The organism is Lachnospira intestinalis (genome assembly GCF_040095895.1).
GTDB classification, from domain to species: domain Bacteria; phylum Bacillota; class Clostridia; order Lachnospirales; family Lachnospiraceae; genus Lachnospira; species Lachnospira intestinalis.
The window spans coordinates 1-115343 of the sequence record NZ_JBBMFS010000003.1; the positions used below are offsets into that span (position 1 = coordinate 1).

Below are 115343 nucleotides of genomic sequence, written 5' to 3' on the forward strand. Positions count from 1 at the left end.
CTTACTTCCTGTCAGTTCGTAAATTGAAAATTTCAAAGAATTTTCAGGGTTGTTTTACTGTTCAGTTATCAATGTTCATATTGTTGCCTGCGTTTTTTATCAGCGCCGACAGCTTTAATAGAATATCATGTTTGTCATTATTTGTCAACAACTTTTTTGATATTTTTTATTTTCTTTACATCATCGTGTTTGTTTAACCAAAAACAAGAAACATCAATGATGCGAACGGAGAAGGAGGGATTTGAACCCTCGCGCCGTGTTACCGACCTGCACCCTTTCCAGGGGTGTCCCTTCAGCCTCTTGGGTACTTCTCCTAATGTATCATTAAGATACGACACCTTCGCGCCTGTCATTTTTCATATTCAGCTCTTAGGAAAACAAAAGCACTTATCTGCATAAGTGCTTTGGAAGCGGAGAGGATGGGATTCGAACCCATGCGCCCGTGAAGACAAACGGTTTTCAAGACCGCCCCGTTATGACCACTTCGGTACCTCTCCATATTCTTTTTGTCATGTCTGCGTTGTTGCTCATCGCTGACGACTTGTTTATAATATCACCTCACCTGCTACTTGTCAACAACTTTTTTCAATTTTTTCAACTTTTTTATTTATCCGCTGTTTTCTGCTCTCACACCGCCTTTTCACGCTGTTTTTACGTATATTATGCTTCCTTTTTATTTTACGTCTTTCCCCGCTTTTTGCTCTCTTTTGTTTTCAATATACCGGACAATTCATTTGTAGACTGTCAAAAATATACTTTCATTTAAAATATCCGGCAGAAACAGTTCTAATACTTTCACTGTCCCTCCGGATATTTTATTCAAATACCGTCCGCACTGCCCGGCAGGCACGAAGTTATATATCCTGTCTTTTTCCTGCTCTCCTACCGCAGGCACTCTGTATCCGTACGAATCCGTTCTGTATACCGGATTTTTGATTACACTGATACCCCTACTCTACTACAGGAAGGGTAGACAGTGACTTTTGCAGTTCTTCGTCTGTCGGAATGTAATCTGACATTTCATGGTCGTTGTAACGCTGATATGCAAACATATCAAAGTAGCCTGTACCTGTAAGTCCGAATACAATATTCTTTTCTTCACCGGTTTCTTTGCACTTGAGTGCTTCATCAATTGCCACTTTAATTGCATGACTGCTTTCCGGTGCCGGAAGAATTCCTTCAATCCGTGCAAACTGTTCTGCTGCCTTAAATACTTCTGTCTGTTCTACGCTTCTTGCTTCAATTAGTCCCTGGTCGTATAATTCGGAAACTACAGAACTCATTCCATGATAACGCAGTCCGCCTGCATGGTTTGCGGACGGAATAAATCCACTGCCGAGTGTATACATTTTTGCTAATGGGCATACTTTACCTGTATCACAGAAATCGTATGCGTATTTTCCTCTTGTAAGACTTGGGCAGGATGCCGGTTCGACTGCAATCAACTTGTAATCGGCTTCCCCGCGCAGCATCTGTCCTGCAAACGGAGAGATTAATCCACCGAGATTAGAACCGCCGCCTGCACAGCCAATAATCATATCTGCCTTTACACCGTATTTGTCCAGTGCCGCCTTGGTTTCAAGACCGATAATAGACTGATGTAATAATACCTGTGTCAGCACAGAACCTAATACATAACGATAACCTTCCTGACTTGTTGCTGCTTCAACTGCTTCTGAAATCGCACAGCCAAGGCTTCCTGTTGTTCCCGGAAATTCTTCATTGATTTTACGTCCGACATTGGTCTTCATAGACGGTGACGGGGTTACAGATGCACCATATGTACGCATAACTTCACGTCTGAACGGTTTCTGCTCATAAGAACACTTTACCATATAAACCTGACAATCTAAATCAAAATAAGAACATGCCATCGAAAGTGCTGTTCCCCACTGTCCTGCACCTGTCTCTGTTGTAACTCCCTTTAATCCCTGCTGTTTTGCATAGTATGCCTGTGCAATTGCAGAATTGAGTTTATGACTGCCGGATGTGTTATTTCCTTCAAATTTGTAATAAATGTGTGCCGGTGTGCCTAACTTCTTTTCAAGACAGTATGCCCGTACTAACGGTGACGGGCGATACATTTTATAGAAATCCCTGATTTCCTGCGGGATATCAAAATACGGTGTTGTATCATCCAGTTCCTGCTTTGCAAGCTCTGTACAAAAAATAGCCGATAATTCATCGACTGTAACCGGTTTTAAAGTCTGTGGATTTAAAATCGGCGCCGGTTTCTTTTTCATATCAGCGCGTACATTGTACCATTGCTTTGGCATTTCCTGTTCTTCCAGATAAATCTTATACGGAATTGTCTGTTCCATTGTGTAACTCCTCCATTCCGCTGTATTTTACAGCATTCCATTATTCTATAATCATGCACCTTGTGCTAATTACCCTCTTAAACAACCTGTTCTATTCTGGTTTTTATTTTTTAAAGATACTGCGCCGCAATCCCCATGTCTTCCGGCGTTGTAATTTTTATATTTGTGTATGCGCCCATTGCCATTTTGACCGGAACGTCCGTATAACGTTCTACAAGCATGGCATCATCTGTAATCGTACCTCTGTCTGTATCCGCATACATTTTTGCATACGCACTGCTTATAATGTCACTGCGGAATACCTGAGGCGTCTGAATCTGCCACAACGTATTTCTGTCCGGTGTATCAACCGCAAAGCCTTCCGGACTGACCACCTTAATGGTATCCTTAACCGGGACTGCTGCCGTACAGGCACCATATTGTAATGCGGCTTCTTCGCAGTTTTTTATAATTTCCCGGCTGATACACGGCCTTGCACCGTCATGGATATAAATCAGCACCTCTTCTGGTGCTGTATCTATTGCCAGCTCCTGCGCCGCTTTCAGTGCATTGTATACTGTATCATACCGCTGTGCGCCGCCTGCGACAATTGCCATGACTTTATTTATGCCGTATTTTTCAACAATCTGTGTGCGGCACATTTCCAAATCATTTTCACCTGCCGCCAATACAATACTATCAATATCGCTGTCCTGAAATGCCTTTAAGGCATAATAAAGTACCGGCCGGTCTTTTAACATCAGATACTGCTTTGGAATGTCACTGTTCATTCTGCTGCCGCGTCCGCCTGCCAGTACAACCGCAATTTTTTTCATATGCTCCTCTATTCCGCAGACATTCTGCACTTCATTGTCCGATTACCGCTCTCCAAGTTTTAAATTCGGAACGGCATTCAAATCGTATCCGTGCCGTGTTCCGCGCATGTATTCATAGTATGCAGCCGCACCAATCATTGCCGCATTGTCTGTGCAGAGAATCGGCGACGGTGAATAAAACTGAATACCGTGGCTGTCACATTCCCTTGTGAGTGCCGCACGCAGTGCAGAATTGGATGCCACACCACCCGCAATGGCAAGCTTTTTAATGTGCATTTCCTCTGTCAGACGGATTGCTCTTGAAACAAGTGCTTCTACAACTGCATTTTGGAATGATGCCACTAAATCTGCCTTATTAATCTCAATCTGCTTCATTTCACAGGAATTGATGTAGTTTAATACAGCGGACTTGATTCCGCTGAATGAGAAATCATACGGTGCATCGTCAACATGTGCCCGCGGGAATTCGATTGCATGGGGATTGCCCTCTTTGGCCAGCTTGTCAACCTTCGGGCCTCCAGGATATCCCAGGCCTACGGCACGCGCCACCTTATCAAATGCTTCTCCTGCCGCATCATCTCTTGTTCGCCCGATAATTTCATATGTGCCGTAATCTTTTACCATAACAAGGTGAGTATGTCCTCCCGACACCACCAATGCCGCAAACGGCGGCTCTAAATCAGGATGTTCGATATAATTTGCTGAAATATGGCCTTCAATATGGTGTACACCAACCAGCGGCTTTTTCTTTGCAAATGCAATAGCTTTCGCCTCTGCAACACCAACAAGCAATGCACCGACAAGCCCCGGTCCATACGTAACACCAATTGCCGTAATATCATCCAGCGTGACATCTGCCTGCTTTAATGCCAGTTCGATAACCGGATTAATATTTTCAATATGTTTTCTGGAAGCAATTTCCGGCACAACACCGCCGTAAAGCGTGTGAATATCAATCTGTGAATTAATCACACTGGATAATACCGTTCTTCCGTTTTTTACAACCGCAGCTGCCGTTTCATCGCAGGAGCTTTCGATTGCCAGTATTAATACGTCTTTGTTTTCCATGACCTTTTCCTACTTTTTATTCATTAATGTCTGATTCATCTGCCAGTTCCCAGTACAGGAGCTTCCAGTGTCCCTGCGCATCTTCACGCAGTGTAAACTTTGTATAAGAATACTCCAGTCCGCTGCCTTCCCGGATATAGTACAGTCCAAGAATTGTAGCATACTTCTGACCGTTTAAGGTCTTGTACTTTACATTTGAACTGCCTTCAAGTTTGAAATCAGAAATGTATCTGTTGACCTTCTTATAATCCGCTATATCCTGCTTTAAACTTTCAAGGTATTCTGCATCGGTCTGTTTGCTCTTTAACTCATCATCAAATAGCAGACGTGCCTGACTTGCAAGAATGCCTAAATCCTCATCGGATACGCTGGATGTGTAATACATTTTACTGATGCGCATAAACAGATTGACCACTTCTTTTACGGATTCCGGGTAATTCTGTTCAATATTTTTTGTCTTTAACTGGGCAAGCTGTTCATTCACCAGCGACTGCTGTGTCGCATCCTGCCGCGGCTGTCTGTTGGACAAGTAATAGTAATATCCAACGCCCAATGCTGCCATGATTAAAATTGCGATTGTGACTCTTGCATACTTTTTCATAACGCTACCTCCTTTGCAGCTGCCCTTTCCTAATCTTCAAAGCCAAGCTCTACCGTTTTACCGTCTGTACCTGCCTGAACATTCGGAAATATCTTCTGTATTCCTGCTACATAATCTGCGGGGCGCACCAGTGACGGACTAAAATGTGTCAGCCACATTTCTTTCACCTGTGCTTCCCGGGCAAGATGTGCAGCTTCTACAAAGGTCATATGTTTATATTCCCTTGCTTTACTTTCTTTACCTTTCTCGCCGTACATGCCCTCGCAGATAAACAAATCCGAGCCCTGTGCATTTTCTGAAATAGACTTCACCGGTCTGCTGTCCGTACAATAAGTCACTTTCAGACCTTTTCTTGGTGCACCCATAACCATATCCGGTGTATACACCCTGCCGTCCAGTTCTACTGTACTGCCGTGCTGCAAGCGGTTCCATGCTTTCTGAGGAATCTCAAGTGCCTTTGCTTTTTCAACGTCAAACTTGCCGATTCGCGGAATATTTACCGCATAACCGTAACAGGTCACAGCATGATTCACTTTAAATGCATCTATTTCATATCCATTGATAGAAATATGTTCTCTGGATTCACTCAATTCAATAAAACGCAATTCATACGGAAGCTCCGGTGCAATGACCCTCAGTGCGGAAACCACTCTTGAAAGCCCTTTTGGCCCGATGAGTGTTACCGGTTCTGTCCTGTCGGAATTGCCGATTGTCAGTAAAAGTCCCGGAAGTCCGCTGATATGGTCTGCATGGTAATGTGTAAAGCAGATGACATCAATCGGATGAAAGCTCCAGCCCTTTTCTTTTATTGCAATCTGTGTTCCCTCGCCGCAGTCGATTAACATACTGCTGCCGTTATAACGCAGCAACAGCGATGTCAGCCATCTTCCCGGCAACGGAAGCATTCCGCTTGTACCTAGTAAACATACATCTAACATTTTTCTTAGTCTTTCCTTTTCTAATTTTAGTATACACCTTTCCTATGCCGTACGCCAGCCTTTTGACATGATTATGGCATTTTCCGCCGGCTTCTCGTAAAAATTTTTACGGACACCGATTTGTTCATATCCCATTTTTTCATAGAGCCTGCGCGCTGCATCATTGCTTTCACGCACTTCAAGAAAAAATATCGTCACGTCTTTTTGTCTGCCGCGTTCTTCCATTTCTTTCATCAGCGCTTCCGCCACTCCGTTTCTGCGGTATTTTTCTGCCACTGCCATATTGGTGATATTGCCTTCGCCAAGCACACTCCACAATCCGCAGTAGCCTGCAACTTCTTCTCCTGCAAGGCACACCAGATAAATATTTTCAGGCGTTGTGCAGGCGGAAAGAAAAGATTTTTCCGACCACGGTACAGAAAAAATTTCCTGTTCTATTGCTTCGACCTGTGCAATATCTGTTTCACGCATTTCACGAATTTGAAACTGTTCCACGCTTCAACTCCCTTTCTGCCTGTGACGGTCTTAAATATTCCGGATGGAATGCGTCTGATAAAATGACCTCTCCCGCTTCTGCCATATCTTTTGCCGCAAGCGCCACACTGCCTGCGCGCTGGGTGCAGATATGCGCCGGAGCGATTTTATAAGCACAGGTAAGGCCTTCTTCAAATGCCTGTTTTGCCGGTACAACACCATCGCCGATAAAGAGTACCGGTTCATTTTTCTCATTTAAAAGCTTTATCAGTTCTTCATAAGATAACAGGCTCTGTGCCAATACTTCCTGTGGTTTCCCGTCTTTATCCAGCCGGTACAGCGCCGTATATAAATGCTGTCTTCTTGCATCCATTACCGGACAAATCAGGCAGTCTGTTTCACTGACATTATATGCCATTGCTTTTAAGGTCGGCACTGCGACCATTTTTTTATCCAGTGCCAGTGCAATGCCTTTTCCTGTTGCCGCACCGATACGCAGTCCGGTAAAAGAACCCGGTCCCTGTGATACAGCAATCAAATCAAAACTTTCCGGCTCTGTTTCCGTCATTTTACAGATTTCATCAATCATCGGAAGCAGTGTCTGTGAATGTGTTTTTTTATAATTTACCGTATATTCTGCCGTCAGTACGTCATCTGTTAAAATTGCAACAGAAGCAGTAACTGCGGAACTTTCTATTGCCAGAATTCTCATTGTTTTTCTCCATTTGAAATCGTTATTTTACGATAGTCGAAGCCTTTCTGCAAATCTTTTTCTATCGTAATAGTTATTGTGCTGTCAGGGAGCAGTTCTTCTATGAGCGTTCCCCATTCTATCAGGCATACACCATCTGAAAAAAAGTATTCTTCATAACCGATTTCATCCATTTCACTGACATCGGCAATGCGGTATACATCAAAATGGTACAACGGCAGTCTGCCTTCATGATACTCCTGTACAATCGTAAAGGTCGGGCTGTTAATCGGTTCTTCAATCCCAAGTCCTTTGGCAAAGCCCTGCGTAAATACGGTTTTGCCGACACCCAAATCGCCGTTTAAGCAGTAAATCTGTCCCGGATGTACGGACTGTGCCAGCCTGTATCCGGCTTCAAAGGTTTCTTTTGCGCTAGTTGTTTCTATGACCATATCTGCCTCCCACTTTTATCTGAAACGGCTTCAATTTTTTCTCTGCAATTGTAAGAAACGCATCCAGTTCATCACCGATGTCACGCAATGGAATGATATTAGCACGGACACTGGTAATATATAAAACAAGACTTTTTCCTGTACATTTAATCTTAAAAATGTCTTCCCAGAGCATTTCTTCGGTCACCGCCCCCTGCTGTAACAAAATCTTTTCTTCTGTAACTGTATATCGGACAGGTTCTTTAAAAGCTGCAACGGTTTTCATCTGCTGTTTCACTTTTAATTTCATGCCAATCGGTGTATACACGGTAAAAAAGAGCCCGAAAAAGCCCATCATCAGTGTATAGGAAATGTTGACCTGGCCTACGGATACTACGCAGATAATCAGTGCGACAATCCCAAACAACAATCCTGCCACACCGCCGACACTGTGGTAATTGTGGTATAATTTAAAATTCATCAAATCCTGTTCGGTAACCTGTGTTTCAAACTGCACCTGTAAGCCCTGTGGCTTGTTCGATTCACTCATAACTTTTCCTTTCTTAATTCAGCCCCGGCATTATCCGGACAATCTTTACTCTTTTTTAGTGCATAAATTTTGACAATCCGCTCAGATTCAGTCCTTCCTGTTTTTTCGGACGGTCCTTTTTTGTCCGGCGGTCTTTTGCCGGTCTGCTTATCTTTTTATTCTGCGCTTCTTTTTCATCCAAAATCATAGAAAGTGCAATTCTGCCTTTATTGGCATCCACTTCAATTACACGGACATCTACGATATCACCGACACTGACAACGTCTAACGGATGTTCGACACGTCTGTCACTTCTCATCTGTGAAATGTGTACCAGTCCGTCCTGATGTACACCAATGTCTACAAATGCACCAAAATCAATGACATTTCTTACCGTTCCCTTTAAAATCATGCCCGGCTGTAAGTCTTTCATTTCTAAGACATCTTTGCGTAAAATCGGCTTTGGCATTTCTTCTCTCGGGTCACGTCCCGGCTTTTCAAGTTCCTTGATAATATCCTCTAAGGTCATTTCACCGATTTCAAGCTTTTCGGAGAGTTCTTTTAAATTGTGAACTTTGCTTCTTAAACCAATTAATTCACCGGAAGTAATGGAATTGCTGTCATAACCCATTAACGCCAGCAGCTTCTTTGCTGCTTCGTAGCTTTCCGGGTGGACACTTGTTGCATCTAACGGATTGTCACCGCCTGTAATGCGCATAAAGCCCGCACACTGTTCAAATGCCTTTGGTCCTAACTTTGCCACCTTTAACAGCTGCTTTCTGTTCGTAAATCTACCGTTAGTTTCACGGTAGTCTACAATATTTTTTGCAACTGCCTTGGAAATACCTGAAATGTATTCCAATAATGAAGCGGATGCTGTATTTAAATCAACACCGACTTTATTTACACTGTCTTCTACGACACCGGTCAGGGTTTCGCTTAACTTTTTCTGATTCATATCATGCTGATACTGTCCCACACCAATCGACTTCGGTTCAATCTTTACAAGTTCGGCAAGCGGGTCCTGCACACGTCTTGCAATGGATACCGCACTACGCTGTGCTACGTCAAAATCAGGAAATTCCTCTGTTGCCAGCTTACTTGCCGAATATACGGACGCACCGGCTTCATTGGTAATGATGTAATCCACATCGTTTAAATTCATTTCTTTAATCATGTCTGCAATGATTTTTTCGGATTCTCTGGAAGCCGTTCCGTTCCCGCAGGAAATAAGCGTTACATGATATTTGTCAATGAGTTTTTTTACTTCACGCTTGGATTCTTCAACCTTATTGTGCGGCTCTGTCGGATAGATGACCTTTGTATCCAGCACCTTTCCCGTAGCATCTACAACAGCAAGCTTACAGCCTGTACGGAATGCCGGGTCCCAGCCGAGTACGACTTTTCCTGCAATCGGCGGCTGTAATAAAAGCTGTTCTAAGTTTTTGCCGAATACTTTAATTGCGCCATCTTCTGCTTTTTCTGTCAGACTGCTGCGGATTTCACGTTCGATTGCCGGTGCGATCAGTCTGTCATACGCATCTGCGATTGTTGCTTTTAATACCGGCGCTGTAAATTCATTTTCCGATGTCAGCACCTGTTTTTCCAGATATCTTAAAATGCGTTCTTCCGGCGCTTCAATCTTCACTGTTAAAAACTTTTCCGCTTCACCACGGTTAATCGCAAGGATTCTGTGTCCCGGAACGGTGCTTAAACTTTCATTGTAGTCATAGTAGGTTTCATAAACCGATTCTGCTTTTTCATCTTTGGCAATAGAAATGAGTTTCCCCTCTTTCATTGTAATATCACGGATATATGTTCTGTAGTCTGCCACATCGGAAATCTGCTCTGCAATAATATCCATTGCCCCCGCAATTGCCGCTTTGGCATCGGCTACTTCTTTTCCTTCTTCCGTACTGATGTACTTGGCGGCTTCCTCCTCTAACGGCTTGTCGGTATTTTGCTGTAAAATAAATTCTGCCAGCGGTTCTAAGCCTTTTTCTTTGGCAATTGTCGCTCTTGTTCTTCTTTTCTGCTTATACGGACGATATAAATCCTCTACGAGTACCATTGTTTCTGCCGCCAGAATCTGCTGCTTTAACTCGTCTGTTAATTTACCCTGTTCTTCAATGCTTGCGATTACCTGTTCTTTTCTATCTTCAAGATTGCGCAGGTAACGCAGTCTTTCATCTAAATTTCTTAACTGCTCATCATTTAATGCGCCTGTTGCTTCTTTACGGTATCTTGCAATAAACGGAATCGTACAACCCTCGTCAATCAGCTTGACAGCGGCTTCCGCCTGTGTTGCCTTTATCTGTAATTCTTCTGCTATCTTCTTGATAATGTCCATTCGTGTGACGTTCTCCTTTTTCTTCCCTTTTTTCTGAATTCTTATTATTATACCAGTTTGGGAGAGGTTTCGCAACTTTGAGCTGCGGCTGATTTGCAATCCATCATACCTTATGATAAGATTATAAAATGATACCAATAATTGCAAAAATGCAAAGCACGGAACAATCCGCAGGTATTATTATCAGGGGTTTCGACTCCAATATCATAAATATATGCAAATTAAGGAGGATTTCATGGATAATTACGACCCGAATAACTGGAGTGACAATAACAATACAAATCAAAATCAGAATATAAATGGAAACCAGCATCCGAATCAGAATTATTTTAATAATGACTATCCGGTGCCGCCGGCTAAACCAAAGGATAAGCTTGCGACTTTTTCACTGATTTTAGCCATTGCAGGCTGTGTGACTTCCATAGTGTATTACATCAGTCTGCCATGTACGATTTCAGCAATTGTACTGGCAATCCTTTCCCGCAGCCGCATTGGACGTTTTGAAGGAAAAGCGGTTGCCGGTTTATGTCTTGGCATTTCCGGTATTGTTTTAATGTTATTTTTCTTTGTTATGATGCTTTCCATTCTGCATGACCCAAGTTTAATAAATTATATGCAGGAATATATGTCCGTCTATGCTGTCGAGCCACGTGCATAGGCAGCATCAATAACAAACGGCAGTTTCTGCAAATCTGTATTGGATTACTCCGCTACACCAGCTTTGCAAAAACTGCCGTTTTTTCTTTATTTTTTACTTCTGTGGAATAAATACATCATAGATTGCGCGGATTGCCGCTTCAAAGTAGCGGTTTCTTACACCGACGATAATATTTAATTCGCTTGATCCCTGATCAATCATTTTAACATTAATCTTCGCATTGGACAGTGCAGAAATTACATTTGCGGCATTACCGACACTGTTTTTCATACCGCGTCCCACAACAGCGATTAATGCGAGGTTTGACTCTAATTCAATGCTGTCCGGATTCACGGCTCTGTGCAGTTCTGCAAGCACCTTCTGTTCTTTTTCCACAAATTCATCCTGATGTACAATGACTGTCATGGTGTCGATTCCTGACGGCATATGCTCAAATGAAATACCGTTATCTTCAAATACCTGAAGTACTTTTCTACCGAAACCGATTTCAGAGTTCATCATATCCTTATCAATGTTGATTGCTACAAAGCCCTTCTTTCCTGCGATACCTGTAATGATACATTCCGGGATACTGCAGGTCGTTTCTACAATCATTGTACCCTTATCTTCCGGTGCATTGGTGTTGCGGATATTAATCGGAATTCCTTCTTTTCTTACCGGGAAGATTGCGGATTCGTGTAATACGGAAGCACCCATGTAAGATAATTCTCTTAATTCCTTATAAGTAATAATCGCAATCGGCTTTGGATTTTCTACGATTCTTGGATCTGCTACAAGGAAACCGGAAACATCTGTCCAGTTTTCATATACATCTGCCTTTAAAGCTCTTGCCACGATAGAACCGGTTACATCGGAACCGCCTCTTGAAAATGTCTTTACCTGACCGTTTGGCATTGCACCGTAGAAGCCCGGAATAACGGCATTTTCTGTATTTGCAAGACGTTCGCTCATCACTTGATTGGTTTTTTCAGATTCAAATTCACCATTTTTATCAAAGCAGATTACGGTTGCTGCATCAATAAATTCATAGCCGAGGTAATTTGCCATGATGATACCGTTTAAATATTCACCGCGGGAAGCTGCATAGTCCTTGCCGGCCTTTGCAGCAAACTGCTTCTTAATTGTTTCAAACTGTTCTTCTAAGGAAAGCTTTAAGCCGAGCCCCTTGATGATTTCGTTGTAACGTTCCTTGATTGCCTTTAAGGATTTATCAAAATTTTTGCCTTCTTCTGCTTCGGCATAGCATTTGTAGAGCATATCCGTTACTTTCGTATCCTCTGAAAAACGCTTTCCCGGTGCAGACGGCACAACATATCTTCTGCTCTCTTCGGCACGAATAATGTTGCCAACCTTCTTAAACTGTTCTGCACTTGCTAATGAACTTCCGCCAAATTTAACTACTTTTACCATTTTTATGTAACTGCCTTTCTCTGTTATTTTTCAAATAAATGATTGATGATTGTATATCCTTTGTCGATATAATTGCCGCTTTCCTGCGCCTCTTTTTCATTGTAATTCCATGTGTGGCTCTGCTTATTTGTGCTGTCATAGAGCATATACGGAACCGGGTCTGATACATGGGTTCTAATGGCTACCGGTGTCGGATGGTCCGGAAGAACTAACATTCTGAAATCCGTTCCTGCCGCTTCTAACTGCTCTGTCACACGCTTAATAATGCGCTTGTCGAGATTTTCGATTGCCTGCACCTTGCGCTCAAAGCTGCCCTGATGTCCCATTTCGTCCGGGGCTTCCAGATGAATGTATGCAAAATCCAAATCATCTTTTAACAGTGCTTCTACTGCTGCATCGGCTTTTCCTTCATAATTGGTATCGAGTCCGCCATTTGCGCCTTCTACCTCAACAACCTTCATATCCGCGCCGACTGCAATCCCCTTTAATAAATCTACCGCAGAAATCATTGCACCGGTATGTCCCGTCTTTTCAACAAACGGTGCCAGTGCCGGACGGGTGCCTGCACCCCAGAACCAGATGGAATTGGCAGGATTTAAGCCCTTTTTCATGCGTTCTACATTGATTGGGTGATTTGATAAAATGTCATAGCTTTTCTTCATCATTTCACGCAGCGCTTCTGTCTTTGGCAGATACTGTCCGATAACCTGTCCAAGTACATCATGCGGCGGTGTCAGTTCTACAACTTCACCCTTATCCCAGATGGTTAAATGTCTGTAGCTTGTTCCAACATAGAATTTATAAATATCCGTTTCTAATTCTTTACGGACCGCTTCCAGTAATACAGCCGCATCTTCTGTTGAGATTTCGCTGGAGCTGTGGTCAATAATCGTTTTTTCTTCATATGGAAGGTCGTCTGTGGATACCGTAACGATATTACAGCGCAGTGCCACATCGGTCGGTTTCATATCCACACCGATGCTTAACGCTTCGAGCGGAGAACGTCCCGTATAATATTCTCTCGGATTGTAGCCCAATACAGAAAGATTTGCCGTATCACTTCCCGGTGCCATACCTTCGGGTACGGTGCGCACCATGCCGATTTCGGATAATTTTGAATACTTATCCATTGCCGGCGTGTCTGCATAGTCAAGGGGTGTACGGTTGTCAAGTTCAGGAATATTCTTATCTGCCATTCCATCGCCTAAAACGATTAAATACTTCATGATTTTCTTTTCCTCATTTCCTTCTCATTTACTGTAACCGTCAGTTTTTTATTTTAAATGGTTGTTTTATCAAAACGGATTCTGCCGGCAACATCAAACTGTGCTGCTGCCTGTGCAAATGCCTGTTCTGTCATATTGGCTGTTACAAGACCAAATTCATCATCCAGTCCGTCTACCGTAACTGTCTGTACTGCGTGGAATGCTTCTTTTGCTTTTTCAAGCGCCGCTCTGTCTTTAATTCTTACAAAGAAAGTGCGTTCTACTTCCATTGCACTGCCAAGTTCTAACTTTTCATAGCTCCAGAGTGTCATGACATTTCTGCCCTTATGCTTTACGCAGTCTACAACATCCGCAACAACCGCACTGGCTGTCGGAAGCTTTCCTGCACCTGCTCCGAAGAACATCACGTCACCAATGACATTTCCATGAATATAAATGCCGTTTAAGACGTCATTGACATTATAGAGCGGATGTGTAGCATCAATTAAGAACGGTGCTGTAATCGCATAAACCTTTTCATCTTTCTTAAAGCTTGTTGCAAGCAGTTTGACAACACAGCCAAGCTTTTCCGCATATGCAAAATCGGCTGTTGAAATCTTTGTAATGCCTTCTGTCTGGATTTCTTCAAACTTTACGGTTGAACCGAATGCAAGCGATGTCAGAATCGCAATCTTACGGCAGGTATCATAGCCTTCCACATCCGCTTCCGGATTGCGCTCCGCATAGCCTAAATCCTGTGCTTCCTTTAATACATCTTCATAAGAACTGCCTTCCTGGCTCATCTTTGTTAAAATGTAGTTGGTTGTTCCGTTTAAAATACCGGTAATCTGTGTAATCTCATCAGCTGTGAGTGACTGGTTTAACGGACGGATAATCGGAATACCTCCGCCGACAGATGCTTCAAACATGAAGTTTAAGTTTCTTTCCTTTGCCATTGCAAGCAGCTCCGGTCCGTGTTCCGCAACCAGTGCCTTATTGGAAGTACAGACACTCTTTCCGGCTTCCAGTGCTTTTTTTACAAATGTAAATGCCGGTTCAATGCCGCCCATAACTTCAACAACAACATCAATTTCTTTATCCTGAATAATGATGTCTACATCATGTACAATCTTTTCCTGAACCGGGTCGCCCGGAAAATCTCTTAAATCGAGGACATATTTTACCTCAATGCCTTCTCCTGCACGTTTTTCAATTGAATTTTTGTTGGTTTCAAGTACTTCAACAACACCTGAACCGACTGTTCCATAACCTAATACTGCAATTTTTGCCATCGTCTCTACCCTTTCCTATTCGCGACTTAATATTTTTAAATACCGCACACCCGGAAGCTGTTCAATCTCCTCAATCATCTTTGAAGAATCTCCGGTGCTTGGCAGAATATCCACACTCAATGTCAGCGATGCGACGCCGTTTACCGGTATAGTCTGATGAATTGTTAAAATATTTGCATGAAATTCTGCAACTTTTTTCAACACCAGTGACAACAATCCCGGTTCATCGTCCATTGAAAGGACAAATGTGATTGTTTTTCCTTTCACGTTATCACGGAATGGAAAAATATCTTCTTTATATTTGTAATAAGAACTTCTGCTGATACCAACCTGTTCTGTGGCATCCGCAACAGAAATCCCCTTTGTTTCAATAAGCCGGTTTGCCTGTGCAACTTTTAACAGAACCTCCGGCAGTGCTTTCTGCTTTACAACATAATATTTAATATTTTCGTCCATAATCCACCATCTTATTGTTTGTGTCTGTGTAGGAAATACAAGTGTTTTTCAGTGTTCGCGCATAAAAGACAACTGTATTCCCTGCAAAGAATAGTAACATACTCTACTGATAAATGCAAGAAAAAAATACCAACACGGTTATCATTTTTTGAACATACAAAAAAGAACAGTTTCACTGCCGGGCATATTTAATATCCCCTTATCAGTGTGAAACTGTTCTTTTTATCTTATGGCAGCTGCCAATTTGCTACTCTACGTGTCCGTTGACAACATTCCATGTACCGTACTGATTGTCAGCTGTTCTCTCTGCCAAAGACACTCGCCAGATAGCGCATATCTTTGATATGACTGTCATTTAATTCGCCTTTTTTCATACGCCACTTCCAGTTCGTGCCAAGTGTGGACGGCGTATTCATGCGTGCCCAGTTGCCAAGCTTTAAAATATCCTGCACCGCAAAGATGACAAGATTGGCAACACTGCCGTAAGCGGCACGGAACACCTGATCTACCATACGTTCTTTATCCCTTGTATCCAGATAGTCATACGCATAACCGAGTTCCCAGTCCGGATGCTCGATAAAATAGCCCATCAATGTTTCATTGTCATGCGTTCCGCCGTAAACCACACAATTCTGCGTGTAATTATGTGGAAGATGCGGATTCTTTCTGTCGCCGCCAAACGCAAATTCCAGTACTTTCATTCCCGGATAGTTATTTTCTTCTAAGAGTTCATTGACCTCCGGTACCGATACACCTAAGTCTTCCGCAATAATCTTTTTATCGCCGATTGCACGGTTGATGACATCGGTTAATTTCTTTCCCGGTCCCATGCAGTATTCACCCTGTCTTGCATCCGGCATATCCGCAGGGATTGTATAATATTTCACAATGCCGATAAAATGGTCAATGCGGATGACATCGTAGAGCTGTGCGGATTTGTGCATCCGGCGATACCACCACGAAAAATCATCTTTTTCCAGCGTATCCCAGTCGTAGAGCGGATTACCCCATTTCTGTCCCAAATCCGAAAAGGCATCAGGCGGCACACCTGCCACTTTTTCGCACAGGCGGTCTTCATTTAACTGGAAATATTGCGACTCTGCCCATACATCGGCACTGTCATAGCCCATGTAAATCGGAATATCTCCGATAATTTCAACACCAATACTATTGACATAATTTTTAAGCTTCTGCCACTGCTTATCAAATTCATACTGAACAAATATCCAGAAATCAATATCATCCGCGAGCAGACTGCGGTATTTTTTTAATCCTTCTTCGGTCCGGAAGCGGATATCCTCATCCCATTCCGACCACACAACACCGTTAAAATGCTCTTTAACCGCCATAAACAGCGCATAATTTTCAATCCAGTCTGCATTATCCCGTATGAAATTATCATACTTTTTATACTCCGGCAGTCCTGCTGCAAGCTTTACCTTGCTTTCACTGCGTACCGCTTTATAGCTTTCAAATGCTTTTCGCAGTACCGCAAAACGGTTCTGATACATTTTTTCATAGCTGACATAACACTCATTACCCAGTCCGATATCGGTATTCTGCGTAAAGTTTCCGTTTCCGGCTTCTTCCTCTGAAATATGCACCGGAACTTTTCCGTCACCCCAGTCAACTGCCAGCATATCACTTTTTAGCAATAAACCGTCTTCTGCGAGCATATCCAGGTCTATAAAATACGGATTACCCGCGAATGCCGAATAGGACTGATACGGGCTGTCGCCATACGTGGTTGATCCGATTGGAAGTACCTGCCAGTACTTATGGTTACATGCTCTGACAAAGTCCGCAAATTCATATGCCGCTTTGCCCATTGTTCCGATTCCGTAATCGGACGGCAGACTGCTGATTGACATCAGAACCCCCGCACTTCTGTCAAATGTCTGCTTCTTTGTTTCATTTTTCATCATTGCCACCTCCATGTCCCCTTGCAGCAATTTAAGCTTTACCCGTTCTGCAGTTCTTCTGTAATTTTTTTCACATCTTCTGCTTCATCATCTGAAAGCAGTTTTTCAACATCAAGTAATAAAATTAATTTACCATCTACATTGGCAACCCGGTCCAAATACTGTGTATCTGCTTTGACTAACATGGACGGCATTGGCAGAATATGACTTTCATCAATATCATTAATTTCAAGCACTTCATCCACTTCCAGTGCAAGCTTTAATCCGCCCGAACTAATGATAATCGTACTTTCTGCTGTTGCTTCTTGCTCTTTTCCAAATTTTCTTGCAAGGCTGTATACCGGAATGACTTCATTTCTCATGTTGACAATTCCTTTAATATAACTCTGTGAATTCGGCACAGGAACAACATTTAAATCTTTTTCAATTGACTGTACCAGATTAATATCCACGCCATACATTTCTTTCCCCAAAAGGAATACCACTGGTTTTACATAATTTGCCATACTTTCCTCCATTCTGACAGCCGGCTGTGTACACATTTCTATATCTTATGCACACAATCCTGCTCTTTTGTCCGCATTTTTATTCTGCCTTTTTACCGGTACTCAGCCAGATTAAATAAGCATTGATAAAAGGATCAATGTTTCCATCCAAAACACTCTGGGCATTTCCCACATCTTTATTGGTTCTGTGGTCTTTTACCATTGTATAAGGCTGTAAAACATAACTGCGTATCTGGTTACCGAAATTGATGTCCTTGACATCTCCACGGATATCCGAGGTCTTTTCGGCATTTTCCTGCTGCTTTAACAAATACAGTTTTGCCTTTAACATCTGCATTGCTTTATCTTTGTTCTGATGCTGTGAACGTTCATTCTGGCACTGTACAACAATTCCTGTCGGAAGATGCGTGATACGGATTGCAGAAGACGTCTTGTTGATATGCTGACCGCCGGCACCACTGGAACGATACGTATCAATCCGCAGATCATCCGGATTAATCTCTATGTCTATATTTTCATCAATATCCGGCATAACATCACACGATACAAACGAGGTCTGCCTTTTTCCTGCCGCATTAAACGGTGAAATACGGACTAAACGGTGTACGCCATGCTCGGACTTTAAATGTCCGTAGGCATCCGGTCCTGAAATCTCTATCGTAACAGACTTTACACCGGCTTCTTCACCTTCAAGATAGTCTATCACTTCGGTTGTGTATCCTTTGCGTTCCGCCCATCTCGTATACATACGCATCAGCATCTGGCACCAGTCACAGCTTTCCGTGCCACCCGCCCCTGCATGCAGTGTCAGAATCGCATTGCTTCTGTCGTATTCGCCTGACAGCAGGGTTTCTATGCGCAGTTCTTCCAGATGTTCTTCAAATGTCGTAATTTCACTGTCAATTTCCGGCAGAAGGGAGGCATCATTTTCCTCCTCCGCCATCTCAATCAGCGTTTTTGTATCTTCCAGTCCCCGGACTAAAGCATCATATTTTTCAAAAGAATCCTTTAAGGCTTTTAATTCTTTCATCGCCTTCTGGGACTTTTCCGTATCGTCCCAGAAGCCCGGCGCTTCCATATCCGCCTCCAGTTCTTCAATTCTTTTCTGCTTATTATCTAAGTCCAGTGAATTTTTAATCTGTTGAAGCGGCTTATCATAATCTGATATTTTGTATCGATACTGGTCTAATTCTACCACTTTCCATACCTCACAATCAATATTTATGCCTGTCTTCCACAGCAGTTTTTATACTTTTTGCCACTGCCGCACGGACACAGGTCGTTTGGATAAACCTTTTTTTCCACACGCTTTACAGGACCTTTTACGGAAGCACCTTCATCTTTATTGGTTCCCGTTACTTTGGCTACCTGCTCACGTTCTACTTTCTGCTCTACCTGAATATGCATGAGCAGTCTTACCGTATCTTCCGTAATCGCAGTTGTCATGGCATCAAACATATCGTAGCCCATCACCTTGTACTGTACAACCGGATCACGCTGTCCGTATGCCTGAAGACCGATACCCTGCTTTAACTGGTCCATATCATCGATATGATCCATCCACTTTCTGTCGATAACCTTTAATAATACGACACGCTCGATTTCACGGATCTGTTCCGGTTCAGGAAACTGTGCTTCTTTGTCTTCATACATTTTCAAAGCCTTTTCCTTTAATGTATGCAGTAATTCATTCTTATTCTTAATCGATTCATCATATACAACCGGTTCTAACGGAATGGTCGGCAGTAATAATTCATTAATTTCTGTGTAATCCCATTCCTTCGGTGAAGCATCTTCTCCGATGCAGCGGTTGACAACACTTTCTACAAAGTCCGTAATCATCTTAATCACAGAGTTACGCATACTTTCGCCGTTTAATACGCGGTTTCTCTCCGCATAAATGATTTCACGCTGTTCATTCATAACCTGATCATACTGTAACAGATGGCTTCGGATACCGTAATTATTGGTTTCAATCTTCTTCTGTGCTTTTTCAATCGCACTGCTTAACATCTTATGCTCAATCCGCTCGTTTTCATCAACGCCGAGTGCATTAAAGACGTTCATTAAACGTTCCTGTCCGAACAGACGCATCAAGTCATCTTCAAGTGAAATGTAAAATCTTGATTCACCCGGATCACCCTGACGTCCTGCACGACCGCGCAGCTGGTTATCAATTCGTCGGGATTCGTGGCGTTCCGTACCGATAATTTTTAAACCGCCTGCTGCCCTTGCTTCTTCATCCAGCTTAATATCCGTACCACGTCCTGCCATATTGGTCGCAATCGTAACTGCACCATGCTTACCTGCCTGCGAAACGATTTCCGCTTCTTTTTCATGGTACTTGGCATTTAACACGTTATGCTGGATACCTTTTTTGCGGAGCATTTCACTTAACAGCTCGGAAGTTTCAATTGTAATCGTACCAACAAGTACCGGCTGTCCCTTTTCATGGGATTCGATAACAGACTCAACAACCGCATTGAATTTGCCTTTTTTTGTCTTGTATACGGCATCTTCTAAATCCACTCTGGCAATCGGTCTGTTCGTCGGCACTTCAACAACGTCCATGTTATAAATTTCACGAAATTCTTTTTCTTCCGTCAGCGCTGTACCGGTCATACCGGCTTTCTTTTCAAATTTGTTAAAGAAATTCTGGAATGTAATTGTTGCAAGGGTCTTACTTTCTCTTTTAACCTTTACGTGTTCCTTCGCTTCAATTGCCTGATGCAGACCGTCTGAATATCTTCGTCCCGGCATGATACGTCCTGTAAATTCATCAACGATTAAAACTTCATCATCTTTTACAACGTAGTCTTTATCCTTAAACATCAGGTTGTGTGCACGCAGTGCCAGTGTCACATTATGCTGGATTTCCAGATTTTCCGGGTCTGCGTAGTTGTCAATGTGGAAGAACTGTTCAACCTTGTGGACACCCTGCTCGGTAAGGTTGACAACCTTGTCCTTTTCATTAACGATAAAGTCACCGTCTTCTTCCATTTCTTCCTGCATGATTGCCTGCATCTTAGTCATCTCGCCCTTGTATTCACCGCGCTGTAACTGGCGTGCAAGGACATCACACAATTCATAAAGCTTCGTAGACTTACCGCTCTGTCCTGAAATGATAAGCGGTGTTCTTGCCTCATCAATTAATACAGAATCGACTTCATCGATGATACAGTACTTGAGATTTCTAAGTACCAGCTGTTCTTTATAAATTGCCATGTTATCACGCAGATAATCAAAACCAAGTTCATTGTTGGTTACATATGTAATATCACAGGCATATGCTGCTTTTCGTTCTTCTTCTTTTAAATCATGAAGGACAATGCCGACCGTCAGTCCTAAAAACTGATGAATCTGTCCCATCCACTCTGCATCTCGCTTTGCAAGATAGTCATTGACAGTAACAACAAGTACGCCTTCTTCTGTCAGGGCATTTAAATATGCCGGAAGGGTACAAACGAGTGTCTTACCTTCACCGGTACGCATCTCTGCAATACGTCCCTGATGCAGAATAATACCACCGATAATCTGTACTCTGTAATGTTCCATGCCAAGGACCCTGCGTCCGGCTTCCCGGACAACCGCATAGGCTTCCGGTAAAATATCATCAAGAGTTTCCCCTTTTTTTAATCTTTCCTTAAATTCTTTGGTCTTTCCTTTTAATTCTTCGTCACTATATGCCATCATTGTGTCACGATAGCTTTCCACTTTGTCAGCAATTGGTGCAATTCTTTTCAGCTCATGCTGGCTGTGTGTTCCAAATAACTTTTGCGCTAATCCCATTTTAATCTCCATTCCGCCGCGCAACCGGCATTTCAATTTCAACGATTGGGCGTATCCCTGATACACTATGCCACATTGCTCTATTGTACCACTCATTCCATAATTAGGCAAGTAAAACGCGCCGCTCTTTCACTGGGATTCCCGCCCTTTCTTCTGTTTTACATAAATTTCACATTATGACTGACATAAAAAACCGGCAGTACGGAAAATCATCCAATCCCGTACTGCCGGCTTCTTTCGCTTATTTATTTAGTTTTATGAAGAACTAATCCAGTTCCGGTTCAATGAGTCCGTATGTGTTACCTTTTCTCTTATACACGACATTGACTTCTTCTGTTTCTGAATTGAAGAATACATAGAAGTTATGTCCTAATAATTCCATCTGTACACATGCTTCTTCCGGATCCATTGGCTTAATGCCAAATCTCTTTGTACGAATAATCTTTACTTCATCTTCATCATTGTAGTCTTTATCTACAAATTCCTGAGCAAATGCTGCTGCATTCTGATGCTTGTCTACGATCTTATTCTTGTACTTTTTGAGCTGACGTTCGATAACTTCTTCTACCAAATCGATGGAAACATACATATCGCTGCTTACCTGCTCGCTTCTGATAATATTGCCTTTGACCGGAATCGTGACTTCTATTTTTTGTCTTTCCTTCTCAACGCTTAAAGTTACGTTCACTTCTGTTTCTGGAGCAAAGAATCTGTCAAGCTTACCAAGCTTTTCTTCTACTGCTGACTTTAACCCTTCTGTAACATCGATATTTCTTCCTGTAATAATAAAACGCATGATGTCCAACTCCTTTATTGTGTATTTTCATCGTGGTATTGCTAATGAACACCATCTATCTGATGTATTTATTATAACACAATTTTGGATTTAGACAAGCAAATTCACACAATTTATTCTTTTTTATGATATTTTTTATTCAAAAATAAGATGGGCTTTTTTACTGGCTATGCAACAGATTTGTCAAGCCTTTTCGCCCTGTTTTTTTGCGTAAAATTGCGATTTATGATTTTTTAACAAAACATGTATTCTGTTTTACAAACTTATCCCCATTGTGGAAATACACACATTCCATTGTGGATAATGTGGATAACTCTGTGCATAACTTATTTTCACGCAAAAAACGGACTTTTTGCGTGGGGATAACTTCGGAATAATTTGTCAATGAATGTCGATAATTTTTTGAGATGTGTAAAGATGCCTCTTGTTTTTAGCAGAGTTGCACAAGCGCCTTTTTGTCAATTATTTTTTGAGAAATATTTATATTCAAACAACTGTGTGCATTTGTTTGAATCTTTTTTCTTTTTACTGTAAGATATATGATGATATCCGGGTCAAAGCAGAGCGTAGACAAGAGAGTGTACAACACCCTTATCCAGGGGATTTTGATCCGGGATTTGCCGGATATGCGGCATTTACAATATTGAAATTTTTCAGAATCGAGGTTTTATATCAGATATGTGCAAAACAGTTTTAATTACGGGAGCTTCCCGCGGTATCGGCCGCGGCATTGCACTCTCTTTTGCAAAGGAAGGCTGGCAGGTTGCCTTAAACTGTCGTCAGAATGTGAAACAGTTAAATGAAACAAAGGCGCTGGTATGTAAGGGCGGTGCAAAATGTGCTATTTTTCCTGCCGATGTGAGCGACTATACACAAACGGAAAAAATGTTTGGGGATATTAAACAGACCTTTGGTGGTGTAGATATTCTCATAAATAATGCAGGAATTTCTATAATCGGACTTTTTCAGGATTTGTCACGCGCAGACTGGATGCGGCTGATGGATACAAATGTCGGCTCTGTTTATAACTGCTGCCATTTTGCCATTCCGCATATGGTACATGAAAAATGTGGAAAAATCATTAACATTTCTTCAGTCTGGGGGATTGCAGGTGCAAGCTGCGAAGCCGCATACAGCGCTTCTAAAGGAGCTGTTAATGCCTTAACCCGCGCACTGGCAAAGGAACTTGCACCGAGCAATATTCAGGTCAATGCCATTGCCTGCGGTGCAATTGATACAGATATGAATGCTTTTTTAAGCGAAGATGAACGTGCTTCTTTAATAGAAGAAATTCCAGCCGGACGTCTTGGAACACCTGCGGAAGTTGGCTCACTGGTACAGTCTTTATGCAGTGACAGCGGCTATCTTACCGGGCAGGTTATCCAGCTTGACGGCGGATGGATTTGATTTATTTGATATACGACCGCTCAACGGTTACGACAGCAAAGCACTTCGGATTTTTTTTCTGAATGGCATTATGAACCATATCCTGTACCTCTTTGTCGGTATATTTATACTGATGCGGTACAACTAAATCAAAGATGAGATTGGTAAGGTATGGGCCTTTAGTGCTTCTGAAATCGTGAATGCTTAAACGGTCATCAATTTCTGCAATAACTTCCAGCACCATTTCTTTTAATTCTTCCACTTCTTTATCATCATTGACAACCGGATCCATGTGAATGGATATGCCGCAGTGCAGCTGACCGGCTACTCTGTGTTCCGCAATATCAATAATATCATGTGCGGCAAGCAGGTTCATTGTATACGGCACTTCTGCATGAAGGGTAACAAAAACCCTTCCCGGTCCATAATTATGTACAATCAAATCATGGATTCCGATAATATGCTCATCTTCCATAACCAGTTCCTTTAACTGTCTCACAAAAGATTCTTCCGGCGGCTGTCCAAGAAGCGGATAAACCGTTTCTTTAGCTGCCTCAATTCCCGCCATAAAGACAAATACCGCCACTACGGCACCTGCCAGTCCATCGATATTTACTCCGGTAAATGTCGTAATCAGAAGCGATACCAGTACCACACCGGTTGCGATACAGTCGGAAAGACTGTCTGCCGCTGTTGCGCGCATGGCTGCAGAATCAATCCGCTTTCCCAGCGAGGTATTAAAATATGCCATCCAGAATTTTAATGCAATCGAACCCGCCAGAATCACAACCGATACAGCGCTAAATTCCATCGCCTCCGGCTGAAAGATTTTTATAACCGAATCTTTAAACAGTTCAATTGCCATTACGATAATAACTGCCGATACAATCATTCCTGCGATATATTCGATTCTGCCATGTCCAAATGGATGGTCTGTATCCGCCGGCTTGCCTGCCATTTTAAAGCCTGCCAGCGTTACAATGGATGAACCGGCATCGGATAAGTTATTGAAGGCATCTGCCGAAATGGATACGGAACCGGTAATGATACCTGCAAAAAATTTACATGCAAATAAAATCAGGTTGCATATAATTCCTACAATTCCCGCAAAAATCCCGTAGTTTTCCCGCACTTTAATGTCTTTCACATTTTTATAATCCTTTATAAATATTTTTAAAAGTCCTTCACTCATATTTTCCTCTTTTCCGCCTCCATCTTTATTCCACAAATTTTTAGCACCCTCGTATTTATTCGTTATTACTATTATATATACACTATTTTGACAGAATTTCCTAGCAAATTTATATTTTTCCATGTATAATGCTTTATATAAGAAGAAATGCAGGTAAACCTACATAGCATTTTGCTTCGCAAAACAAGGAGGTAAAATCCTCTGCTCCTGCTTAGAGCAGTCGCATTTTGCTTCGCAAAACAAGGAGGATTGTATGTTGCAACTTTTTCCTACTGCCACTCCGGAGGAGGTCGGCATTGACAGCCAATGGCTGATGAATTTTTGTAAACGGCTGGAAGAACAGCAGCTTCCACTGCACAGTGCCTTGATTATGCGGCACGGAAAGGTGTGCATGGAAACTTACTATAAACCTTATACACGTGATACCCTGCACCGTATGTTTTCCGTCACTAAAAGCTTTGTATCTTTGGGTATCGGACTGCTTGAGGCCGAAGGAAAATTATCCCTTGATGATAAAATTGTGGATTTTTTCCCTGAAAAGCTGCCAAAGCCGGGTGTACATCCCTATATAGCGATGATGACAATCCGTGATATGCTCACAATGAGAACCTGTCATGACAAGACAACGTACAAAGCACCTGGCGTTACCGACTGGGTGGCTTCGTTTTTTACCGTACCCCCGACACATGTTCCCGGCACGAATTTTTCCTACGATACTTCATCTACACATACACTTGGCGCATTAATTGAAAAATTAAGCGGTATGGACCTGCTTTCTTACCTGCGTTTTAAATTTTTGGACGAAATCGGATTCTCTGCCAATGCGTATATTTTAAAAGACCCTAACGGTGTCAGCATGGGCGGTTCGGGACTCTGTGCCACACCGTATGATTTGCTAAAGGTCATTTACCTGATTGCCAATGACGGTGTATGGCAGGGCAAGCAACTTCTGCCTTCCGGTTATGTCCGTGCAGCAAAATCTATGCAGAGTGACCCTTACGGCAGACAGTCCTCACTTGAAGAATTACAGGGCTATGGCTATCAAATCTGGATGACACGCCATAACGGCTATGTTTTATTCGGCATGGGCGGACAACTTGCACTGTATGTGCCGGATAAAGATATTTTCATGGTAACAACTGCCGATGCACAAGGACGTCAGGGCGGTGTACAGCTCATTTACGAAGCCTTCTGGCATGAAATTTATGACAAAATCGCCACGGATTCCCTGCCTGCTGCCACACCGGAATACACTGCCGCTTTTTTAGAATATTGTAATACAAGAACATTGTTTGTTCTGCCGGGCAGTCTGACTTCACCCGTTTTGGCGGATATCAACGGTATAACTTATCAAATGGATGAAAACATCTGCCAGATGAAGACGATGAAGGTGGATATTGCCACCGAAACCGGACTCGGAACACTGACCTATGAAAATGCTTCCGGTGTCCATACCCTTTCCTTCGGACTGGGTTATAACACCTTCGCTCAGTTCCCGGACTATGATTTAAAATATGCTGCTTCTGCAGCTTTCCGCATGGAAAACACACTACTGGTTAAGATTCAGATTATTGATTCCGCCATCGGCAATCTCTTTTTCAGTCTGAATTTTAAGGGAGATTATGTGACAGTAATGCTCCGAAAAATTGAGGAGAGTTTGTTTGGAGAGTATAATGGGGTCTTTAGTGGACGTAAAATTTAATACAGAGATGTAAGAGAGAGAACCACAAAGGGCCGCCTCAACGTTGTCACTTGACTTCGGCTGCCCTTTGTGGTTCTCTCTATCTACTGTATTGAATTTTCCTATGAGGAATACAGAAAGTTTTTGTACAAGTAATGGTTATTCACAATACAGTCTTTAATATCACGTCAATGCGATGTTCATATGTGTGATATTGTACAATTTTCTTTAAACCGTTTTGTGCGATGGTCTTTCTTTCATCTTCATGGTCCAGATAATATTCTGCCTTGCGCATCATATCGTCTAAGCTGTCATAGTAAACGAGGTCTTTTCCATTTTCAAAGAAATCCCCCAGTTCAATCTGATAATTGGTCAGCAGAAATCCGCCTGCCCCTAAAATATCCCATATCCGCAGCGGCAGTCCCGTTCGGATATTGCGGATTGTAAAATTCATATTTATGTCGGATTCGTGAAAAACCAGCGGCATTTCCTCACGGTAATCCACGCTTTCCTTTACATGCACGCCGCGAAGTCTGTCATCGGTTCTGTCTGTATACAGATTCACCTCAAACCGGGATGCCAATGCATTTAAATTGCGGATACGCTCTTTCTGTGCCGTTTTAAAACCCAGATAAGTTGAAGAAAAGACAAGCTTGATATCGGAAAATGCCGTATCCGACTGATGAAAGTCAATAATTTCACAAAGCCGCTCTAAAATGTCTGCTGTCAACAGACGGTCAAACACATTATCCCCGTATAAATCCAGCTGGGCTTCCATGCATGCATCAAAATAACCCTGCAAATACTCCGGCAGTTTATCTTCAATGGCATCGTATGAATTTTTATAATACAGACCACCGACAAAGGAAATGTCCACGCGGTATTTTCCCTTTTCTTTTTCGGACGCCGCTTCTATGCAGTTTTTTACGCGCTCTGCGTTAACTGCCAGCGGCAGATAATATACATGTTTCACACCCATCTGCAAAAACCGGTAGTAGTCAAATTTATCAAATAAAAATATGTAATTGCACTCGTTAAAAACCGAAGTGTCAAACATCGTCAGCATCGGTGAATCCACCGTCCATGCAATGTATTTTTTCTGCTGCGCCTGACAGGCATTAGACACCCGTGAAAAATAATTGGCAGAAAAAACAAGGTCGTACTCCGCAACGACTTCTTTGAGTCTTCGGATATCTGTCCCTTTCCGCTCGTCCGGCATTTCCTCATAATATTCTACTGTATGTCCGAAGCTTTCAAATGCTTCTGCAATATCCTCCTGGTGAAAAACACTCCACCGGTATATTAAAATTTTCATGTTTTCACCTCGCCTTTTATCTTCTTCATATTATAATGCCAGGGTCTGCGGTTTATTTGGTAAACTGTACGGTATCACGTTCTGTGGGTACTGCCTGCGCAAAAAACTCCTGCACGGCAGCTTCATACTCTGCCATATTCCGGGATTTGCGGATTTTTTTGAATGCCTTGTCCGCATTGTCAAAGTACGGCTTCTGATAAAACCACAGCTCTTTCATTTTATGAATCGTATTCTTATCGCCCGACATAATTTTTAGATATTCGTGATAAATGCGGTCGTGAAACTGACGGAGGCATGTGGTGTCCTCGTGTGTTGTGGCAGTCCTGCTTTCCTCTGTGGCAATCTGCTCTATGAGTGCCGGATTTCCGATAAATCCTCTGCCTATCATCACTCTGTCCGCTGACGGGAAGCGTTCTTTAAAACGCCTGTAATCAGCAATTGTAAAGAGATCGCCGTTGTAGCATACGGGATTTGTGCTTTTTTCCAGTGCCTTTTCAAAATATTCCAGCCGCGGCTTATTTTTATAGTAGTCTTTCTGCACGCGCGGGTGGAGTATCAGTTCCTCAAACGGATAACGGTTATAGATATCTAACAGCTGGTCAAATTCTTCCGGTTCTTCCATGCCGAGCCTTGTCTTTACGGATAATTTCACCTTTTTGTCCGCAAGCAGCTCATTTTCATAAATCTGTGCAAAAAATTCGTCCAGCTCATCGGGTACGGATAAAAAGCCCGCCCCGCGCTTTTTTGCCACAACCGTTCCGGACGGACAGCCCAGATTCAGATTCAGTTCGGTATAGCCTTTTTCATATAAAAGCCGTGCCGCATTTATAAATAAATCGGCACAGTTGGTCATTATCTGTACCGCCAGCGGCATATTGACGTTATTATCCGGATTCATGTCACGCTGTTCCCGCGCCGTAAAACCGTTGGTCTGATTGGGTGAAATAAACGGCACAAAATATTTATCAATCCTGCCTTTTCCGTAAAATTCTTCATAAGCATTTCTGTAAATGTGCCCTGTAACCCCTTCAAGCGGTGCAAAATAAATCTTCATTTTAATCGAGTTCTGCCTTTCCTGTATATAATTCGTAGTAACGGCCTTGTCTTTGCAGAAGCTCTGTGTGCGTTCCGCGTTCAATAATCCTGCCGTGTTCCAGTACCATAATCATATCGGAATTTCGTATCGTTGACAAGCGGTGTGCAATGACAAATGTGGTGCGGTCTTTCATCAGTGCGTCCATGCCTTCCTGAATCTGCCGTTCCGTAATCGTATCAACCGAGCTGGTCGCTTCATCCATCACCAGTACCGGTGCTTTGGAAAGTGCGGCTCTTGCAATATTTAAAAGCTGTCTCTGTCCCTGGCTTAAATTCGCGCCGTCCCCTTCTAATACTGTATCATATCCGTTTTGCAGACGTCGGATAAAGGCATCGGCATTGGCGGTTTTTGCCGCCGCAATCACTTCTTCATCAGCTGCATCCAGTCTTCCGTAGCGGATATTTTCCATGACAGTACCGGTAAATAAATGCGTATCCTGCAAAACAAGTGCGATATTTTCGCGCAGCGACTCCAGCCCGTTTTCCCGGATATCCACACCGTCTATCGTAATCTTTCCTTCCCAGATTTCATAAAAGCGGTTTAACAGATTGGTAATGGTCGTCTTGCCTGCGCCCGTTGAACCGACAAACGCAATTTTTTGTCCTTTTTTTGCATGCAGGCTGATGTCTTTTAAAACCGGCTGATTTTCAAGGTATCCAAACGTCACATGCTCCATGCCGATTTCGCCCTGCACATTTTCAAGCTTTTTACCGGAAATATCTTCGACTTCCAAATCCATAATGTCAAAGACACGTTCTGCGCCCGCAAGTGCCGAAAATACGGTGTTCATCTGCATGGTGATTTCATTAACCGGGCGGGAGAACTGCCTTGCATAGGTCACAAAAATACTCAGACCTCCGACATCAAAACCTTTAAATACACACAGGATTCCGCCAATCATGGCTGTTAGCGCATAGTTTAACTGACCGAGATTTCCCACAACCGGCCCCATAATACCGCCGAAAAACTGTGCTTTCTGCTGTTTGTCCCGCAAATCGTAGTTGTATTCCTTAAAAGCTTCAAGGGCTTTGTCTTCATGATTAAATACTTTCACTACGCGCTGGCCCGATACCGTTTCTTCAATGCACGCATTTAATCTGCCCAGAGCTTCCTGCTGTCCCACGTAATATTTTCTGCTCTTTTTAACCAGAAATTTTCCGGCGCTTAAAATGAGCGGCACAATAACCAGCGTAATCAGCGCCAGTAAAATGTTGGTATAAATCATCATGCAGAGCGTACCAATTACAGTAATGATTCCTGATATCAACTGTACAAGAGTGCTGTTTAACATTTCACCGATAACATCGACATCATTGGTATAGCGGCTCATTAAATCTCCTTTGGTATGGGTATCAAAAAACCGTAGCGGCAGCTTTTCCATATGCACAAATAAATCACTGCGCAGGCGCACCAGTGCTTTCTGAGAAAGTACCAGCATAATGCGGTTCTGTAAATACGCTGCCATCACGCCCAACAAATACACCGCCAGCATGACGATTAACGCCCCTGCCAGTTTCTTTAAATCGGCAGATGTTTTTGCCGGAATAATATAGTCATTAATAATCGGTCTTAACATATAGGAAGCGGCAAGCGTACTTACTGTGCCTGCCACAACACACAAAAGTGCTGCCGCCAGCATCCACACATCTTTTTTCATATAAGAAAAAAGCCGCATAACGGTATGCTTCATATTTTTCGGTCTGGCTGCTTTAGCGCCGATTCCGCGGCGGTTCGTACCGCGCATTGCACCTGTTACTCCTCCCATTGGCGGCATAGTTACTCCTCCCTTCCGTTCTGTACATCATAAATTTCACGGTAAACCGGACAGTCTGCAAGCAGCTGTTCATGTGTGCCAAAGCCTGCCGTCTTTCCGTTATCCAGTACCAGTATTTCATCCGCATCCATGACGGAACGGATCCGCTGTGCAATAATAATCTTTGTCATATCCTTGTATTCCGAATGCAGTGCTTCGCGGATCGCGCGTTCTGTCGCCGTATCCACCGCACTGGTGGAATCGTCTAAAATAAGGATTTTCGGACACTTTAATAAAGCTCTTGCAATGCACAGCCGCTGTTTCTGACCACCGGATACGTTATTTCCGCTCTGCTCTAAACGGGTCCGGTAACCGTCTTTAAAACTATCGATAAACCCTGCTGCCTGTGCATTTTGCGCGGCCTTCCGGACAGCTTTTTCATCGGCATGTTCATCTCCCCATTTTAAATTTTCAGTGATGCTGCCGGAAAAAAGCGTATTGTTTTGCAGCACCATACCGATGCCTTCCCGCAAAGGCTTTAAACCGTAATCCCGAACATTGATTCCATCAACGAGCACCGTCCCCTCATCGGTGTCATACAGGCGGGGTATCATGGACACGAGCGTACTTTTTCCACTTCCGGTCGACCCGATAATGCCAAGGGTCTTTCCGGCTTCCAGTTTAAAACTGATATTCTCAATGACCCATTCGGGACTGTTTTTGTAATATCGGAAGGATACATTTTGAAATTCAACACTGCCCTCACAGACTGCTCTGTCCTTATGCTTCGCATTTTCATCCGTCAGGTCAATCTTTTCATTGAGAACTTCACCGACACGGCGGAAAGATGCTATGGCACGCGCCCAGTTTAAAAATGCAATCGAAAGCATAGTAAGACTGGACATAATCTGCACGATGTAATTGGTAAATGCCGTCAAATCGCCAACCTGCATATTTCCGGCAACAATCATATTACCACACGACCAGACAACAACCACGGTTGTAATATTCAGTGCCAGTGTCATCAGCGGTGTATACAAAAGCATAGTTTTCATTGCCGTCAGATTGGCTTCTTTTAATTGCTGATTTCTTTTTTCAAAACGCATTTCTTCATAGTCGCCCCGCACAAAGGACTTTATCAGCCGGATACCCACCAGTCCTTCCTGAATACAGGAATTAAGTGCATCCAGTTTTTCCTGCAAGGTTCTAAACTGCGGAAATGCACGCCGCATGATGACTACAATAAGGACTGCCAGCACCGGCAGGACGATAATGAATATCGCCGCCATCTTCGGGCTGATGACAAATGCCATCACCATCGCTCCGATTAAAATGCCTGGCGAGCGCAGACACATTCTGAGTGTCATCATAATCATATTCTGAATCTGTGTGATGTCGTTGGTTAATCTTGTTATTAATGAACCGGTACTGAAATTGTCGATATTCTGAAAGGAAAACTGCTGGATTTTTTCAAATAAATCCATGCGCAGATCCGCGCCGAAATTCATCGCCGCTTTAGAAGCAAACCATGCGCCTAAAACACCGCCAACTGCCATTATTACTGCGATAAGTCCCATAATGGCGCCTATTTTTATAATATACGCGACATTTCTTTCTGCAATACCCTGATTGATTATCTTTGCAAGCATGTACGGCAGTAACACATCACCGACAACTTCCATCATCATAAAGCAGGGACCTAAAATATAGTATTGTATATAGGGTCTGATATATTTCCAATATCTTTTCACTTGCTGCACCTCATTTCTTTTATATTTACTGTGATTTTGCAATGAAAAGTTTTATAATTTTACTGCACCGGCAGGTCTGCGGGCTATGCTAAGGCCGTCCGGTGCTTTCATTGACAAGTTTATTTTATATGAATTATCGTTGACATTCAATTCATAATTGGGGTATATTTATTCCACTGTGGAATAAAAAGTCAATCATCTAATTACAGGCAATTTAAAAGTCTGCCACTCACCGCAGGGGGAATAAATAAGCAAGCTGCTCAACATAGGGGAATAAATAAGCAATCAGCTCAACGTGTTACTTGACTTCGCCGATTGCTTATTTATTTCCTGCGCTAGGGAGTGGTGGACGAAAGGCTGATGAATTGTCTGAAAGAACGATGACATTTTTTATTCCTTATGGAGAGGGTGTGACTGACGGAAGGCTTTGGGATTGCCTGCATGAGCGGGGACACTTTTTATTCCTTGTGTGGGCTGGTTTTTCCTTATATATAATACAATTGGAGGTTTTGTCTAATGAATTTGAATGTTCGGTATCTGGAGGAGTTTGTGACTTTGACGGAGAAGAAGAATTTTTTGGAGGCGGCGGAATGTCTTTTTATTTCGCAGTCGTGTCTGTCAAAGCACATTAAGAAGCTTGAAACTGAAATTGGTGTGGAACTTTTTGAGCGTACAACGCGGACGGTTGTTCTTACGGAGTTTGGACAGATGCTGCTGCCATATGCGCGAAAGATGGTCAGTCTGGAATATGAATTTGAAAAAAATGTGCACCGCAAGATTCATCAGGACAGCGGCAATATTGTGCTTGGGTCGATTCCTTCAATGAAACAGCACGCGATTACGGCACTGATTGCAGGATTTTTAAATGAGAATCCCGATATGACATTGCAGACGATTGAGGGCGATTCTACATTTGTAAAAGAACTGCTCACGGACGGCAAATGCGATATTGCATTTTTAAGAAGTGAATCGTCTTCTGTGAAGGAATTTAACAGTATCCCTTATATGATTGATTACCTGACCGCCGTGCTTCCTGCTACGCACCCGCTCGCTAAGGCGGATAATCTGCCGTTTGAACAGCTGCGCGGAGAAACGTTTCTGTTATTTCCGGAACATTCTTTTATAAATGATTTGTGTATCCGTGAATGCCGCAATGCCGGATTTGAACCGCACATCGCCTATACCGGAAACCGCGGTGCAACGCTGATTGACCTTGTACGCAACGGCGCCGGGATTACGCTGATGATGCACCACTCTGCCCGGCAGGAAAACGATTCTTCACTTGCATTTATTCCGGTAACGCCCGGTATTTACAGCTATATCAGCTTAAATTATGCAAAAGAAAAACCGCTCTCCCCGCAGGCGAAAAGCTTTGTACGCTATGTCAAGGCGCATAAGCGGGATTTTTAAAGGCAAGCCTTTACTTTCTTAAAATATCCACCGTATGCGCCGCCGCCCCAATTAAGTCCTGCCGCTCACACGTTGATAAATGGTATTGGATAAATAACTCAAATTCTTCCTCAGTCAGACTGTTTAGCACCTGACGCATATAGTTGGCAGGGCCGTCCGGTGTAATAATTTTGATGCGCTCCAGTCCGGCTTCTTGATTTAATGCGTCAATCTGCTCAATCCGCACGTAGTCGTATAAGTCGCTCGGCGCAGACATACACTGAAATTCCTCTGAAATGCGTCCGTCCCTCACACACTCGGCAATATGCTTCTGCTTAAAACCGTATGTTAAAATGCTGTATTCGTTCATGACATATGCCACAAAGATTATGCCGCCTGGCTTTGTCACGCGCTTTGCTTCGCACAGCGCCCGGACTTTGTCTTCCTTAGTAAATAAATGATACATTGGTCCGAATAACAATGTCACATCAAACGTATCATTTTCAAATCGTCTGAGTTTTAACGCATTGCCCTGATAAGCTTTTACACTGCTGTTTTTGGCTTTTAACAGTCCCAAATTGTGCTTTACCAGTTCAACAGCGCTGACATCGTAACCTTCTTCTGCCAGTGCCACCGAATATTTTCCGGTTCCTGCACCGATGTCTAAGATTTTCTTTGTCGTGTCCCCGCCCAGATATTCGTGAATATATTTCATGGACGTAATAAACTCGACTTTTCCATGACGGCTGTCTAACCGCTTTTCTTCGTTAAATTTATTGTAATACTGCTCTAATTCTGTCATCATAATTGCAGCTTCCTCTTTTCTTTTTTCACTATGCACTCTGGCTTTCGGGGCGGATTTCCAGCCTTACCGTATCCACGCGCTTTTCTTTCATGCTCTCTACAGTGAGGTGCATGTTCCGGTAATCTACGGTGTCACCCGCTTCCGGTATACGCTCTAAAAGCTCCATAATCCAGCCACTGACAGTCTGCACATCAAATTCCTGCTCATATCCGAGGGATTCAAACAGGCGCTCGACATTGGTTTTACCTGAAACACGGTACACATTTTCCGATAACGGCTCAACCTCCCGCACGACTTCATCGTGTTCGTCCCAGATTTCTCCGACCAGTTCTTCCAAAATATCTTCTAATGTAAGGATACCGACCGTACAACCAAATTCATCCACTATCACCGCAATGTGCATATGTTTTACCTGTAATTCTTTTAACAGTTCACTGATGTTTTTATGCTTTGTCGTAAACAGCACCGGCTTTACGGCTTCACGGATTGTCATATCCGAATTATTGACGTAATTGTAAAAATCCTTGTGATATAAAATGCCGACAACATTATCCATGTCTTTTTCATATACCGGCAGGCGCGAATATCCTGTTTTTGCAAATACCTTTGCAATTTCCGGTTTGGATAATCCTACGGACACACCGATGACATCGACACGCGGGGTTAAAATATCTATCGCTTCCAGTTCATTAAACTCAATTGCACTGCGGATTAAGCTTCCTTCCTCTTTATCAATGCCGCCGTCCGCTTCAGCTTCCTGTACAATTGTAAGCAGTTCTTCTTCTGTAATCCCCTTATTATCCTGACTTTTAAAAATGCAGGACAACAGCTTTTTCCACTGGCGGAATAAGAAATTCGCCGGTGACAGTATGTAGATAAATATTCTTAATAGCGGCGCTGACAACATCGCAACCGTTTCTGCTGATTCCTTTGCAATACTTTTCGGCGAAACTTCACCAAATACCAGAATCACCACGGTTGTAATCACGGTTGACAGGGTTGCCCCCACATCTTCACCAAATCCCTTGACACAAAGAATTGTAACAAGTGATGTACAGGTAATATTGACAATATTATTCCCTATCAGAATCGTTGAAAGCAGGCTGTCATAATTTTCTGAAAGCTTTAACACCAGCTTTGCCCGCTTACTCCCCTTTTCCGCCATATTTTTCATACGAATCCTGTTAAGCGAAGAAAACGCTGTTTCTGTCGCTGAAAAGTATGCTGACATCATAATGCAGCAAATAATAATTACCCACGATACAATATCTGTACCCATCTTTAAATAAAACTCCTTTCGCTTATCACACCGGTATTTCCCTAAAACAGCACAAAAAGGCATAGCTGCAAGATTGTATCCGTGCAGCCATGCCTGTATTCATTCGTTCTGATTTAAATTTTTGATTGTTCTGTGGTTAGGTGCCGTATCACCGTCAGCATCGTCCGACATGATAATCCTCCTGAAAATATTATTAGTAACATTTACATTTTATCATAAACCAGCGCGCTGTGCAAGAGTTTTTTATCTTACTGCGGCAAATGCCTCTTCCAGATCATCAATGATATCATCGATATGCTCTGTACCGATTGAAAGACGGATTGTGTTTGGCTTAATGCCCTGATCAAGCAGTTCTTCTTCTGACAGCTGTGAATGTGTTGTAGAAGCCGGATGGATAACAAGGGATTTTACATCTGCTACATTAGCAAGCAGAGAGAATACCTGAAGGTTATCAATGAACTTCTTTGCTTCTTCAGCGCCGCCCTTAATTTCAAATGTGAAGATTGAACCGCCGCCGTTCGGGAAGTATTTTTCATATAAATCATGTGTCGGTGCATCCGGTAATGATGGGTGGTTGACCTTTTCTACCTGTGGGTGCTTTGATAAATAATCTACAACCTTTAACGCATTTTCCACATGACGTTCTACACGCAGTGAAAGTGTTTCAAGTCCCTGAAGAAAGATAAATGCGTGGATTGGCGAAAGGGTAGCACCTGTATCTCTGAGGAGAATTGCACGGATTTTTGTAACAAATGCTGCCGGACCTGCTGCCTTTGTGAAGCTGATGCCGTGGTAGCTTGGGTTTGGTTCAACCAGTGACGGGAATTTGCCGGATGCTTCCCAGTCAAACTTACCGCTGTCTACGATAACACCACCGATGGTTGTTCCGTGTCCGCCGATGAACTTTGTTGCTGAATGAACAACAATATCTGCGCCATATTCGATTGGACGGATAAGGTATGGTGTACCGAATGTATTATCAATTACAAGCGGAATCTTGTTTTCGTGTGCAATCTTTGCAATTTCTTCGATATCAACGACATTGGAATTTGGATTGCCGAGTGTTTCGATGAATACTGCCTTTGTGTTGTCCTGAATGGCATTTCTGATTTCATCTAAGTTGTTGGCATCTACGAATGTTGTTGTAATGCCGTATGCCGGTAATGTATGCTCTAACAGGTTGTATGTACCGCCGTAGATTGTCTTTGAAGCTACGATATGGTCGCCTGCCTGTGCGAGATTCTGGAATGTATAAGCGATTGCTGCCGCACCGGAAGCTACTGCAAGCGCTGCTACACCGCCTTCAAGTGCTGCAATTCTCTGTTCAAAAATGTCTTCTGTCGGATTGGTTAATCTTCCGTAAATGTTACCGGCATCTGTCAGTCCGAATCTTGCAGCTGCATGTTCGCTGTTGTGGAACACATAAGAAGAGGTCTGGTAAATCGGCACAGCTCTTGAATCTGTAACCGGATCTGCGCTTTCCTGTCCTACGTGAAGCTGCTTTGTTTCAAATTTTAAATTTCTTTCTTTTAATGTACTCATATTGTCCTCCATTCTGCCGCCTGCTTACACGGCTTTCAAAATCATTTTTTATTTTTATGTTGTCTGTATGCCTTTCCTGTTTTGTTATTCATACTTAACAAGTAGGTCATGTATGTTTTCTATGTCTAAGATATTAGCACGGAAATCCGGCTTTGACAAATATACAAAAATAATAGTGCGTTATAGGTATTACCTATAACGCACGTTGTATCTGTAAATACTGTTCCAACTGCGCATCCGACAGTGTGGATAACTGATTGATTAATTCAATATGGTACGTTCCCATGCCGCGGCTTTTGTCTGCGAGCTCTCCGCAGATACCGAGCGTTCCTGCCGAAAGCAGACATGCTGTAAGCGGGTCTGTTACGGAAAGGTATGTTGCCGTAATGACATTGAGCATGCAGCCTGTTCCCGTGACTTTGGATAGCTCTGCCACGCCATTTTTTACAAACCACACCTGACTGCCGTCCGAGATGATATCGACCGCCCCGCTTGCCATGGCAACGGCATGTGCCTTTTTTGCATAGCTACAAACCAGTTGTCCGGTCTTTTGTAACTTCTGTGTATCCTTTCCGTTTACACTGTCTTTTTGACCGACATCAATTCCCTGTGCCGCGTTGTCCACTCCCGCAAGCGCTTTGATTTCAGACAAATTGCCTTTAATGACACACGGTGCGCACTCACGGATAAACCTTTGTGCCAGCTCCATGCGCAAGGCAGAGCATGCCGCGCCGACCACATCTATCACGCAGGGTATCTGCGCATTTTTAGCCACTCCACCGGATATAAATATGGATTCTGCCCTTGCATCGGTAATGTTACCGAGGTTGACTGCCAATGCCTTTGCAAGTGCCGTGATTTCATGGACTTCCTTCGGGTGTTCTGCCATAATCGGCTTTGCCCCCAGCGCCAACACTACATTGGCACAGTCATTGATTGAAATAGGATTGGTAATGCAGTGTATGAGCGGTGCCTGACTGATGACCGCTTCTTTTGCTTTTTTCATCTTTTCAAGCATTTTTTTTATTTCCTTCCTTTTTGTTTTACTGTTTAAGGCTGCTTTCTGCCTGTTTTACTTTGTCATAAACCTGTGTTCCCAATGCCTGCTGGAACTTTGTCAGCAGTTTCATGCGCTGTAACTGCTTTAAGAATAAAAAGGCGATACTGCCGCCGATTAATGTTCCCGCTATAAAGGACGGCACATAAAACAGCCATGTAAGCCCGGTTCTGCCCCATAACAGCGCCATTACCGGATATGATACAATTGCACCGATAATGCCTGTACCGATGACTTCACCTAAAAATGCAAAAATAATCTTTCCCTTCGACGCCCGGTATAAAATGCCTGACAGCGCCGCGCCGAATACCGCCCCCGTCAGTGCAAGCGGCGGAATGCCCATAAATGCCATGCGGATAAGTCCAATTGCCAATGCGCATAGAAACGCATACCACGGCCCTAATAAGACGGCACAGGTGACATTGATAAAATGTGCCATCGGACACATTCCCTCAATCCGCAGTAACGGTGAAATCACCACTCCGACTGCCACCATCATTGCCCAGAATATCATTTTTGTTAATTTCGTGTTTTGTACCATTTTCTGCTCCATTTCTGTAAACCTTCTTCAATTTCTTTTGCGGCTAAAACCTTTGCTTTCTATTATAGCATACTTTTAGGCCCTGCCTTGCTTTTTTTCGGGCTTTATGCTAAAATAACCACACTAAAACAACGTGTGGATTTTTATAGTTTATCTTTTTTCGCCACACAATTATCCTTTTACGGGGTAATTGTGTGGCGTTTTTTTTGCCGCACGGCTGCTTTGTGTTACAGACGGCGCAGCGCAGTTTATTACAGGTTTGAGTAAAATAATTAAACCTTTTTAAGAATCGTCTGCAGAATGGAGTATTTTATGAATCAGTCTTTTATGAAAGAAAAACCGGTATTTCCACTGCTGACAAGCATGGCACTTCCTATGGTAATTTCCATGCTTGTAAATTCCTTATACAACATTATTGACAGCTTTTTCGTGGCGCAAATCAGTGAGCAGGCAATGACGGCACTGTCGCTGGTGTATCCGGTTCAGAATTTAATCAATGCTATTGCAATCGGTTTCGGAGTCGGCATGAATGCCCTGATTGCACTATGCCTTGGAGCAGGCGATGTCAAAAATGCCGACCGCGCCGCAACACACGGTATGCTGTTTTCGATTGTGCATGGCATTGTAATTACCGTTGTAAGCATCGGTATCATGCCGTTTTTCTTATCCCTTTTTACAAAGGATACCGAAGTTTTACAGCTTGGCACACGTTATGCTTCGATAGCATTTTCATTTTCCCTGATTATTATGCTCGGACTTGCATTTGAAAAGATTTTTCAGGCAGTCGGCAACATGAAAATCACTATGGCTGCTCTGCTGTGCGGCTGTATTACCAATATTATATTAGACCCTCTGCTGATTTTCGGCATCGGTTTTCTGCCGCGGCTTGGCATTGCCGGTGCAGCACTTGCAACCGGTATCGGGCAGATTGTGACATTAAGCATTTACCTTGTCGTATATTTTTCACGTCCGCTTCCGGTGCATATCCGCCGCTGTTATTTAAAGCCGCACGGTGCAACCGACAAAAAACTATATGCAATCGGCGTGCCTGCCATTTTAAATCTGGCTCTGCCGTCCCTGCTGGTTTCTTTCTTAAATGCACTGCTGGCGGGATTTTCACAGAGTTATGTTGTTGTTTTGGGAATTTACTATAAATTACAAACCTTTTTATATCTGCCTGCCAACGGCATTATTCAGGGTATGCGCCCGATTATCGGCTACAATTACGGTGCGCGTGAAATGAAGCGCGTAAAAAAGATTTATGATACCACGCTTGCCATGACTGCCGCCATGATGCTTGCAGGCACTTTAGGCTGTCTGTTTGCCGCAAAGCCGCTGATTGCGCTTTTTACCGCAAATCCCGAAACGATTGCGCTCGGCACACGCGCCCTGCACATTATCTGTCTGGGCTTTATCGTATCCGCGGTTTCTGTTACGGCTTCCGGCGCTTTGGAGGGGCTTGGTAAAGGATTTTCTTCTTTTATCATTTCGCTTCTGCGCTATGTAGCGGTGATTATTCCTGCCGCCTTTATTTTGTGCCACACCGCCGGACCTGCTTTTGTATGGCACGCCTTCTGGATTACGGAAGCACTGACTGCCGTTGTTGCCGCATTTGTCTATAGACAGGCTTCTAAATAAGTAAAAGCCGCATCTGTGTCCGGACTTTTAAAGTCCACTCATGGATGCGGCTTCTTTTTATTCTTGTGCCTGATAGGTATTTAATTTTTCTGAAACGGAAAGAACACCGGTTAAAAGTTGCTGCGCATTTTCCGCATTTTCAAGATTCTGATTGCTCAGATTTTCTGCCTGTGTGGATGCGGCAGTCACTTCTTCTGCCGTTGCCGAAATCTGCATAATATTTTCTACAATTTGGTCATTCGCCTGCTTTAAGCTGTTTAACATGCTGTCCATATGCTCGATATTTTCAATCATCTTGGACATATTGCCGCTCATTCCGCTAAAGCTCTCCGATGCATTCTGAATCATATCATTCTGCACCTGTGCGGCTTCTACCGACTGCGTTACGGCATCGGATGCCGCATTGGTTCCGTCAGAAAGTTCTTCAAGAATCTTTGCAATATTCTCGGTTTCTTTTCTGCTTTCTTCTGCAAGATTACGAATCTGGTCCGCTACAACTGCAAACCCTTTTCCGGCTTCGCCCGCTCTTGCACTTTCAATGGAGGCATTTAACGCCAGCAGATTAGTCTGTGATGAAATCGAAAAGATTGTATCGACAATGCCTTTTACGGCTTCTGTACGCTCTTTTAACGTATTCATCAGCGTTGCTACATCTTCATTTGTCGCAGCAATGACTTCTGCCTGTGTCTTTAAATGATTCATCGCATTAATACTGCTTTCATTGAGTGTACCGGACTCTTTGGCTACCTGCACCATTTCTTCTGCATACTGCAGTGTTGTTCCAATCGATTCCTGAATATTCCGGCTCATCTCGGTCTGTGTCTGGATATTTTCTGCGGTATTCTGGTTACTGCCCGCAATATCCTGCATGGTCTGTCCAACCACCTTTGTCGAAGCATTTAAGTCATTGACAATATTCATGGCATTCTGTGTGCCTTCCGAAACCTCATGTGCCACCTCTAAAATGTCACGGACCATCACCTTCTGCTTTTCATGCTGTTCCTTTAAACTGCCTTCTGTATCCCTTTTAAACTGCTCGGCAACACTCGTGGTTGCATAAATTAACACAATGAGCAGTCCGATTGCAAATGTCGCATAAATATGGTCAATTGCCACTTCTTTCGGATATGCGTGCTGTACACCGATTCTGATAATATTGACAAATACATTTAATGCAAAATAAATACCGCCCGTAACGGCAACATTTTTCTTGTCGTACAGCAGTACATAGCCGCAAAACGGAATTGCCGCAATAAATCTTACATAATAGCTGTCGTAAGCGTATGCCATTAAAAATGCAATGACTACAAAACATATAAACGCTATCTTTCTTGACCGGGACTGTGACTTGTCCTTTCTTGTTGAAAGGAAATTAATCGCCATCGCTATCAGTGTCAGAACGCTGAGCAGCCCTGTATAACCAAGTGTCCGTACGCCTCTGAAATACGATTCCCAGCTCACACTTAAAATTACAATATAAAATATGGTATAGCCTGTTGCTAAAAATGAATTGACCCTCTTTAGCTGTTCTTTTTCATCGGCGAACCGATACTTCTTTTTTTCTTCCATGTTCATCCTCCATTGTGCAGGTTTAAACGCTCCTGTTCTGTCCCTGCATGATTACGTGTATTATATCTACAACTTTCTGATATTCTTTGGTAACTTCCTGATATAACGGATCAATATCAACTGATGGTTCACCGTAACGCACTGCATCACACAAATTTTGTGCTGCTTTCTGCAATGCCGTCAAACCCAGATTCAGCGCCATACCTTTTAAATCATGGACACATTTAAAAATTTCCTGATCATTTTTGGCATTTACCGCTTCGGATAATTTCTCATAAGTGGTATCACTTAAGAACAGCTCAAGAAATTTTACAATTCTCTCATCTGTCTTTAAACGCTTCAACACATTCTCATAATTGCCCTGTATCTGCTGATAACACTCCTGTACCGTCATTGTGTTGCTCCCCTTTATCACATTTTTCACTTGTTTTAGTATACAAATTTTTCCAGTCGTTTGCAACTGCTATTTTGTGTTTTTCCTTTTATTTTACATGGATTTTACTGTTCATTTATTCTATTTTAATCTCTATTCTGCCGGCTGCTGCTTATATATCTCCAGCGCTTGTCTGCTTTTACGCCGCGCCAAGCAGGCGGATTGCAAGCACGGACAGCACAGGAATCGATACTGCCGATAATACGGTTGTCACCACAAAGATTTCAGAGGCGTATTTTGCGTCTTTTCCGTAACGCTCCGCAAACATAATCGCCGATGCGCCCGCCGGGCACGCCATGCCGATAAATACGGTAAATGCAATATGAAATTCCAAATGTAACAGCCACAATGCCGCAAGCCCCACGAACGGATATAAAATGAGCTTGACGGAACAGATCAGATACAGCCGCTTATTCTGCAGGCTTTTTAAAAGATTTCCCTGTGCTAGATTGGCTCCCGCGATAATCATGGCAAGCGGTGTATTCATATTGCCAATCATCTGTATGGGATTTGCAAACACATCCGGCAGGCGCAGCTGTGTGACAAAGCAGACAACGCCTGCAAATATCGCAATAATGGTCGGTGTCAGCAGATTTTTACACATTTCCTTAAAACTGCCCGCACTGCCCATAACGAGTACACCGTGTGTCCACAGCAGTAAATTAAAGACGGTCAGATATGCCGTCATGTAAAAAATGCCTTCCGAACCGATAATACCGTTAATTAACGGCAGTCCGATAAAGCCGCTGTTGGAATAGATGACGGCTATTTTTTCTACGGGTGTACGCTCTCCTTTTTTGCGGAATAACAGCTCTGATAATACGATTGTGACCGCAAATGTGACTGCGGACGCCGCCAGTGTCCAAAGCAGTCCGTAAAACAGCCGCATTTCAAATTCCATTTGGTAGGACTGGAATATGAGCAGCGGCGATATAAACATTAATAACAGGTTGGATAACTTCGGAACGGTTTTATCGTCTATCAGTCCTGCTTTGTAGACGATTACCCCGCCAAGAAGTATCAGAAACATTTCTATGATTTTTTCAGTTACAACTGCTGCCATGATGATGTGCCTTTCTTTACAAATAGTCCGGATTATTATAACACGCTTTGGCATTGATTCGCAATTTTTATGTTATTAATTGATTTATAATATCTTTCAACAACTTTTCTACTATCAACATCGTGTCCGCCTGATGCTACTCGCGATTCTATTCTGGCAATATTAATTTGTGGATCAACAGTTAATACAAATACGCATTTTATAAAATATCCTTCTTCTTTTGCTTTTTTTTAAATATTTAATTTATATTCAGATGACAAAACGGTTTCAAATGTAAAATCTTCTTTCTTTGATATTGATTCATATCTCATCTTATCAACCAAAACAGCCGCTTCCATATTATCCATTCCTGTAGCCGCAACAACATCATCCGCATTCGTATATTGACCAACTTTATCAAAAAAAGTTGTTATTGTACTTTTCCCTGAGCCATTTGGTCCTGCTAAAACAAGAATCATCGGTTTTCTATTCTGCATACTTTCTTTCTCCATTTGCATACTCAACATAAGCCCGCTTCTTTTCTTTATCATAACCTGCTATAGGTTTTTTACAAATCTTTGCTTTATTTATCGCCGCCTTAACAGCTTCAACTGCCCTTTCGTCCATTTCATAATCTGATAGTGTCAATGTGCTTTTTTCTTCTTCTCTGGATACAACTTTTATAATTCTACCGCTTTTTGTGCTTACAGTTGTCATATAAACACTCCTTCCGTTTTGATTAATATTTAAATATTTTATCACTTATACTTGATAACCTATTATCATAATATTTATTTTATCACAGTTCACATAAAAAAACACCCCAGAACCGAAATTCTGAGGTGTAATAAATCGTATTGAATTGTATTCCAAAATACAATAAAATCCTATCTCTTTGAGAACTGTGGTGCACGACGAGCTGCCTTTAAACCATACTTCTTTCTTTCCTTCATACGAGGATCTCTTGTTAAGAAGCCAGCCTTCTTTAATAATGGACGGTATTCTTCTGAATCAACTTCAAGAAGAGCTCTTGAGATACCGTGTCTGATAGCACCAGCCTGACCTGTGTATCCACCACCGTGTACATTTACAAGAACATCAAACTTTTCAGTTGTTTCTGTTAATGCTAAAGGCTGCTTTACAACAACCTTGAGTGTTTCAAGACCGAAATACTCATCAAGTGATCTCTTATTGATTGTAATGTTACCGTTACCCGGTACTAAATATACTCTAGCAATACTGCTTTTTCTTCTACCTGTTCCGTAGAACTTTCCGTTTGCCTTCTTAGCCACTGTCATTTCCTCCTTATTTGTCCTTTAATTAAAACTTTAAAACTTCCGGCTTCTGAGCTGCCTGATCATGATCAGGTCCTGCATATACATGAAGCTTTGTATACATCTGTCTGCCTAAAGGTCCCTTTGGAAGCATTCCCTTAACAGCGAGTTCGATAACTCTCTCAGGCTTCTTTTCCATCATTTCCTTTAATGTTGTTTCTTTCATACCACCAACATAGTCTGAATGATGATAGTAAATCTTCTGATCTAACTTCTTACCTGTAACCTTAACCTTATCAGCGTTGATTACGATAACGTTGTCACCACAGTCGATGAACGGTGTGTAAGTAGGCTTGTTCTTTCCTCTTAAAACACTAGCAACCTGTGATGCTAAACGACCTAATGTATAATCTGCAGCATCAACTACATACCATTTTCTTTCAACTGTTGATGCACTAGCCATATAACTTTTCATTGGTTTTCCTCCTGAAATGATTGCTTTTATTGCATTCTATTAATTCTAATATGATTGATATTAAATGCTTCTCCGGGGCTTTGGTTAAGCACTTAACTCATAGTTTAAGGACACGCACTTATGCCATGTCACATTTAACAATTATATAACACACGTCCGAGTGTGTCAATCTATTTTTCATCTGAAAATGAAATTTTCCGGACTTATCCACAAAATCTTATGAAATTGAAGGATTATCCACAGCTCTATACTCCGCATCATCGCCGTCCACATACTCAATGTTCATCAGTGTCAGTCCCTGTGGCGGGGCAGTCTGTCCCGCCGCGGTACGGTCTTTGGCTTCAAGCATCTGCGCCACATCGTCTGCGCTTAACTGTCCCTTACCGACCTGAACCAATGTTCCTGCGATAATCCGCACCATGTTGTATAAAAATCCATTTCCGGTAATCCGTATCGTAAACATTTTTGCACCATAGGCATCCTGCTCTGAAATTTCAAGTCCATAGACATGCCGCACGGTCGTTTCCGTCTGTGTCCTCACACAGCAGAAGCTTTTAAAATCGTGTTCCCCGACAAGCAGTTCCGCCGCTTCCCGCATACGGACAGTGTCCAGTTTTCCAGGTACGTGCCATGCGTAATTGCGCTGCTGCGGAATCGGAAACGGGGTATTTAAAATTTTGTATTCATACGTCTTTTTGGTATTGCAGTGGCGCGGGTGAAAGTCACCTTTTACTTCACGGGATTCCAAAATGCTGATTTCTTCCGGCAGATACCGGTTTAACGCATAACAGAAGCGGGAACCGGGAATTGTCGATTCCGTATCAAAAACAGCCACATTGCCAAGTCCGTGCACGCCGGCATCGGTTCTGCTTGCCCCTGTGACATGCAGTTTTTCACCGGTCAGTGCATAAATTGCCGTATCCAGTTCTTTTTCGATTGTGGGCGCACTGGGCTGAATCTGCCAGCCGCTGTAATGCGTTCCGTCATATGCAACGGTCAGTTTAATTCTTTTCATACCTCTCTCCATTTAGATGACTCTGCCGCCCAGTGCCGTATTAATGCCAATCATCACTATCAGATACCCAGCCAGCACAAGATATGCGATTTTATCATTTTTGCCGTAGCGCAGTGGTTTCATTTTGGTTCGTCCCTCCGAACCGTGGTAACAGCGGGCTTCCATCGCCATTGCCAGTTCATTTGCACGGCGGAATGCCGAAATAAACAATGGAACCAGAATCGGAATCATTGCCTTTGCACGCTTCATCAGATTGCCGCTTTCAAAATCGGCGCCGCGCGCCATTTGTGCTTTCATGATTTTATCAGTTTCTTCAATCAGAATCGGAATAAAGCGCAGGGCAATCGACATCATCATGGCGATTTCGTGAACCGGTACATGAAATACTTTTAAAAATCCAAGTCCTTTTTCCAGTCCGTCCGTCAAATGAGTCGGTGTCGTAGTCAGGGTCATCAGCGATGAACCCATAATCAGGAATATCAAGCGCACCATCATAAATGCTGCCAGATAGATACCTTCTTTAGTAACCGTCAGTTTCCAGATGTGAAAGACCGGCGTTCCTTCCGTTAAAAACAGATTGAAAATGACACTGAACAGAATCAGTATTACAACCGCCTTTAAGCCTTTTACAATAAATTTAACAGGCACTTTTGACAATTTAATGACTGCCGCCAGAAATACGGTAACACCCAGATACAGCCACACGCTTTTTCCCAAAAAAAGCGTGATAATAAAAATCAGCGTTCCCATGAGTTTTACACGCGGGTCTAACCGGTGAATCACCGAATCTGTCTGATAATATTGTCCAATGGTAATATCTCTTAACATAAATTTGTGTTCCTATGCCTTTCCATGAATCCCTTGTAAATTCTTCAAAATGCTCTGTCTGGCTTCCTCTACGGTAATGGCATTGACATCAACGGCAAAGCCTGCATTTTTCAAATCATTCATAATATAAGTTACCTGTGGCGCCGCAAGGCCGATCTGCTCTAATTCCCTGTATCCTGCAAAAATATGCTTCGGTGTGTCATCATACATCAAAACACCGTCATTCATTACCATAATGCGGTTCACATATTTTGCCACGTCTTCCATGCTGTGGGATACTAAAATCACCGTAATGCCGGTTTTTTCTTTTAAATCTTTAATGCTGTCTAAAATTTCATCTCTGCCCTTCGGGTCCAGACCTGCTGTCGGTTCGTCCAGTATCAGCACATCCGGGCGCATCGCAAGCACACCGGCAATCGCAACACGTCTTTTCTGTCCACCCGATAAATCAAACGGCGACTGGTAATACAGATTTTCATCCAACCCGACAAGACGCAGCGCTTCAAATGCACGCAGTTCCACTTCCATTTTCGGCAGTCCCAGATTCTTTGGTCCGAAGCAGACGTCTTTAAAAATGTCTGTTTCAAACAGCTGATGTTCCGGGTACTGGAATACCAGTCCGACTTTACTACGCAGCATTTTCATATCAAAATCTTTATCATAAATATCCATGCCATTAAAATAAATCGTACCGCTGGTTGCTTTCACCAGTCCGTTCAAATGTTGGATAAAGGTTGATTTTCCCGACCCGGTATGACCAATCAGTCCGATAAAGTCCCCGTCGTTAATGACACATTTTACATTTTTTAATGCCTGTTTTTCAAATCCTGTACCGATTTCATAGGTATAACTGATGTTATCAACAATAATGGACATTTCTTCCTCATTTCCACTGTATTTATACAGCAATGTTCTTTACACATTTTATTTCAACTTCATAAGTTCGTCAATCAATTCCTGATTGGTCAGGATTCCGCTGCGTATCGGAACGCCGCTTCTGCTTAATTCATAAGCCAGCTCTGTCACCTGCGGAACATCAAGCCGTAGCTGCTTTAATTCTTCTACCCTTGAAAAAATCTGGCGCGGTGTGCCTTCCATCACAACTTTTCCTTCATCCATCACAAAAACACGGTCGGCATCAATGACTTCTTCCATATAATGTGTAATCAGAATAACCGTTACACCCTCTTTCCGGTTTAATTCATGCAGTACCCGCATGACATCTGCCCTGCCGTGTGGGTCTAACATTGCGGTCGGCTCGTCCAATATGATACATTTCGGCTTCATTGCCACAATTCCCGCAATCGCTACACGCTGTTTCTGTCCGCCGGATAATTTATTCGGCGACGCTTTCCGGTACTGATACATACCGACTGCCTTTAAACTGGCTGCGACACGTTCCCAGATTTCTTCTGTCGGTACACCGATATTTTCCGGTCCGAAACCCACTTCTTCTTCAACCAGCGTACAGATAATCTGATTGTCCGGATTCTGAAAAACCATGCCGGCACGCTGACGGACATCCATGACGTTGTCTTCATCGGAAGTATCCAGTCCGTCTACTAAAATCGTCCCTTCTGTCGGAAAAAGAAGGGCATTGATATGTTTTGCAAATGTGGATTTTCCGGAGCCGTTGTGACCTAAAATGGCAATAAATTCTCCCGGCTGGATATCCATGTTAACGTGGTCCACGGCAGTTGTAATACCTTCCACATTGCCTTCTTCATCACGTCTGATATATTCAAATGTAAGGTCTTTTGCTTTTACGATTCCCATAATTCTCCTTATATTTCTGCAATATGTACAAAAAGGAAGCTATGCATCCGAAAACACATAGCTTCCCAATCATCTACAATAAAATTATACTAACTCAAGAAGTACTTCCATTGCAGCATCGCCTTTTCTTAAACCAATCTTAACGATTCTTGTATAACCACCCTGACGGTCAGCATACTTTGGAGCGATTTCATCAAATAATTTATTTGTAAGGTCAACTGTCTTTGTATTCTTCTTTCTTCCAGCAGCAGCTGTCGGAACTTCTGTTACCTTGTAGAGAACCTTATCCATCTGCTTTCTAGCATGAAGTCTTGAAGGTAAATCCTTCTTGATTTCCTTTTCTACAGTATCATAAACAGTAACTTTCTTACCGTCTACAACTTCCTTCACTCTCTTGCCTTCAGAATCCTTCTTCGGAACCTTTGCAGAAACTGTAACTGTTTCGTAGTTATCCTTTTCCTTTACAGCAAGTGTGATAAGCTTTTCAGCCATCTTGCGAACTTCCTTCGCTCTTGCTTCTGTTGTAACGATCTTACCGTTTTCGATTAATGCTGTAACCTGACTTCTTAATAAAGCCTTTCTCTGGCTTGAATTTCTACCAAGCTTTCTATACTTTGCCATTTTAAACCTCCATTTGTAACCCATATACATGCGCGTATGGACTTACTGCATATGCGTTTTCTCTACAAATATTCTACTATGAACGCGGATCTGCCGCATTACATACAACTACTTTACCGAACGTGTCTTTCACGCTCTGAATGGTCTGCCCTGTGGCAGTCTGCATTAGTCTTCGTTTGGACTAAGCTGTAAATTTAACTCTTTTAACTTTAAAAGTACTTCGTCTAATGACTTCTTACCAAGATTTCTAACCTTCATCATGTCATCAGGTGTCTTATTGCAAAGCTGCTCAACCGTATTGATGCCGGCTCTCTTTAAGCAGTTGAAAGAACGAACTGATAATTCAAGGTCTTCGATACTCATAGACAGTACCTTGCTTGATTCATCTTCCTGCTGTTCTACCATAACTTCTGCCTTTGCAGCATTTTCTGAAAGATTAATAAACACCTTTAAATGCTCACTGAGAACCTTTGCGGCAAGGCTTAATGCCTCATCCGGTGCAATTGTTCCATTTGTGAAAATATCAAGTGTTAATTTATCAAAATCCGTATCCTGTCCAACACGTGTATTCTGTACAGACATATTTACACGTTCAACCGGTGTATAGATAGAGTCTACTGCGATAACACCGACAGGCTGGTCTTCTTTCTTATTCTTTTCTGAACTTACATAGCCTCTGCCGTTTGTAATTGTAAGTTCCATTGATAACTTGCAATCAGCACCGTTTAAGTGTGCAATTACAAGATCAGGATTAATAATTTCAATATCAGGGTCAACCTGAATATCAGATGCCTTAACGACACCTTCGCCTACGAAATCAATATGTGCTTCCTTCGGTTCTACTGAACTGCTGTTATTCTTAATTGCTAACTGCTTGATGTTCATGATGATTTCTGTCACATCTTCCTTTACTCCTGGAATTGAACTGAACTCATGAAGGACGCCTTCAATCTTGACACTGCTTACAGCAGTACCAACTAATGAGGAAAGCATAATTCTTCTAAGGGAATTACCAAGTGTTAAACCGTAACCTCTCTCAAGTGGTTCTACTACAAATCTACCGTACTTGCCATCTTCAGACACATCTGTCATCTCAATCTTTGGCATTTTGAAATTAAAATCTGCGTCAACCATGTATAGCCCCTCCTTTTGGGTTTTAAAAGTTTTATTCTTGCAATTGTCATTTTAGGATATTATCAGTATACTCCTAAACTTGCTGTATCAGCCACCGGAAAGTGATACCGAATCCTCTTTCCGACGACTGATAGCAACAATCTAAATTACTTAGAATATAACTCGACGATAAGCATTTCGTCTACAGGAACATCAATAGCTTCTCTTGTAGGTAACTGTACAACAGTTCCCTTCAGAGCATCTCTGTCAGCTTCGAGCCATTCTGGAACGAGTCTGCCGTTTGTAGCTTCAAGAATTTCCTTATATCTTGTTAAAGACTTAGACTTTTCTCTGATTTCGATTACATCGCCAGCCTTTACTAAGTATGAAGGAATGTTAACGCTCTTACCGTTTACAAGTACATGCTTGTGATCTACGATCTGTCTTGCTTCTCTTCTTGTTCTTGCGAAACCTAATCTGAAGATAATGCTGTCAAGTCTTGATTCGAGCATAACCATAAGGTTTTCACCAGTCATACCCTTCATCTTTTCAGCCTTCTTATAGTAGTTTCTGAAAGGCTTTTCTAATACACCGTAGATGAACTTAGCTTTCTGCTTTTCGCGAAGCTGCATACCATACTCGCTGATCTTTCTTCCGGCATTCTTAGCCTTTCTTCTTGATTTCTTATCTATTCCTAAATATACAGGATCTAAGTCAAGAGAACGACATCTCTTGAGCACAGGTGTTCTATTCACTGCCATCTTAACATTTACCTCCTAATTAAACTCTTCTACGCTTTGGTGGACGACAACCATTATGTGGAACAGGAGTAACGTCCTTGATACTTGTAACTTCAAGACCGCAAGCAGAAAGTGCACGAATAGCAGCTTCTCTACCTGAACCAGGTCCCTTAACCATAACGTCTACAGACTTTAATCCGTGAACTAATGCAGCCTTTGTTGCTGTTTCAGCAGCCATCTGTGCAGCGTAAGGAGTAGATTTCTTAGAACCTCTGAATCCAAGTCCGCCGGCACTTGCCCATGATAAAGCATTACCTTCTGCATCTGTTAATGTAACAATTGTATTATTAAAAGAAGACTGAATATGAGCCTGTCCTCTTTCAACGTTCTTCTTAACACGCTTCTTTGTCACTTTTTTTGTAACCTTTTGAGCCATTTCTAACCTAACCTCCTATTAAAAGTCTTCCTTATTACTTCTTCTTGTTTGCAACTGTCTTCTTCGGACCCTTGCATGTTCTTGCATTAGTCTTAGTCTTCTGACCTCTGCATGGAAGTCCTTTTCTATGACGGATTCCTCTATAGCAACCGATTTCTTTTAATCTCTTAATATTCATGGCAACTTCACGTCTTAAGTCACCTTCTACTAAATGTTCAGGATCTGCATCAATCACCTTAGCGATTCTTGCAACTTCCTCATCTGTTAAATCCTTAACGCGAGTATCAGGATTTACCTGAGCTGCCTCAAGAATCTTTGTTGCTCTAACTCGGCCGATACCATATACATAAGTAAGACCGATTTCAATACGTTTTTCTCTTGGTAAGTCTACACCTGAAATACGAGCCATGTGTTCTTTAACCTCCGTTAATCAAAAAATGAATAGTTATTTTCTTAATTCTTTGTAATCCAGACCCCATACGCAGCTCGTCATTGCTGACGCCTGAAATGTGTGCGCAGTTTTCATGAAATTACTTATATAAAAGCTATAAACCTTACAACATAGCCGAGCGGTTCATAGCTGCAGCCGCATTATTACGAATAAATATACCGATACCTGTGTGTATACCTATTCTAAAATGCACAAACAAGCCGGGTAATTAACCCTGTCTCTGCTTATGCTTTGGGTTTTCACAGATAATTCTGATGCTACCCTTTCTTTTAATGACTTTGCACTTTTCACAAATTGGTTTTACTGATGATCTAACCTTCACTGCAAAAGCCTCCTTTCAGACAAGTTCGTTATATATTGTAACACAAGTATTTTAAAAATAGCAAGAAAATTTTAGCATAATTTTATATAAATTATGCCGATATTTCCATGCATTTTTTATATAGTTTTACCAACCGTTTCTATTTATCTCTCCAGATAATTCTGCCCTTACTTAAATCGTATGGTGAAAGCTCAATTGTTACCTTGTCACCCGGTAAGATTCGGATAAAGTTCATTCTTAACTTTCCGCTGATGTGTGCAAGCACCTGATGTCCGTTTTCTAATTCTACCTGAAACATCGCGTTTGGAAGTTTTTCAACAACGGTTCCTTCGATTTCAATTACATCTGCCTTTGACATTTGTCATTCCTCCTTATTGCTGGAAATATAAAGTTTAATTGCTTTTTTTATATCTTCATTTTGAATGCTGATATGATTGTTATGCTTTGACTCTAAATTGCTGTCCTTTTTTTTGATAACCTGAATATGCTTTATTTTCTTTTTCTTCGGGCTGTCTATAAGCTTATTCTTACCGTCCGTCAAATATGCATACTCAGAATCCATCTTTTTTATGATATATACAGTTTCTTTGTCATGTCCTGCAAGAGATTTTGCAAAACACCATTGTAATTCTTCATTCATAGAAAATCTCCTGTATTCAAGATTTTATGATATCAGGGTCAAAAGGTCTAAACCCACATGAGCTTGCTCATAGGTGGGTGAATGACCTTGTGACCCGCCCCAATATGAGCATAAAAGTGGGATGATAGTCCCACGATATGCGAATATTGGGTAGGATTGTGGGAGTGCGCAGCACGGAACAATCCGTAGATATCATAGTTGGGGGCTTTTGACCCCAACATCGATTTTATTCTTCTACCAGAGATAATATCTCCGGTCCGTTCTTTGTAACAAGCACTGTATTTTCATAATGGGCCGCTAAAGAATGATCGGCAGTCACTACTGTCCAGTCATCGTCAAGCCATTTCACTGCATATCCGCCTGCCGCAACCATCGGCTCTATGGCAAGTGTCATACCTTCGTAAAGCTTAATACCTCTGCGCTCCTGTGTGAAATTCGGTATCTGCGGGTCTTCGTGGAGTTCTGTTCCGATTCCGTGTCCCACCAGATCACGGATCACGCCGTACCCGTAGCTTTCATTGTATGCAGCAATTGCATTTGAAATTTCATGTAAATGACAGCCTTCTTTTGCAAACTGAATGCCTGTAAAAAAACTCTGTTTTGTAACTTCAATCAGCTGCTGTGCCTCTTTGCTAATCTCTCCGACGCCGACTGTTCTTGCGGCATCTGAGTGATACCCTTTATAAATAACACCTGCATCCATGCTGACGATATCTCCCTCGTGAAGAATCCGCTTCTTGGATGGAATTCCATGAACCACTTCTTCATTCACGGATACGCAGATGGATGCCGGAAACCCGCCGTAGCCTAAAAATGACGGTATGCAGCCGTAGCTGCGGATCATTTCCTCGCCAAGCTGGTCAATCCGGTGTGTTGTCATTCCGGGTTTAATTTCTTTGGAAAGTTCATTTAAAACCGTTCCGAGAATCTTTCCTGCTTCCCGCATTAATTCGATTTCCCTGTTGGACTTTACTGAAACTGACATTGCTTCACTACTTTCCTAATATCGTTACGATATCATTAAATACATCTTCCATATCCTTTGTTCCGTCTACTTCTGCTAAAACGTTCTTCTTTGCATAGTAGTCGATCAACGGCTGTGTCTGTTCATGATATACAGAAAGTCTGTTCTTTACGGTTTCCGGCTTATCATCATCTCTTAAAATCAGCTTTTCGCCGCAGGCATCGCAGATACCTTCTACCTTTGTCGGATTGTACTTGATGTGGTAAGTTGCTCCGCAGCCTACACATGCACGTCTGCCTGACATTCTGTTGATGATGTTTTCGTCCGGAACTTCAACATTAATTGCGAAATCCACTTTTTCACCATTTGCGGCAAGGGCTTTGTCGAGTGCTTCTGCCTGTGGAATTGTACGTGGGAATCCATCTAATACATAACCGTTTGCACAGTCTGCTTCTTTGAATCTGTCCATAATTAAATCAACAACCAGTTCGTCCGGTACCAGCTCACCCTTATCCATATAAGTCTTTGCCTTCTGTCCGAGTTCTGTGTTGTTCTTAATATTTGCTCTGAAAATATCTCCTGTAGAAATATGCGGAATTGTATATTTCTCAGCAATCTTCTTAGCCTGTGTACCTTTACCGGCACCAGGAGCACCTAACATAATGATTTTCATTTTTTTCATACCCTTCCTTATATAGACAAACGACTCGCCCAGCGAATACACCAGGCAAGTCATATCGTTTTAATTATTCGCTTAAAAATCCTTTGTAATAACGATTACACATCTGTGCTTCAATCTGCTTTAAAGTTTCAAGAACAACACCAACAATAATGATGATAGATGTTCCGCCAAACGATACGCTGGCATTAAAGAAACCGGAACACAAAATTGGAATTAATGCAATAATCATCAGACCGATTGCACCAATAAATACAATGTAATTTAAAATGTTATTCAAATATTCGCTGGTTGATTTACCCGGTGTAATACCAGGAATCACACCACCGGCTTTTTTCATGTTGTCAGCAACTTCCACCGGATTGAATGTAATAGATGTATAAAAATATGCAAATACAACAATTAATACAACATATAACAGTAATCCTAATGAATATTTCGGTGCTGCAACTCTGCACCAGTAAGATGAGCTTAAGTACTTCGCCCACTCATGTGTTGTGCTTGAGAAAAGCTGCGCTATAATAACAGGGAACTGCATCAGGGATGATGCAAAAATAATCGGCATAACGCCTGCTGTATTCACTTTCAGCGGAATATGGGTAGACTGTCCGCCCATTGATCTTCTGCCTGTAATCTTCTGTGAATACTGTACAGGGATTCGTCTTTCGCCGTCCTGTAAAAAGCAAACTAAAACTACTACAGCAAGTAAAATTGCCAAGATAATTGCAGCGGCAAGAACACCTCTTGCAATTGTCTTAGATGCTACAAATGTATTGTAAAGTGTTGCAAAGTCACTTGGCATACCTGAAATGATATTAATCAAAAGTACGATTGAAATACCATTACCAACACCATTTTCAGTAATGCTTTCACCAATCCACATCAGTAAAGCAGAACCAGCCGTAAGTACTGCGATAACTACAATAATAGATGTCACATAATGCAATGTACTCATGTCTTTATAGTCTTTGATGAGTCCCTGTCTGCCGAATCCGATAGCCATGGCAATACTTTCAACTAAAGCAAGACCGAGTGTGACATATCTTGTAATGGAAGCAATTTTCTTCCTGCCGTCCTCTCCCTCTTTCTGCATTTCTTCCAGCTTTGGAATCGCAATTGTAAGAAGCTGCATAATAATGGAAGAAGTAATGTATGGTGTTATGCTCAATGCGAACAGGGACATTTTTTCAAATGAACCACCTGTAAACGCATTAAGATAACTCATGTCGCCGCTAGTAATATCGCTCAAAAGCGTACTAAAATATTCCGTATCAACACCAGGAATAGGAAGCAAGCTTCCTATTCTTACTACAACAAGCATCATTAATGTATAAAGCAATTTTTTTCGAATGTCTTTATTCTTGAATGCGTTGACCAGTGTTTTTAACATTAGATCACCTCGCAGGTTCCGCCGAGCGCCTCAATCTTTTCCTTTGCTGAAGCACTGAAAGCGTTAGCCTTTACGTTGAGCTTCTTTGTGAGTTCGCCGTTACCAAGAATCTTTACGCCATCCTTAGGATTCTTAACGATTCCTGATTCGATTAATGTATCAACTGTTACGTCAGCACCATTATCAAACTTTTCTAATGCACTGATGTTGATTGCTACGATTTCCAGACGGTTTCTGTTCTTGAAACCTCTCTTAGGAATTCTTCTGTATAATGGCATCTGGCCACCTTCGAAGCCTAATCTTGGAGCTCCTGAACGAGCCTTCTGGCCCTTATGTCCCTTACCGGCTGTCTTACCGTTTCCTGAACCGTGTCCACGACCTCTTCTGAAATTATCGCTCTTTACTGAACCTTCTGCAGGTCTTAAATTAGATAAATCCATCATTGCACCTCCTTATTCAAATTTTATTAGATTTCTTCTACCTTTAACATATAACCAATCTGCTGAATCTGTCCTCTTGTTGAAGCGTTGTCTGGAAGTTCAACTGTCTTATGCATCTTGTTGAGTCCCATAGCTTCAACGGTTCTTCTATGCTTCGGAATCGCACTGATTGGTGACTTTACTAAAGTTATTCTTAACTTCTTATCAGCCATTTTCAACCTCCGTCTGCCGCGTCAAACCCGCAGCGCTATCAATCAATTAACCTAAAATTTCTTCTACAGATTTACCACGAAGTCTTGCTACTTCTTCCGGTGTCTTCATTGCCTGAAGGCCGGCGATTGTTGCAAGAACAACGTTCTGCTTATTGTTAGAGCCGAGTGACTTTGTACGGATATTCTTGATACCTACAAGTTCAAGAACTGAACGAGCAGGACCACCAGCGATAATACCAGTACCTTCTGGAGCTCTCTTTAATAATACAGTAGCGCCTCCGAATTTACCGATGAAATCATGTGGAACTGAACCGTTCTCATCGATTGGAACCTCTACTAAATGCTTAATGGCATCTTCTTTTCCCTTGCGGATAGCTTCAGGAATTTCAGCTGCCTTACCAACACCTGCGCCAACGTGTCCGTTGCCATCTCCGACAACTACGAGTGCTGCAAAACGGAAGTTACGACCACCCTTTACAACCTTTGTTACACGCTTGATTGATACTACATTATCATTTAATTCTAACTGACTAGCATCAATTATTGTACGTTTCATACTGTATCTCCCTTCTGCCTAGAATTCAAGGCCAGCTTCTCTAGCTGCCTCTGCCAATGCTTTTACTTTTCCTTCATATACAAAACCGCCTCTATCATAGACAACAGTTGTGATACCTTTTTCTAACGCTCTCTTAGCAACAACTGTACCAACTACTGCAGCTGCATCAACGTTATTTGTCTTTTCACATTCAGCCTTAACTTCCTTATCAAGTGTAGATGCTGAAACAAGTGTCTTTCCAACTGTATCGTCAATAATCTGAGCGTACATATGATTATTGCTTCTAAACACAGCTAAACGTGGTCTTGCTGCAGTACCACTGAAACGATTACGTAATCTTCTATGTTTATTTTCACGAACTACTGCTCTTGACTTCTTACTAACCATTTTTGTTCACTCCTTTAATTATTTCTTACCAGTCTTACCGACTTTACGTCTGATAACTTCATCAGCATACTTAATACCCTTGCCCTTGTAAGGTTCCGGAGCTCTCTTTGCTCTGATTTCAGCAGCATACTGGCCAACTTTTTCTTTATCAATACCCTTAACAACGATGATGTTCTGACCATCGAGAACTGTTTCAAGTCCTTCCGGATCTTCCATTTCAACCGGATGAGAGTAACCTAAAGATAATACTAACTTCTTACCCTGCTTCTGAGCTCTGTAACCTACACCGTTAACTTCGAGCTTCTTTTCGTAACCTTCTGTTACACCGATTACCATGTTGTTAATTAATGTTCTTGTTAATCCATGTAATGACTTCATTTTCTTTAAGTCATTCGGTCTTGAAACAACGATTTCAGAACCTTCCATTTTAATGTCCATCTCTGAAGGTAAAACTCTTTCAAGAGTTCCCTTAGGACCTTTTACAGTCACTTTATTATTTTCTGCAATCTCAACAGTAACACCTGCCGGGATAGCGATAGGCATTTTTCCTATACGTGACATGCCGTGCACCTCCTAAATTTTATGAATAAACTACCAAACGAAAGCGAGTACTTCGCCACCAACATTAAGCTTTCTGGCTTCCTTGTCAGTAACTACACCCTGGTTTGTTGAAATAATAGCAATACCGAGTCCACCGAGAACCTTTGGCAGTTCGTCCTTGCTTGCGTAAACACGAAGACCTGGCTTAGAAATTCTCTTCAGTCCGGAAATAATCTTTTCGTTCTTATCCTTACCATACTTTAATGTGATATGGATATCCTTGAAGTTACCGTTATCAACGAGTTCGTAAGCCTTGATATAACCTTCGTCTAAGAGAATCTTAGCGATGGAAAGCTTCATCTTTGATGATGGTACATCAACTGTATCATGCTTTGCTGTGTTAGCATTACGGATTCTTGTAAGCATATCTGCGATTGGATCTGTCATTTTTTTATATCCTCCTTAAAATTCACCGGTTTCCTGCTTTGCAGGACTACGTTAAATGGTTTGCATTAAAGGAACACGGCATACGCCGTATCTCTCTTTAATGCTGTACGATTTTCATCTTACCAAGATGCTTTCTTCACACCTGGAATCTGACCTTTGTATGCTAATTCACGGAAGCAAATTCTGCAGATTCCGTATTTTCTTAAATAAGCATGTGGACGTCCACAGATTCTACAACGAGAATACTCTCTTGTAGAGAACTTAGGTGCTCTCTGCTGCTTAATCTTCATTGAAGTCTTAGCCATTGAATTTCCCTCCTATTATTATTTCTTGAATGGCATGTTGAACATTCTCAACAATTCACGAGCTTCTTCATCAGTCTTAGCGGTTGTTGTAATGATTACATCCATACCTCTGACCTTGTCAATCTTATCATATTCGATTTCCGGGAAGATAATCTGCTCTTTGATACCTAATGCATAGTTTCCTCTGCCGTCGAATGAATCAGCGCTTACGCCTCTGAAGTCACGTACACGAGGTAATGCAAGGTTTACAAGTCTGTCTAAGAATTCATACATCTTCTCACCACGAAGTGTAACCTTACAACCGATTGCCTGACCTTCTCTTAACTTGAAGTTAGCAATTGAATTCTTTGCTCTTGTAAGAACTGCTTTCTGACCTGAAATTGTTTCCATTTCCTTAACTGCAGCATCGAGAAGCTTTGAATTTTCCTTTGCTTCACCAACGCCCATGTTGATTACAATCTTGTCGATCTTCGGAACCATCATCGGATTCTTGTAACCAAACTTTTCTGTCATCTTCTTTGTAATTTCGTTATCGTATAACTCTCTAAGTCTACTCAAAATTTATTGCCTCCTTCCTGTATTAATCAATAACTTCGCCAGTTGCCTTTGCAACACGAACTTTCTTTCCGTCCTTAAATTCGTAGCCAATCTTTGTTGTCTTGCCTTTTACGACATACATGATATTAGAAATATCGATTGGCGCTTCCTGGTGGAGAATTCCACCCTGCTGATTAGCTGCGCTTGGCTTCGCATGCTTTGTTACCATGTTTACGCCCTCAACTAATGCTGTATGGTTCTTTGCATTGACAGACATTACTTTGCCTTCTTTGCCTTTGTCTTTTCCTGCGATAACCTTAACAGTATCGCCCTTCTTAATTCTTACAGCTGACATTGTGGCACCTCCTATAATACTTCCGGAGCCAGAGATACAATCTTCATGAAGTGTGCATCTCTTAACTCTCTTGCTACTGGTCCAAAGATACGAGTTCCTCTAGGAGTCTTGTCATCTTTAATAATTACTGCAGCATTTTCATCAAATCTAATATATGAACCGTCTTTACGGCGTGCGCCCTTTACAGTACGTACGACTACGGCCTTAACAACATCGCCCTTTTTAACAACGCCGCCTGGTGTTGCTTCTTTAACAGTAGCGACAATAACATCACCGATATTTGCATATCTTCTTGTTGAGCCACCCATAACTCTGATGCAAAGAATTTCTTTAGCACCTGTGTTATCAGCAACCTTAAGTCTGGTTTCCTGTTGTACCATAATACTACCCCTTTCAGTAATATCAATTTTAATTCTAACTTATTAAAATTATTTAGCTCTGCTGATAATTTCAACTAATCTCCATCTCTTATCCTTAGATAAAGGTCTGGTTTCCATTACCTTAACAACATCACCGATTAAACATTCATTGTTTTCATCGTGAGCTTTTAACTTGTATGTTCTCTTAACGATTTTATTGTAAAGTGGATGCTTTACGTTGTCTTCTACTGCAACAACGATTGTCTTATCCATCTTGTTGCTTACAACTCTGCCTGTTCGAGTCTTTCTTAAATTTCTCTCTTCCACAGCCAATTCTCCTTTCTTAGGAATAAATTATGCATTCTTCTGAGCAATTACAGTCTGGATTCTAGCAATATTCTTTCTTACTTCTTTGATTCTGCTTGTATTTTCCAACTGATTTGTTGCGTTCTGAAATCTTAAATTGAAAAGTTCCTTTTTAGCAGCTACTAATTCTTCGTTTAATTCTGCAGCTGATTTTGCCTTTAAATCTTCTACATATTTATTAATTTTCACTGTTATCACCGCCTTCTAAGTCTGCACGTGAAACCACCTTACACTTGCAAGGGAGTTTGTGTGTTGCAAGACGTAACGCTTCTCTTGCAGTTTCTTCAGGGACACCTGAAATTTCAAACATTACACGTCCAGGTTTAACTACTGCTACCCAGCACTCCAAGTTACCTTTACCTTTACCCATTCGAACACCGATAGGCTTACCTGTTACCGGCTTATCTGGGAAAATTTTAATAAATACTTTACCGCCACGCTTGATATAACGTGTCATAGCAATACGGGCTGCTTCTATCTGATTTGACTTAATCCAGCATGGTTCTGTTGCAACGATACCATATTCACCATTTGTAATCTTGTTGCCTCTTGTAGCCTTACCAGCCATTGAACCACGGAACTGTCTACGATGTTTCACTCTCTTAGGTAGTAACATTACTTATCGCTCCCTTCCTTGTTTGTCTTTGTTGGAAGTACCTCACCTTCATAGATCCATACCTTAACACCAACTTTACCATAAGTTGTGTTAGCTTCTGCAAAACCATAATCGATATCTGCACGGAGTGTCTGAAGAGGAATTGTACCTTCGCTATAGAACTCTGTACGAGCCATATCAGCACCGCCGAGACGACCTGAACAAGATGTCTTAATACCCTTAGCACCCTGCTTCATTGTTCTGCCCATGCAGGACTTCATAGCTCTTCTGAAAGAGATACGGTTTTCCAGCTGCTGTGCAATATTTTCTGCAACAAGCTGTGCGTCTTTATCCGGTCTTTTTACTTCCTTGATGTCGATGCTTAATCTCTTAGCAGATGTAAGCTTTTCAACCTGCTTCTTAAGTGCTTCGATTTCAGCACCACCCTTACCGATAACAACACCCGGTTTAGCTGTGTGGATGATAATCTTAACTCTGTCTGAAGCTCTCTCTATTTCAATTTTTGAAATTCCTGCTGCATATAACTTGTTCTTGAGGAATTTTCTGATGTTATAATCTTCTACAAGGTTATCTGCGAAGTTGTCTTCTGCATACCATTTTGAGTCCCAGTCTTTGATAACGCCGACTCTCAAACCATGAGGATTAACTTTCTGTCCCATGTAAATCTCCTTTCTGTTTTACCCGAGGGTGTATGTTATGCGGCAAAGCACATAACACACATTGATACCTCGAATTATCTCTCATTCAGAATTACTGTGATATGGCTCATTCTCTTTTCGATTCTGTAAGCTCTACCCTGTGCTCTTGGGTGGATTCTCTTCATTGTAGGTCCTTTGTTTGCATAGCACTCTTCAATGTATAACTTACTTGGGTCCATACCATTATTGTTTTCAGCATTTGCTGCTGCTGATTTGATTAACTTCTCTAATAATGATGAAGCATATCTTGGATTGTACATTACGATAGCGAGTGCTTCTTCAACGCTCTTTCCTCTGATCGCATCTAATACAAAACACGCTTTCTGAACTGATACTCTAGCGTAAGATAACTTTGCGCTTGGTCTTGTATCCTTAACAGCATTTCTCTCTCTCTTTATCTGGGATCTATGTCCTTTTGCCATGGATTAAAACCTCCTTTCAAATATTGAATTATCTACTCTTCTTCTCGTCTTTGCCATGTCCTCTGTATGTTCTTGTTGCAACGAACTCACCGAGCTTATGGCCTACCATGTCCTCTGTAACATATACAGGCACATGCTTTCTTCCGTCATGAACTGCGATTGTATGTCCAACAAATGATGGGAAAATTGTTGAACGGCGTGACCATGTCTTAATAACCTGCTTATCGTTAGAAGCGTTCATCGCATCTACCTTTTTAAGTAAGCTTTCATCAGCGAATGGTCCTTTTTTAAGTGAACGAGCCATAGGTTCAAACCTCCTTAATAATCTTGTTAAAATTCAATTACTTAATTGCCTTACCGTCTCTTCTTCTTATGATAAGCTTGTTAGACTGTTTCTTCTTCTTACGAGTCTTAAGTCCCATAGCAGGCTTACCCCAAGGAGTCATCGGGCTTGGACGACCAACCGGTGCACGACCTTCACCACCACCGTGTGGATGGTCATTCGGGTTCATGACAGAACCACGAACTGTAGGTCTGATACCCATATGTCTCTTACGTCCGGCTTTACCAAGATTGATGAGGTTGTGGTCACCGTTACCTACAACACCGATTGTTGCGCGGCATACGATAGGAACCATTCTCATTTCGCCAGAAGGAAGTCTTAATGTTGCATACTTTCCTTCCTTAGCCATTAACTGAGCTGAGTTTCCGGCAGAACGAACCATCTGTCCGCCCTTACCAGGGTATAATTCAATATTGTGAACCTGAGTACCAACAGGAATAGCTGAAAGCGGTAAGCAGTTACCAACTCTGATTTCAGCTTCAGCACCGTTCATAACTGTCATGCCGTCTGTTAATCCCTGTGGTGCAAGGATATATGCTTTTTCACCATCTGCGTAGCAGATTAATGCGATATTTGCTGTTCTGTTCGGATCGTATTCGATACCGATAACCTTTGCAGGAACGCCTTCCTTATTTCTCTTGAAGTCGATAAGTCTGTACTTCTGTCTATTTCCACCACCGTGGTGTCTTACTGTGATCTTACCCTGATTGTTACGACCAGCAGTCTTCTTCTTAGAAGCAAGTAATGACTTCTCAGGAGTTGACTTTGTAATTTCAGAGAAATCTGAGCCAGTCATATTTCTTCTGGAAGGTGTATATGGGTTATATGATTTAATTCCCATTATATTCTCTCCTTTCGAGTGTGTAATATTGTTTTCTACACGTTTAACGCTGCTTTATTTTAGAGACCTTCAAAAATCTCAATATCTTTGCTGTCTTCTGTTAACCATACAATGGCCTTCTTAGTCTTCGCAGTAGTACCTACTGTTCTGCCTCTTCTCTTTTTCTTGCCAATGCTGTTCATTGTGTTAACTCTAGCAACCTTTGTTCCTTCAAACATCTTTTCAACAGCCTCTTTAACCATAGACTTGTTAGCTTCCGGATGTACAAGGAATGTATATTTCTTTTCAGCCATATCTGCCATTGACTTTTCTGTAATAACCGGCTTGAGGATTACATCAAAATACTGTACGTTTGCCATTATGCATATACCTCCTCGAGTTTTTCTACAGCAGCCTTTGTTACAACTAATGTTTCATACTTCAATACATCGTATGTGTTGATTTCGTTTGTAGCTGTAACCTTTACTGTCGGAATGTTTCTTCCTGAAAGAACAACATTCTTATTTTCACCTTCAAGAACAACTAAAGCCTTAGATGCCTTTAAGTTATTCATAACTTCAACAAATTTCTTTGTCTTGATTTCATCAAGCTTGAACTCATCCAGAACGATGATCTGGCTTTCAGCAACCTTTGATGATAATGCTGAGCAGAGAGCTGCTCTCTTTTCCTTCTTATTCATCTTGAATGAATAATCTCTTGGCTTTGGTGCGAATACGACGCCGCCGCCTGTCCACTGTGGAGATCTTGTAGAACCCTGTCTTGCATGACCAGTTCCCTTCTGTCTCCAAGGTTTTCTTCCGCCACCAGAAACTTCTGAACGTGTCTTTGCGCTCTGTGTTCCCTGACGATTATTTGCAAGCTGGTTAACTACTGCCATGTGTACAAGATGTTCATTTACTTCAACACCAAATACTGCATCGTTTAATTCGATTGAGCCAACTTCCTTGCCTTCAATATTGTAAACAGATACGTTTGCCATCTGTGTGGTCCTCCTTCCTTAGCAAAAACTACTTTGCAGCCTTTACTGTTTCTTTCAGTGTTACTAATGATTTCTTAGGTCCAGGTACTGCACCCTTAACTAAGATTACGTTGTTTTCAACATCAACTCTTACTACTTCAAGATTCTGGATTGTGATTCTCTTAGAACCCATATGTCCAGGCATTCCTTTTCCCTTGAATACTCTACCAGGTGTTGTTGCTGATCCGTTTGAACCCTGATGTCTGTGGAACTTAGAACCATGAGCCATAGGTCCTCTTGACTGGCCTAATCTCTTGATTGCGCCCTGGAAACCTTTACCCTTTGAAATAGCAGTTGCATCTACCTTATCGCCTGCTGCGAAGATATCAGCTTTGATTTCATCCTTTACTGAGTATTCTGAAGCATTTTCAAACTTGAACTCTCTTAAGAATCTCTTGTAAGGAACCTCTGCCTTATCAAAATGTCCTTTAACAGGCTTGTTTACTAACTTTTCTCTAATGTCAGCAAAACCAACCTGAACTGCATCGTAACCGTCGTTTTCTACTGTCTTTACTTGTGTTACAACACAAGGACCAGCCTGAAGAACAGTTACAGGTGTTAAAACACCGTCTTCGTTGAAGATTTGAGTCATTCCGACTTTTGTAGCTAAAATTGCCTTCTTCATTGATTTTCCTCCTGTTTAATCTACAGCGGACAAGATGAATATGCTCGCTTTAAATGTCCGCACAGCGCATCCTGTCATCCTAGAACAGCCAATATAAGTGGAACCCGCACCACTGTGCTGCATGTTGCATTCCTTAAATGAATGCGTTGCATAAGTTGCTTCTATATTAAACCCTTAGGATTATTGCTCTAATAATGAAAAATGTCTGTAATGATTAGTTCATTACCTTTAAGTTGATAAACACACCAGCCGGCATCTCTAACTTAGATAAAGCATCTACAGTCTTCTGAGATGGAGATAATACATCAATCAGTCTCTTGTGTGTTCTCTGCTCGAACTGTTCTCTTGAATCCTTGTACTTGTGAACAGCTCTAAGAATTGTAACAACTTCCTTCTTTGTTGGAAGAGGTACCGGACCACTTACCTGTGCTCCTGTTTTCTTAGCAGTTTCAATGATTTTCTTTGCTGACTGATCGATTAACTGATGATCATAAGCCTTCAGTGTAATTCTAATTACCTGATTTGCCATAAAAAAAGTCGCCTCCTTCGCACTTTCTAGATTTAAGTACGACAAGCGGTGACTGTACACACTCCCACGCGTATCACAATATCTCTTAGGACGTTGTGAACCTACGGGTCATCTTATTCATTTACAGATGATATTGTACAGTGACTTGTCGCCAGAATTATTTGACATTCGCTCCACGGAAAACCTGCGATTGTATCGCAGCAACCTCACGCTTCACAGCTATCAATGTCACAGCAATTGCTAGTATACACGACTATACTAATAAAATCAACAGGATAATTGTTCTTTTTTAAGAACAATCACCCTGTTGTCATTTTTTCAAATTTCTACCTATTATATATAGAAGAAATCCGTTTTATATTTCTTTCCGGATTAGTAAAACATACTCATCAGGCTGCTCAGGCTTGATAAGCTTTTAATACCTGACGGTACATACAGTCCCACAGCTTTGCTCATGATAACGACTGCCACAACCGCAAATACGATTACGCTTACTGCAATCATATAAGAAAGCTTATTTTCTTCACAGATTCCTGTCATTGCAGCATATACAAAGCAGATTGCCAAAATATTGCCAAGATAGAATACTGCAAATGCTATGCCCGGATTAACAAATAACAGAACACAGCCTGCAAGCATAAACGGAATCACTGCAGCACTTCTTACACTTGTAATTGCAAGCGCCTTTTTGTAATCAATATCTGCCTTTACAATCTTGCCTGCTGCAAAGAAAATCAATGCAAACACTGCTGATAAAACAACTGAAAAAATCAATGTAACAAAAAATCCCTTTGCATTGGATACCTGATACTTATTCGATGAAAAATATGAAGTAATCCCTGAAAAAGCTGCATTGATTCTGGTGGTGCAGATTAATCCGAACAAGCCGGCAATGACTGCCTGTAACACAATCAGAATCAGTGACACTGTCATATCAGACTCTGCCACATAAGCACGGCCTTCCTGTGCCGGTGACTTAAAGATGCCAAGCAGGTTCTTCCATGCATTTCCTGCCGCTTCCATACCCTGCTGCATATACTCGTTTGCCTTCTGCTGCATCTGTGCCGTATTAAACTGCGTCCCCTGTGCACCCGCTGCATCTGCCTGACCGGCATTAACCTGACCGCTCATCTGATCCGTTGCTGCCTGTGCTGCACCGGATGTCTGCTGTGCCTGTGCTGCGGCTGCCTGCTGGCTGCCTGCGCATCCACATACTTCTCCGTCCTGAAGCTCTTTACCACAAAATTTACAAAACATTTCTTTCCCTCCGTAGTTTATTTTTTCGTTATAATTTTTTTATAAATTATACATATTTGAGTCTATCATATGGAGGTATTTTTGTCAAAATTTGTCTGATGGTATTTTGCTGCATCATTTTATTTTTGTTTCTGCTGTTCAATCAGCTCCGCCAGTTCATTTAATTCCACCCAGCGGTTCATCTTAAACTCCAGCTGTTCTTCCAGTTCACTCTTTTCCTGTGTCAGCTCCGTTAAACGGCTGTACTGTGTTGCAGCCATTTCTATTTCGCTATCCAGCTTAGCAATTTTTTGTTCCAGCGCGGCGATTTCTTCATCGATCACTTCGTATTCTTTTTGTTCCTTATAAGAAAAGCGGAGTTTTTTCTCGCGGTCCTTATTGTATTCTTTTTTACCCTTCGGCTTTTCCGCAATCTTAGCCTGTTTTGCCTGCATACCTCCGGACTTTTCGTAATAGTCGCTAAATCCGCCTTCGTACTGGTGCAGGATACCATTTTCCTCAAATGCGAAAATACGATCCACAATTCTGTCGAGAAAATAACGGTCATGCGATACGGTAATGACAATGCCTGCAAAGCCGTCTAAGTAGTCTTCGAGTATTTCCAGCGTTTCAATATCCAGATCGTTGGTCGGTTCATCTAATATCAGTACATTCGGCGCACTCATTAAGACACTGAGCAGATAGAGTCTTCTCTTTTCACCACCGGATAACTTTTCTATCGGTGTCCACTGCATTTTCGGCGTAAATAAAAAACGCTCGCACATCTGGGACGCTGTCGCCTTGCCGGTTGCCGTTGTCACATATTCGCCGATGCTTCTTACATATTCAAGCACCGTCATTTTTTCGTCCAGCGGTTCATTCTCCTGCATGAAATACCCGATTTTTACCGTTTCACCGATTGAAACCGTGCCGGAGTCCGGCTGAATCTGTCCTGTGATAATCTTCATCAGTGTCGATTTTCCACAGCCGTTTCTACCTATGATACCGATACGGTCATCTCTTAAAAATATGTATGAAAAATCACGGATATACGTAATGCCGTCATAGGCTTTTGTGATATTTTCCAGTTCAATCGTCTTTTTGCCGAGGCGCGATGTGACCGAGTTCATCTCCATTGCCTGTTTTTCAAAGCTGGCACGTGCCTGTCTGGACGCTTCCTTCATATCCTCATAACGGTCAATTCTTGCCTGCTGTTTGGTGGAACGCGCCTGACAGCCCCTGCGGATCCATTCCAGCTCACGACGCAGAATATTCTGCCGCTTTTCTTCGGTCGCCATTTCCATCTGCTCACGCTGGGTCTTTAACTCCAGAAAACCCGAATAATTCGTATCGTAGCTGTATAAATGCGTGCGGTCAAGTTCCACAATCCGGTTGGTAACATTGTCAAGAAAATAACGGTCATGCGTTACCATCAGCAGCTCACCCTTAAACTGGCGGATATAATCTTCCAGCCAGATGACCATTTCATTATCCAAATGGTTGGTCGGCTCGTCTAATATCAGTACCTCCGCCGGTTCTACAAGTGTCTTTGCCAGCGCAACTCTTTTTTTCTGCCCGCCGGAAAGCGCATGAATATCTTTATCAAATTCCGTAATGCCAAGCTTTGTAAGAATTGTTTTCGCTTCCGCCTCACTGCTGTGCTGTTTACCACGCAGGACGTAGCCAAGAATCGTATCCTTTTCCGGGAACTGCGCCTTCTGCTCCAGATAAGCGACCGTTACGCCCTTGCCCTTTACAACCTGTCCGGCATCGGCTTCCTCCAGGCCCGCAATAATTTTTAAAAATGTAGATTTTCCCGTGCCGTTGACACCGATAACACCGATTTTGTCGCCTTTGTTGACACCGAGTGTCACCTCGTCAAACAATTGTTTTTCTCCATAGGTTTTGCTTACTTTTTCTACATTTAATATATTCATGATTCTTCTCCATTCTCACCGTATAATTCCCGCAGCTTTGCCGCCAGTTCGGGATTGGTCTTGGTCAACCTGTGGATATGCTCTTTTCTGCGTTCCAGCATATGCGCGTAGGCTTTCGGATTGCGTTCTTTAAACTGCATTGCCAGTTCGTGGCGGTGCTGCTTGAGCATACGGAGTGCTTCGGGATTGATATGCTGTAATTTTAATTCAACAATACTTCTTCGCTGTTCAATCTGCTCTTCAATCTCACTTTCATTTTCAGGGTTGTTCTGTGCCATTTCAGACAAATGCATTTCCAGACGGTCAAGCAGCTCTTCTTCGTCATACAAACCGATACGGCCCCATGATACGTGATTTTCTGCTTTTTTAAGTGTCTCTGCACTATGTTCATTTGCAGCTGTAATCTGCCGGGCAATCTCTATCGCAATCTGTTCCATTTTTTCTTCCGCATCATTCCCAAATGCCCATTCAAATTCCGCGAGCCGCTCCTGCGCCTCCACAAAGGCATATTTCATATTCAGTCCGTTTTCATTTTCCAGCGGATACGGCTTATCCACACCCGCATCACGCAGTGCAAGTGAAATGGTTCTTCTTGCAACGCCTTCCTCTACCAGACTCCCCGCTCCAAAAGCCCTTAACTGGTCGTTGACCGCACCTACATGCTCTGTCAGATAAAAGCGGATTCCCTTCGCACGCAGATTTCTGTTTAAAATAACAAGGCGGTCTGCGGCTGTGATATCAATGCTTCCGATTCCGCTCGCATCGACAATCACCTGTTTGGTATCTTCTTTTATCGCATTTTCAATATCATTCTGGAATGTGTCAATATTGGCAAAAAACAGATTGCCCGAAAAACGGTAAATTACCGTATGCTGTACCGGGTGGGCATTGCGGTTTCTTTTCAATGCATAAAAGCCCTCCTGTCCCGGAATCATGCCAAGAAATCCTTTCGGTGGCACTACTGCGCGGATAATTACTGCAATAAACGATAAAATCACGCCAATAATAACACCGTAAATCGTTCCAAAAATCAGAACACCAAAAAACGCTGCCATAAATATTAAGAATTCCTGCTTATTCGTCTTCCAAAGCTTCTTTGCAAGTCCGAATTCCAGAATGCCAATCAGCGCACAGATAACAATACCGGTCAGCACCGGAACCGGAAGATACTGTAACAGCCCTGTGCCAAACAGCAGTACCAGTACCATTGTAAATGCTGCCGATAAAGACATCACCTGCGAGCGTGCGCCAAACTGGTCGCCGATGCCGGTTCTTGACACACTGCCGTTAATCGGGCAGCATCCCACCAGCGCTCCGGCAAAATTGCCCGCCGCATAGGCAAGCACCTCGCGATTGTTGTTGATTTTATAATTGTATTTTAACGCATAATTACTGCTGGCAAGTAATGTCTGTGCCACAATAACAAGTGCCACGGTAAAAGACAGCAAAAGAATATCCCCTGTATTTTCACCCAGCACACTGACATCGGGAAATGCCAGTTTTGGAAGTCCCGCCGATACCTGCGGCAGAAGCTTCACCCCATACCGGTCAATATGGAAAACGGCAGTCAGTGCAGCTCCCACTGCCATTAATACCACCGACATTGGAAACTTCGGGACATATTTTTTTGCTGTTAAAATAATCACAATCGTACCAATGCCAAGCACCGCCGATAACAGGTTAAAATATTGCAGCTGGTTTAAGATATGGGCAATCAGGACAAAAAGTTCTCCCGTGCCTGCCGAACCGCCAAACAGCTTTGCCACCTGCATTAAAATAATCGTACAGCCGATACCGGAAATAAATCCGCCCATAACCGGCGTTGAGATGTAACTCACCAGCTTGCCTGCGCGCACGATGTAAAACAGCAGAAGCCACCCGGCAGTCACCAGCGTAATGACCGGCACCAGCCTGATTGCTTCTCCTGAGCCTGTTACAATGCCAAGTGAAGCCAGTGTCGCACCGACCAGTGCCGCCGGTGTTGCATCGACACCAAATACAAACTGCGGCGATGAAGTAATCAGACTGAATACAAGAATCGGGAGCAGTGAGCCGTATAAGCCATATACAACCGGCAGCCCGGCAACCTGCGCATATCCCATTGAAATCGGAATTGATACCAGGGCTACAATAATTCCTGATAAAATATCTTTTTTCAAGGTTTTCGTTTTGTAATTCTGAAACATTTTCCCTCCATTCCAGGGTGTACTTTTATTCCCTTTTGTCATTTTTTCTGCAAATATGATGTTATTATACTGATTACCCCGTTATTTTGCAACTTTTCCGCATGGATTTGAGATGTTTCTACCTATTATATAGACTGATCTCCGCACAACAGCTCCAAATTCTGATTGCCCTAAATCAATTTACACTACGCACTCTCAAAATTCTGCCCCATATTCACATATCGTGGGATTGTCACCATCAAACCTTTATGATATGATAAATAAACATTCATAAGCGATTATTTATGATGTCTATGGCAGACGGCAAAAATCCGTCCGGGTCTGCATAAATGCTTGCCGGACTTCAGCCCATATACATCAGGAAAGAAAGGTTTTATATATGTTTATTGCAAATAACTGGAAAGATTACGAAGTCATTGATACTTCCGAAGGCGAAAAGCTGGAACGCTGGGGAACTTACCTGCTTGTAAGACCCGACCCGCAGGTTATCTGGAACACACCAAAAAAAGAAAAAGGCTGGCGTAAAATGAACGGACATTACCACCGCAGCAGCAAGGGCGGCGGTGAATGGGAGTTCTTTGACCTGCCGCAGCAGTGGCAGATTCAGTATGAAAGTCCGTCCTTTAAACAGCCGCTGACGTTTAATTTAAAGCCGTTCAGCTTTAAGCACACCGGTATTTTCCCGGAACAGGCAACCAACTGGGACTGGTTTGGACATCTGATTTCCGAAAAGGTAAAGAAAAATCCGGATAAGCCGGTAAAGGTATTAAATCTCTTTGCCTATACCGGCGGTGCAACCCTTGCCGCAGCTGCTGCCGGTGCACATGTCACCCATGTTGACGCTTCCAAAGGCATTGTTGCATGGGCAAAGGAAAATGCAACATCCTCCGGACTGATTGACAAGCCAATCCGCTGGATTGTCGATGACTGCGTTAAATTTGTCCAGCGTGAAATCCGCCGCGGCAACCACTACGACGGTATTATCATGGACCCGCCATCCTACGGCAGAGGTCCGAAGGGTGAAATCTGGAAAATTGAAGAATCCGTTTATCCGCTGATTCAACTGTGCGCACAGCTGTTATCCGATGACCCGCTGTTTTTCCTGATTAACTCTTACACCACCGGCTTACAGCCTGCTGTGCTTTCCTATATGCTTTCTACGGAATTAAAGGCATTTGACGGACAGGTTGATTCACAGGAGGTCGGACTTCCGGTATCCTCTAACGGACTGGTGCTTCCGTGTGGCGCTTCCGGCCGCTGGTCCCGCCCACTTTAAGCCGGAACAGCTAAACTTATAAAAAATTATAAAAAATGCAGGAAAACGCAAAGCTTTACAACCTCCTTGCGTTTTCCTGCATTTTATTTTTACTTAGAAAACATAATCTTTTCGCTGTTAAACATTCTTGTCAGTACCCATACGAAAATTCCCGCATAAACCAGATTGGATACAAAGGTAATCATTACATGCACGGCATTGACCGAGAATAAAAAGACACTGCTCATGCACTGCACGCTGTTGTAAATCGGAATCAGATACCAGTAATTTTCCTGCGGCGTTCCGTTTCCAAACATCGTACTGATTGACACAATCATTATAATTATCATTAACGGCGATACATATGTCCCCGCTTCTTTCACATTTTTTGCATATGCAGATACGACTGAAATCAATGAAATAATCAGCAGTACCGAACACAGCACAATCATTAACAGCAGCGCATAGTCCTGTACATGATAGACATTAACATTCACCCCTACGTCGTCACCGCTCATTGCCATAAGCTTCGGCAGGGACAATGCCGTTCCCGTAAAACTTGACAGACCACTCAGCAGTGCAAGGATACTAAGGGCAAGAATCTTTCCAATCGCAATTTCAGAGCGGCGTACCGGTGTTACAAGCAGTGTGGTAAGCGTGCCGCGCTCCTTTTCCCCTGAAATCGACTCTGGTGCGAGGGACGTACATGCACTGAAAATAAACGTCATCAGAAGCATTGGGAACAGCATGGAGAAGATTTTTCCCGTAATATCCTTATCCGATGCCAGGTCATACCCGCCGTCTGCATTTGCGTTAATATCAAACTTGTTAATCATGCTGCTTTCGTACTGGTTTAAAACCTCTGTAATCATGCTGTAACCGCTTGCCGATTCGGTCTTTGAGGAATTATAATAAATTTCAACCTGCGGTGCCGGGGTCTGCGCCGTCATGCTGTCGTAAGCTGCCACTGCCTGTTCAAAATCCTTCGGAAATATGACAATCAAATCACAATCCTGATTTTCCACCTGCATTTTCATCTCATCCATAGATTTATCCGCATCCCGGTAATCCAGATTCAAGCTGTCAAATACCGGCTTTAAGCTCTGCGGCGTATCCAGCATAAATACCGATGTCTTATAATCATCTTTGACCTCAAACTGGCTCGACATCGCCTGCCCCATAATCGAATACACAATATAAATCATCAGTCCCGGCAGGAGAATCGTTGTCAGAAGCATACGCCTATCCGAAAGATACCGGAACAGTTCCTTTTTCATGATTGTAAAAATATTATTCATCTGCCTTACCCTCCATATTTTCATACAGTTCAAAGAACCGGTCTTCTAACGGCTGTCCCGCCATAACATTTTCCAGCGTATCACAGCACACGGATTTACCACGGATAATAATGACCACACGGTCACAAATTTTTTCAATCAGGCTGAAAATGTGGCTGGAAATAATAATGCATTTGCCCTGTTCGCGCAGCTCCTTTAAGAAGTTCACCACAATCCGTTCCGTAATAACATCGAGTCCGTTGGTCGGTTCATCAAAGATAATAATATCCGGGTTATGTACAATGGAAATGACCAGTGAAATCTTCTGTTTCATACCGGTTGACATATCGGCAACCTTAACCTCTGCAAATTTATCAATACCGAATTTTTCAAACAGCTCTTTTTTACGCTGTGCTGCCTGTTCTTCCCCGACACCGTACAGCTTTGAAAAGTAGTCAAACAGATAATTCGGTGTAAAGTAATCCTCAAGCTTTAATTCACTCGTTAAAAATCCGATATGTCTGCGGTAATCCATAAGATTGCCTGTAATGTCCGCACCGTCTAAACACACCTGACCTTCATCAGCCTTAATAACTGATGCTAAAATTCTGAGCGTTGTGGTTTTTCCGGCGCCGTTTGCGCCAAGGATTCCAAGGATTTCTCCCGGACGCGCATCAAATGAAACGTCTGCTACCGCCACTTTGATTTTTTCTTTTGTCTTTTCGATTTTCTGCTGCTTTTTCGACATTTTAAATGTCTTTTTCAGCCCCTTTACTTCTAACATACACTTCCTCCATTTCTTTAATCCGTTATTTTCATATTCGGATATACCCACTCAATAAAACTGTCCGGATAGGTGTGGTCCAAAAACTGCTCCACTGCCGTATCCGCGCCGGCCTGCTGCTTTCTGTCTACATAGCGCATTAATGCCACGGACGAAATCAGCATATCCAGCGCCATTGCAAATACTAAAATATACGTAAGTACTTTTCCCGCTACCGGTGGAATCTTTTCAATCACCCTGCTGACTGCCGGGTACAAAAGCTTTAACCACACAATGGCAAGCACACCCCAGAAAAAGCAGAACAGCAGATTAATCCGCCCGTTGATATTAAACGGCATATGGCTGTAATCCCAGAACGTCGTTCCAAACACCACTTCCGTAAACACGCTGCAGCTGTATTCATACACACCACCCATGAAAAATCCTGCGATAAAAATATAACGGTCATTTCTTTTCTGCAGGGAATATAAAAGACCTGTCGCAATCGCGCCGCCAAGTCCCCACACAATGCTGAATGTTCCGTATAAAAGACTGCTTCGGCTCATAAGCACCCCGGAAGTCGCCCACACAAACACCGTTTCAATCCAGTCCCCGACCAGCGCACTGATAAAGAATATCCAAAACAGCTTATCAAAGCACAAGCCCTTTGCAAACACTCTGTTTACCGGCTTTCCAAAACCGTCTGCTTCGGACTTTTCCTGATGTTCCATTTCCGGAAAAGCGCGGTACATTCTTTTCTGAATCATGAAAATGAGTTTTTCCCCGATACTCTGTTTGGTCTTTTCAAGTCCTGCCGCCACCGTATCATAAACATTGCCCTGTATTTTCCACTTGAGCATGGTCGCCGCCGTCACTAAAACGTCCACCGCAAACAAAACCAGCAGTACCACTTCAAGCACCTTCAGCACCCGCAGCGGAAGCAGTTCATATAAAATGTATAAAAACGGATGCACCAGCCAGATACAAAGCATGGCAGTCACCGACCAGAACAGTGATGTCCGGACACTTACATAGCCGTTTAAATTCCACTTATGTCCCGAATAGTCCCAAAGGCGGTGTCCTGTGATTTTGCGTACAAGTGCCGCCGCCACATACTGAATGACCGTGATAATCACAAAACACATGACAAACTGTAAAAAAGGATTATCCATCAAATCACTGACATCGGTTAAAATCACAATCATGCAAAAGCCGTATTTCATGCAGAGCGGTCCGTTGACAAACCCGCGGTTGACAAATCTGCCGTACTTAAATGCCGCCAGCACTTCTTCAAATACCCATCCGATAAATGAATATAGGAAGAAAAAATAAATGTACTGAAATATTGTATATTCCATATCTGCTCCATTTCTGTGCGATTCTGCCGCTAAAGACATTTTCGCTGTTATTTATTTGATTCTCAAAATATCATCTGACGAAAATGCGGCTTTCTCCTGACAGATTTCCTCCCCTCTATGCCGGATTTTATACCGCACTTTCATTCTATGCAGTTACAGGGCTTCTGTCATCCTGTACTTTCTAACCGATTTTTCACGTACAAACTTGAGAACTCATTATTGCTATGGTATCATATTCCATAGCTTTACGCAACGTAGTATTTTTAAAGAACCCAAAAACCGCTTTAGGAAGGAGCTGTCCATGACTGATTACAGTGCTTTTATCGCCATTACCAACCACCATCTGCTACCGCCGGATTCCGACACCCTGGATTTCATTCCGGGCAGTGTATCCTATCACCGCTTTTTAGCGCAGGTGGAAATAATCGCGGCAACAAATGTATCCGCCATTGTACTGCGGGAAAAGGATTTAGAAGAAACAGTTTATGAAGCACTTGCCAAAGACTGTATCACACTTTGTACGCATTATAATAAGAAACTGATTTTACATTCCTTTCTTGAATCGGCACACCGGTTAAATCACCCGTATATCCAGCTGTCGCTGTCACAGCTTGAAACATACCGCAAAGCGGGACTTTTATCGGATTTTGCACAGATTGGCACTTCGGTACACTCTGTAGATGATGTCCGCCTTGCTGAAAAGCTTGGTGCAGACTATGTATTTGCAGGAAATATTTATGAAACGGAATGTAAGGCAGGACTTGCCGGACGCGGACTTGCCTTTTTAAAAGAAGTCTGTGACAACACCTGTCTGCCCGTGTATGCCATTGGCGGCATGACACCGGACAGACTTCCGGGTGTTTTAGAGGCAGGTGCAAAAGGCGCGTGCATGATGTCGGGATTTATGAAGCTATAATCAGACTGCTACGCTAATGGCAGCTTTGTGACGCCTGCGGCACAATTCGTCCTTCGGCGATTTCGATGATTTCATCGGATAAAAAGTTTAATTCCTCGGAATCGTGACAGGCAATGATACAGACGGCGCCGCGCTCTTTCTGTTCCTTTAGAATCGTGCGCACCTGTTTGGCACCACTTTCATCTAAGGCATTAATCGGCTCATCCAAGATGACGATGTCCGAATTTTCCATGACAGCGGCAGCAATGCCGAGCCGCTGTTTCATGCCGAGCGAATATTTTCTGTAGGTGCGCTTATCGTCCGGGTCTAAGCCAATCTTTTCAAGCGTTTCCCGGATTTCATCTTCCACGACACGCTTCTGGATTGCAGCAAGCACCGAAAGATTTTTAAGTCCCGTATACCCCGGAATAAACGAAGGATTTTCAATCAGAATCCCGACACTTCTCGGGAATGAAATCTGCTTTCCAAGCTGTTCCCCGTTAATGGTAATGCTTCCGCCGGTCGGCAGAATCAGTCCACAGACGGCACGCATAAGCATTGTCTTTCCCGAACCGTTCTTTCCCTTTAATCCATAAACCTTTCCGCCCTCCAGATGTAAATTAATATCTTTTAAAACCTCTGCCCCTTTAATTTTTTTATTCAGATTTTTGATTTCGATTGTATTCATTTTTCTCCCACTCCTTTGCCCGGTTAAAATTCACCGTCATTACTTATTCATGCTGTTTTTGTTTAGTACGTCATATCTGCCAAAAAGAAATACCCCCGCCGTTATGCTTGCGGCTATGACTAAAAGATTTATCAAAATGCCGGTCTGCCAGTCCACACCGTTTGCATTGACCGGTTTCATACGGTAGAGCATCATATAATTCCCCAGCCAGCACCCTTTCATAAAAAATGCGGAAAATACGCAGTTTGTCATAAGTACCATGAAACTGACCCACGGCTGTAGGATAAATTCGATTGTCATCTGAAAAAGCGATACCGCCATGGAAGTCAGCACCGGAAGCACAAATACCATACAGCAGAGCATTTTGTCATTTAGTTTGTCAGGATTTTCACAAAAAAGCAGTTTTACAACCACCTCTTTGTGCGGTGCTATCCCTGAAAAAAATGCCGCACCGCCCGGTTTTACCGAAGCAATAAACGCCGCCGTAACCGCTCCCGCAATCAATGCCGCATAATATCCAAGGACACTTATCACATTCCAGATACATTTGCAAATCCACCAATCGGACCTTCTTCGACAGCGCACCAGCTTATTCAGCCCCGTTCCGTGCAGCTCTCCGGCCGCATAACCGCCAATCAGCACCGCAAGCAGAATATTTATCAGTAAAAATAATACCGGCACTTCAAACGGCTGGTGCTGATTCGGAATATACTCCTGCATACCGCGGAAAATGTAAGCGAAGCAGTCCCCAAATGATGCTGCACGCAGCTCTCCTGTCCATGCTTCCAACAGCGCATACCGGTTTAAAAATGCTGCCGTGCTGACCGCTCCCAGCGCAAACGGCAGAATGTACAGATACCACTGCCTGACAATTCCCTGCTTTAATTCCGCCCTAATCTGCTGTTTCATTAATCTGCCTCTTTCTTTAACATATTTTTTCTTCGCATCAAAAACAGTCCCAGTACAAATGCCGCCGCCACACAGCACAGCGGAAAAAGTATCTCATCGCCCGCACGAATCCCCTGATAATAGAGCCTTGTGCAAGGAAAACACATGCGCAGGAAAAAGATATTGACCGGTGCCGGTGTCATCCGCTTTTCCAGTGTAAACAGCACCATCATTACCGCATAACCGTAGACCGGCTGGGACAGCTTCCACCAAAGCAGGACAATCATCATTGCCATAACGGTAATTTCCGCAAACAGCACAATCAGAAAAATGCCTGCCGTCTGCCACGCCGCCACTTCAAATTCCACCGGACGCTGCATTTGTGCATACGCATTGCTGTTTAGCTCCCGCCAGTTGCATTTCCACTGGAAATGTGTCACGCCGTATGCCGTTACCAGTACAAACACATACAGTACAAACAGTCCCGCCTGTAAAAAAATCTTTTTACACAGCGAAAGCCAAAAACTTTTCATGCTTTTTTTACGCACCAGCACCGCCGCACGCATTTCATATTTAATATGGTTGATAATAAAAAGCTGGGACAACAATAAAAAAATAATTAATCCCTTTTCATGTGCATAGCTGTATATATCACTCATGCAGTACACCGCGTCCGGCTCCGACATCGCCGTTTTAAAAATAACCATAAGCCAGACCGGAATAAGCACTGCCGAAAACCACAAAAGTCCGGTATCCAGCCAGCCGTTGACAAATTTTTTCAAAATTTCTTCTCCCCTTTCCCCATTTTTTTTAGACACGCTCCGCTGACACAATTCCCCTGTAAAGTTTTTTTATTCATTGGTAAACACCAGTTCTTTTTGTACCGGATACCACCAGTAAACCAGCGTGTACGTCTCCTCCTCTAATTTTTGAAACCACTTTTTCCCGATAAGAATCTCCGTTACAGTACACGACAATTCGATCTCCTGCACCTCTCCGGGCTGTATCGTCTGATTTTTCTTTCGGTTCTCCTGTGACACACCGTTGTGAAATCCGCTGTTTTGTGCAACGGCTAAAAATGAATCCGCCTCAAAACGCAGTTCCTTCTCTGTCGTATTGCGAAATGCCAGCTTATACACAATCACCTTCCAGTCCTTAGCATGTTCTCCCGCATCGAGCGAATCGGGATACCGCTCACGATATTCATCATAAGAATAAATGTGTGTCGAAAGCGGTGTAATCTCCAGACCGTCAAGCATTGCGGGTGAATCCTTTGTATACTGCTCACAGACCGAAGGGTTTGGAAAACGCCTGTTAATATCCCGGATAAAATATCCCATAACCGCCGCTGTTATAAGACACGCAAGCACTGCCACGCTTCTGATCATCATTTTCTTTTTTGAAATTTGTTTCCTTTTATAATGCATCTTGTTTCACCCCGTTTACAAAATATATAATCGCCGTAATCACGCCGACAACCGCTCCGGTCACAAAAACGGTTTCCTTATGCAGTATCGCGCCGTGGCTCATATCCAGCAGCCAGATGAGATCCACCGTAATTCCCGACTTTCTTCCCACAAAATTTGATGCCGTTGTAAAACCATACCATATTAAAAAAGGAACCATTCCCAGCAGAAATATATTATCTACAATGCTTGCCGCCGCCAGAGCCGTTGTCGCAAAAATTCCGCCGTAAAAAAATGTAATCACCATATAAATGGCAATGTAGGCAAACGGTTTGGTATAAAATATCGATGAAAACAGCTCTGTTGCCGAAAGATACTGTCCGTTCCGGATTGGTGTCAATGCCGGAAGCATACAGGCGGTCACCGGCAGGCTGACAAGATACGGAAACAGCACCGTCAGACCGCCGCTTAAAAAAACAGCCAGATACTTTGCCGTCAGATAATTGATTTTTTTCGTTCTGGTATACACATTTTTAATATAACCGCCTTTCCGGTCCAGATGATACGACAGTGCATGCGGCATCATCGCCAGCACCGGAAAAATCGTTAAAAAAGTCACTTTATACGGACTGCCCGAATTTAATCCGAACCAGTACATAAAAAGGCTTGCCGGTTGTCCGTCACTGCCTCTGTAAAATATCAACGGATTTCTGGCATACGGATAAGCTTCAAATACCGTCTGTGCTATGGCAAGCAGACAGCCTATAAAAACCGCAATCCACATCATTTTATTTTTTACGGCTCTTTCCCATTCTGTATGAAACTGCTCTCTCACAATGTTTCTCCTTTTTGCTTTCTAATTCCCTTCCCCGATATCCAGCCGGAACATATAACTGCCGTCTGCAATCGAGTTGACACCGTCTGTACCGCCGATTCCGCCAATGCCCGAATACATATATACATCTCTTAAAACACCCGGTGTATTTATCAACTGGTATACCATTACGGTTTCTATTTCCTCATCCTGTGCAAAGTTATAAAAGTATGCGTCCTTATGCAATTCTTCGGGACGTTTTAAATACGGACATTTATCAAATCCTATTATTTCCGCAAACGAAATCCGCTGGAATAAATTCTCACCATCTTTATTCACCAGTGTCCCGCTCATTTCCAGCTTTTTGTTATTCCCACCGGATACATTTTTCATACGGACCTTGACCGCAACATACTGGTGATTGTTCTTGGACGATGAGCCGTCTTCATTTAACTCGCGGCTTATAACCAGCCAGTTTTTAAAGGTGGCATCGCCGTTTTCAATTTCATCTAACCGGGTCAGGGTATTACCGAGCTTCCACGCATTCAGCACGGTCATTTCAAAGCCGCCATACAGCTTTGTTTCTCCCATTCCAACCTCTGTTACGTTTACCTTTTTGCCGTTAAACTGATACGCCGTCGGTTCTTCATGTGCTATCATTGCCGTGGTTGTCGCCTGACTTAAATCCTTGGTCTGTGCCTCGCCTGCATCTCCCACCAGCGTAAATTTTTCATCGCGGCTTACGGCATCTTCCACCGAATACTGATTCCCACAGCCGCCGCAGACTGCCGCCAGCAGTACCGTAAGTGTGACTGCAGCGGCTCTCCTGCTCCCTGCCTTAACCCCCGGCATTTCCCACTTTTTTCTTTTCATAACCTTCTCCTTTATTTTTTTATGCCCGCCTGCAAAATTGAAATTACCGATACCGGATTCTTTGAAATTGCTGACACGCTCTGGCATTTTCTTAAAACAAATATACCCCCTCCTGTTATCTTCTAACAAGAGGGGGCGGCACAAGCGGTCACTTTTATGGCACGAACGGTTTTATATTCGGATATGCACGCAGAAACAGCCACTGTCTTCATACAGATCCATAAATCCGTCGTATTTTTTTACAATTTCCCGGACATTTTTCAAGCCAAAGCCGTGATTTTCTGCATCCTGCTTGGTTGTACCAATATTTTTTACTTTCTGTACATCCTGTAAAACCGACTCTGCAATGCGGTTTCTTATCAAAATGTCCAATACTTCTTCTATCATGACAATCTTTATTTCAATCTTTCTCTGTGCCTTGGAAAGCTTTAACTCGGCTTCAATCGCATTGTCTAAAAGATTTCCGAGTACACAGCATAATTCCGTCTGGGTTAATCCACGAATATTCTTATCCACCGAAATCACCGCCGGAATATCCTGCTCTTTACAGTACATCAGCTTCGCATTTAACACCGCATCCGCCACGCTGTTTTTCGTCTTTACAAATTCCTGTAATGCCGCAGTCTGACGGACATATTCCAAAAGATACTGCTTTGCCCGCTCCTGACCGTGTTCCTCATCGGAAAGAAGCATATTCAGGGTGTTGACGTGATTTTTTAAATCGTGGCGCATTTTGCGGACATGCTCGTCAAGCACTGCCACGCTGTCCATATACTGTTTCTGGTAAGCGCTCTCCTGCAATGCTTTTTCCGCCGCCTGCTCATTTTTCTGCATGGACTTAATACGGCACAACAAGACAATCAGAAAGCTTTCATTTAACAAAACACCTGCCACTACGATTGTTCCCATGCCACGGTCTGGCACCCTGTCCGACAGCATCCCTGCCGATACTGCCGCGCATATCAGAATCGTGAGAGCCAGCAGTCCCAATTCTTTTGGGTGAAGCTGATACAGCTCTCTTTTAACAAGTGCATCTGCCAGCACAAATTCCAAAAATGCAATAAATGCGGCGGATAACATCACACTGTCCTCCGCTCCATTGTAAAACCGTTCTCCTAAGACGCAGGCAATTCCTGCCGCCACAGTCAAAACACCAGTCGTAACCATCGCTTTTTTGATATTCCCGCCGGTCAATACCCCTGTAAGCACGCCCAGTACAACGCCCTCTGAAAGCACCAGCATGTATATGGCAAGTCCCTTTGCAACAATCAACTGATTTGCCGCCGTCAGCACCAGAAATGCCGCCGCCACACATACCATATAGTTACCGCGGTTTCCCAAAAACGTGTCCTTTTTATAACCGTTTTCATTTCCCGTGCGCCGCCGCTGTATATCATTTCTGATTGTACGGATAAACAGCAGTGCCATTTCAAGCATAATCATCTGGAACAGCAGAATCCCCACGCTGTCCTTTGCCGACAGCAGCAGTTGATACATATTTTCATTAATCAGTGTTGTATTCATCTATACCGCTCCGTTCATGTTGCGCTGATACTGCGTGAAACGCTCCAGCACCGTATCCTTACACCGCCTGCTCATGTCCAGAACCGTATCATTCATTAACAAAACAGTTTCGTCCCGCATATTGACCTTTTTCACATATTTTAAATTTACAAGATACTGCTTGTGGATTCTGACAAAATCATACGGTTCAAGCTGTTTTAAAGTTTCCGTCATGGTCTTTCGCACCTCGTAACTGTATTTGGTGGTATAAATAACAACGTTATGCTTATCACTTGCCACATAACAGATACTGCTGACGGCAATGGATTCCTTTTCATTTTTACCGTCCAGTAAAAAGGTTCCGTTCTGATTTAAAACCGTTTTCAGCCTCGCCATAACCTTTGGCAGAACTTCCGTATAGTTTTCTTTTCTTAAAAAATAAAACGGCTGGTACTCAAAGCTGTCAAATACGAGCGATTCATTCGATGTCAGAAAAATAATCCGGGCTTCGCTTTTTCTTTCGGCTAATGCCTTTGCCGTATCAAATCCCGACATGCCTTCCATATATAAATCCAGAAATACCGCATCATAATTGCACCGACAGGCACCCTTTAACAGTTCTTCCCCTGAATGATACTCGTCCACAAACAGTTTGTTTCCGCCGGTATCAAATGCCGCCAGCTTTCTTCTTAAATTGGCACACAACAGTATATCATCATCACATATTGCAAGATACATTTTACAGGTCCTCTACTTTATTATTCATCACTTTCAATTTACGCTTTTTGTGGTGAACCGTCAACGGGTTTTCGGGCTTTATATTTTTAAATTTTCAGATAAAAAACTTTCTTTTATTTTGTTGACAAACTATTACCCGATTGGTAATATTATTTTCTGTAGCGAAGATGCCACGAAACCCTTGGACATCTTCGCCTTTTTTTACTTACGGCACTATATTACAACACCGTATTGCAGTGTGGAACAATCCACAGGCATCATAGCCGGGGATTTTTGACCCCAGCTTCATAATAAGTTTTTTATAGAAAAAGGAGGTCCCTTATGACAACTACAGCACTTTTACAGGAAGCTGCTTCTTATCAGGAACAGCTTGTCCGGACAAGACGATTTCTGCATACACACCCTGGTACGGGCTTTGATATTCAGGAAACCGTTGATTATGTAAAGCAGGAACTCATTTCCATGGGCTACGAGCCACAGATGTGCGGTAAATCCGGCATTGTCGCACTGGCAGGCAAAAAAAAAGACGGCAAAGTCTTTTTAATCCGCGGCGATATGGATGCCCTGCCAATGAAGGAAGAAGCCGATGTTTCTTTTCCCTCCACCAACGGCAAAATGCACGCCTGCGGTCATGATATGCACACTACAATGATGTTAGGCGCCGCACGCCTTTTAAAAGCACATGAAGATGAAATTGAAGGCACGGTCAAACTCATGTTCCAGCCTGCCGAGGAAATTTTTGAAGGCTCCCACGATATGATCGAAGCCGGTGTCTTAAAAAATCCTGATGTCGATGCCGCCATGATGATTCATGTAATGGCAGGACTTCCTCTGCCTGCCGGTACGGTTATTTCCTGCGACGGCGGTGTCAGTGCGCCTGCCGCCGATTACTTCTATATTGATATTCAGGGAAAAGGCTGTCACGGTTCTATGCCGAATAACGGTGTTGACCCGGTTACCGTTGCCGCCCACATTATCACAGGTCTTCAGGAAATCCACGCAAGAGAACTCGGACTTTCCGATGAGGCTATTTTAACAATCGGAACGGTTAATGCCGGAAATGCCGCCAATGTCATTCCCGATACCGCCCATATGAGTGGAACGATTCGCACCTATGATGAATCTACGCGCGCTTTTATCAAACAGCGTGTTTCTGAAATTGCTTCCGGCATTGCCACAGCTTTCCGCGCCACCGCGACGGTTACTTACGGAAGCGGCTGTCCATGTCTTTACAACAACCCGGATCTTGCCGTCTGCACCGCAGACTATTTAAAAGAACTCTTAGGCCCTTCCAAAGCATTTACGGCTTCTGCACTTAATGCGATGTCCGGTGAAGGCAAAGCACCGAAAAGCACCGGAAGCGAAGATTTTGCCTATGTAAGCCAGGAAGTTCCATCCATTATGTTTGCACTGGCGGCAGGCACACCGCAGGAGGGCTACTGCTATCCACAGCACCACCCGAAAGTAAAATTTGACGAAGCGGTATTATCCGAAGGCTGCGCCGTTTATGCCTATACGGCAATGCGCTGGCTTACAGAACACAAGAACTAAATTTTATTCTGATTTACATGCGCCGCATCCGCGGCAGAAAAGAGGTTTTTATGGCTACCATGAAAGATATTATTACCAGTCCGCTGCTCCTTGCCATGGTTATAATCGGACTGCTCTACATTGTAGGATTTTCACTGGTCTATTTAAAAAAAGCATACACACACTGTCTGGAACTGGGCATTTCCAAAGAGGATTTAAAAAATGTCATCAAATCCAGTCTGGTCTTTTCCATTGTTCCAAGCCTGTCTATCGTTGTCGGGCTGTTTGCACTGATTTCGGTACTCGGAACAGTCTGGAGCTGGTGGCGCCTTTCCGTTATCGGCTCACTTTCCTATGAGTCGCTGATTTCAAGCTCCGTAGCTTCCGCTATCGGATTTTCAAGCAGTGCGGAAATGCTGGAGGGTGCAACCGGACAGCAGTTCGGTGTTGTTATGATTCTTATGAGTATCGGCATGTTAAGCGGTTTTTTCATTTTACTACCGCTTGGCAAAAAGCTTTCCATGAGTGTCAGCAAATCCGAAGAAAATGGAAACGGCTGGAAGTACGTTTTAAGCGGCTGTTTCATGCTGTGTCTTTTTGCCGTCTACATTCCGGTTTTATTAATCGGCGACACCGTTCAGGCGGCTGTTATGCTGACCGGTCTTGTCATTGCCGTAGGGCTGGGGCTTCTTTCTAAGAACCCGAAGCTTGCATGGCTCAATGATTTTATCATGGCATTTTCCATGATTGGCGGCATGATTTCATCCGTATTGTGGTGTAAGTTGTTTTTATAGCATTTTTGCAGATTGGAGATATCTTATGAAGAAAAAAGGTTCAAATAAAATTGTAATTACAGACTCCTTTCAGGCATGGGCGCACAAATGGGGACGCATCGGCACACTGATTGCCCTGTTGTACATGATTGCCATTCCGTTTGTTGTGCTCACCTTTTATGACAGTCTGCCTTCCATTGGTGAAGTCATTAACCTTAGCACTATCAGTATTTTAATGGTTTATATTCCGGTCGGATTTTCGGAAGCAATCAGCTACACACCGATTCTCGGCGCTTCTTCTTATCTGACATTTATCACAGGAAATATTATGAACCTGAAGCTGCCATGTGCCGTCAATGCCATGAAGCTTACCAAAAAAGAACCGAATACCCCGGAGGGCGAAGCCATTTCTTCGGTTGCTGTTGCGGTATGTTCGATTATGACGATTATCATTCTTGCGCTTGCCGCACTGCTTAGCGCATGGATCAGCCCGGTCTTTGAACTGCCTGCCGTAAAAACAGCTTCCAACTATCTGATACCGGCGCTGTTTGGTTCGCTGACCCTCGGTCTTTTTGCCAGCACCAGCTCTGGTAAAAAGGTTGTAAAAAACGGTGTTATGGGCGTTGTTCCTGTTATTGTCATTATTACGGTGCTTGCCCTCGTTGTACGTATCACAACCGGTTCTTCCCTGTTTGGCATGGTCGGCTTCCTGATTTTATTCATGCTCCCGGTTGCCATTATTTCTTCACGGATTATGTGGAAAAAGAATATTATTAAGGTTGTTGATAAAGAAGATGCTGATACGGAAAAATCAGAATAAAAAAATATAAAATCAGGCGGGTATGCCGGGAAGTATAATTCTTCCGGATATGCCCGCCTGTTCTGTTTCTGTAAAAAATAATGTCAAAACTTTCCCTGCCATCGCAAAAAATAATTATCACATAAAATCTGCCAACGTCATCTGCTGCCCGCAGCCCTTTTCTTCAAAGGTGTTCAGATACTCAAATATCTGATTCGTCCGCCATTCAATGCCCGCCGCTTCACATTTTTCCCTGAATACCGGAAAAATCTCCCTGTCACGCGGAATCGGCAGTTCATAGGCATTTCCATACGCTTCAATATACTGTCTGCGAAGCCCCGGAAATTTTTTATCGAGCTGGCTGTAAAAATACTGCCGGTCGCCGTCCCTTAACGTTACTCCAAATGAATGAAATGTCATAATGCCGCGTACCGATGCCTTTTGACAGGCTTCTAAAATGCCGAAAATATTTTCTTCGGCATCATTAATAAACGGCAGTAACGGTGTCAGCCATACCACGGTCGGAATACCTTCCTCCTTTAAAATGTTTAAGACCTCTATCCGCCGCGCGGTTGTGCAGACACCCGGTTCTATTTTCCGGCTGAGTACATCGTCCATAGTCGTCAGTGTCATCTGTATGACACACTTTGTCTTTGCATTGATTCTGCAAAATAAATCCAAATCCCGCAGTACATTATCGGACTTTGTCAGTACGGTCAACCCGAATCCATACCGTTCAATCAGCTCTGCGCACTGCCTTGTCAGGTTTAATTCCATTTCCAGCGGCATATACGGGTCACTCATTGCCCCGGTACCAATCATACATTTTTTCCGTTTTCTTTTTAATGCTGCTTCTAATAACTGCGGCGCGTTTTCCTTGACCTCAATATCCTCAAATACATGATTCATCTGATAGCAGGTGCTTCTTGCATCGCAGTAAATACAGCCGTGCTGACAGCCCCGGTAAATGTTCATTCCGTTTTTTGCCGAAAGAATGGCTTTCGCCTGAACCTTGTGCATGATACTCTCCATTTCTGAGCGACTTGTTGCGAAGTGGCGATGAGAAATTCGCGCAGGCGATTTCTCATCTGACATGAGGAATATTTGTTTTTTTTAACAAATATCTGTGTGAAAAATCAGACATCAGTGTGATTTTTCACATTAATCTCCATTATCTTCCAAAATACGCATCAATACCATCTGCAATGCCGTGCACCATTAACTGCTGATAGGTATCGTCCTGCATATTCGCATCATCTGTCGGATTGGTCATAAATCCGAGTTCCAGCAGGGCAACCGGATTGGTACTCCAGTTGATACCTGTCATATTGTCACTTCCGACTACCCCGCGGTTTTTCATTCCGGTTGCCGCACAATACGAATTGATAATACAGCTTCCTAACTGACTGGAACTGCCTGCCAGTTCCGGTATATACGGATTTGACGAATCTGGCACCAGTACCGAAGCCCCGGAAGCGGAAGCACTGTCCACACCGTCTGCGTGAATCCTGATTGTTGCCGTTGCTCCCGCCGCCGTTGCAATATCTGCGCGCTCTTTATTGGAAATGTCAACATCGTTGGACTCCCTTGTCATCACCACGGTGTATCCTCTGTTTTGTAGTTCGGTCTTTAACATCATGCCGATTGTCAGGGTCAGCTGATATTCCGGCACACCCGATACCACACCGCCCGTTCCGCCTGCCACTTTAGTCTTCATCGTCTGTGAACCCGGCCCTTCCGGCTCTTTTCCGTTGTTGCCGCGGCTTTGATGTCCGGGGTCAATACAGATAATATCTCCGGTTGACCCTGCCGGGCGGCTCACTGTTTCATAGCCTGCAAGCCGTTCTGCCAGTCCTGCGCCCTGTGCCTGTCTTTCCTGTTCTTCACGGGCTTCCTGCTCGGCTTTTTCCTGTGCAATCGAAGCTTCCTCTGCTTCTTTTTGTGCCTGCTCCCTTGATTCTGCTTCGGATGCGGCTATGGATTCATCACGGCTCTGTGCCTCGGAAAGTGCCTTCTGCAATTCTGCCTCGGCAATACTCCGGGCTTCCTGTTCCTGCTCTTTTTGTGCCGCAAGGGACTGTTCCTGTGATGCGCGCTGTACACTTTCTTCCTGTACTTTTGCCGCCGCTTTCTGATTGTTTTTATGACTGCCGTAAGCAAAAATGCCTGCCGTACATATCGCGATTATAATAAGAATCATTCCTGTAATCAGCAGTTTTTTCTTTCCGTTTTCTAATTCTTTCAAATGCGCACTGCCTCCATTTTCTCATAAAATAAATGCTAAAATACCGCAATCACTCTGCCGACTCCCAAATCCGCAATCAACATTCCGATACTGAGACCGATAATTTTATGTGCAAAAATCAGTCCGATGATAATGGTCATTTTTCTGCCTCTTGTCTGATAAATTCAATCTTATATTTCTGTAAATCATAGACATTTGCAAAAAATCCCCTGAGAATCGTTTCCGCGTTGCTCTCCGCATTTTCAAGCAGACCGTTTGCAACCGCATCCTGCTTTGCATTTTCAATCAGCGTTTTCAGGGCATCGTTATTATCCGCCAGTTTGATTGGTGTGAAAATGCTTTCTTCCTCATGATACACCTTAAAGGTATCCGTATTAATTTCACTGCTTAAAATCTGCACCTGCGGCAGACGAACCTGAATCGTGCTGTTATCTTCGTCAACGCTCCATTCAATTTGACTAAAATCCAGTCCCGCTCTCACTTCTACATCATAGCTGTAAATGTATTCGCTCTGTGTAAACGGAATCGTCATTCCAAACAGCTTACGCGAATCCTTTGTGACATTCATCTCCGTACAGTAAGCCGCCTGCGTGACCATCTGCCCAATATTTTCAAAGCCAATCCTTGTTGTCTTGCTCTCCGACTCTGCCGGCTGTCCACCGCCCTTTCTAAGCCCTGCAATACCGGCAATCACCGCCAGCACCAGCAGTAATATAATTACCAGCTTTATAAACAGATGTCCTCTGAATATACGGATGGTTTTCTTTTCAATAACTTCTTTTTTTGTATTTTCTTCACTTTGTTCTTTCATGGTTGTCCTCGTTTTTGTGGTTGGTTTGTATTATTTTATCACAATCCATATAAAATGGCTATTGCTATTTTAGGACTTTCTCACCGCAGATTACAAAATTCTACAATTTTACGCTATACTTATTATGTTTTTTCAAATGCTCCGCTTCAAGCTGTGTTTTATCTGTTCCATACATTTCATATTTTTCTTTCATGTTCCCCTCTCCTTTACCGTCTTTCGCTTATTTTAAATCTGCCTCGAAATAAAATGTACAATTTCTTTTTCCGGTTTTAAAATGTACGGTATCAGCTCCTGTGGATAAATCTTTATACCGTTTTTTAATTCCTCTAAAGAAAGCCAGCAGAAATCCAAATCCATTCTTTCATTATCCAGCTCATCATATCCATGGAAAACACCGTCCAATGAGATACTGTCCTCCGTCAGATGAACCCGATAATACAGGCAGATTTGATGACACGGCTTCTTTCCCCACGGAAAATAAATTTCACCGATTGCCAGTAAATTGTCAATCTCTATTTTTGCATGCAATTCTTCTTCAAATTCGCGTTTCGGCGTTTCCATGCTGGTTTCCATGGCGGCAACATGCCCGCCGATAATCGCATAATCGTCATTTTTCGGACGCTGTAACAAAATTTTTCCGTTCCGAATTAAAATCCCGCCAACTCTGTATGAAAATACAAAATCTTCCTTTTTAAATAAAATATCCATTAAATGTCCTCCGGCACAAATGTATCTTTCTCGCACACAATATAAATATTCTGATTCATTTTCTTTTCAAAATGCTGCATCAACCGGATATTCGTATCCCACTTCGCCTGTGGGTAAAATCCGTACCTTTTCTTTACATCTTTCATTCTGTCTTCCACATCAAGAACACCGCCCGCTCCTGCCAGACTGTCACACAACTGAATCAGGCGGTCGTATTCATCGTATACCGCCTTGTCCAACTCGGTCTTTATGAGCCGTAACTCCTCATCGGAAGCATCAAATTTTCCAATATAATCATCAATCGTATGATTGTTAAAAGAATGTGTCAGACAAATTTTTGCCACTTCATCATATCCTAACTGCTTCATATAAGTATATCCATCCGAAACATGCCCCAGATGCCGCACGCCAAATTTTCTGCCTATGTCATGCAGTAATCCTAATATGTACGCTTTCTCAGAATCCATATCACCACAAGCATGTGCAATTTTTTCTGCGCAGTGTGCCGCAGTTATGCAATGCCGTCCCCATGGTCCCGGATTACATGCCAAACCGTCACGGATTAATTCCATGGCTTTTTCTCTTGTTGGTATCATTGATTCCCCTCCTTTACATATCAAAAATACTAAGCTGCCTCTTCTTTAGTGACGTCACTTTCCTGTCCGTAATTTTGTCCTCTTTTCCAACCGCTCCACACAAAAGCGGTGAAAACGGATTGTATTGGGCGGTGTTTGTTTCCACACTCTTTAAACTGCTATTTGCATAACAATATACACACCCATTTTTGCATGTATCATACGTCCCTATGTCAATGCTTTCAACACAGCCACACTCCAACCGCTGACTTTTATCCTTCACGACATTTAATTTACAGCCAATCATTTCTTCAATCAATGCCCTGTCGATGCAGGAATTGTGAGCGATGCCACATTCATCTAAATCTATCTTTTCCGCACAGCTTCCAAGCCGGATATGATTGTCAGTCGCTATCCGGCTTAGTTCTTTTACAAATTCTTTCAGCCCGCAGTCATTTAACCGATAACTTGACAGCTTCTCCATATTTTTCTTATTCTTAGGATAAATGTCTGCAAAACTAATCACACATTTTTCGGTGTAACCATTTAATGCTTCTGCAATCTGCCGAAACGCTTTCAAATGATATTCCCTCGTGTACCTGTCCGAAAAGAAAATCGGGTCATACCGCCAAATCACCCTCTGCCTGCCTATTTTATCCGACAACTTCTGAAATATCGGAATCATTCCTGTTTTCTTATCCGGTAAATGAACCTCCACATCATTTCCATAGCCGGTCAATGTGAATTGAAAATAATACTGATACGCTTTTATCTCATCCAACCTCTGCAACATTGGTACAGGATTTTTTGTCCAGAACACAATGCAGTCCACAACCTCTGGAGTTATCTGTATCCTGCTTATCTGATGTGCGTTCATCGGATTACGTACATATAAAAAACCTTCTTTTATGCGGTTGAAAAACCATTCCGAATAGTAATTCGGAATATCCGTTCTTCTGCTTGCACTTAGTATCATTTCTTTCCCCTGCTTCTCCTTTTACTTTGATAGATTTTGGAAATTTTCATTGTAAAAGCCATTCACAAAATACAAATTAAAAACTTTCTACCGTAATATATTGATTTTAATGTTTCTTTTACTATATCTACTATATCAGATAATCTTGCATTTATCCACTTTATCCTTTTGCTTTTCCGAGGTGTTTTTTGCAAAGCAAAAATGTAGGTAATTGCAAAATATTGTGTATGTAGGTAATTGCAAAAAGACCTTGGGGGCTACTCCCCCAAACCCCTGTGAAATCAACGGATGTAGCAAATTAGTACCTACATTTACTCCATCCGTTGATTCTGCAAATAGCTACAAATTCAGGCTGCAATTTTCTGTATTTTACTTTTGCAACAAACACAATAGTCTTCATTTCATATACACGACAGTTTTTGAATGATTTCAAAATAGCAACGATTGTTTTAACGATACTTGCAGGAGTATAGAACTCGCCGCCTTTAACACCCTCGTATGCTGCAAACTGCTGAATACAATACTCGTATGTTCTGCCAAGAAGCTCTTTGCTTTCTTCTGTATCGCCCATATCCATATTGGTGAAAAGATCCACAACCTCTCCTAATACTCGCTTATCCAAATCTGGACTTGCATAATTCTTTGGAAGCACATTTTTAAGAGTTGTATTTTTCTTTTCAATAGCTCGCATTGCATCGTCGATATCTCCCTTTTTTCTGCTTCAGCTTATCAAGTGTTTCCTGCGCTTCCACATGCCATATCTGATATTCCCGGTACTGCTCTTCATTCTTAATACTGCGTTTCCAGCTAGAGTTTTCTATATATATCTCCTTCTGCTTGTCCTCAATATGCTGCATCTTTTCTTTCTGCTCACTTCTAAAATTCACAAGCTCTTTTGTTTTTAGGTTGATTAAGTAAACCTGCCGGTTCATTGCATCGGTATATAGAAATCCATTTTCTAATACTCTGGCAAGCAACTCCAAGTTTTTTACTTGCCTGATTTAATCCAATCTCTCCAGCAAGATATTGCTCAACTATTTTTACCTTTATTATTGGATCTATTTTGCTTTTTCTGGACATGAAAATACCCCCATATAGGACTTTTATATTTCATTGTCCTATATGCGGGTAGCATATCACGCTCTACAAGGTCTTTATTTTCTCGTTATTTTATTCATTCCCTAGGCTAAAGATTTTTTCCCCTTGAGGATAAAGGGGATTGCCTTTGGATATGGAGAATTTGACCTTGTATGAGTATTATAACACTGCTTTTTCATCTTGTCAGCAAATATTCCAAGACATTATCAGCTCGTTCAAAATATTTTTTTCATATACTAAAATATCTACTATACTGTAATATGATATAGCTTCATTTTTCAAGCTTTGTTTCGAAAGAACATTACTCATAATCATAAATACGATACATATTAAAGACATAAAAATAAGTTCTATTATCGAAAAAAACTGTCCATCTGCTAAAGTTATATCGATTTTTCCTAATATATAACCCCCAAATACAGATATAATAAGCTGCATCCACTCTTTTCCAATTATTCTAGCACTATTAATTGCTGGATTATTTATGGCATCAATTCTTTTTTCTATATATGCTTTTCTTTTTATAAAATCAGCTTTTTTCAAATTATGATACAAAAATCCATCATTTTTATTAAAACTGTTCTTAAAATAAAAATTATCTATTACCTTCATTGCATTTTCAAATTGTGCCTCATGTTTTTCTAAATTTTCTTTCAATTCATTTTCAGTAATTTTTTTCCCTGTTTCAATAAAAGCTCCCACCTTATTTGCATTATCATACTTCTCTACTTCACTCAAGACTTTATCAATACATTCAAATTCTTCTGCTAAAAATTCTTTCTTTATATATTCCTTTTTCTTTTCAACTATTCCCTGTTTTCGCTCTCTTCTATAAGTTATAAATGGAATTCCAAATATATACATAATAGACAAGCCGCCGAATATAAATAACAGATTTAAATTATCACCCGTAATCAGATAACCGATTAACATAAATATTGTTAAGCCTACCAAAAACTTCTCATAATCTTTTTCTTTCGAATATTGTTTCTTCACATAACACAAATAATCTATCATAAGTACCTCCATTTAGTCGCATACAATAGTATATCTATATAAATCGGTAACATCTATTTATCACTTAATCTATATCTGATTAAAAATATTCTAATATCCAGAAATAGGGAAAGCAACCTCAAATGCCTGCTGCATCTCTGCAACACTATGGTATAGGATAGTGATACGTCCAGCATTTCCATGACATCTTGCGCTGTTAAAAATCGTTTGTTATCCATAAGCAAATGTCTCCTTCCTATAATGTCAAGCCCTAAATCACTGATTTTTCAGGCTTTTCTTTAAATATTTACCTCATAAAACAAAGCCACAAGTGTATGACAGTCATTGTATCTTGTACTGAATAGTTAGAAGAGGGTGCAGTTTATAAAGCGTCCCTTTGTTTTGCTTTATAAAGGCTATAAATCCTCTGTTAACTATGTTGGTGAACCTTCCGTGTCTAATGGTATCGTGTACCAACTTCCTTCGTCCCACCTGCTCATACACCGAGTGCCCGCTAAGCTTTCTAACAGGGTCATTGCCCTACGGAGTGAACTACTGCAGGCTACAGCTCTTGTTTATATTTTGATTTTACTGACCTGCCCTTTCCGCAGGGTACGGATATTCCGTGGACGCTTCCCCTGTTTCGTTACCTGCTGGTCATTGTGCTGATGCAGTGCTTGTTGCACTCCATCGTTATCGGGGTTCTTTCCAGAACCCTGCCCGATTTCGGAATCATCCGCAACCCGGCAAGGCTCTGGAATAAATAATACTGTCGATTGTCTTATGCTGCAATCGCTTCCTTCTTTTCCGGCCGCCTGATGTCCATCAGCATCTTCTTCGGATCATAGACCGTGCCCTTCTTCAGAATCGTGTAAACGATCCTCAAAAGCTTGCAGGCTATCACAATCAGTGACTGCATCTTTTTCAGCGGATTGTCAGGGCGTGTCGTGTAGTACACATGGAGTTCTTTGAATTCCTCCGCATGAGCCACTGCTGACTTTGCCGCCTGGAATAACCAGTATCTGAGTCGTTTGCGTCCTCTGTGACTGATTTTGGTCTCTCCCTTATGCTTTCCTGAGCTACATGCTACAAGACCTAATCCGCTTAATTTTTGTATTTCCTTAACATCATCAAATCTCGAAATGTCTCCCATGTCTGCAAGGATTCCGGAAAGCGTGTTTTCTCCGATTCCTGATATCTCCAAGATGTTACCGGCATGCGGTATTTCCTGGCATTTCTGGTTGATTAAATTCTCTATAACAGCAAGCTCTTCATCCAGTTCCATAATCTTCTTAACAAACCACTGTACCGCTATTTTGGCTGCATCCGCTCCATCCCTGATACCAACACTTAATCTTGCATACCCTAAGATTTCTCCTGACCTGCTATAGCCGCCTCCTCTAAGCTTAGCTTCGCGCCAGATCTGTCTTATTCCGTTTTCGTCAAGTGCTTTTAAATCATCCGGAAATGGTGCAGCTTTCAGCAGCTCCAGACTGAATGCGCCATCTACCTTTCCAAACGCATCCTTATACTCTGGAAAATAAATCTTCATCTCCCTGTGCATACGGTTGATTGCCCGGATTCTGTCCTCATTCAGCTGGTCTCTGAACATGGATAACCTGCGAAGTTCCGCATAAAGCTTCTCCGGAAGGTACGACATACCGAAGTTACCATCCTTGACAAGGTTAGCAATCAGTTTTGGATCCTTTGTGTCATCCTTTAGCTGGCTGTTATCTTCAACCTCTTTTGTCTGCTTCACAGCATATGGATTCACCTGCACAACGCTGATTCCGTTAGAGATCATCCATGTGGCAAGGCAGAACCCGTAGTGACCGGTCGGCTCTAAGCCAAGCACTATCTGTTTCTTGTCATGGTCAGCAGCTATTCTTACTGCCCATTCCTTTGCACTCTGAAATCCCTCTGAATCATTGCTGATCGGAAATGCGGACTTACTGAGTTCTCTGCCTCTGGTATCAATCGCCCTCAGATAGTGTGTTTCGCTGCCTACATCGCATCCTAAAATAAGCATGTCATCACTGATAAAGGAGAGTTTTTCATTTTTATCGAACTTACCATTGGTTTCCAACTCACGCCAGGTTGAAGCTGTGAGATTTTTCTTGATCACCTCCGCTTTTTTCAAAAGCTCCTGCTGTTCAAAAATATTTGCTGTTACTACTTGATTTTTCTTCTTTGTGCCTTTAACATTCATTTTAGATACCTCTTGTATTCTTTAGATTTTACCAACTTGCCGGTCAGTAATAATCTATATTTACTTGAGGTATTTTTTTTGTCAATCTCTTGACCTATTTAAAGTATACAGGAAGCTTTCTTTCGTTTTACTATTCAGTTCATTTTTGAACGGTTTTGATGTGTTTTATATTAACAGTTCATTTTTGTACCGTCAATACTTTTTAGCAAAAAACATTTCATTTTTGTACTGTTGATGCTATAATTTATGTAAATACATGATTTGTACCTCGTGTTTTCGTGCATGCTACAACACGCATTACACTTATAAGGAGCAGCTAAAATGGGCGAAAAATTCACCAGCCGGGTAGGCTTTTTAATTAGAAATTTCAGAATTGCGGCAGAAATGACGCAAAAGGAATTGGCAGATAAATGCGGACTAAACGAATCCACAATCCGAAACTACGAGCTTGGAAACCGATATCCGGACGAAACGACTTTACTCAATATTGCTAACAATCTAGGTGTCAGTTTTTATGCATTATCAGACCCGGATGTTGCCAATATCTTCAGTGCACTCCATGTTCTGTTTGATATAGAATGGGCATACGGACTACACCCCACAATCAAAGATGGCGAAGTATGCTTCAAATTTGAAGAACGACTTCCAAGTGCCGGTCCCCGCCCGCAGAAAGACCTAGATAACTTCAAAAAGATGGTTGAGTATTGGGCACTCCTGCGAGACAAACTGGCGGATGATAAAATAACCGAAACGGAATATTATCTCAAAGAGATAAAATTTCCGATGAACCCGATAGATTCGGATAAGGAATATACTGTTTCGTTAAATCTTGACGCTGACGACCAACTACTGGTTCAGAATCTGAATGAGGATGAAAAGGCTGGAGAAACTGCTGAGCTGCTGAAAGACTTATTTCCGGATTTCTCATATGTGAAGAGAAAGAGGAAAACAAAGAAGGAATAGTGACTACTATACTTTCAGATTATGGATGGAGGATAACCATGAAAATAAAAAAGATAAAGTTAGAAAATAATAATTTTTTCGGAAATACCACATTTGATTTTACAAATGAAAACGGTGAAATTATGGATACCATTATACTCGCAGGTGAAAATGGAAACGGCAAGACCCAATTATTAAATTTGCTATATGAGTTTTCTACACTTCCAACAGGTGGTATAGTCAGTTCAGAAAAAAGGGAATTTACAATACAGTTGTCAAATGAAGAACTTTTCCAAATAACTTCAAATATGAACGCAACAGATCCATTAATTTCTCCGTCTGGAGAATTTGAAATAACCCAAGATTTTACCACACAACCAAATTACTGGAATCGTATTAAAGTTAATTATTTTACTACCGATGAGAACGGTATAGTTTCAACCAGAAGCATAGACTCTTCACACTTGTTTTCTAACGTAAATGTAAAAAAATTATTCAAATCTATTTTTTCAACAGTAGAAATTAACTACAACCCACAAACCGCATCGACTATAACAGCGCAGGAAATCGATCAAGAAATAGAAAACAGCTTACGAAGCGGTGACAATTTAGGAACAGAAATCCAACAGTTGTTTATAGATATCCACACTAATGATGCTACTGATTTACAAAACTGGGTAGATGAACACGATGGACTTGTTCCTCCTTCTGAAATAAAAAATGTACGAATCAATCGTTTTAAAAAAGCATTTTCTACAGTATTTGGAAATTTAAATTTCCACAAAATTATTACGGAAAATAACACAAAAAAAGTAATCTTCAAAAAATATGAACAAGAAGTAGATATTGCTTCTCTCAGTTCAGGTGAAAAACAAATAGTGTTTAGAGGAGCTTTTTTATTACGTAATCAACAAAGCATAAAGGGCAATACCATTCTCATTGACGAACCAGAAATAAGTTTGCACCCGAAATGGCAAGCAAAGATTTTTGAATATTATCGAAAACTGTTCACGGATGAAAAAAATAAGCAAAATTCACAATTATTTATTGCTACTCATTCACAATATGTATTGGATTCAGCTCTTGCAGCCAAAGAAAATACATCCATTATTTTAATGAAAAAAAATGCTAACAACATAGAGATGAAAAAAATATCTGCTCCTTTAGTTCTCCCATCCATCACCTCTGCCGAGTTGAATTATGTGGCTTTTGGTATTTTATCCAACGACTACCACATTGAACTATATGGTTACTTACAACAAAAGGTTGCCGTATATCTAGGCAAATCCACATGTTCAGTCAAGGAATGTGATACCTATATCACTCAGCAAAACCAATTTATTGAAGCATTGCATGGAAAAATATCATCTCATAATACTACTACTTATTCATCATTATCGACTTACATACGTAACGCAATAGACCACCCTGATCCTAGTAGGACGTTTACAGAAGATGAGCTACGCTGTTCAATCGAATTATTAATAGAACTTTGTCGCTAGATTCCCTTTTTCCAAATTATTGTCATTTGATTGTTACTAGGCAAAAAACGAGCCAAGAAATGCCGTAAATTCAGCATTTCTTGGCTCTTGTACATTATTCAAACTCCCCGCAGAGAAACTTATTATCCCTGTGAAGGCTTGATTTCTAGAGCTTTTAATGGCGATTATTTCGCCTTTTATCACAATTATTTTATATTTTCAAAAATTTAGGTATCATATGGGTATCATCTATACACATTTCTCAAATCGTGTTAACACTTACAATTTCAACAAATCTGAAAATATTTTTCTCCTAGCTGTATTAGATTTATTTGTAAATGACACTTCATTATACCAATCTATTAACGAACTTTTTTGTTTATCTGATAATTCATCTTTATGAAATACAAAATAACCAATAAGATAGTTCACATAATCGGAGCGATTATACTTTTTAAGATTGTTGTCTTCAATGAATTCCAACGCCCTATCTAATGCCTTTAAAGTTATATTGAAACATTCTTGCAATTTTTCAGGTGCAAGATTACAAAGCTGATTCTCTTTAGTATCTGACGAAATTGGTGCAAAATTGTTAGAATGTTTGTCTGAATTCAGTAATTCATATGCAGGATTTAAAGCAGCTATCGAATATGAAACATTAGTTTTCTGTGGTGTAAAGAAATCATATCCATATTCATGTACTTTATTTCGATATACATGGGTATATTGTGTATACACATCAATACCATGTGCTTTTAATTTTGAAAATCTCATCTGAATTATACTAACACGACTACCTGCATTATTTAACACTTCAAACCAATTTATTTGTTCATCTTCTTTAAGATCTGTTGCAAAATTAATCGTATACTGATAGGTTTTTATTTTATTCCTAATCTGCAATAAAGCATTAACAACCATTGGTGAAGATAGTGATTTATTTTCTTCAGTAAACTCAATTAATTTACCATCATCTTTATTCAATAAAATACCAACTGGCACTTGGTTTTTACGACATGATTCGTTATTTATAACAAATTCACCTTTCCCCAAATCTAAAACAACACTTCTTAAATCTGGATGATTACAATATGCTTTATAATTTGTTGTTAATCTTTGCTGTCCATCTACAACTGACATCTGTCCCCTAACTGGTTCAGCAAGTAATTCTCTTTCTATGAATGAAACCTGAGGTACTGCATATTCTTTACCTGTATTATTGATAATATTAATTGATATTGCAGATATAGGAGACTTACTTAAAAGCTGATAATTTAGCAATTCAACACATTTAGTCAATGTCCAACTAATGTCTCTTTGATACAAAGGTAATGTCAATTCATTCTTTTCTATATATTCACAAAGTGTAAATATATATTCCTGTCTACTATTTTTTGTTGGGTTAAGATTAGCAGCTTCTAACAATTGTTTACTTATATTCATTTCGTACCTCTTTTCTGCTGCTTTTTTTAGCAGCTACATCTTTTTTATTAAAAATAACACTTTGTGCGTATATTTTCAAGTGCTGCTACCGCATATTTTTTTATAATTGCAAAATGCTCCTCTAAGACATTATATAATAAACTATTTATAGAACTCATCCTTTGTATTTCTTTTTATCATTAAATCAACTACTATTATCATGAAATTTAAGTAAGTAATGTGCATTGCAAATAAACATATCATATGTATTTTATTCACATAACATTTCCATACTTATATTTTCATCTTCTCTAATTCATGTTCCACATATTTTTTCTCAATACTTAACTCTGATATCATATATTTCCTAATATTATCAAATATTGAATATGGAAGCTCATCAAAAATACTTTTTTCTAAATTCTGCATCTCTGATAATAAACTTTGCTTTCTTTCATCTTCAAGCATATTCCATACTTTAGGATTTAAATACCAATTATCTGTACCATATATCATCGTTGCTTCGATAAGATTCAGAATTGCTAATGGATGACTCAATCTTGATTCTACAATCTTATGTAATTCAGGTGTTATTTCTCCACAAAATCCTATTGTAACTAGTGTTTTTTTATCAAATGGCACAACATCTATAGAACATATATAATCTTCGCCATTCAACATTATTTCTGTACATCCACAAATACCTACCGGAAAAAGCAAATCTAATATTACAGATTCTGCCGTAATATCTGCATCATTACCACTTATTATCTCCCAAAGACTCATTCTATACTTTTCCAGTTTATTTTTAAAATGTATTAATTTTTTTCTATAATAAATCATATTTTTTATACGCTGATCATCCCCAGTTATTGTAACCTTTTTAAGAATTTCTTTGGGTTCTTTTGTCTTTAAATAATTATACGCCGTCTGATTTCTCGCCTCCCTATATCTTTGCGTTAAACATTCATTCAATTTAATTCTTTTTTTCAATCGGAAAGCATTATATGTAACATTTCTATATAGTTGCTTTATGACATCATCTTCGTTACTAAATTCGCCTTTTTTCTCATATGACTGAAAAATCAATTCATGTTTCTCGCAAAAACCTGGAAATGTAGAGGCCTGACCCACTCCTATTTCTGTAACCCCTACAAATTGTTTACTAACCGGATATTTTTCAATAAAAATAGGTGTAATAACTTTATTGCTTTCTGCAATTATATCTAAGGACATTCTTCGCGGTATAGTATGTGATCTTTTTATACTTTTATTGTCACAATCAGGGCATATACATTTTTTATTTTTTTTATTTTCAGCATGCATTTTAGCTTGCTCTTCAAATAAAAATTTTTTTATTATGTTTTGATTCTCTTCGCAAAAAAGAGTTCCGTCATTGATTTTATCTGTTATCTCATCCAAACTTTTAAATACCCATTCTTCAAATTCGTATTCCATACATTACTTACCTTAATTGTCATGATGCATTACATTTATACATAAAATTGTTTATTTTTGATATTTCGCCATAATGTTAATGCACACAAACCTGACAAGCATCTATTCTTTCAAACGAATGTTTTACCTGCAAATCCGCCATTTTCAAGTTACTCTCTATATACTCCAACAATTCTGTACCATCCAAATATATATACATCTGAGGTGCTACAAATCCCGGAACATTTTTTCTTAAGTCATCTAATGATATCTGTGATGTTTCCTGAAATCTCTCTATTTCCATAGCATACCTATAATGATACTTTTCTATATATTCTTTTATTCTGGTAACAGCATTGCCATCTTCTTTATAATCTTCCATCCAGTCAGATAGACAATGCCTTTTACCCAAGTATACAACACCGGTGATTGCTTTCACCGGTGAACTGACATACATATATGCCATTATAGGTTCATCTGGAAAATTTCTCCTGTGTTCAAATATCTTCACACCAGATTTTATTTTTTCATAAACATCCGGTCTGAAACTTAATAGCATTTTTCTCAATATTTGTACTGCCTTATTTCCATTTACATTCAATATTCAGCACTGATGTCGGCATACCAATAAACTGCACATCAAATTTTAAGCTTGGTTCAACCTTTGTACTTGCATTATGAATTCTGAAACTTAATTGCCATCCATTATCCAAAAACATTTCTACTGTATTAGTGCTTCCTGGCTTGAACTCAAGTGCCACAAGCCTTGTAGGTAGCTCTACAACTGGAACAGTAATTGCCGACACCTTATTTTCACTTGGTTTATTTAAAGTATCATGCATATTAAAAGTATGAATCATTGTAAGACGCTTACTATCACGGCTGACAACCTTATAGTAATCCTCTATTCCAATAAGATATTCTATCATCTTACGTGGCATATTCTTATCTTCTTTATATGCTCTATTAACCTCATCCATAAAAGCATGTAATAACGGTACATATACTACTTCGTCTTTGTCATTGATTTCAGACCATCTTGAACCGTTATCCTTTTCATTCTTCAACATATCAAATATTGGTTGAACCGCATCCCAATATGCATCACTACAAGGCATATCAAACCATTCTTTACCAAAATCAAGTTTATGACTTAATCTGCTATGTTTTACGGCATCGTGATTATGTTTGATACTTAATCCTATTTCCCACTCAATATCTTCTCTTCTAATAACAATATCTCTTACATCACCCTTTACGCCTGCTCCGTCCTTCTGAAATTCTAATGTCAATTCATCACTACTGCCTTCTGACATTTTAGGTTCCATTTCAAGTACTGTATCAATTGCTGATTCTGCTGATATCATAAATGTCTGCTGCATTTCCTCATCCATAAGAGCCCATGCCTTTTCATTTGCATGCAAGCTAGAATTATCAACTATTCTAGTTTTTCGCATCTCACATAATGCCTTGTAAAGTGTTTTTATCCAAGCATACTCATATGCTCTACCCTGATCATTACTCTTTGTACTCACTTTCTTCTCATTAACCTCCTTTGCATCTATAACCTCATTATCTACAACAACCTCTGCACCATTACCTTCTAGGTATTTCTTTATCGCAACAGCTATTTCATATGCAAGGTTAACTGGAACAGCATTACCAATCATTTTATATGCTGTATTAGTATCCTCATATATAAATTTGAAATCATCAGGAAATCCCTGTACTCTAGCGACCTCTCTAATTGTCATTCGACGATAAAGATGTTCTTTTCCTTCTACAAATCTGCAATCATTCTGTGCCACTTTAACCATTTTAGGTGCCTGTGGATGAAGCTGACATTGCCTTCCTGATGCCTGAACTGTAAATGCCTGTTCATCCCATGCTTTTACCCTGTTACGACTCATAAATATCGGCGAATATGCTCCAGTATAGTATTCATTGTTATTGATTGCTTCTGGATTATGATGATTTTTTTCTCCTGATGGAACCGCTGTATCTTGCAAATCCCATATAATATCACGAAGAGTGATTTTCTTATCATCATCCTTTGTTGAACCTTTAGGGAATCCAAAATCGATGTTCAAATCCTTCCTGAAACCTATATAAAATACTCTCTTTCTTTCTTCTGCCACTCCGTAATCCTTTGCATTTACAAGGGTAAATGACACATCATATCCTGCATCATCAAAAAGATTTAGAATATTCTGCACCGCTTCTGAATGTCTGTTTGCCAACATTCCGCTTACATTTTCTGCCAAAAAGAATTTAGGTTGGAATTCCTTTAGTATTCTAATATAATCAAAAAACAACTGTCCTCTGACATCTTTAATTCCCTTTAATGAACCAGCCTCAGACCACGATTGACAAGGTGGTCCACCGATAATTCCGTCAACTTCTCCATTTATAAACTGTTCTATATCTTCTTTTGTTACCTGTCTTATATCACCTTCAATCAGATGAGTATTAGGATGATTTGCTTTAAATGTCGCCCATATTGTTTTATCAAACTCATTTGCAACAGGAATATTAAACCCAGCTCTTTCAAAGCCTAAATCTAATCCACCACATCCACTAAACAAACTAATTATGTTCATGGGTATCCTCTCCTTCATTGTTTTCTTTAATTATTCTAGCAGCTTCTATTAATGCTGTTCTTCTTATAAACTCACTATATGATGAATACGCTTCTAATCTTGCTGCTTCCTTAAACTTATCTAATTCTTCTTCGCTCACTCTTATACTGATTGAAATTGATTTTCTCATCTCATTTGTTCCTCCTGCTTCATAAATTTATGATACTTTCTTCGTATGTCAATGTCAATACTTTGTTGCACGAACAGATGTTTTTTATTTTTAGTATCTCTCTTCCACCCTGAATTCTGACAGTACCATCCGCTTCACCGGTTCGCCTTTGATATGGCTGGCTTCCATGCGCCATGCGCCGCTTCTGATACTTGAATCCATAAGTTTTAACACATAAATATTGTCAAAGCGGTTATAGATGGAATCACCGCCAAGTCCTGACAGGCAGATTAGCTGCGTATTCGTTTTCTTTGCCATCTCCATCAGTGGTTTCAGTAGATGTTCCGCATTGGTCTGTGCAAACGGATTATCCATAATCAGCACCTTGCCTTCCTCTCCCGTGGTAAACAAATCACTCTCATCCCGCCGCATATAACTAAGCAGACAGGTCAGAATCACAAACGCTGATAAAAAGCCCTCGCCGCCGGAATTGGCTGATACCTCTGCCCATGTAATCGGGACTTCACGTTCCGCTTCAATCTTATACAGCTTAATTTTTACACTGCCGATACCCACAGTATCATCATACAGTCTTTTTGTTGTAATGACATTTCCCAAAAATTCATTTAGATTTTCATTCTTATCAATCGTATCAAGACCATTTTGTATCACCTGCTCAAAATAATCGTGCAGTTTCATACGGAAATGTTCCTGTTCGCTTTCCCAGTCTGCTACCTGGATTTTTAACATTTTAATGTTTCTGCCGCGCACGCTGATTGTTGAATTTTTATCAATCATTGCAATATTCGCATTAACACTGCGCACGTATTCTAAAAACATTTCTTCAATGTTTTTTTGTTCATTGTCAATGCTTGCAAGATCAATTTTAAGTTTTTCCAGCTGGCTCTCATACGAAGCCTTATTCACGGCATACTGCTCTGCCAGATTCTTTGGACTGGCAGTCTGTGTCAACAGACTGTCAAATGTTTTCTTAAAATAATCTTCTGCATAAATATCTTTTGCTGCAATTGAACGGATTTCTTCTGCCAGACGGTTCTGCTCATCCTTTAACCGGGACAGTGCCGTTAGCAGATTTCTTTTTACCGTCTTCTGATACCGGGTAAGTTCCTGTGCCTCTACGGTTTCAATATCCGGAATCTGCTGTCTGATTTGTTCCTGTTCCTCCGGTGAAGCTGACACCGGTTCATCTGCATATTCGGATACACTTCCTGCCTGAACCTCCAGCTGATTTTTTTTGTTTTCCAAATTTTTTAATGCTTTTTCAATCGACTGTACCTCATATTTTTTCAGCTGTATACGTTCTTTAAAATCTGTATCCGTAATTGTTTCTCTTGCCGCCGGTTCTTCGTGTCCTGTCTTTTCCACCAGTTCTTTTTTTGTAAACGCAATCGACGCATTTAACGTTTCAATTCTTCCTGTCAGCTTATTATTCTTTTCATTTGCTGCATTTAAAGTCTTTTCCACTTCTTTTTGCTCTGCTTCCAGTCCGTCACAAAGTGCTTCGGCATAGACCAGTTCCTGATAGTCTTTTGGCTGTAAGTCATATTTATTTTTCTTTGCAAGTTCCTTTTCCTTACGAATCAGCTTTTCCCCGCTTCTGTGGCTGCGTGCCTGTAACTCTGTAATCGTATCTGACACTTCCTTTGTCAGTGCCAGATACCGGGCCTCAAGCTGCTGCGGTGTCTTATCATCTGCTGTGTATAAATAATCTGCATTCCCATTACCGCTAATGCCTGTTTCTTTACGGTATGCCTCATACGAAACAGCTTTTTGCTGCGCCTGTTCTACCAGCAGACCATACTGGTTGATCAGGCTTTGCTGCCCTGACAGTGTATTTTCAAGTTCATTTAATACAAACCGGATTTCTCGCTGTTTCTTTTCCAGTTCTGCCTTTTCATTCCGGATACGCATAAGGCTTGCGTTATCCATTTCATACTGTTCATATCTTTTGCAGAGCTTTTCAAATGCATGGCTTCTGTTTTCAAAGAATAAAATTATATGCTTTATTTCTTCAATCTTTCCTGTATTCTCAAGCTTTGCCGTACTGTTTTCTTCCTTCTGATGCCGTATCTGTAATTTCTTTTCTTCCAGCTCTTGACGGTAAGCCTTTGCCTGTTCAAGCTCATTTTCCGCCTGCTGATATACCTGCACCGAAAAATCCTGATTTTCAATTGTATTCTTATAAGTACGGAAAATGTTTAACTCGTCATTTTTATGGGCAATGTCCTCTTCTATCGCTTTTATCTTTCCACGGATATCTGCAAGTATTTTTTCCAATTCATTTTTATTAAGCAGGTGATGATTAAACATAATGAAAAAATGAATTTTTCCCGCAGTTGTCACAGGTCCTTTAACGGCATCCATCGTATTTTCAAGTTCATCCCTGATAATAACCGGAATCGGAAAACCGGTATAGAGTTCTTCATCAATCTGCGCCAGCCGTTCAAAAACTGTTCTTTCCATTATAATGGAATACGGCAGAAACGGATTTTTTGCAACAAGCTCCTTATTCTGCTTTTCTGTCCGTCCATTTTTAGACAGCCACTCCATTCCATACACAAGTTCAATTCCGTTCTGCTCAAAATACGTCCTGATATGCTCCGGCAGTTCAACTGTCTTTCCTTCCCGAAGCTGCTGTAAATGTTTTTCATCCGCAGTCTTTTGTGCAATCAATGCGCTTCTTTGTATATCCAGTTCCTTTATTTTTCCATTCAGCCTGTCTAAAATGTGTTCCCGTTCATCGACCTGTTTTTCCGGCAGTCCGATATATTTCATAATACGTATACGTTCATTTTCCTGATGTTTTAATCCGGCAATTCTTTCTGCCAGAACGGCAATTTGATTCTTATTTTCTGTAAGTTTTTCCGTATTTTCATCTGATTCCTGTGACAGTCTGCGGTCTGTCAGCTCCAGTTCTTCCCGCTTTTTTGTTGTTTTAGCAAGCTTCCCTTTTTCGTTTTGCACTTCTTCTTCAAATGATTTTGCCAGAACCGCCAGCGCACCATCTTCATATAAGCCAACAAGATTTCTTTTCAGCACCGCATGATATTCTTTTACGAAAGTATCTTCTGCTTCATCATAAGCTTTGACTGCATTTTCAAAAGCACCGATATTCTGTGCAAGGTTCCTGATTGCTGTTTCACTTTCATTCAACTGCAATGTCTGTTCATTTCTTTGCTGCTGTGCCACATTGTACTGTTGTCTGTGTTCCTCTGCTGCCTGCATATTTTTTTGCATTTCACCGGTATAAAACAGATACAGCCGGTGTCCGATTGCTTCAATCTCTGCATTATGGTCTTTAGAATCCTTTAACAGTACATCAATTTTTTCATCAGTTTCCGCTTTTTCCTGCTCCAGTTCTTTTATTTCTGCATAAATACGGCTGCAATCATACGCATTAAGCTGTTTCAACAGATTTTCCCGGACTTCTGAGAGTCTTGTAATCTGTGTTTCCTGCTCAATCCGTTCTAATACAGCTTCTTTTTTCTCATCTTCATATTCATACACCGCGCAGGAAATCTGCTCATAAGTAATCTGGCGCAGCTGTCTGTCAGCCTCCTGCTCCTGCTGTCTTTTTTCTGTGATTTCTGTTTCCAGTTTTCCAATCACTTCCCGCAGCACTGCTGCATATAAAACAATCTCTGTTTTATATGCAGCAGCATTTTCCTGTTGTTGTGTATACAAGTCAATATCCGTTTTTAGCGGCTTTGTATCCTCAAAGTATTGTTCTATAACAGCTTTCCGTGAAATTTTAGACTGATTGCTTTTGTATTGCTCAATAAACTTGCGGGTAAGATTTCTGAATTCTTCCATCTTATTTTTATCCTGATTGAGCTTATCCTCAACTGGTCTTAAAAACCAGTTTTCCACAAGATTTTTTTCATCCTTGGCATTATTAAACAATTCCGACAGTCCTGACTCTTTCTGATTGACCTTACGGATAATGCTCTCCCACTCTTTATTGTAAATCTGATACTGCCGAAGTGTAGTAAAATACTGGCTTCTTGCATATTTAGATGATAAATCGTAATATTTAAAATTCCCCTCTTTATCCTTACTGATTTCTTCAAATAAGCTTCGGCACTCCCCGAATCCTTTCAGTGATTTTCTATTGCCGTCTGTCTTTATTACCGCAATATTGTCCATGTCATAACGGCAGCCCTGTGCATAGCTTCCGGTAAATGCGATGATTTCCAGTTCTTCCGTATCCTGGTCATCCTTCTGGCTTTTCCGGATCATCATTCCTGCAAGAAAACGTTCATTTCCTGCATCAAGCTGCCACTCTGTCATAATAAATGTCGGTCTGCCCGTTGTAAAATAGCTTTTAAATGCCCTGTCTCCAAAATCCCTGTAAGTCTTGTTAACAAACAGCCCCACAATCATCTGCACCAGCACACTTTTTCCACCGCCGTTGCGCAGGGAAAGCAGCGTGCTTTCCCCGCCAAGGTCAAATGTTTCATCATCAATTCTGATTGCATTGTGGTTATAATTCAGATTTAATATTCGGATTCGTGATATTTTACTCATGGCTTACCCCCAGTGCTTCCATTATTCTGTCGTAATTTTCCTTATTTAACAATTTATACTCCATAATATTATCCAGCTTCGGCGTTGTCTTAATCATTTCATCTTCTGCAATAAATACAATCAGCCCCTGTTTGTCAAGAAATTCACAAATAATACTGACAAATCCCTCTTTTGTATATTTAGAGCGGCTTCCGCTTTCAATACTTTTTAATGCTTCATACGCCTCACTCATGCTTTTATAATCAAGTACATTTTCATATAATTCATGTGCCGCCCGGTCATCATTTTCCCGTTCCCGTTCCATGGCAAATCCTGCCCGCAGCCGCTCCGATACCGTATTCTGCAATTCGCCCAGCTTTAAAAATTCGCGTGATTTTGCCATACTGCCCTGACCGTCAAAAAATTCTGCCAGCAGTGTCAGTATTACAAACTGTGACAGGTAATAATCCCTGTCTGTTGCATTCGGCTTGCAAATAGCTTTCTTTAAATCTGCCTTTGTAAATCCCAGATATTTATTATCAATCTCCGGCATCAGATAAATCGTACTGCCATACCGCTCCACGCGGCATTCGGCAATCTCTGCCTGGCTCTTTACAAGGTGCAGGACCTCCTCATTTTCCACATACGCCCTATATAATTCATTGACGCCCGAATCGGCATCACTTAATGCACCGTGACACAGCAGATAATAAAATATTTTCTGGCTGTACACGATATTTTCTGCTTCATATGCCATTACTGCCCCTCCTCACATCTGAATTTCACGTTGGAACATTTTATATTTTTAATGTTTCCCTGTTCATCTTTTACATCTTTAAAATAAACCGGCGGTACTTCTTCGCACGGTTCAATATAAATGGTATTTATTTTTTTTAGTGCCGCCTCTTCCGTTACTGTAAGCAGCATTTCATTTAATACAAATCCTTCTGACGTATCCATAAGATATCCTTCCTGTTCTTTGCGGAGTGCATGCAGATGAATCTCTCCTGCCGTCAGAAATTCAATGATAATTTCCCTGAAAATCTGTGCTGTCGGTATCAGCTTTTCTCTGCTTTCCATAGAAAGCTGTGTGCTTAAATCTTTCAAATCCATTTCCCTGCGTTCTGAAAGTTCATACATCAGCACACGGACACTGTCTTCATATTTTTTCATCCGCTCCCTGTGCTTTTGCTCTCTTTCAAGATTGTAAGCATTGGCATCAAAATCAAGCTGTGTTTCTTCTTCCGGCACTTCTGATTTTTTGAGTTTCTTCTGAAATTCCAGCATTTTTTCCGGATTAAAGATTTTGTCTGTCTGCCCGATAAACAGCGGATTTAAAATCCTGTCCGCATTGATAAGCAGTGCAGCATCTTTTAAAATCTTGTCATAAATGCCGCTTCTAAACGGAAAACGCTGCACCATTGTCATATTTGAGTAGTTTTCCAGCTCATAATCATAAAGTTTTTTCAAATCAAAATGCTGTCCTAAAATTTTCTGATGCTCATCAAGTGTTCCTGTAAGATAACGTCCAATCACTCGCAGAGAGTTCAGATTTTCCTTTTCTTTCGCCGTAAAATCCTGTGCATTCATCTCTTTTTCTTCAAACTCTTTAATTTTTTCTTCAATAAATTCCCGGTGCATGTTAAATTTCTCACGCGTTTCCACAACCGTGCTGATATTTTCTTCCACAAGCTGGCGATATTCTTCTATAGAATACGACAATGCATTTCTTTTGACGGCATGAACAGCCTCCTGAATCTTCTGGCTCTGCTTTCTTAACTGTCCGAAAACATTTTTAATATCTTCAACCGCTTTATTATAGTCGGCTTTTTCCAGATGCAGCTTAAAAAGCATTTCATGAACCGTCAGTTTGAGATTATTCTCCATTTCCATGGTCGCAAGCACCATATTGTAGCCTTCCTCCGTCAGGAAATAAGAAGTTCTTTTCACACCGCCGTCCTGATAAACAACCTTATTATCAATATAGCGGATATTCACCTCGCCATAAGACTTTGTTTCATACCGGAACACCTTAAAATACATTGAATTTCCGGCGTTTCCAAGCACTTCCTCTACCATGAAACGAGCAAAATCCCGACTCTTATCAAAGCTGATCTTCCGGTTATAATACTCAAATGATATATCCTCTAAAAACAGTGCAATATCATCAATCGTACAGTCTTCCTCTTTTAATGAATATTCCATAATGTATAACAGCAGGGTAAACAGCATATTCATCTGCTCGTCCTTCGTTTCAATACCATATTCTTTCCACGTTTTTTTATCAAAACTGTTGCCGCAAAGCACAGCATACCGTCCGACACATTTCATTCTTTTATCAAAATTTTTCAGAAAATCTTTTGGCTCCATTTTTATCCCCAATCATGTTCATTTAATATTTCCTGCGGTATATATTTGCCTGCGCGAAGAATCTGCACAATCTGTTCCTGATACCTCTGTTTAAAAAAAGATAAAAATAACGTTCCTATATTGGAATTCTGCTTTTCCTTTGTATCGGGTAGATTTTCCAAGCCGGTATTTTCTGCCTTGTCCAACATCTTTTCATAAGCTGTCACAAATAAATCAATCCGTACTGCCTTTCCTGATAAATTTTCCCACGGCATACCTGCCAGATGTTCATATATTAATATTCCCTCATAGTCCAGATCCCCAAAATAATACAGCATATTTTCTGCATTAAAATAATCTTCTGCCCCCTGTACATAGTCTGAAAATGTCCTGTAAATCCCTTTTCCGGCACCGTAAATTACCGTATCAAACATTTTCCCCAAAATCCGGTTATCAACATGGTTCATATATCTGCGGATATCAAAAAATGTATCTTTATTTTCAATTATTAAAATATTCTGTGGGGTCTTTTTGGTATAAGAATAATAAGAAAGCGGCTCTGCCGTATCATAAAAATTCAGCTGACCGCGCTCAATTCCAAGCCTGCTGCAGAATTGCAGCCCGCCTTCCTGCTGAAAAAATTTCTCTCTCCCGAAAATTTCAAAACTGCGTTCATTCATTGTTTCGGGAAGTTCTAATAAATCTATATGCTCTGTCAGATACGTACTCAGACGCATAATTTTATCTTCATCCTGTGCAAACTGTTCCGGGTGTTTCCGGTAATACGTTGTATGAAGAAGCGGATGCAGCTTAAAATCCAGCTTTTCACTGACATCACCGTAATCCGGCTCTTTCACATACTCCCAGAATGCCACGGGAAGCGCCGGCTTTTTACCATTCGTTCCTGCACTGCGGACCGGTACCAGCGTTCCCTGTGAGAGTTCGAGCATAATATCTGCATACAGCTGTCCATACTCTTTTTCAGGAGATTGTGCGATAATATCTTTTAAAAACACTTTTCTTTTTTTCATATATTATTTCCGCTTTCTAAATGTTATTTATATCTTAAATCTGCTTCCCCACTGCCCGATTTGAATTGTATTTAGTATTATTTTAACATTATTCATGAAATGGGACAATAGAATCTTATATATTGCTTCTTAATACGCTTTTATTATATTCATATTGTATTTTTATAGCTACAAAAAACTGCACGAAATCTTCCAAAATCTCAAAAATATGTAAAAAATCAGTAACATTTTCTCTATAAACGACCTATAATCAGTATATGATTTGCTTCGTTAGATATTATTTATATACCAAGAATGCGGCAATGTACCATTTTATTATTTTTTTTAAGAATGGAGGTTATTATGGCAGATTTTATTTTACTTAATGAAGATTTCTCTGATTTTCCCATTGGTGAATTCCCTTATGATAAGAATCATTCGGCAATGGGTGAGTATCATTTTATCCATTATCCCGGATATTATGGTAAATGGCATGACCCGGTATGCAACCACACTTATAACGGTCAGGGTGCTTCCTGGATTATTTCTGAATATAATGGAAAACATTTTATGGAGCAGATGCGTATCCGCAATGACAAGCCCCACCGGACTTTTCCTATGCTTACAAGCGGCGACAGATTCTGGCGTGATTATACTATAACTGCAAGTGTCCGTATGTTTACTACCAAATGGGGTAATGCCGGCATTGGTTTTTGTTGTCAGAACTCTGCTAATCTTCTTGTCCTTGTTTTTGAAGAACATGAACTGAGAGTTGAATACCGTCATAAAGAAGAGGTTACTATTCTTGATTCTGTAGCTTTTAACTACAACTGTGACGATACTTATATCCTTAAAGCAGAAATTAAAGGCAGCCATGTTATATGCAGCGTTGATGATAAGGTCTATTTTGACATTGACACTGAATATGCCGTACAGGGTGGCAAAGTCGCCGTTACAGCAACTATCCCTGCACAGTTTGGTTTTGTAAATGTTACTACTTCTGAAAGTACTGCTGCTTCTATTGATGCTGCAAGAAATGCTTATAAAGCTGAATGTGAAGATGCACAGGCACATTATCCTAAGATGAAGCTTCTCAAAAAGATTAATCTTAAGGGCTGTGGCACCGGAAGGCAGCTTCGTTTTGGTCATCTTCTTGGCAACGGTGAATACCAGATGGTTATGGCACAGTGCCAGAAAAGAGTAAACCGTGATGCTTATGGAACCATCAGCTGTCTCACCGCATTTGACCTTGACGGCAATATTTTATGGCAGCACGGTGAACCAACCAATAATCACGACATTGGCACTATATCAGCTGACATGCCTATGCAGATATACGATATTGATGGTGATGGTTTTGACGAGGTTATAACCGCCAAGAATTTTGAAGTCCTTATTCTTGATGGCAAAACAGGTGAAGTCAAGAAACGCACCAGAACACCTTTCTCCACAACAGAAGAGGATGGAACGATTATCGGTGTTCCTGATAAAATCTATGCTTTTGACAGAATTAACCCTGACGGTATGCGTATATGCAATTTCCGTGGTCTTGATAAGCCACGTGATATTCTTATTAAGGATCGTTATTGCAGGGTGTATGCACTTAACGATGACCTGGAGGTTATGTGGCATTTCCAGAGTGATAAGAATACCGGGCATTTTCCTTTTGCAATTGATATTAACGGGGATGGGCATGATGAACTTCTGGTAGGTTATAACATGCTTGACTGCCACGGTAACAAGATGTGGACTATGCCTGTTAATGAAGACCACATTGATGAAATTGTTCCAGGAAGATTCGAATCCGGTCCACATAAAGGCACTAAATTCTTTGCCTGCGTTGCGGGAAAGGAAGGCTTCCTGATATCTGATTTTAACGGAAAACTTCTCAAAAAGGATGGCATAGGTCATGCACAGCGTGTCAGTCTCGCTAATTACCTTCCTGACCGCCCAGGTTATGAAATGGTTGTTGTTAATTTCTGGGGACATCAGGGAATTATATATTTCTATGACAGCGAAGGTAACCAGTTATGGGAAATGGAAAATGAGCTTAATGGTAATCTTTTAACACCTGTAAACTGGACTGGTGACGGTCAGGACTTCATTCTTCTTAATGCTGATGTAGAGCGCGGTGGAATGATTGATGGCAGAGGTATTCAGGTTGTTAAGTTCCCTGATGACGGTCATCCTACCATGTGTGCAGAAGCTGTAAATCTCTACGGCGATGCCCGTGATGAAATTGTGACATGGGATTATGATTCAATGTACATATATACACAGGATGATGCACCTAAAGCTGAAGTATATGCACCTTTCAAATATCCTGATTATAATGCTTCTAATTACCGTGGAGAGTACTCTTACCGTGAGAAGTGGTGGTAAAAATTTAAGAATATAAATGGCTGAGCAAGCCAAAAAAAGGCTTCCGGGATTTTCCCGGAAGCCTTTAAATTTACTGTATAAATACTGAGTACATCAACCAATAAAATTACTCAATGATTGTAGCAACAGCACCTGAACCTACTGTACGTCCACCTTCACGGATAGCGAAACGAAGACCCTGCTCCATAGCTACGTTGTGGATAAGTTCAACTGTCATTTCTACGTTATCACCAGGCATGCACATTTCTGTACCAGCTGGAAGTTCACAAACACCAGTAACATCAGTTGTTCTGAAGTAGAACTGTGGTCTGTAGTTGTTGAAGAATGGAGTATGACGTCCACCTTCGTCCTTTGTTAATACGTAAACCTGAGCTGTAAACTTGTGATGAGGTGTGATTGAACCTGGCTTGCAGAGAACCTGTCCTCTCTGGATTTCGTCTCTCTGAACACCTCTAAGAAGTGCACCA

Annotated in this window: 120 protein-coding genes and 2 tRNA genes (1 of these 122 running past the window's edge); 13 read left to right on the forward strand and 109 right to left on the reverse strand. The window is 41.6% G+C overall.

What is annotated here, in order from left to right; all coding sequences use genetic code 11:
- Nucleotides 1-226: 226 nt before the first annotated feature.
- The 12 genes from WMO37_RS04350 to WMO37_RS04405 form a co-directional block, all read right to left on the reverse strand.
- Nucleotides 227-314, reverse strand: a tRNA-Ser gene (locus WMO37_RS04350).
- A 97-nt stretch (nucleotides 315-411) separates the two neighbouring features.
- Nucleotides 412-497 (reverse strand) — tRNA-Ser (locus tag WMO37_RS04355).
- Between the two features lie 453 nt (nucleotides 498-950).
- Nucleotides 951-2321 carry a TrpB-like pyridoxal phosphate-dependent enzyme gene (locus WMO37_RS04360; RefSeq protein ID WP_227090588.1) on the reverse strand — a complete coding sequence of 457 codons (1371 nt, stop codon included), beginning with the start codon at nucleotides 2319-2321 and terminating at the stop codon, nucleotides 951-953.
- Nucleotides 2322-2431: 110 nt separating this feature from the next.
- Nucleotides 2432-3136 carry a 2-C-methyl-D-erythritol 4-phosphate cytidylyltransferase gene (ispD, locus tag WMO37_RS04365; RefSeq protein WP_022432735.1) on the reverse strand — a complete coding sequence of 235 codons (705 nt, stop codon included), beginning with the start codon at nucleotides 3134-3136 and terminating at the stop codon, nucleotides 2432-2434.
- A gap of 42 nt (nucleotides 3137-3178) precedes the next feature.
- Entirely contained in the window at nucleotides 3179-4204 is a 1026-nt protein-coding gene (gene tsaD, locus WMO37_RS04370) for a tRNA (adenosine(37)-N6)-threonylcarbamoyltransferase complex transferase subunit TsaD (protein WP_227090584.1), read from the reverse strand.
- A gap of 16 nt (nucleotides 4205-4220) precedes the next feature.
- Nucleotides 4221-4805 (reverse strand): DUF6715 family protein, encoded by a 585-nt coding sequence (locus WMO37_RS04375; protein ID WP_022432733.1) that lies wholly within the window; start codon nucleotides 4803-4805, stop codon nucleotides 4221-4223.
- A 29-nt stretch (nucleotides 4806-4834) separates the two neighbouring features.
- Nucleotides 4835-5743 carry a ribonuclease Z gene (locus WMO37_RS04380; RefSeq protein ID WP_022432732.1) on the reverse strand — a complete coding sequence of 303 codons (909 nt, stop codon included), beginning with the start codon at nucleotides 5741-5743 and terminating at the stop codon, nucleotides 4835-4837.
- Between the two features lie 42 nt (nucleotides 5744-5785).
- On the reverse strand, nucleotides 5786-6238 hold the full coding sequence (gene rimI, locus WMO37_RS04385) for a ribosomal protein S18-alanine N-acetyltransferase (protein ID WP_022432731.1): 453 nt from the start codon (nucleotides 6236-6238) through the stop codon (nucleotides 5786-5788).
- Nucleotides 6216-6929 (reverse strand): tRNA (adenosine(37)-N6)-threonylcarbamoyltransferase complex dimerization subunit type 1 TsaB, encoded by a 714-nt coding sequence (gene tsaB / locus WMO37_RS04390; RefSeq protein ID WP_227090580.1) that lies wholly within the window; start codon nucleotides 6927-6929, stop codon nucleotides 6216-6218. Before tsaB ends, rimI begins: the two co-directional genes overlap by 23 nt.
- Nucleotides 6926-7360 carry a tRNA (adenosine(37)-N6)-threonylcarbamoyltransferase complex ATPase subunit type 1 TsaE gene (gene tsaE / locus WMO37_RS04395; protein ID WP_022432729.1) on the reverse strand — a complete coding sequence of 145 codons (435 nt, stop codon included), beginning with the start codon at nucleotides 7358-7360 and terminating at the stop codon, nucleotides 6926-6928. Before tsaE ends, tsaB begins: the two co-directional genes overlap by 4 nt.
- Complete coding sequence (locus WMO37_RS04400; protein ID WP_022432728.1) at nucleotides 7341-7889, reverse strand: YcxB family protein; 549 nt, start codon at nucleotides 7887-7889, stop codon at nucleotides 7341-7343. The genes tsaE and WMO37_RS04400 overlap by 20 nt, the downstream gene beginning before the upstream one ends.
- 55 nt (nucleotides 7890-7944) lie before the next feature.
- Nucleotides 7945-10218, reverse strand: coding sequence for a Tex family protein (locus WMO37_RS04405; protein ID WP_349154386.1), 2274 nt, complete (start codon nucleotides 10216-10218; stop codon nucleotides 7945-7947).
- A 235-nt stretch (nucleotides 10219-10453) separates the two neighbouring features.
- Here WMO37_RS04405 and WMO37_RS04410 point away from each other — a divergent pair, with 235 nt between their 5' ends.
- On the forward strand, nucleotides 10454-10876 hold the full coding sequence (locus tag WMO37_RS04410; protein ID WP_349154387.1) for a DUF4190 domain-containing protein: 423 nt from the start codon (nucleotides 10454-10456) through the stop codon (nucleotides 10874-10876).
- 93 nt (nucleotides 10877-10969) lie between these two features.
- Here the strand turns inward: WMO37_RS04410 and WMO37_RS04415 are convergent, their stop codons facing one another.
- The 9 genes from WMO37_RS04415 to hpf form a co-directional block, all read right to left on the reverse strand.
- Nucleotides 10970-12286, reverse strand: coding sequence for an aspartate kinase (locus WMO37_RS04415; protein WP_022432725.1), 1317 nt, complete (start codon nucleotides 12284-12286; stop codon nucleotides 10970-10972).
- Nucleotides 12287-12309: 23 nt separating this feature from the next.
- Nucleotides 12310-13512 carry a cofactor-independent phosphoglycerate mutase gene (locus tag WMO37_RS04420; protein WP_022432724.1) on the reverse strand — a complete coding sequence of 401 codons (1203 nt, stop codon included), beginning with the start codon at nucleotides 13510-13512 and terminating at the stop codon, nucleotides 12310-12312.
- A 53-nt stretch (nucleotides 13513-13565) separates the two neighbouring features.
- Nucleotides 13566-14783, reverse strand: coding sequence for a homoserine dehydrogenase (locus WMO37_RS04425; RefSeq protein WP_022432723.1), 1218 nt, complete (start codon nucleotides 14781-14783; stop codon nucleotides 13566-13568).
- Between the two features lie 15 nt (nucleotides 14784-14798).
- Nucleotides 14799-15239 (reverse strand): ACT domain-containing protein, encoded by a 441-nt coding sequence (locus WMO37_RS04430; RefSeq protein WP_022432722.1) that lies wholly within the window; start codon nucleotides 15237-15239, stop codon nucleotides 14799-14801.
- Between the two features lie 293 nt (nucleotides 15240-15532).
- Complete coding sequence (malQ, locus tag WMO37_RS04435) at nucleotides 15533-17164, reverse strand: 4-alpha-glucanotransferase (protein ID WP_349154388.1); 1632 nt, start codon at nucleotides 17162-17164, stop codon at nucleotides 15533-15535.
- Between the two features lie 35 nt (nucleotides 17165-17199).
- Nucleotides 17200-17667: a chemotaxis protein CheW gene (locus WMO37_RS04440; RefSeq protein ID WP_022432720.1), complete on the reverse strand. Its 468-nt coding sequence runs from the start codon at nucleotides 17665-17667 to the stop codon at nucleotides 17200-17202.
- A 79-nt stretch (nucleotides 17668-17746) separates the two neighbouring features.
- Nucleotides 17747-18865 (reverse strand): peptide chain release factor 2, encoded by a 1119-nt coding sequence (gene prfB / locus WMO37_RS04445; RefSeq protein ID WP_022432719.1) that lies wholly within the window; start codon nucleotides 18863-18865, stop codon nucleotides 17747-17749.
- A gap of 23 nt (nucleotides 18866-18888) precedes the next feature.
- The gene (gene secA, locus WMO37_RS04450; RefSeq protein ID WP_349154389.1) at nucleotides 18889-21456 is read right to left on the reverse strand and encodes a preprotein translocase subunit SecA; all 2568 of its coding nucleotides are present in this window, start codon (nucleotides 21454-21456) and stop codon (nucleotides 18889-18891) included.
- Nucleotides 21457-21721: 265 nt separating this feature from the next.
- On the reverse strand, nucleotides 21722-22252 hold the full coding sequence (gene hpf, locus WMO37_RS04455) for a ribosome hibernation-promoting factor, HPF/YfiA family (RefSeq protein WP_022432717.1): 531 nt from the start codon (nucleotides 22250-22252) through the stop codon (nucleotides 21722-21724).
- Between the two features lie 678 nt (nucleotides 22253-22930).
- On the opposite strand from hpf, the gene ymfI reads away from it, so the two are divergent.
- Entirely contained in the window at nucleotides 22931-23659 is a 729-nt protein-coding gene (gene ymfI, locus WMO37_RS04460; RefSeq protein WP_227090569.1) for an elongation factor P 5-aminopentanone reductase, read from the forward strand.
- 1 nt (nucleotide 23660) lies between these two features.
- Here ymfI and WMO37_RS04465 read toward each other — a convergent pair whose 3' ends face one another.
- Complete coding sequence (locus tag WMO37_RS04465; protein WP_227090567.1) at nucleotides 23661-24830, reverse strand: cation diffusion facilitator family transporter; 1170 nt, start codon at nucleotides 24828-24830, stop codon at nucleotides 23661-23663.
- Between the two features lie 253 nt (nucleotides 24831-25083).
- On the opposite strand from WMO37_RS04465, the gene WMO37_RS04470 reads away from it, so the two are divergent.
- On the forward strand, nucleotides 25084-26532 hold the full coding sequence (locus WMO37_RS04470) for a serine hydrolase domain-containing protein (RefSeq protein ID WP_349154390.1): 1449 nt from the start codon (nucleotides 25084-25086) through the stop codon (nucleotides 26530-26532).
- Nucleotides 26533-26674: 142 nt separating this feature from the next.
- On the opposite strand, the gene WMO37_RS04475 is transcribed toward WMO37_RS04470, so the two are convergent.
- The 4 genes from WMO37_RS04475 to WMO37_RS04490 are packed head-to-tail and all read right to left on the reverse strand — an operon-like array spanning nucleotide 26675 to nucleotide 32426.
- A complete protein-coding gene (locus WMO37_RS04475; protein ID WP_349154391.1) occupies nucleotides 26675-27826 on the reverse strand; it encodes a CgeB family protein in 1152 nt (383 codons plus the stop codon).
- A gap of 52 nt (nucleotides 27827-27878) precedes the next feature.
- Nucleotides 27879-28880 (reverse strand): tRNA dihydrouridine synthase, encoded by a 1002-nt coding sequence (locus WMO37_RS04480; protein ID WP_349154392.1) that lies wholly within the window; start codon nucleotides 28878-28880, stop codon nucleotides 27879-27881.
- Between the two features lies 1 nt (nucleotide 28881).
- On the reverse strand, nucleotides 28882-30696 hold the full coding sequence (locus tag WMO37_RS04485; RefSeq protein WP_436970253.1) for an ABC transporter ATP-binding protein: 1815 nt from the start codon (nucleotides 30694-30696) through the stop codon (nucleotides 28882-28884).
- Between the two features lie 2 nt (nucleotides 30697-30698).
- A complete protein-coding gene (locus WMO37_RS04490) occupies nucleotides 30699-32426 on the reverse strand; it encodes an ABC transporter ATP-binding protein (protein ID WP_349154393.1) in 1728 nt (575 codons plus the stop codon).
- A gap of 516 nt (nucleotides 32427-32942) precedes the next feature.
- Between WMO37_RS04490 and WMO37_RS04495 the strand changes: the two genes are divergently transcribed.
- Nucleotides 32943-33836: a LysR family transcriptional regulator gene (locus tag WMO37_RS04495; RefSeq protein ID WP_349154394.1), complete on the forward strand. Its 894-nt coding sequence runs from the start codon at nucleotides 32943-32945 to the stop codon at nucleotides 33834-33836.
- Nucleotides 33837-33846: 10 nt separating this feature from the next.
- Here WMO37_RS04495 and WMO37_RS04500 read toward each other — a convergent pair whose 3' ends face one another.
- The 5 genes from WMO37_RS04500 to thiW form a co-directional block, all read right to left on the reverse strand.
- Complete coding sequence (locus WMO37_RS04500; RefSeq protein ID WP_022432708.1) at nucleotides 33847-34620, reverse strand: class I SAM-dependent methyltransferase; 774 nt, start codon at nucleotides 34618-34620, stop codon at nucleotides 33847-33849.
- A 28-nt stretch (nucleotides 34621-34648) separates the two neighbouring features.
- Nucleotides 34649-35899 (reverse strand): HlyC/CorC family transporter, encoded by a 1251-nt coding sequence (locus WMO37_RS04505; RefSeq protein ID WP_349154395.1) that lies wholly within the window; start codon nucleotides 35897-35899, stop codon nucleotides 34649-34651.
- Between the two features lie 243 nt (nucleotides 35900-36142).
- Complete coding sequence (locus WMO37_RS04510; protein ID WP_022432706.1) at nucleotides 36143-37441, reverse strand: O-acetylhomoserine aminocarboxypropyltransferase/cysteine synthase family protein; 1299 nt, start codon at nucleotides 37439-37441, stop codon at nucleotides 36143-36145.
- Nucleotides 37442-37634: 193 nt separating this feature from the next.
- Nucleotides 37635-38459, reverse strand: coding sequence for a hydroxyethylthiazole kinase (gene thiM, locus WMO37_RS04515; RefSeq protein WP_349154396.1), 825 nt, complete (start codon nucleotides 38457-38459; stop codon nucleotides 37635-37637).
- A 25-nt stretch (nucleotides 38460-38484) separates the two neighbouring features.
- Nucleotides 38485-39039, reverse strand: coding sequence for an energy coupling factor transporter S component ThiW (gene thiW / locus WMO37_RS04520; protein ID WP_022432704.1), 555 nt, complete (start codon nucleotides 39037-39039; stop codon nucleotides 38485-38487).
- A gap of 312 nt (nucleotides 39040-39351) precedes the next feature.
- Here thiW and WMO37_RS04525 point away from each other — a divergent pair, with 312 nt between their 5' ends.
- Nucleotides 39352-40677, forward strand: a complete 1326-nt coding sequence (locus tag WMO37_RS04525; RefSeq protein ID WP_349154397.1) for an MATE family efflux transporter — start codon at nucleotides 39352-39354, stop codon at nucleotides 40675-40677.
- 57 nt (nucleotides 40678-40734) lie between these two features.
- On the opposite strand, the gene WMO37_RS04530 is transcribed toward WMO37_RS04525, so the two are convergent.
- The 46 genes from WMO37_RS04530 to WMO37_RS04755 all read right to left on the reverse strand — a co-directional run bounded on the left by WMO37_RS04530 (nucleotide 40735) and on the right by WMO37_RS04755 (nucleotide 71400).
- Nucleotides 40735-42246 carry a methyl-accepting chemotaxis protein gene (locus tag WMO37_RS04530; protein ID WP_349154398.1) on the reverse strand — a complete coding sequence of 504 codons (1512 nt, stop codon included), beginning with the start codon at nucleotides 42244-42246 and terminating at the stop codon, nucleotides 40735-40737.
- A gap of 22 nt (nucleotides 42247-42268) precedes the next feature.
- Nucleotides 42269-42640, reverse strand: coding sequence for an Hpt domain-containing protein (locus tag WMO37_RS04535; protein ID WP_022432701.1), 372 nt, complete (start codon nucleotides 42638-42640; stop codon nucleotides 42269-42271).
- Nucleotides 42641-42818: 178 nt separating this feature from the next.
- Nucleotides 42819-43742 (reverse strand): AEC family transporter, encoded by a 924-nt coding sequence (locus WMO37_RS04540; protein WP_349154399.1) that lies wholly within the window; start codon nucleotides 43740-43742, stop codon nucleotides 42819-42821.
- 230 nt (nucleotides 43743-43972) lie between these two features.
- Nucleotides 43973-44218: a hypothetical protein gene (locus WMO37_RS04545; protein WP_349154400.1), complete on the reverse strand. Its 246-nt coding sequence runs from the start codon at nucleotides 44216-44218 to the stop codon at nucleotides 43973-43975.
- On the reverse strand, nucleotides 44208-44438 hold the full coding sequence (locus tag WMO37_RS04550) for a hypothetical protein (protein WP_349154401.1): 231 nt from the start codon (nucleotides 44436-44438) through the stop codon (nucleotides 44208-44210). The genes WMO37_RS04545 and WMO37_RS04550 overlap by 11 nt, the downstream gene beginning before the upstream one ends.
- A 170-nt stretch (nucleotides 44439-44608) precedes the next feature.
- Nucleotides 44609-45019 carry a 30S ribosomal protein S9 gene (gene rpsI, locus WMO37_RS04555; protein WP_227090544.1) on the reverse strand — a complete coding sequence of 137 codons (411 nt, stop codon included), beginning with the start codon at nucleotides 45017-45019 and terminating at the stop codon, nucleotides 44609-44611.
- A 22-nt stretch (nucleotides 45020-45041) separates the two neighbouring features.
- Entirely contained in the window at nucleotides 45042-45470 is a 429-nt protein-coding gene (rplM, locus tag WMO37_RS04560) for a 50S ribosomal protein L13 (protein ID WP_022432696.1), read from the reverse strand.
- A gap of 217 nt (nucleotides 45471-45687) precedes the next feature.
- A complete protein-coding gene (truA, locus tag WMO37_RS04565; RefSeq protein ID WP_227090543.1) occupies nucleotides 45688-46485 on the reverse strand; it encodes a tRNA pseudouridine(38-40) synthase TruA in 798 nt (265 codons plus the stop codon).
- A 12-nt stretch (nucleotides 46486-46497) separates the two neighbouring features.
- Nucleotides 46498-47313, reverse strand: a complete 816-nt coding sequence (locus tag WMO37_RS04570; RefSeq protein ID WP_227090542.1) for an energy-coupling factor transporter transmembrane component T family protein — start codon at nucleotides 47311-47313, stop codon at nucleotides 46498-46500.
- A gap of 12 nt (nucleotides 47314-47325) precedes the next feature.
- Nucleotides 47326-48189, reverse strand: a complete 864-nt coding sequence (locus tag WMO37_RS04575; RefSeq protein ID WP_022432693.1) for an energy-coupling factor transporter ATPase — start codon at nucleotides 48187-48189, stop codon at nucleotides 47326-47328.
- Nucleotides 48190-48237: 48 nt separating this feature from the next.
- On the reverse strand, nucleotides 48238-49089 hold the full coding sequence (locus WMO37_RS04580; protein WP_022432692.1) for an energy-coupling factor transporter ATPase: 852 nt from the start codon (nucleotides 49087-49089) through the stop codon (nucleotides 48238-48240).
- Between the two features lie 84 nt (nucleotides 49090-49173).
- Entirely contained in the window at nucleotides 49174-49710 is a 537-nt protein-coding gene (locus tag WMO37_RS04585) for a bL17 family ribosomal protein (protein WP_022432691.1), read from the reverse strand.
- Between the two features lie 165 nt (nucleotides 49711-49875).
- Nucleotides 49876-50844: a DNA-directed RNA polymerase subunit alpha gene (locus WMO37_RS04590; protein ID WP_022432689.1), complete on the reverse strand. Its 969-nt coding sequence runs from the start codon at nucleotides 50842-50844 to the stop codon at nucleotides 49876-49878.
- 146 nt (nucleotides 50845-50990) lie between these two features.
- Entirely contained in the window at nucleotides 50991-51584 is a 594-nt protein-coding gene (rpsD, locus tag WMO37_RS04595) for a 30S ribosomal protein S4 (RefSeq protein WP_022432688.1), read from the reverse strand.
- Nucleotides 51585-51603: 19 nt separating this feature from the next.
- Nucleotides 51604-51999: a 30S ribosomal protein S11 gene (rpsK, locus tag WMO37_RS04600; RefSeq protein ID WP_022432687.1), complete on the reverse strand. Its 396-nt coding sequence runs from the start codon at nucleotides 51997-51999 to the stop codon at nucleotides 51604-51606.
- A gap of 34 nt (nucleotides 52000-52033) precedes the next feature.
- On the reverse strand, nucleotides 52034-52408 hold the full coding sequence (gene rpsM / locus WMO37_RS04605; RefSeq protein WP_022432686.1) for a 30S ribosomal protein S13: 375 nt from the start codon (nucleotides 52406-52408) through the stop codon (nucleotides 52034-52036).
- A 250-nt stretch (nucleotides 52409-52658) separates the two neighbouring features.
- A complete protein-coding gene (gene rpmJ / locus WMO37_RS04610; RefSeq protein ID WP_003022746.1) occupies nucleotides 52659-52772 on the reverse strand; it encodes a 50S ribosomal protein L36 in 114 nt (37 codons plus the stop codon).
- A gap of 139 nt (nucleotides 52773-52911) precedes the next feature.
- Entirely contained in the window at nucleotides 52912-53130 is a 219-nt protein-coding gene (gene infA / locus WMO37_RS04615) for a translation initiation factor IF-1 (protein ID WP_022432685.1), read from the reverse strand.
- Between the two features lie 3 nt (nucleotides 53131-53133).
- Nucleotides 53134-53412 (reverse strand): KOW domain-containing RNA-binding protein, encoded by a 279-nt coding sequence (locus tag WMO37_RS04620; protein WP_022432684.1) that lies wholly within the window; start codon nucleotides 53410-53412, stop codon nucleotides 53134-53136.
- Nucleotides 53413-53638: 226 nt separating this feature from the next.
- Nucleotides 53639-54397 carry a type I methionyl aminopeptidase gene (map, locus tag WMO37_RS04625; RefSeq protein ID WP_022432683.1) on the reverse strand — a complete coding sequence of 253 codons (759 nt, stop codon included), beginning with the start codon at nucleotides 54395-54397 and terminating at the stop codon, nucleotides 53639-53641.
- A gap of 7 nt (nucleotides 54398-54404) precedes the next feature.
- Nucleotides 54405-55049: an adenylate kinase gene (locus tag WMO37_RS04630; RefSeq protein ID WP_227090602.1), complete on the reverse strand. Its 645-nt coding sequence runs from the start codon at nucleotides 55047-55049 to the stop codon at nucleotides 54405-54407.
- A gap of 73 nt (nucleotides 55050-55122) precedes the next feature.
- Nucleotides 55123-56445, reverse strand: coding sequence for a preprotein translocase subunit SecY (secY, locus tag WMO37_RS04635; protein ID WP_022432681.1), 1323 nt, complete (start codon nucleotides 56443-56445; stop codon nucleotides 55123-55125).
- Nucleotides 56445-56885, reverse strand: coding sequence for a 50S ribosomal protein L15 (gene rplO, locus WMO37_RS04640; protein WP_227090601.1), 441 nt, complete (start codon nucleotides 56883-56885; stop codon nucleotides 56445-56447). Before rplO ends, secY begins: the two co-directional genes overlap by 1 nt.
- Nucleotides 56886-56911: 26 nt before the next feature.
- The gene (gene rpmD / locus WMO37_RS04645) at nucleotides 56912-57097 is read right to left on the reverse strand and encodes a 50S ribosomal protein L30 (protein WP_022432679.1); all 186 of its coding nucleotides are present in this window, start codon (nucleotides 57095-57097) and stop codon (nucleotides 56912-56914) included.
- Between the two features lie 46 nt (nucleotides 57098-57143).
- Nucleotides 57144-57653, reverse strand: coding sequence for a 30S ribosomal protein S5 (gene rpsE, locus WMO37_RS04650; RefSeq protein WP_022432678.1), 510 nt, complete (start codon nucleotides 57651-57653; stop codon nucleotides 57144-57146).
- Nucleotides 57654-57671: 18 nt separating this feature from the next.
- The gene (rplR, locus tag WMO37_RS04655; RefSeq protein ID WP_022432677.1) at nucleotides 57672-58040 is read right to left on the reverse strand and encodes a 50S ribosomal protein L18; all 369 of its coding nucleotides are present in this window, start codon (nucleotides 58038-58040) and stop codon (nucleotides 57672-57674) included.
- An 18-nt stretch (nucleotides 58041-58058) separates the two neighbouring features.
- Entirely contained in the window at nucleotides 58059-58601 is a 543-nt protein-coding gene (gene rplF, locus WMO37_RS04660) for a 50S ribosomal protein L6 (protein ID WP_022432676.1), read from the reverse strand.
- A gap of 30 nt (nucleotides 58602-58631) precedes the next feature.
- Nucleotides 58632-59027, reverse strand: coding sequence for a 30S ribosomal protein S8 (gene rpsH / locus WMO37_RS04665; RefSeq protein WP_022432675.1), 396 nt, complete (start codon nucleotides 59025-59027; stop codon nucleotides 58632-58634).
- Nucleotides 59028-59146: 119 nt separating this feature from the next.
- The gene (locus WMO37_RS04670; protein ID WP_005613006.1) at nucleotides 59147-59332 is read right to left on the reverse strand and encodes a type Z 30S ribosomal protein S14; all 186 of its coding nucleotides are present in this window, start codon (nucleotides 59330-59332) and stop codon (nucleotides 59147-59149) included.
- 18 nt (nucleotides 59333-59350) lie between these two features.
- Complete coding sequence (rplE, locus tag WMO37_RS04675; RefSeq protein WP_022432674.1) at nucleotides 59351-59890, reverse strand: 50S ribosomal protein L5; 540 nt, start codon at nucleotides 59888-59890, stop codon at nucleotides 59351-59353.
- Nucleotides 59891-59912: 22 nt separating this feature from the next.
- A complete protein-coding gene (gene rplX, locus WMO37_RS04680; RefSeq protein WP_022432673.1) occupies nucleotides 59913-60224 on the reverse strand; it encodes a 50S ribosomal protein L24 in 312 nt (103 codons plus the stop codon).
- An 11-nt stretch (nucleotides 60225-60235) separates the two neighbouring features.
- Nucleotides 60236-60604: a 50S ribosomal protein L14 gene (gene rplN, locus WMO37_RS04685; RefSeq protein ID WP_022432672.1), complete on the reverse strand. Its 369-nt coding sequence runs from the start codon at nucleotides 60602-60604 to the stop codon at nucleotides 60236-60238.
- A gap of 48 nt (nucleotides 60605-60652) precedes the next feature.
- Nucleotides 60653-60910 carry a 30S ribosomal protein S17 gene (gene rpsQ, locus WMO37_RS04690; RefSeq protein ID WP_022432671.1) on the reverse strand — a complete coding sequence of 86 codons (258 nt, stop codon included), beginning with the start codon at nucleotides 60908-60910 and terminating at the stop codon, nucleotides 60653-60655.
- A 27-nt stretch (nucleotides 60911-60937) separates the two neighbouring features.
- Nucleotides 60938-61138, reverse strand: coding sequence for a 50S ribosomal protein L29 (gene rpmC / locus WMO37_RS04695; protein WP_022432670.1), 201 nt, complete (start codon nucleotides 61136-61138; stop codon nucleotides 60938-60940).
- Complete coding sequence (gene rplP, locus WMO37_RS04700; protein ID WP_022432669.1) at nucleotides 61128-61565, reverse strand: 50S ribosomal protein L16; 438 nt, start codon at nucleotides 61563-61565, stop codon at nucleotides 61128-61130. Before rplP ends, rpmC begins: the two co-directional genes overlap by 11 nt.
- Nucleotides 61565-62224, reverse strand: a complete 660-nt coding sequence (gene rpsC, locus WMO37_RS04705) for a 30S ribosomal protein S3 (protein WP_022432668.1) — start codon at nucleotides 62222-62224, stop codon at nucleotides 61565-61567. The genes rplP and rpsC overlap by 1 nt, the downstream gene beginning before the upstream one ends.
- A gap of 74 nt (nucleotides 62225-62298) precedes the next feature.
- Nucleotides 62299-62685 (reverse strand): 50S ribosomal protein L22, encoded by a 387-nt coding sequence (gene rplV / locus WMO37_RS04710; RefSeq protein WP_022432667.1) that lies wholly within the window; start codon nucleotides 62683-62685, stop codon nucleotides 62299-62301.
- A 28-nt stretch (nucleotides 62686-62713) separates the two neighbouring features.
- Nucleotides 62714-62989 (reverse strand): 30S ribosomal protein S19, encoded by a 276-nt coding sequence (rpsS, locus tag WMO37_RS04715; RefSeq protein ID WP_022432666.1) that lies wholly within the window; start codon nucleotides 62987-62989, stop codon nucleotides 62714-62716.
- A gap of 37 nt (nucleotides 62990-63026) precedes the next feature.
- Nucleotides 63027-63869 carry a 50S ribosomal protein L2 gene (rplB, locus tag WMO37_RS04720; RefSeq protein WP_022432665.1) on the reverse strand — a complete coding sequence of 281 codons (843 nt, stop codon included), beginning with the start codon at nucleotides 63867-63869 and terminating at the stop codon, nucleotides 63027-63029.
- Nucleotides 63870-63928: 59 nt separating this feature from the next.
- Nucleotides 63929-64228, reverse strand: a complete 300-nt coding sequence (gene rplW, locus WMO37_RS04725) for a 50S ribosomal protein L23 (RefSeq protein WP_022432664.1) — start codon at nucleotides 64226-64228, stop codon at nucleotides 63929-63931.
- Complete coding sequence (rplD, locus tag WMO37_RS04730) at nucleotides 64228-64848, reverse strand: 50S ribosomal protein L4 (protein ID WP_022432663.1); 621 nt, start codon at nucleotides 64846-64848, stop codon at nucleotides 64228-64230. The genes rplW and rplD overlap by 1 nt, the downstream gene beginning before the upstream one ends.
- A 28-nt stretch (nucleotides 64849-64876) precedes the next feature.
- A complete protein-coding gene (gene rplC, locus WMO37_RS04735) occupies nucleotides 64877-65512 on the reverse strand; it encodes a 50S ribosomal protein L3 (RefSeq protein WP_012738572.1) in 636 nt (211 codons plus the stop codon).
- Between the two features lie 214 nt (nucleotides 65513-65726).
- Entirely contained in the window at nucleotides 65727-66041 is a 315-nt protein-coding gene (rpsJ, locus tag WMO37_RS04740; protein ID WP_012738571.1) for a 30S ribosomal protein S10, read from the reverse strand.
- Between the two features lie 372 nt (nucleotides 66042-66413).
- On the reverse strand, nucleotides 66414-67298 hold the full coding sequence (locus WMO37_RS04745; RefSeq protein WP_022432662.1) for a YIP1 family protein: 885 nt from the start codon (nucleotides 67296-67298) through the stop codon (nucleotides 66414-66416).
- Nucleotides 67299-67417: 119 nt separating this feature from the next.
- Nucleotides 67418-69214 (reverse strand): ABC-F family ATP-binding cassette domain-containing protein, encoded by a 1797-nt coding sequence (locus tag WMO37_RS04750; RefSeq protein ID WP_349154402.1) that lies wholly within the window; start codon nucleotides 69212-69214, stop codon nucleotides 67418-67420.
- Nucleotides 69211-71400: a SulP family inorganic anion transporter gene (locus WMO37_RS04755; RefSeq protein WP_349154403.1), complete on the reverse strand. Its 2190-nt coding sequence runs from the start codon at nucleotides 71398-71400 to the stop codon at nucleotides 69211-69213. Before WMO37_RS04755 ends, WMO37_RS04750 begins: the two co-directional genes overlap by 4 nt.
- A gap of 379 nt (nucleotides 71401-71779) precedes the next feature.
- Between WMO37_RS04755 and WMO37_RS04760 the strand changes: the two genes are divergently transcribed.
- Entirely contained in the window at nucleotides 71780-72676 is an 897-nt protein-coding gene (locus WMO37_RS04760; RefSeq protein WP_022432659.1) for a class I SAM-dependent methyltransferase, read from the forward strand.
- A gap of 89 nt (nucleotides 72677-72765) precedes the next feature.
- Here the strand turns inward: WMO37_RS04760 and WMO37_RS04765 are convergent, their stop codons facing one another.
- Genes WMO37_RS04765 through WMO37_RS04775 form a run of 3 tightly spaced genes read right to left on the reverse strand, consistent with a single transcriptional unit; the run spans nucleotide 72766 to nucleotide 76053 of the window.
- A complete protein-coding gene (locus WMO37_RS04765; protein WP_349154404.1) occupies nucleotides 72766-73953 on the reverse strand; it encodes an ABC transporter permease in 1188 nt (395 codons plus the stop codon).
- The gene (locus WMO37_RS04770) at nucleotides 73946-74716 is read right to left on the reverse strand and encodes an ABC transporter ATP-binding protein (RefSeq protein ID WP_022432657.1); all 771 of its coding nucleotides are present in this window, start codon (nucleotides 74714-74716) and stop codon (nucleotides 73946-73948) included. The genes WMO37_RS04765 and WMO37_RS04770 overlap by 8 nt, the downstream gene beginning before the upstream one ends.
- A gap of 17 nt (nucleotides 74717-74733) precedes the next feature.
- Nucleotides 74734-76053, reverse strand: a complete 1320-nt coding sequence (locus WMO37_RS04775; RefSeq protein WP_022432656.1) for a putative ABC transporter permease — start codon at nucleotides 76051-76053, stop codon at nucleotides 74734-74736.
- Between the two features lie 301 nt (nucleotides 76054-76354).
- On the opposite strand from WMO37_RS04775, the gene WMO37_RS04780 reads away from it, so the two are divergent.
- Entirely contained in the window at nucleotides 76355-76969 is a 615-nt protein-coding gene (locus WMO37_RS04780) for a thiamine phosphate synthase (protein ID WP_022432655.1), read from the forward strand.
- Between the two features lie 13 nt (nucleotides 76970-76982).
- Here WMO37_RS04780 and WMO37_RS04785 read toward each other — a convergent pair whose 3' ends face one another.
- The 8 genes from WMO37_RS04785 to WMO37_RS04820 form a co-directional block, all read right to left on the reverse strand.
- A complete protein-coding gene (locus WMO37_RS04785; protein ID WP_349154405.1) occupies nucleotides 76983-77636 on the reverse strand; it encodes an ABC transporter ATP-binding protein in 654 nt (217 codons plus the stop codon).
- A 39-nt stretch (nucleotides 77637-77675) separates the two neighbouring features.
- Nucleotides 77676-78545, reverse strand: a complete 870-nt coding sequence (locus tag WMO37_RS04790) for a DUF2705 family protein (RefSeq protein WP_022432653.1) — start codon at nucleotides 78543-78545, stop codon at nucleotides 77676-77678.
- Nucleotides 78545-79306: a hypothetical protein gene (locus WMO37_RS04795; protein ID WP_022432652.1), complete on the reverse strand. Its 762-nt coding sequence runs from the start codon at nucleotides 79304-79306 to the stop codon at nucleotides 78545-78547. The genes WMO37_RS04790 and WMO37_RS04795 overlap by 1 nt, the downstream gene beginning before the upstream one ends.
- Nucleotides 79307-79375: 69 nt before the next feature.
- The gene (locus tag WMO37_RS04800; RefSeq protein ID WP_349154406.1) at nucleotides 79376-79951 is read right to left on the reverse strand and encodes a DUF5028 domain-containing protein; all 576 of its coding nucleotides are present in this window, start codon (nucleotides 79949-79951) and stop codon (nucleotides 79376-79378) included.
- Entirely contained in the window at nucleotides 79941-80765 is an 825-nt protein-coding gene (locus WMO37_RS04805; RefSeq protein WP_022432650.1) for a hypothetical protein, read from the reverse strand. Before WMO37_RS04805 ends, WMO37_RS04800 begins: the two co-directional genes overlap by 11 nt.
- A 21-nt stretch (nucleotides 80766-80786) precedes the next feature.
- Nucleotides 80787-81617 (reverse strand): hypothetical protein, encoded by an 831-nt coding sequence (locus WMO37_RS04810; RefSeq protein WP_022432649.1) that lies wholly within the window; start codon nucleotides 81615-81617, stop codon nucleotides 80787-80789.
- 171 nt (nucleotides 81618-81788) lie between these two features.
- Nucleotides 81789-83141 (reverse strand): sensor histidine kinase, encoded by a 1353-nt coding sequence (locus WMO37_RS04815; protein ID WP_349154407.1) that lies wholly within the window; start codon nucleotides 83139-83141, stop codon nucleotides 81789-81791.
- Nucleotides 83142-83858, reverse strand: a complete 717-nt coding sequence (locus tag WMO37_RS04820) for a LytR/AlgR family response regulator transcription factor (RefSeq protein ID WP_349154408.1) — start codon at nucleotides 83856-83858, stop codon at nucleotides 83142-83144.
- A 321-nt stretch (nucleotides 83859-84179) separates the two neighbouring features.
- Here WMO37_RS04820 and WMO37_RS04825 point away from each other — a divergent pair, with 321 nt between their 5' ends.
- The 3 genes from WMO37_RS04825 to WMO37_RS04835 are packed head-to-tail and all read left to right on the forward strand — an operon-like array spanning nucleotide 84180 to nucleotide 86981.
- A complete protein-coding gene (locus WMO37_RS04825; protein ID WP_349154409.1) occupies nucleotides 84180-85409 on the forward strand; it encodes a M20 metallopeptidase family protein in 1230 nt (409 codons plus the stop codon).
- Between the two features lie 50 nt (nucleotides 85410-85459).
- Nucleotides 85460-86182, forward strand: a complete 723-nt coding sequence (locus WMO37_RS04830) for a DUF5058 family protein (protein WP_349154410.1) — start codon at nucleotides 85460-85462, stop codon at nucleotides 86180-86182.
- A gap of 25 nt (nucleotides 86183-86207) precedes the next feature.
- Nucleotides 86208-86981, forward strand: a complete 774-nt coding sequence (locus WMO37_RS04835) for a hypothetical protein (RefSeq protein WP_349154411.1) — start codon at nucleotides 86208-86210, stop codon at nucleotides 86979-86981.
- Between the two features lie 117 nt (nucleotides 86982-87098).
- On the opposite strand, the gene WMO37_RS04840 is transcribed toward WMO37_RS04835, so the two are convergent.
- From WMO37_RS04840 to WMO37_RS04885, 11 genes are all read right to left on the reverse strand, one after another.
- Nucleotides 87099-87980 (reverse strand): SPL family radical SAM protein, encoded by an 882-nt coding sequence (locus WMO37_RS04840; RefSeq protein ID WP_349154412.1) that lies wholly within the window; start codon nucleotides 87978-87980, stop codon nucleotides 87099-87101.
- Between the two features lie 151 nt (nucleotides 87981-88131).
- The gene (locus WMO37_RS04845) at nucleotides 88132-89205 is read right to left on the reverse strand and encodes an N-acetylmuramoyl-L-alanine amidase (RefSeq protein WP_349154413.1); all 1074 of its coding nucleotides are present in this window, start codon (nucleotides 89203-89205) and stop codon (nucleotides 88132-88134) included.
- A 136-nt stretch (nucleotides 89206-89341) separates the two neighbouring features.
- The gene (locus WMO37_RS04850; RefSeq protein WP_349154414.1) at nucleotides 89342-90016 is read right to left on the reverse strand and encodes a DUF4230 domain-containing protein; all 675 of its coding nucleotides are present in this window, start codon (nucleotides 90014-90016) and stop codon (nucleotides 89342-89344) included.
- 225 nt (nucleotides 90017-90241) lie between these two features.
- Nucleotides 90242-90724 carry an NUDIX hydrolase gene (locus WMO37_RS04855; RefSeq protein WP_349154415.1) on the reverse strand — a complete coding sequence of 161 codons (483 nt, stop codon included), beginning with the start codon at nucleotides 90722-90724 and terminating at the stop codon, nucleotides 90242-90244.
- Complete coding sequence (locus tag WMO37_RS04860; RefSeq protein ID WP_349154416.1) at nucleotides 90724-91320, reverse strand: HD domain-containing protein; 597 nt, start codon at nucleotides 91318-91320, stop codon at nucleotides 90724-90726. Before WMO37_RS04860 ends, WMO37_RS04855 begins: the two co-directional genes overlap by 1 nt.
- A 13-nt stretch (nucleotides 91321-91333) precedes the next feature.
- A complete protein-coding gene (locus WMO37_RS04865; protein WP_349154417.1) occupies nucleotides 91334-92275 on the reverse strand; it encodes a DUF1848 domain-containing protein in 942 nt (313 codons plus the stop codon).
- A gap of 298 nt (nucleotides 92276-92573) precedes the next feature.
- Nucleotides 92574-92966, reverse strand: coding sequence for an N-6 DNA methylase (locus tag WMO37_RS14910; protein ID WP_436970255.1), 393 nt, complete (start codon nucleotides 92964-92966; stop codon nucleotides 92574-92576).
- Nucleotides 92953-93132: a hypothetical protein gene (locus tag WMO37_RS14915; protein ID WP_436970256.1), complete on the reverse strand. Its 180-nt coding sequence runs from the start codon at nucleotides 93130-93132 to the stop codon at nucleotides 92953-92955. The genes WMO37_RS14910 and WMO37_RS14915 overlap by 14 nt, the downstream gene beginning before the upstream one ends.
- Nucleotides 93133-93151: 19 nt before the next feature.
- Nucleotides 93152-93355, reverse strand: coding sequence for a helix-turn-helix domain-containing protein (locus tag WMO37_RS04875; protein ID WP_349154418.1), 204 nt, complete (start codon nucleotides 93353-93355; stop codon nucleotides 93152-93154).
- A 201-nt stretch (nucleotides 93356-93556) separates the two neighbouring features.
- The gene (locus tag WMO37_RS04880) at nucleotides 93557-94390 is read right to left on the reverse strand and encodes a hypothetical protein (protein WP_349154419.1); all 834 of its coding nucleotides are present in this window, start codon (nucleotides 94388-94390) and stop codon (nucleotides 93557-93559) included.
- Between the two features lie 760 nt (nucleotides 94391-95150).
- A complete protein-coding gene (locus tag WMO37_RS04885) occupies nucleotides 95151-96578 on the reverse strand; it encodes an IS110 family RNA-guided transposase (RefSeq protein WP_349154420.1) in 1428 nt (475 codons plus the stop codon).
- A gap of 321 nt (nucleotides 96579-96899) precedes the next feature.
- Here WMO37_RS04885 and WMO37_RS04890 point away from each other — a divergent pair, with 321 nt between their 5' ends.
- Both WMO37_RS04890 and WMO37_RS04895 read left to right on the forward strand, forming a co-directional pair.
- Nucleotides 96900-97541: a helix-turn-helix domain-containing protein gene (locus tag WMO37_RS04890; protein WP_349154421.1), complete on the forward strand. Its 642-nt coding sequence runs from the start codon at nucleotides 96900-96902 to the stop codon at nucleotides 97539-97541.
- A gap of 38 nt (nucleotides 97542-97579) precedes the next feature.
- Complete coding sequence (locus tag WMO37_RS04895) at nucleotides 97580-99022, forward strand: AAA family ATPase (protein ID WP_349154422.1); 1443 nt, start codon at nucleotides 97580-97582, stop codon at nucleotides 99020-99022.
- Between the two features lie 258 nt (nucleotides 99023-99280).
- Here the strand turns inward: WMO37_RS04895 and WMO37_RS04900 are convergent, their stop codons facing one another.
- From WMO37_RS04900 to WMO37_RS04940, 9 genes are all read right to left on the reverse strand, one after another.
- A complete protein-coding gene (locus WMO37_RS04900; RefSeq protein ID WP_349154423.1) occupies nucleotides 99281-100444 on the reverse strand; it encodes a GmrSD restriction endonuclease domain-containing protein in 1164 nt (387 codons plus the stop codon).
- A gap of 273 nt (nucleotides 100445-100717) precedes the next feature.
- Entirely contained in the window at nucleotides 100718-101881 is a 1164-nt protein-coding gene (locus WMO37_RS04905; RefSeq protein WP_349154424.1) for a hypothetical protein, read from the reverse strand.
- Nucleotides 101882-101957: 76 nt separating this feature from the next.
- Nucleotides 101958-102428 carry a hypothetical protein gene (locus tag WMO37_RS04910; RefSeq protein ID WP_349154425.1) on the reverse strand — a complete coding sequence of 157 codons (471 nt, stop codon included), beginning with the start codon at nucleotides 102426-102428 and terminating at the stop codon, nucleotides 101958-101960.
- A gap of 13 nt (nucleotides 102429-102441) precedes the next feature.
- A complete protein-coding gene (locus WMO37_RS04915; protein WP_349154426.1) occupies nucleotides 102442-104460 on the reverse strand; it encodes a HaeIII family restriction endonuclease in 2019 nt (672 codons plus the stop codon).
- Nucleotides 104447-104629 carry a ribbon-helix-helix protein, CopG family gene (locus tag WMO37_RS04920; RefSeq protein WP_055173939.1) on the reverse strand — a complete coding sequence of 61 codons (183 nt, stop codon included), beginning with the start codon at nucleotides 104627-104629 and terminating at the stop codon, nucleotides 104447-104449. The genes WMO37_RS04915 and WMO37_RS04920 overlap by 14 nt, the downstream gene beginning before the upstream one ends.
- 90 nt (nucleotides 104630-104719) lie before the next feature.
- The gene (locus WMO37_RS04925) at nucleotides 104720-109156 is read right to left on the reverse strand and encodes a coiled-coil domain-containing protein (RefSeq protein ID WP_349154427.1); all 4437 of its coding nucleotides are present in this window, start codon (nucleotides 109154-109156) and stop codon (nucleotides 104720-104722) included.
- The gene (locus WMO37_RS04930; protein ID WP_349154428.1) at nucleotides 109149-109892 is read right to left on the reverse strand and encodes a DUF6063 family protein; all 744 of its coding nucleotides are present in this window, start codon (nucleotides 109890-109892) and stop codon (nucleotides 109149-109151) included. The genes WMO37_RS04925 and WMO37_RS04930 overlap by 8 nt, the downstream gene beginning before the upstream one ends.
- The gene (locus WMO37_RS04935; protein WP_349154429.1) at nucleotides 109892-111505 is read right to left on the reverse strand and encodes a hypothetical protein; all 1614 of its coding nucleotides are present in this window, start codon (nucleotides 111503-111505) and stop codon (nucleotides 109892-109894) included. The genes WMO37_RS04930 and WMO37_RS04935 overlap by 1 nt, the downstream gene beginning before the upstream one ends.
- A gap of 2 nt (nucleotides 111506-111507) precedes the next feature.
- The gene (locus tag WMO37_RS04940) at nucleotides 111508-112515 is read right to left on the reverse strand and encodes a Wadjet anti-phage system protein JetD domain-containing protein (protein ID WP_349154430.1); all 1008 of its coding nucleotides are present in this window, start codon (nucleotides 112513-112515) and stop codon (nucleotides 111508-111510) included.
- Between the two features lie 342 nt (nucleotides 112516-112857).
- Between WMO37_RS04940 and WMO37_RS04945 the strand changes: the two genes are divergently transcribed.
- Entirely contained in the window at nucleotides 112858-114876 is a 2019-nt protein-coding gene (locus tag WMO37_RS04945; protein ID WP_349154431.1) for a hypothetical protein, read from the forward strand.
- A gap of 106 nt (nucleotides 114877-114982) precedes the next feature.
- Here the strand turns inward: WMO37_RS04945 and tuf are convergent, their stop codons facing one another.
- Nucleotides 114983-115343 carry the final stretch of an elongation factor Tu gene (gene tuf / locus WMO37_RS04950; RefSeq protein WP_227090503.1) on the reverse strand. The gene runs 833 nt beyond the window's last position, so 361 of the gene's 1194 nt are visible here — the last part of the coding sequence; its start codon lies beyond the right edge, outside the window; it ends in the stop codon at nucleotides 114983-114985.

What these genes read in the sequence shown, in the direction of transcription:
- WMO37_RS04360 (WP_227090588.1), bottom strand. Translation starts at nt 2,321, where the DNA reads ATGGAACAGACAATTCCGTATAAGATTTATCTGGAAGAACAGGAAATG.
- ispD (WP_022432735.1), bottom strand. Translation starts at nt 3,136, where the DNA reads ATGAAAAAAATTGCGGTTGTACTGGCAGGCGGACGCGGCAGCAGAATG.
- tsaD (WP_227090584.1), bottom strand. Translation starts at nt 4,204, where the DNA reads ATGGAAAACAAAGACGTATTAATACTGGCAATCGAAAGCTCCTGCGAT.
- WMO37_RS04375 (WP_022432733.1), bottom strand. Translation starts at nt 4,805, where the DNA reads ATGAAAAAGTATGCAAGAGTCACAATCGCAATTTTAATCATGGCAGCA.
- WMO37_RS04380 (WP_022432732.1), bottom strand. Translation starts at nt 5,743, where the DNA reads ATGTTAGATGTATGTTTACTAGGTACAAGCGGAATGCTTCCGTTGCCG.
- tsaB (WP_227090580.1), bottom strand. Translation starts at nt 6,929, where the DNA reads ATGAGAATTCTGGCAATAGAAAGTTCCGCAGTTACTGCTTCTGTTGCA.
- tsaE (WP_022432729.1), bottom strand. Translation starts at nt 7,360, where the DNA reads ATGGTCATAGAAACAACTAGCGCAAAAGAAACCTTTGAAGCCGGATAC.
- WMO37_RS04400 (WP_022432728.1), bottom strand. Translation starts at nt 7,889, where the DNA reads ATGAGTGAATCGAACAAGCCACAGGGCTTACAGGTGCAGTTTGAAACA.
- WMO37_RS04405 (WP_349154386.1), bottom strand. Translation starts at nt 10,218, where the DNA reads ATGGACATTATCAAGAAGATAGCAGAAGAATTACAGATAAAGGCAACA.
- WMO37_RS04410 (WP_349154387.1), top strand. Translation starts at nt 10,454, where the DNA reads ATGGATAATTACGACCCGAATAACTGGAGTGACAATAACAATACAAAT.
- WMO37_RS04415 (WP_022432725.1), bottom strand. Translation starts at nt 12,286, where the DNA reads ATGGTAAAAGTAGTTAAATTTGGCGGAAGTTCATTAGCAAGTGCAGAA.
- WMO37_RS04420 (WP_022432724.1), bottom strand. Translation starts at nt 13,512, where the DNA reads ATGAAGTATTTAATCGTTTTAGGCGATGGAATGGCAGATAAGAATATT.
- WMO37_RS04425 (WP_022432723.1), bottom strand. Translation starts at nt 14,783, where the DNA reads ATGGCAAAAATTGCAGTATTAGGTTATGGAACAGTCGGTTCAGGTGTT.
- WMO37_RS04430 (WP_022432722.1), bottom strand. Translation starts at nt 15,239, where the DNA reads ATGGACGAAAATATTAAATATTATGTTGTAAAGCAGAAAGCACTGCCG.
- malQ (WP_349154388.1), bottom strand. Translation starts at nt 17,164, where the DNA reads ATGATGAAAAATGAAACAAAGAAGCAGACATTTGACAGAAGTGCGGGG.
- WMO37_RS04440 (WP_022432720.1), bottom strand. Translation starts at nt 17,667, where the DNA reads ATGGCAAATTATGTAAAACCAGTGGTATTCCTTTTGGGGAAAGAAATG.
- secA (WP_349154389.1), bottom strand. Translation starts at nt 21,456, where the DNA reads ATGGGATTAGCGCAAAAGTTATTTGGAACACACAGCCAGCATGAGCTG.
- hpf (WP_022432717.1), bottom strand. Translation starts at nt 22,252, where the DNA reads ATGCGTTTTATTATTACAGGAAGAAATATCGATGTTACAGAAGGGTTA.
- ymfI (WP_227090569.1), top strand. Translation starts at nt 22,931, where the DNA reads ATGTGCAAAACAGTTTTAATTACGGGAGCTTCCCGCGGTATCGGCCGC.
- WMO37_RS04465 (WP_227090567.1), bottom strand. Translation starts at nt 24,830, where the DNA reads ATGAGTGAAGGACTTTTAAAAATATTTATAAAGGATTATAAAAATGTG.
- WMO37_RS04470 (WP_349154390.1), top strand. Translation starts at nt 25,084, where the DNA reads ATGTTGCAACTTTTTCCTACTGCCACTCCGGAGGAGGTCGGCATTGAC.
- WMO37_RS04475 (WP_349154391.1), bottom strand. Translation starts at nt 27,826, where the DNA reads ATGAAAATTTTAATATACCGGTGGAGTGTTTTTCACCAGGAGGATATT.
- WMO37_RS04480 (WP_349154392.1), bottom strand. Translation starts at nt 28,880, where the DNA reads ATGAAGATTTATTTTGCACCGCTTGAAGGGGTTACAGGGCACATTTAC.
- WMO37_RS04485 (WP_436970253.1), bottom strand. Translation starts at nt 30,696, where the DNA reads ATGCCGCCAATGGGAGGAGTAACAGGTGCAATGCGCGGTACGAACCGC.
- WMO37_RS04495 (WP_349154394.1), top strand. Translation starts at nt 32,943, where the DNA reads ATGAATTTGAATGTTCGGTATCTGGAGGAGTTTGTGACTTTGACGGAG.
- WMO37_RS04500 (WP_022432708.1), bottom strand. Translation starts at nt 34,620, where the DNA reads ATGATGACAGAATTAGAGCAGTATTACAATAAATTTAACGAAGAAAAG.
- WMO37_RS04505 (WP_349154395.1), bottom strand. Translation starts at nt 35,899, where the DNA reads ATGGGTACAGATATTGTATCGTGGGTAATTATTATTTGCTGCATTATG.
- WMO37_RS04510 (WP_022432706.1), bottom strand. Translation starts at nt 37,441, where the DNA reads ATGAGTACATTAAAAGAAAGAAATTTAAAATTTGAAACAAAGCAGCTT.
- thiM (WP_349154396.1), bottom strand. Translation starts at nt 38,459, where the DNA reads ATGCTTGAAAAGATGAAAAAAGCAAAAGAAGCGGTCATCAGTCAGGCA.
- thiW (WP_022432704.1), bottom strand. Translation starts at nt 39,039, where the DNA reads ATGGTACAAAACACGAAATTAACAAAAATGATATTCTGGGCAATGATG.
- WMO37_RS04525 (WP_349154397.1), top strand. Translation starts at nt 39,352, where the DNA reads ATGAATCAGTCTTTTATGAAAGAAAAACCGGTATTTCCACTGCTGACA.
- WMO37_RS04530 (WP_349154398.1), bottom strand. Translation starts at nt 42,246, where the DNA reads ATGGAAGAAAAAAAGAAGTATCGGTTCGCCGATGAAAAAGAACAGCTA.
- WMO37_RS04535 (WP_022432701.1), bottom strand. Translation starts at nt 42,640, where the DNA reads ATGACGGTACAGGAGTGTTATCAGCAGATACAGGGCAATTATGAGAAT.
- WMO37_RS04540 (WP_349154399.1), bottom strand. Translation starts at nt 43,742, where the DNA reads ATGGCAGCAGTTGTAACTGAAAAAATCATAGAAATGTTTCTGATACTT.
- WMO37_RS04545 (WP_349154400.1), bottom strand. Translation starts at nt 44,218, where the DNA reads ATGCAGAATAGAAAACCGATGATTCTTGTTTTAGCAGGACCAAATGGC.
- WMO37_RS04550 (WP_349154401.1), bottom strand. Translation starts at nt 44,438, where the DNA reads ATGACAACTGTAAGCACAAAAAGCGGTAGAATTATAAAAGTTGTATCC.
- rpsI (WP_227090544.1), bottom strand. Translation starts at nt 45,019, where the DNA reads ATGACAGTGGCTAAGAAGGCAAACGGAAAGTTCTACGGAACAGGTAGA.
- rplM (WP_022432696.1), bottom strand. Translation starts at nt 45,470, where the DNA reads ATGAAAAGTTATATGGCTAGTGCATCAACAGTTGAAAGAAAATGGTAT.
- truA (WP_227090543.1), bottom strand. Translation starts at nt 46,485, where the DNA reads ATGAAAAGAATTAAACTGACCGTTGCATATGACGGAACGCATTACAGC.
- WMO37_RS04570 (WP_227090542.1), bottom strand. Translation starts at nt 47,313, where the DNA reads ATGTTAAGAGATATTACCATTGGACAATATTATCAGACAGATTCGGTG.
- WMO37_RS04575 (WP_022432693.1), bottom strand. Translation starts at nt 48,189, where the DNA reads ATGTCCATTATTGTTGATAACATCAGTTATACCTATGAAATCGGTACA.
- WMO37_RS04580 (WP_022432692.1), bottom strand. Translation starts at nt 49,089, where the DNA reads ATGGGAATCGTAAAAGCAAAAGACCTTACATTTGAATATATCAGACGT.
- WMO37_RS04585 (WP_022432691.1), bottom strand. Translation starts at nt 49,710, where the DNA reads ATGGCAAAGTATAGAAAGCTTGGTAGAAATTCAAGCCAGAGAAAGGCT.
- WMO37_RS04590 (WP_022432689.1), bottom strand. Translation starts at nt 50,844, where the DNA reads ATGGTTGACGCAGATTTTAATTTCAAAATGCCAAAGATTGAGATGACA.
- rpsD (WP_022432688.1), bottom strand. Translation starts at nt 51,584, where the DNA reads ATGGCAGTGAATAGAACACCTGTGCTCAAGAGATGTCGTTCTCTTGAC.
- rpsK (WP_022432687.1), bottom strand. Translation starts at nt 51,999, where the DNA reads ATGGCTCAAAAGGTTACAAAAAAAGTGACAAAGAAGCGTGTTAAGAAG.
- rpsM (WP_022432686.1), bottom strand. Translation starts at nt 52,408, where the DNA reads ATGGCTCGTATTTCAGGTGTAGACTTACCAAGAGAAAAACGTATTGAA.
- infA (WP_022432685.1), bottom strand. Translation starts at nt 53,130, where the DNA reads ATGTCAAAGGCAGATGTAATTGAAATCGAAGGAACCGTTGTTGAAAAA.
- WMO37_RS04620 (WP_022432684.1), bottom strand. Translation starts at nt 53,412, where the DNA reads ATGAATGAAGAATTACAATGGTGTTTTGCAAAATCTCTTGCAGGACAT.
- map (WP_022432683.1), bottom strand. Translation starts at nt 54,397, where the DNA reads ATGTCAGTTTCAGTAAAGTCCAACAGGGAAATCGAATTAATGCGGGAA.
- WMO37_RS04630 (WP_227090602.1), bottom strand. Translation starts at nt 55,049, where the DNA reads ATGAAAATCATTATGTTAGGTGCTCCTGGTGCCGGTAAAGGTACACAG.
- secY (WP_022432681.1), bottom strand. Translation starts at nt 56,445, where the DNA reads ATGTTAAAAACACTGGTCAACGCATTCAAGAATAAAGACATTCGAAAA.
- rplO (WP_227090601.1), bottom strand. Translation starts at nt 56,885, where the DNA reads ATGGATTTATCTAATTTAAGACCTGCAGAAGGTTCAGTAAAGAGCGAT.
- rpmD (WP_022432679.1), bottom strand. Translation starts at nt 57,097, where the DNA reads ATGGCTGATAAGAAGTTAAGAATAACTTTAGTAAAGTCACCAATCAGT.
- rpsE (WP_022432678.1), bottom strand. Translation starts at nt 57,653, where the DNA reads ATGAAACGTACAATAATTGATGCTAGTCAGTTAGAATTAAATGATAAT.
- rplR (WP_022432677.1), bottom strand. Translation starts at nt 58,040, where the DNA reads ATGGTTAGTAAGAAGTCAAGAGCAGTAGTTCGTGAAAATAAACATAGA.
- rplF (WP_022432676.1), bottom strand. Translation starts at nt 58,601, where the DNA reads ATGTCACGTATAGGAAAAATGCCTATCGCTATCCCGGCAGGTGTTACT.
- rpsH (WP_022432675.1), bottom strand. Translation starts at nt 59,027, where the DNA reads ATGACAGATCCAATCGCAGATATGCTTACAAGAATCCGTAATGCTAAC.
- WMO37_RS04670 (WP_005613006.1), bottom strand. Translation starts at nt 59,332, where the DNA reads ATGGCTAAGACTTCAATGAAGATTAAGCAGCAGAGAGCACCTAAGTTC.
- rplX (WP_022432673.1), bottom strand. Translation starts at nt 60,224, where the DNA reads ATGTCAGCTGTAAGAATTAAGAAGGGCGATACTGTTAAGGTTATCGCA.
- rplN (WP_022432672.1), bottom strand. Translation starts at nt 60,604, where the DNA reads ATGGTACAACAGGAAACCAGACTTAAGGTTGCTGATAACACAGGTGCT.
- rplP (WP_022432669.1), bottom strand. Translation starts at nt 61,565, where the DNA reads ATGTTACTACCTAAGAGAGTGAAACATCGTAGACAGTTCCGTGGTTCA.
- rpsC (WP_022432668.1), bottom strand. Translation starts at nt 62,224, where the DNA reads ATGGGACAGAAAGTTAATCCTCATGGTTTGAGAGTCGGCGTTATCAAA.
- rplV (WP_022432667.1), bottom strand. Translation starts at nt 62,685, where the DNA reads ATGGCAAAAGGACATAGATCCCAGATAAAGAGAGAGAGAAATGCTGTT.
- rpsS (WP_022432666.1), bottom strand. Translation starts at nt 62,989, where the DNA reads ATGGCTCGTTCACTTAAAAAAGGACCATTCGCTGATGAAAGCTTACTT.
- rplB (WP_022432665.1), bottom strand. Translation starts at nt 63,869, where the DNA reads ATGGGAATTAAATCATATAACCCATATACACCTTCCAGAAGAAATATG.
- rplW (WP_022432664.1), bottom strand. Translation starts at nt 64,228, where the DNA reads ATGGCAAACGTACAGTATTTTGATGTAATCCTCAAGCCGGTTATTACA.
- rplD (WP_022432663.1), bottom strand. Translation starts at nt 64,848, where the DNA reads ATGGCAAACGTATCTGTTTACAATATTGAAGGCAAGGAAGTTGGCTCA.
- rplC (WP_012738572.1), bottom strand. Translation starts at nt 65,512, where the DNA reads ATGAAGAAGGCAATTTTAGCTACAAAAGTCGGAATGACTCAAATCTTC.
- rpsJ (WP_012738571.1), bottom strand. Translation starts at nt 66,041, where the DNA reads ATGGCAAATCAGGTAATTAGAATTACACTGAAGGCTTATGATCATCAG.
- WMO37_RS04745 (WP_022432662.1), bottom strand. Translation starts at nt 67,298, where the DNA reads ATGTTTTGTAAATTTTGTGGTAAAGAGCTTCAGGACGGAGAAGTATGT.
- WMO37_RS04750 (WP_349154402.1), bottom strand. Translation starts at nt 69,214, where the DNA reads ATGAATATATTAAATGTAGAAAAAGTAAGCAAAACCTATGGAGAAAAA.
- WMO37_RS04755 (WP_349154403.1), bottom strand. Translation starts at nt 71,400, where the DNA reads ATGTTTCAGAATTACAAAACGAAAACCTTGAAAAAAGATATTTTATCA.
- WMO37_RS04760 (WP_022432659.1), top strand. Translation starts at nt 71,780, where the DNA reads ATGTTTATTGCAAATAACTGGAAAGATTACGAAGTCATTGATACTTCC.
- WMO37_RS04765 (WP_349154404.1), bottom strand. Translation starts at nt 73,953, where the DNA reads ATGAATAATATTTTTACAATCATGAAAAAGGAACTGTTCCGGTATCTT.
- WMO37_RS04770 (WP_022432657.1), bottom strand. Translation starts at nt 74,716, where the DNA reads ATGTTAGAAGTAAAGGGGCTGAAAAAGACATTTAAAATGTCGAAAAAG.
- WMO37_RS04775 (WP_022432656.1), bottom strand. Translation starts at nt 76,053, where the DNA reads ATGGAATATACAATATTTCAGTACATTTATTTTTTCTTCCTATATTCA.
- WMO37_RS04780 (WP_022432655.1), top strand. Translation starts at nt 76,355, where the DNA reads ATGACTGATTACAGTGCTTTTATCGCCATTACCAACCACCATCTGCTA.
- WMO37_RS04785 (WP_349154405.1), bottom strand. Translation starts at nt 77,636, where the DNA reads ATGAATACAATCGAAATCAAAAATCTGAATAAAAAAATTAAAGGGGCA.
- WMO37_RS04790 (WP_022432653.1), bottom strand. Translation starts at nt 78,545, where the DNA reads ATGAAACAGCAGATTAGGGCGGAATTAAAGCAGGGAATTGTCAGGCAG.
- WMO37_RS04800 (WP_349154406.1), bottom strand. Translation starts at nt 79,951, where the DNA reads ATGCATTATAAAAGGAAACAAATTTCAAAAAAGAAAATGATGATCAGA.
- WMO37_RS04810 (WP_022432649.1), bottom strand. Translation starts at nt 81,617, where the DNA reads ATGAAAAGAAAAAAGTGGGAAATGCCGGGGGTTAAGGCAGGGAGCAGG.
- WMO37_RS04815 (WP_349154407.1), bottom strand. Translation starts at nt 83,141, where the DNA reads ATGAATACAACACTGATTAATGAAAATATGTATCAACTGCTGCTGTCG.
- WMO37_RS04820 (WP_349154408.1), bottom strand. Translation starts at nt 83,858, where the DNA reads ATGTATCTTGCAATATGTGATGATGATATACTGTTGTGTGCCAATTTA.
- WMO37_RS04825 (WP_349154409.1), top strand. Translation starts at nt 84,180, where the DNA reads ATGACAACTACAGCACTTTTACAGGAAGCTGCTTCTTATCAGGAACAG.
- WMO37_RS04830 (WP_349154410.1), top strand. Translation starts at nt 85,460, where the DNA reads ATGGCTACCATGAAAGATATTATTACCAGTCCGCTGCTCCTTGCCATG.
- WMO37_RS04835 (WP_349154411.1), top strand. Translation starts at nt 86,208, where the DNA reads ATGAAGAAAAAAGGTTCAAATAAAATTGTAATTACAGACTCCTTTCAG.
- WMO37_RS04840 (WP_349154412.1), bottom strand. Translation starts at nt 87,980, where the DNA reads ATGCACAAGGTTCAGGCGAAAGCCATTCTTTCGGCAAAAAACGGAATG.
- WMO37_RS04850 (WP_349154414.1), bottom strand. Translation starts at nt 90,016, where the DNA reads ATGAAAGAACAAAGTGAAGAAAATACAAAAAAAGAAGTTATTGAAAAG.
- WMO37_RS04855 (WP_349154415.1), bottom strand. Translation starts at nt 90,724, where the DNA reads ATGGATATTTTATTTAAAAAGGAAGATTTTGTATTTTCATACAGAGTT.
- WMO37_RS04860 (WP_349154416.1), bottom strand. Translation starts at nt 91,320, where the DNA reads ATGATACCAACAAGAGAAAAAGCCATGGAATTAATCCGTGACGGTTTG.
- WMO37_RS04865 (WP_349154417.1), bottom strand. Translation starts at nt 92,275, where the DNA reads ATGATACTAAGTGCAAGCAGAAGAACGGATATTCCGAATTACTATTCG.
- WMO37_RS14910 (WP_436970255.1), bottom strand. Translation starts at nt 92,966, where the DNA reads ATGCGAGCTATTGAAAAGAAAAATACAACTCTTAAAAATGTGCTTCCA.
- WMO37_RS14915 (WP_436970256.1), bottom strand. Translation starts at nt 93,132, where the DNA reads ATGCAGCATATTGAGGACAAGCAGAAGGAGATATATATAGAAAACTCT.
- WMO37_RS04875 (WP_349154418.1), bottom strand. Translation starts at nt 93,355, where the DNA reads ATGTCCAGAAAAAGCAAAATAGATCCAATAATAAAGGTAAAAATAGTT.
- WMO37_RS04880 (WP_349154419.1), bottom strand. Translation starts at nt 94,390, where the DNA reads ATGATAGATTATTTGTGTTATGTGAAGAAACAATATTCGAAAGAAAAA.
- WMO37_RS04885 (WP_349154420.1), bottom strand. Translation starts at nt 96,578, where the DNA reads ATGAATGTTAAAGGCACAAAGAAGAAAAATCAAGTAGTAACAGCAAAT.
- WMO37_RS04890 (WP_349154421.1), top strand. Translation starts at nt 96,900, where the DNA reads ATGGGCGAAAAATTCACCAGCCGGGTAGGCTTTTTAATTAGAAATTTC.
- WMO37_RS04895 (WP_349154422.1), top strand. Translation starts at nt 97,580, where the DNA reads ATGAAAATAAAAAAGATAAAGTTAGAAAATAATAATTTTTTCGGAAAT.
- WMO37_RS04900 (WP_349154423.1), bottom strand. Translation starts at nt 100,444, where the DNA reads ATGAATATAAGTAAACAATTGTTAGAAGCTGCTAATCTTAACCCAACA.
- WMO37_RS04905 (WP_349154424.1), bottom strand. Translation starts at nt 101,881, where the DNA reads ATGGAATACGAATTTGAAGAATGGGTATTTAAAAGTTTGGATGAGATA.
- WMO37_RS04915 (WP_349154426.1), bottom strand. Translation starts at nt 104,460, where the DNA reads ATGAACATAATTAGTTTGTTTAGTGGATGTGGTGGATTAGATTTAGGC.
- WMO37_RS04920 (WP_055173939.1), bottom strand. Translation starts at nt 104,629, where the DNA reads ATGAGAAAATCAATTTCAATCAGTATAAGAGTGAGCGAAGAAGAATTA.
- WMO37_RS04925 (WP_349154427.1), bottom strand. Translation starts at nt 109,156, where the DNA reads ATGAGTAAAATATCACGAATCCGAATATTAAATCTGAATTATAACCAC.
- WMO37_RS04930 (WP_349154428.1), bottom strand. Translation starts at nt 109,892, where the DNA reads ATGGCATATGAAGCAGAAAATATCGTGTACAGCCAGAAAATATTTTAT.
- WMO37_RS04935 (WP_349154429.1), bottom strand. Translation starts at nt 111,505, where the DNA reads ATGGAGCCAAAAGATTTTCTGAAAAATTTTGATAAAAGAATGAAATGT.
- WMO37_RS04940 (WP_349154430.1), bottom strand. Translation starts at nt 112,515, where the DNA reads ATGAAAAAAAGAAAAGTGTTTTTAAAAGATATTATCGCACAATCTCCT.
- WMO37_RS04945 (WP_349154431.1), top strand. Translation starts at nt 112,858, where the DNA reads ATGGCAGATTTTATTTTACTTAATGAAGATTTCTCTGATTTTCCCATT.